The organism is Lactococcus muris (assembly GCF_042849115.1).
Taxonomy (GTDB): Bacteria; Bacillota; Bacilli; order Lactobacillales; family Streptococcaceae; genus Lactococcus; species Lactococcus muris.
Window position 1 is genome coordinate 115,344 of the sequence record NZ_BAAFQO010000001.1, and the last position, 115,343, is coordinate 230,686.

Here is a 115,343-nt window from a genome sequence, read left to right on the forward strand (position 1 = left end):
ATCTGTTTGAATCTTCTTGTCTGGAAAATATGTATGTAATATTTCAGGCAAGGACTGAAATTCTATACTGAATTTTGCAAAATCTACTCCAGTCTTAATTTCAATAAGTCCATCCTGTGTTTCAAGTTTATCAATGATGGCTGAGAGCACCGCCTGAAAATCCGTTTTTTGGCTCACAAAAAGGAGCAGGTTGGCGGTATTATCCGAAACCATGATACTTTCCCGGTCGGAGCTATGAACACGCAGCTGAAACTTTTCACTTGGAGTTTGACATTTTATAAATGTTAAACCTTCTCCTCTTTCCACCTCAACACTGTCATTTTCTACTTTTTCCATCAATATAATGTCATAAAAAACCAGCTTTTCATGCTTGATATTATTGAGATTAATACTATAGTGGGCAGCGTTATGTGGATACTGAAAGGTAAAATGTAGTTCTTCAAAATACTGTGTTGCAGTAATTTGACCAAACTGGTCACGAAAATCGATGTTTACGCGAAATTGATTTTTCGGATTTTCTTGGATAAAGAAGATTACTTCATAAGTTTTACCCGGCTTCAGCAGCGGCAAGAGTGGAGCAGCACGGTCTTCCCCATAGCTCCCCTTGGAATGCCAAGCCTTGATAGTCGTACCCACGGGCATCATGGGTGATGAAAAAGTCACTTGATGAGATTCTAGCGTGATTTCTGAACCATAATTGTAAGCCTGATTGAAACGTTTCCCCCATTTGATAAGTGCAGTATCTGCCATAAGAACTCCTTATAATCTAAAGTCAATATCACGCCCATATTTATTGAGCAAGACGTTACGGTATTGTTTGATAAACCAACTGTTGATGCCGGGAGAGTTGTCATTGTGACGGCCGATAAATCCCTTATAGAGTAAGGTGGCTTTAGAATTCGTGCTTTTGAGTTTTTCAACCAGCATCGAAAAGGCCTTATGGTCATAGTCATCCTGCTTCATATAAGCCAAGGCAAAGGTCGTCGAGTCATAATTGCCTTTTGAAAACTTATCCCAGAATTTTTGGTCCAAGCTCTCCGCATTGGCAGTTGTTGAGCTGCCACCATGATGAAGAACCATGTCCAATGACGTGCCCCACATTTCAGGTCGATTAATACGTTCATTGAGCGCTATCGTGCCAATATTAGCCAAGGGTTTACCCACAATAACCGCCGCCGGCGACAAATCCGCCGCATAATAAAGCGCTCCAAAAGTCCCCATGGAAAGTCCTGATAAAATCAAGTCTTGATTGCTAAAACCCAACCACTCTAGCTTATCTTGAATAAACTGAGAAATCTGCGCTTCAAACTCTGAACTTCCAAGGTAAAAATTTCCTCCCTCAAGTCGAGGATCTCCAAGCAGAATAAACGGACCTCCCATATTGGCCATCATGCCACGTCCTTCCATCCCTTCGGCTGAGCGATAACCCGAGAAATAAACCGACAAAGGAGGCTTCATATCCCCGGGATGAAAATAACAGTTGACTTCTTCATTTCTAACCTGTCTGTCAATTAAAGTTGTGGCGCCTGAAAACATCACGGACTTGTCGTTGAGATATTTTCGGAAATGAATATTACCAACCTGTATTTCTCCCTGTCCCCCCTTAGCATAAAGCCCTATACTGGTATATACTGTATGTTCAGTATCATTATGAACAATGATTTCTTGATTTCTAAACTGCTGAGGACTCCCCTTGATGACCTTGATAATGTTATAGTGATTTTTTTCAAGAACATAGATTCGATATTCCAGCTCCAAGTCACCTTTAACGACGGTGTCTTCTGGATAGAAAGCAAGTTTGTCTCCTGCTCCAAAATCTACGCTGTGCCTGCGCCAGTGCAAAATTTCTGAAAATTCGGGTGTAAATTCCCCCATCAGCTGCATATAACTGTTTCCAAACTTAGTGGACTGCCCCTTAAAACCTTCAGATACAGCCACCATTTCAGGTTTGACCTTGTATCCCATTTGTCCGATGGATAAATCCCATACTTTTTCCCGAAGGCTTTCCAAGCTGTCTTCTTTTGTCCGGTAGGGATGCGCAAACTTCTGTTCCAAAATTTGTTCTTGATGGGGACTAATCTCCGCTTCTGCATCATAGAAAATCTGATAGGCCGGGAACTGAGCCAGCTGCAAGGGAAAGGAGCGCAAAAGCAAGGCATCCGCCCCTAATATAAAGAGGGAGCGGTTGTGCTTGGGGTTAAATTCCCCCTCTACAAAAAATCTCTCCCCTGCTTCATCAGCCATCAAGTCATAGTTTCCCGGTAAATAAATCACATGGAATTTTTCTTTTATAGCTTCTGAAAAAGTCAGGGTCTGTCCCCCAATTTGGATAATCTTACTTTTTTTAGCCATGCTGTTTAAAAACCTCCAACCATTTTGCTTTAATCAAATGCGGCTCGTGCTGTTCAATGATGTCGATACTCGTCACTAAAGACTTGTTCCAATTTCTTAACGTTCCCATGTAGTAGACCAACGCTTCTTTCAAATCATCCGAACTTGATATTGTCCAGCCGTTTTCTCTCTCGCGCAAGAAGTCGCTCTGGTGCCGTGTCAAAATTGGGATACCTGCACTGACTGCCTTTACATGACGTTGTATATCGTACTTTTTAGAAAGGTCAACGTAAACACGAGCAATATCAAAAACATCCTCCGTCTTAAGTAAATCAAGAGGACTCACCTGCTCAATTCTGAGCTGAGCATTGACAGCACCTACATAGTTCAACCATTGCGGTGAGTTTTTGAGCTCTTCGATAGCATCTTCCAGATGTTTAAAAACCCTCTTCTCCTTTTGCGCTATGACGTATTCATGAACTTTCTCATATTCTTCTGAATCAGAGTCAACACCAAAGTGCGTATTGATGAGAAGCTTTTGCAGAAAATACATACGTCTGCGATCTTCCACATCTTCCAGTTCGACAATTAAACCATAGTCCTCATCTGAAATAGCCTCTTCAATCAAGAAAATTAAATTTTTCTCTGCCTCTCCATTCAGGTCTGCAAAACTTGCAAAAACTTTCATGATGGGCATCGTATCAGAGCGGCCCAAGTTGAGTTGAGGAAGAAAAACAGGAATGTAAGGCCCAGTCTGCTTTGTGTCCATCTGAAAAACAGCAGAATCGCGAACCCAGTGTTCTGAGTCAAGAGGCTTCTCCATATCTCCTGAAAGAATATGTATCTGATTCCAGAAGCTTGGGATAGCAGACATACTTTTTTGACTTGAGTCAACCAAGACCGACTTTTCATATCTTCCAAAATTTTCTAGCACGCCTATAGTCAAGGCTTCAAGTGCATCTTCCAAGGAAGTATAAGTTTTTTGGGAGAGATAAGCATGTTCCTCCAACAAAATGGAAAGTCGTCCCTTTTCTTGAAGCAGTGTTTTCTGCCCCTTCTCATTGAAGTACTCCGACTTTACCAGAAGTCGATTTTGGTTAAAAAAATGAATGCAGCTTACAAAGCCACGATCGTCAAATATTTCTCGTTGAAAACCGTCCTCAGTCCGCCAGTCAATAAAATCCATAAATCCATAGGCATTATAAACCACCTGCCCAACAGTCTGGCCTTCTTTCAAGAGCAATACCTTTGAAGGAGTATAAACTTTCTCTACATCCGCAGGAAAAACTAAATCTTCTAAGGCTAGCGGATGACCAGCTTGAACCTCAATGCCTTGCAAATGGTCAAATAATCGGATAATGTTTTTAATCTTGAAAGCCTGAGCGTTGAGATGATAACGCAAAAAAGGAAGATGTTTGGGAAGCAAAACCGTGCATTCCATATCAGCCTTAGTAAAAAACTGCGCAAGATTGTAAATTCGATCTGAACCCAAATCAGTCTGATCCTGCCACTCCGCTAACAAATAAATCATAAAGTTGTCCTTTCCTGCCATCAAAAGATGACATAATGTCGTTTCGCCAAAACAAAGCGAATATCCTCATGCATGGTGTGAACAAAATAAACCATCATAACTAAAGAGGAAAAATAAAAGCTCAAAACAGTAGCTGGTTGATACCAAAGTCCTACCAATAACGGTGTTAAAGAAACCAGTAAGATAAAGCTGTTATTAAGGAAAATAATCCGGTTAAGTTTTTGCCGAATATACTTTTCCGTATCACGACCGGGTCTTACATCAAAAATGTAATCTCCCGATCCTCTAAGCCCCTTAGCAATATCAAAAGACCGTATATTCATATGGGAAAAACCAAAGCCCAGAAGTCCCAAAATCAAACCAAAGGTGAGGATACCTTGCACTGTACTGTAGGAGAAAAAGGTAGTGACTATATAGGCCATCAAATTATTGTTTTGAAAGGCGGGTAAAAACAGCATCACCTGTGGCATTGAAAAAAGGGTAATACCAAACATAAAAGGAAATGCTCCTGAAGTCAAAACCTTAATCGGAATATATGAAGATTTAAAGGCAACTGTCATGGCAGTTTGTTGAACAGGAATCCGGTACTCACTCCGGGCTAAAATAGAAGTTACATAAACCATAACCACTGTTGCTCCACCAATGAAAACGAGTCCCCAAACACTACTGAATAAAGCACTGTCTTGCCCACCTGTCAATAACATTCGCGGCATGTTGGCCAATAATCCAGGAAAAATAAGAATCATCTGCTTGCCCACACCCTTGTCTTTATTGAGATCAGCAATATAGGCAATCACCATACCGCCAGAAGTCAGCAAAAGCAGGAAAAAGAAGTCAACTTGGCTCTGCGAAAAACTAGGAAAATGAGCGTAAAGGATATTCCCCTCGAAGCTCCGCAAGGTCGCCCATGCCTGCAAAATAGCAAAAAGCAAAGTAATTGCGCGGACAATCAAACCAGACTGCTTTTGTGAAAGACTCTTAATCGCATCAACCTCCAACAAACTGAAGAGATTCCAAACAATAAAAGATATCATGTAAGGGCTGAGACCAAGAGAAAAAAGGGTCAATTCTCCTGACTTCCCTGCGGAAATACTGGCAAAAAAATTCATTATGCCATCATTGTTAGCAACCTGTGGCGTGGTACCCGGCAGGTTCAGATGGTTCCCTAGCTGAACGATGGACAGGATTAAAAGTGTTACTGAAAAGCGCTTGATTGCGCCTGAATATTCTTTCATTTTCTACTCTCTTATCTCATTTACGGCAGTTCAATATCCACAGAGCCATCTCGATTGATAAAGAGCTCTGACAAAAGCATGTTACGTGTAATATCAATCCAGAGACGCTCCATACATTCTGTGAAATAGCGATTGGCTTCTTTTTCAAACTCATGCAAAGGGCGCTGTTGTCCAAAAGTCCTACTTTGAACGACTGTTTTTAACTGCACCAAAGCATCTGCCAAATCTATCCAGAGTTGGTCTAAGGATTTAAGAATGATGAAGCGCTGATACATGTAGCCTTGATCTATATGCGGGAAATTTTCTAGAAGCTGCTGATCTTTTTCGGTGATGATGTCGTCCAACAGCTTGCGGAGTGCCTTTACACTCATCTTGTCAAATCCATCTAACCTAGATTGGTCAAAACCATAGTCTAAATTATTAAGAATAAAATCCGAAAATTCAAAGACATTTCGGTTTTTCCTTTCCGCTACAAAATTCTCTGTGGTATGTTTATAGCTCTTTAATATGACTTCCCTAAAATACGTTGGTGTACCTATCAGCACCTTGTTGCGTGTCGCATAGACGCGTTCGCGGAGGACACTAATGACATCGTCAAACTCCAGCGTTGTTTTTCTGCTGTTCACATCTTGATTTTTCTTGTTCTTCTGAGACTTTTCGATGAGGCGCTGAAACTTTTTCTTGTTTAACAATCCTTCTTGCGTTGCAACTTCATCGTCTGGTTTATTTTCCAAGTTTTTACGGAATTTTCGTACCCACTCAGGGGAACTTTCAACGACGACTTTATCTTCGAGAGAAGTATAAAAATACGAATCGCCGGGCTCTCCTTGACGTCCAGCTCGACCTCTTAACTGATTATCGATGCGATCACTAGTCATGCTCTCGGTACCCACAACCATAAGTCCGCCATTTTCCCGGCTAAAATCATCCAACTTAATATCGGTCCCCCGGCCAGCCATAGCTGTAGCTACAGTCACAGCACCACGCTGTCCTGCCTGATGAACAATTCTTTTTTCCTTAGCTGCTGTCGCCGTAGTAGCATTAAGTAAGGAATGGGGAATACGGTTATTCAGAAGTATGAGCGAATAAAGCCGAGATTTAGTGACCGAGCCCGTTGCGATTAGGACAGGACGTTCTGCTGCCACGGCTTTCTTGACCAATTCCAGCGAACTTAGCATCTTAGCTTTGTTACTCAAATAAATGATACTCTTATGATCCTTACGCTTAATCGGTCGGTGCGTCGGGATCGGCACGACGTCAATATCGTATGTGTCACGAATTTCTACTACATCTGTATAGGCAGTCCCCGTCATCCCTGAGAGCACGCGAAACATTTTAAACAAGTTCTGATAGGTGATGGAGCCCATGGATTTGGTTTCCAGAGTAATCGTCACTTCCTCTTTGGCCTCGATAGCTTGGTGCATTCCGCCTTGAAGCTTGGTTCCGACCATCTTGCGGCCATTCATCTCATCGAGGAGAAAGATTTCATCTTCTTCAACCACATAATGACGGCCAACTTCCTGAACATAGTTTGCCTTCAAGGCTAAAACTAAATGCCTGTAATGCACCTGATTTTCTTCTGACAAAATTTCTGGAAGCCCAAAGTAACGGCTGGCATGTGCAATTCCTTCCTCTGTAAACCAAACTTGCTGCTTGTCCTCTGAAATTTCATAGTCTACCTCTTCAGTTAAGCTTTTGACAAACTTATCCGCCAAATGATAAAGGTTGAATTGTAAAGTCGGTGCTCCAGAAATGATTAATGGAATTTGAGCCATATCCAAGAGTATGGCATCCAGCTCATCAATGACTACAAAATTAAAGCCTTGCAAGTACTGTTTTTCCACTTCTGTTGCCAAATTATCTAAAAGATAGTCAAAGCCCAATCCAGAGTGTGTCGTGTAGACGATATCAGACTTGTACACCGCACTACGATCCACTTCCTTATCGTACGCATTGCGCTGTACACCAACGGCTACAGAAAGTCCGAGCCAGCGGTAAACTTTGCCTACTTCTTCAGCATCGCGCCAAGCTAGATATTCATTCGCAGTGACCAAAAAATTTCCTAGACCGGTTAAACCCATAAGATACAGAGCCATTGTAGCAGTCAATGTCTTGCCTTCACCTGTCTTCATCTCAGCTACATTGCCGTGAAAAAGAACAATCGCTCCGAGCACCTGCACATCATAGGGCGCCATTCCCAAGATACGGCGGTCTGCCTCAATAGCAGTTGCATAAGCTTCTGGCAAAATTTGGGCAAGCGTTTCCCCTTTTTGAAGACGCTGCCTGAACTTCTCCGTCTGTGCCCTTAGTTCCTCGTCTGTCATGCTTTGATATTTTGGGGCTAAACCCTTAATCGTCCGAAGAATTTTAATATATTTTCTTTGCTTAAAACCTTTAAACTCAGCCATGGTTATATGTATTCCTTTCTAATTCAGAGGAAAACAAAATCAAGTGTATTTCTGATTTTTCTTCCCAAGAATGAGCATTTCTCTTAGATAACTGTGTGTTCTTGTTCTAAAAGTTTTCTATAAAATCTCATCTCATTAATAATTCTAGGGAAAGATGATTAGATGCTCTCACCCCATTTTCATATTATTCACATCTATTAACTATAACACAATTTCAATTAAATGTAATCCTTTATACATAAAGTGTTAATATACAAAATATTATAAACCAAAAATACATCAATCTGTCATAAGAAAACTTAATGGTCGCGGCAAAGAAAATCCTAGGTTTAGACAAATCTTGCTCCAAGTCAAGATGCAGCAACTTCTAGGACTCTCGCACTGAACCTAGATAATCCTCTTAAAATATCTGTGATGATACGCTTTCCAACACAAAACTACCCTTCACATCTCCGAGCCCTATATTGACAAATCTCTATCAAACTATATACTTATCTTGTCGAATCTCATCTGGGAAAAACAGAACAATTAGAAGGAGAAACCACATGAAAAAAAGATTGCTTTATTTTACAGCAACCTTACTTACACTTCTGTTCCTTAATTTTATAGTCACCCCTCACACTTTGGCGGAGACCTATCATTCTGATTTTTGCAATCATTTGGGAACCTGGAAAAACCTTATCGGTCAAGCGGACAGAAGCATTAGCCATGGACAGTTTGTGATGAGCAACCAAAAAGAAGGAGAACATTATGAAAATGTTTCCCTCATTACAGGAGCAGGTGAGCGAAGTTCTGGTGATTTACAAGTCACCTTTGCTTACAAGGGGCAAAAGAATTTCGGGCTAATTTTTAGAGCTTCAGAAAGCAGTCCTAAAAATTACCAAGCTTTTGTTTATCTCGGTAACGGAAACTGGCAATTAAGCCAGTCTACCCCTAAACAAACGATTGATATTAAAGGACCAAACTTGACTTCTGAGCAGACTTATAAGTTATTACTGCGCTACCAAGGCAGCAGTATCCAAGCCTATCTGAATGAGAAATTAATTTATGATGAGCCTCATGTAAGTTACAGAGAGGGTTCTACTATTGCTGGGGACTGGAAAGGCTACATTGGCTTAGGATTTTTTAATCCCCCCAGTCAGCTGACTGTCTTATCCATTAAGAGTGGAGATATTGGAAGTATCTCTGTCGACGTCGATCCACATGAATTTGTAAAACTGCGGAACAAATGGAAAGAGCAACTGGTCACGGAAAATTATAATCCCAATATACCTTCCCTTGTCAAGTACGTAAAATCTCTCTCTGATAATGCCAAAGTACTTTACCAAAGCATGTCCCTTAATCCTCAGCGCACCTCTCTTTGGTCTTTACAACCTGGAGAAAGTGCTTCTGCACATCTCACGCGGGAGGTTACTAACCTTTATTACTTATCCAAAGCTTATGGTACCCAAGGAACAGACTACTTTCAAGATCCGAAACTTTTAGCCGCAATCCAATCTGGTTTTGATTTTATTGTTAGTCAGAAAGGTTATGATGGCAATAAATATTATGGCAACTGGTGGGATTGGCAGATCGGCATTCCCCAGAAATTTATTGGGAGTTTGATGATTCTTGGGGATAAGATATCAGAGGAGTCTCTACAGCGTTACACCCAAGCCCTCTCTGCCTATGTTCCCAACCCCTATCAGCAGCTCTACACAAAGCCACAAGAGATATTTGTTGATCTGTCTTTTGTCCCCAACTTTTCAACTACAGGCGCAAACCGAACTGACTTAGCCTTATCTGTACTAGGTTTAGGCATCTTACAAAAGGATGAAAACAAGATAGAATGTGCTTCAAATAGCATTAAAGAAGTTTTTCAACTGGTGAGTCAAGGTGATGGCTTTTATTCCGACGGCTCCTTCATTCAGCATAACAAGATTCCTTATACAGGCGCCTATGGCAATGTCCTCATCAATGGCATCGGGCAAATCTTAGCGCTAACCCAAGGCTCCCCCTTTGAGATGGACAACCAGTCTGTTTCCAACTTTGTCAATATTGTCGAGTCCTCATTCCTCCCCTTAATTTATCAAGGAACAATGTTACCAAGTGTCAACGGCCGTTCCATATCCCGTGCTCCCAAGGACGATCAGATGGGCTGTAGCACTATGTATAACTTGCTCACTGTAGCTGCTCTGGCTCCAGTAGATGTCCAAAAGAAGTTGCAAGAAGCTGTCAAATATTGGATACAAGAAAACCCAGATTATTATTTGAACAATCCGAGAAACTATAATAGCCTACAGTTGGTTCTTTCTTTACTGGCAGATAATACCATTTCTGGACAGAAGCCTCCCTTTATTGGCACAAAAAATTTTTCCTCAATGGATCGTTTTGTTCAAAGCACTCCCAATTATCTGCTAAACTTAAGTCTCTACTCCAATCGCATTTATTCCTTTGAAGCAGGAAATGGTGAAAATAAGCACGGTTGGCATACTGGGGATGGTATGCTCTATCTCTACAACAATGACGGTGTACAGTTTGGAAGCAGTTATTGGCCTACAGTTGATCCCTATCGCCTTCCTGGGACTACGGTTGATACTGTAGCCTTGCAGGATGAAGCTTCTTACTTTACCACCATAACCTCACTTGAAACTTGGGTCGGCGGAGTAGCCTCAGAAAATCAGGCAGTCATGGGCATGTCCCTCAACAAAGAGGGCACAAAAAATAACGGTATCCTTCTCCCCATGAATCTCCGCGCAAAAAAATCATGGTTTATTTTGGATAACCAGACTATCGCTCTAGGTGCAGGCATTAGTGGCGATACTACAGCTGATATCGAAACCATTGTTGATAATCGCTTGCTCAACACTACTTATCACTATCAATTGCTGTCCAGTACAGGACTCATAAATACACGTTCTGAAAAAGAAAAAATGGACTGGCTCCTGCTACAGTCCAATCAGCAAAAGGTCTCTATCGGCTACATTTTCCCAACTGCGCAGGAGATAAGGCTGCAGTCTGAAAAGCGCACAGGAACCTACGCTGCCATCAACACCGCTTTCCCCAGTGATACCACTTATACAGGAGACTACTGGAAATTCATAATCAACCACGGAAAAAATCCCATAAATGCCAGCTATGCCTATGTCATTTTCCCTGGCGCAACGCCGGATATTCTGAAAAATTACAATAAAAACAAGGATTTAAAAATCCTCTCCAATACTGCCAGCATCCAAGCAGTACAGATGGACAAAGTAGGATATTTAGGGATTAACTTTTGGGAGAGTTCAGGCGGGACAATAGCTGGCATCACGAGTGACAAGCCCATATCTTTTATGAAACAAACTAAAGCCAAAGAAATCCTCTACACCATCTCCGATCCCACGCAATCCAACGAAACTGTCCATATTCATCTGCCCCAAACTTCCCAGAACATTCTCTCCATGAGTGAGGGCATATCCTTTGATGAGGTTACACACAGCTTTATCGTTGATTTTTCAGGCAGTGCAGGACAGGCAAAACAAATTGTTTTAGGTTCATATTAGGGTAAACCCTCGAGGTATATTTTCTTTGATTTTGGAGACGAAAAAATGGGAGACGCTGTTTTTTATGTGGTGAATTTCTCTAAGCCGAGGACTTTTTATTGGTTTTTAGGGTATAAAGACAAGGCTTCTTTTTGAGATTCCTTGTTCGTATTCATTTTTATTGGTTTGTTTATTGGTGGATAATCAATGCGGGACGGATAGCATCATTACCTAGACGTTCACCATTTGCTATCCAATTCCTTAATTCCCCATCTGGTCCTATTGCTACCATAGAATTACCAACATGCGGCGTTCGAAGGTGATGAACCCCAGGATTAGCTGCTCTTCGTGATGCCATATTCGGAAAAGCCTTTCCTTCCCCTGATAAACGTTGCACATCTGCTAGAGAAAGTCCAAAAGCCCGCTTCGTCCCTCCTGAAACTACTTTAGTTATATCTGCTGCAACATCTGGTCTTAGTTCGCCGTCAAGTATCCACCCGCTAATACCATCTACCCACTCAGCTTGATTAAATAAAACTTGATGATTACCTCTGACAAACTCAGTTGCAACAGGAGCCACAATATCTCGGGTTTCTTGCCTGAGATCCCTGTACCATGTTGCTACTACTCCCTCTATAGATTGACCCGCTGCACTGATATGTGTTATTCTATGATTCCTAATAATCAGATGATTTCCGTCCTCCATATTCTCAAGATAGCGATACTGCTCCCCAGCCATAGTAAAGATACGTCCCGGATACATGGCGCTGAATCTAAACTCATCGGGATGACTGTCCTCATCATAAGCTGGATTTTCAAAGTTATCATCCACTGCATTATTACGAATACCACGAAGCAGACGTTCTACCTCTCCACTTTCTGGCTCATTTTCAAAGTCGCGGTCTGGCGTAATCAATTGACTGTCCACATGGATAGCGTAGTAATAAGAACCACGAATATCATGTGCTATCTCTGTCATCACCGCTGCATCAAGTAGGTAAGAACTGGTTTCTCCCTCCTGCAGTTGACTGGCCCAGTAAGCCCAACCTGTCTCATGGTCGATTACCCAGAAGTCGCCGATTTTATGCTCATTGGGTAAAGCAGACCATTGCTGAAGTGTAAGTGGGGCACGGTCTTGTGCTAAATTTTGCGCTGTTGTACGTTCAACGCCTTCAAGGGCACCGGGCCAGATTGTACTTGTTGGGCCTTGACCATTTGTATAGCTCTCTCCTTCTTGCCAGTAGGCATCCTCACCCGTACCCGGATGAGTGGCTCCATCTGTGCTTCCATCTGTAGCGCCAGTTCCAGCGATATAGTCCCGTGCATGGCCTGCTGCAGCCGTCATCAGGTCGTTCTCCACATGGTTGAAGGTGGGCAAGTACCAAGGTGCATATTCTCCTTCACGAGTCCAACCAAAGGTCAAGTTGGCATATTGGTTAAAATAAGCAGAGTCCCCTACACGGGTAGTGAGCGTGTTTCCTTCTGGAATGTAGGTGGTCCAAGTTTCAATTGCTTCCCGCTCAGTATTGGGCACTACAGGTGTAAACTCTGTTTCTCCTCTGCCTCGAATTTCCATAAACTCAGACAGACGAATCCTAGCCATGATAGGTTCTTCTCCATAGTTTTCGACAAAGACGTCCTTGTTTTCCGTGTCACGGTTATAGTAATCATGAACACGACCACCAACTTCGAATGCATTATCTCTTAGGCGGTCGTTAATGGCGCGTTGGTTGAAGGCGGTAAAGGCGAATGTCCCTGCAATCAGCAGAAGGAGTGTGAACAGAACTAGGGCAATCCCCAGTTTTCTCTTGTTTTTTACGTGCATTTTGTTTTTCCTCTTTTTTTTAGTTTTTTCGGTTGGAAGTGATGTTGAATAGGAGTACTCTCAGGTATATGACCAGCAGCACACGGCAAAAAACGTCCCAGTTATCCGGAACGTTTTGGTGCATGGAGAAAAGAGCGGCAATCTACCGCTTGTTTATGTGCTGTGCTGTGCTGTGCTGTGCTGTGCTGTGCTGTGCTGTGCTGTGCTGTCTGATTATAGAGCATGGCTTTTTCCTCGTCAAGTATATTGTACACATTAAGTAACACAATATACATATTATATAATGTTATTGTAATCTTTTTCTTACCAAATTCAAAATGATTTCCTTTGTGATGAAGCTATTTTTCATATTCTTATAAAATAGTATGCCGTCATTTATATTTTGAGCAAAAAAAAAGAGCACATAAGCTCCATACTTAGTGCTGCTACCGTCAGGTCCTGACACGCTTCGTAAGAAACTTATTGCTCCGAAAGTTATTATAACATATTTCTGCTTCTTTTGACAAGTCGTGCTATTTTTATCTTCGCCTATAAGGCTCTCTTTCACTTCTTCCCTTTATAAGCCTGCACTGCCTCGTTATAATCCTCTTTCATTCTTGGAAATTGTTTTTTAATAGCCTGAGCAGCAACAAAATAAAAAGCAATAACTAAAATCAATAGTGCAAAGTTTATCAAAGAGAGAATCGCTGCAGTTAAGTTTACTTCAGGATGAGCAATGAGACTCATAACGTAAAAAACAGACAAGACGTTATAAACATAGTAAAGAATAGGTGCAACATGACAAATTTTAGGCGCTTGAATTTTTTTGTAATTGACGTGCGTAATAATAGCAAAGACGAAGATAATCATTCCAGCTGCATTAACCGTAAAGCCCAAAAAAACTGCGATAAATAATACAATCAGGGCAACTGGAATACTGATACTGTTGAGCCATGCGCGATAGGGAGCCGTTTTTTCTTTGTAATCTTGTTTTGTTATTTTTTCTATTTCCATAATTTCATCCTTAATTTCTAATATTTTATATTTTCTCAAAAGCTACTTTTTTCTTCTCTTTTGGAAGAAAGTTTGCATGATATCTGCGCATTCTGTTTCTAAAACACCGCCTTGGACGGCCACTCTATGGTTGAGACGTGTATCTTCCAAAATCTGATACAAACTCACTGCGGCCCCAAATTTTGGATTCGTCGCGCCAAAGTAAACTTCTGGTATACGCGCTAAACCGATTGCTCCGGCACACATAACACATGGTTCAATAGTGACAAATAAAGCACAGTCTAACAAGCGCCAGTTTCCCACAACTTCGTTGGCAGCTTCAATCGCACAGATTTCCGCATGGTGGGTTGCTCGTCCATCAAGTTCACGCCGATTAAAAGCTCGGGCGATTATTTCTCCTTCGCGCACAATAACTACACCAATGGGTACTTCTTCATTTGCTGCTGCCTTCTCAGCTTCAAGCAGCGCTTGTCCCATAAAATATTCTTTTTCTTCCTGAGTAAATGTCATTCTACCGTCCATTTCATATGCGGTTGAGCTAAGTCTACCGGAAGATTTCCTGCTGCTTCCTGTGCCTCGTCTCGTAAAACATGTAAATCCCCAACCTGCGGCAAATGTGTGAGAATTAATTTTTTCACATTGGCTTGTGCAGCAATTTCCCCTGCCTCTACACTGGACAAGTGATTAGGCATGTGGGAGTATTTGGTATAGTGCTCTTTGAAAAAATAAACATCAGCAAGCAAAATATTCGCATCTTTTGAAAAATCGACAAGTTCTGAAAAATAGCCTGTGTCGCCTGTGTAAACCAAAACTTGTCCTGTTTCTCTCTCAACGATACGCATGGCATAACAAGTAACAGGATGCACTGTTTTTAAGAACTGAATATCAAAAGGACCGACAGTGCTACCGTTTTTGATGTCATAAGCAATACCTTGGCTGACATTTTCCAAAGATAATTTTGCAAATTCGTGTTCATTCTCTTGATGCCCATAAATAGGCAAAATTTCAGGTTTCACCGTTTGCAGCTGACGGTACTGACGCAAGACGCCTAGGTCTGCAATGTGGTCTTCATGATAGTGGCTCAAGATGATTGCATCCAAATCATTGGGCGAAAGTTCATGTTCAAGTTCCGTCACGGCACGTGAACCTGCATCTAATAAAAGATTAAATCCCTCCTCACTTTGCAACAAATAAGAAGTTGTGCCGGCATCACGTGTGGGATAGCCGCCCCATACACCAAGTGCTGTCAGTTTCATATTTTCTCCTCTCTTTCAAACCTCAACATAAGGTAAACAATGATTAAAAATGTACTTGATACAAGTAACGTCCAGTTTCCAAAGATATCTGCACTATAGGTCCCTAATATCGTACCCAAGAAGAAAGAGGCCACCAGACTTGCAAATACCCGAAAATTTTGTAAATAATGCTGTTCATGTGTCAAACTATACTGTGTTAAGTTAACCATGGTAGCTTTTAAATTCCCAGTCATCATAATACTTCCATAGGGCAGTCCCCTTGTTTTACTAAATGTGTCATGCTGAATAGCCATAAAAAACGACAAAAAACCAACAAAAATAGACACCGGTAACTTTAAAAAGGTCACATAAAGCAATGTGAAAAGGGTTACCCCAGACCACTGCAGCAAAAGAAGATAGAGTGTATCTGGCTTATACTTTTTTCTCAGATAATAAGAATAAATATTTTTAAAAATGACACCACAAGAAAAAAAGAGCACAGGAATCATAAAGTCAAGCACACGTATAAAGTTACCTTTTGCCAAATAAACAGCCGCCTGAATCATGTTCCCCGTCTGCATCCCTATAAAACGCCCGCTAAAGTGGAAAAAGGAAAAAGCATCCATAAATCCCGCATTCATCGCTAAAATGGAAGCAACTCTTAATCTTTCTCTCATTTCGATGTTCATAGTATTCATTATAGCACATTCTGAAAGGCAAGGTTCACTATAGCTTAGTCAAGCAGTTGGAAATTCCTAGTTTAATACAACATAAGCTATGACGTAATCATCTTTTTTAGATAACACTATATTTTAGGGCCTTATGAAAAAATAGAGCTTTTGCCTAAAATCAGTCAAGCTCCTATTTTATCCTAATATTTTTGTCCTTAGCCTCATTTTTAAAGGCGTTCTACCGCCTGCTTCTGCTCTTCAATAACTTCTGCCCCTTATCCTCCACAGTTGCTAAGTAGAAGCCTTCATTCAAGAACAGCTTCCTCTCCTGATGTATAGATTACTTTTACTTTTTCATCTGTACTTCCCATTTTCAAGCCTTTACCACTGTGGAAGCCAAAACTTCCTATTATTACCGAATTCCCTCTGATAACAGTTCCATCGGTTTCTTCTATATCAAAGTCAACATTTTTAATCCCAGGGGATGACTCATAAAGAGCTGTAAACGTAATTTTTTTAATGTCTTTCACCTTATCTTTTATCTCAATTGCTGTCTGTTTCTCTAATTCTATACGGTCATGTTCTTTACTTTTCATATACAGTGTTTCTCCAATAGCTAATGCTAAAATAACAAACAATGCAACGATTATTCCTACTGCCATTCTCTTTTTCTGTTTCGACATCTTTTGTTCCTTTGTAAAAAAAGTAGCCGCTTGGACTACAGGTTATTTCGATGAGACTCCCAAACCGTGAACTCTTATGCCCACCTTCTGCGGCCATGTCCACATATTTTTTCTTCAGTTACTGATTAATACTTTCTAGCACTTCTTCGAACGTTTGAATATTTTGATAGAGTGGCTTCTGCTGTTCTAAGTAAGTTTGGAACTCTTGACTTCTTCACCCTCTGCGAGTGTAGTTGCCATTGAATTTACAAGTTGAAGTACTTATTGTTTAAATTCTTCAAGCATGACACAAAGTGCTGGCCTTTTCATTCTCTGCAAGAAAAAATAAGAATGCTGATTTTTTCTTAATTTTATTTTATCAATCTCCCCCGTCATTGTCAAAGGTATAACAGACATCCTCTAGGTGGAAGATGATTTTTACATTTATTTTGTCTTCTCAACAGATGCAATGTAAGAAAAAGTCCATAAAAAATAAGCTCTGATTCAAACAGAACTTATTCTAATTTTTTTAATCTGCAGCCAAAGCCTCGATTGTATTTAAACGTGCAGCACGCGCAGCAGGAGCAAAGCTTGAAAGTAAAGCAATGATTACCGCAATGATAACTGCAAAGACAATATGCCCTAAAGTGATTTGAACAATATTTCCACCAACTAAACTGTGGAGTGCTTTATTGATAATTCCTTGACCAGCATAGGCAAAAGCAATAGCAATTCCCGCTGATGCCAATCCAAGGATAACACTTTCTGCAGTAAACATCCGTGACACATCCTTACGACGACCACCTAATGCGCGAAGCACACCGATTTCTTTTGTACGTTCAGCAACAGACATGTAAGTCGTCACCACAATCATAAAGATTGACACAATCAAGCTGATACCAGCAATTGCTGCTAAAACGGTCGAAACGATACCTGTGATATTTGTAATTGTATCAAGCATACTGCCGATATTAGCTGAAGCGAACACCAGTTTATCATTATCTTTGATAGCATTGATTTTGTTGCTCACTTCTTTAACATGATCGGTTTCGGTAACAGTGACATAGACTGTATTTGGCATTGCTTCTACGTTGTTTGCTTTGAGCATTGTTTCTAAAGCTTCCACAGAAGTTATCACCCCAGAAACTGGAATTTCTTGCAAAATACCCGAAATTTCCATTTCTTGTGTAATGGTCACTGGGCTATTGTTTTCATCTAAAGTTTGGAAGCTGACTTTCACGTTTTTTCCAATCACTGCATTCCAGTCCTTGGCCTCATAGGCTTTTGGATCAAATTTCTTCATGTCTAATTCAGAAATAACAATCTGATTTCCTTTAGGTTTTGAACCAGCCTGTAAACTTGAAGACTGAATCATCGGCGTCCATGACATGATGGTTTGGCTTCTTGCCGTCTGACCACCGTAATCTAAACTAACAACGCCTACTTTTGTGATTCCTTCATTTACTTCTTTGACATTATCCAAGGCTTTTAATTTGCTGATATTATCTTCTGAGATACTGAGCATTGCTTGCTGCGCCATCGAAAAAGCTTCGTTAGTGTCCTCACCTTGATTGTTTATCGGATCGCGTTTAACGACAGAGATAATATTAGGATTGGCCAGACTTGTCACCTGATCATTCATATACTTTGTTGCCCCGGTACCTAGGCCAAGAAAGAAAATAACGGAAAAGAGGCCTATAGCTGTTCCCAGCGCAATGAGAAGATTTATTTTCCAAGTATTTGTAAAATGTTTGAAAGCAGTCTTAACCACATCTCCATACGAGAGGGCTTTGGTCTGGAAAGGCTTTATCTCATGAGGTACAGGATAAGCTGGTTTAGCACGCTCATCCCCAGTAATCTGACCGTCTGCTAGACGAATAGTACGTGTACCATAATCCGCAACTTCTTGCGAGTGAGTCACGACAATGACTGTTTTACCAGATTGTGCAATTTGACGGAGAAGTGCCAAAACTTCTTTGGTATTCTGCGAGTCAAGAGCTCCTGTAGGTTCATCTGCAAGAATGATTTCCGGATCACTAGCTAAAGCACGAGCAATGGCTACACGCTGCTTTTGCCCACCCGAAAGTTGAGCTGGCTTTTTCTTACGGTGTTCATAAAGTCCAACTTGTTTTGTCAGCTCAAGCGCACGTTCCATACGTTCTTTTTCAGACAAACTTGTCATTTTTAAGCTAATCAAAATATTATCAAGAACGCTCAAATAATTAATCAAGTTAAAAGATTGGAAAATAAAGCCGATAGTATCACGACGGTAGGCATCCATGTCTTTTTCTTTTTTCGTCTTTTGTGCCACACCATCAATGACAACATCACCGTCATATTCTCGGTCAAGTCCACCGATGATATTCATCAGCGTTGACTTCCCACCTCCAGACTCTCCGAGTAGACTCACAAAGTCTCCACGTTCAAACTCAAGATTAATTCCTTTAAGAACTGGAAACTCTTCTTTGCCTAGAAAATACGATTTTCTAATATTTTTTAATTCTAATACTGGCATAATTTCTTCTTTCTAAAATAAAGATATATCCATTATACCTTAAATATATCAACTGAGCTTAGGACCTAAGACTGATTTCCCCTCTTTTAAAAATCATCCCAGTTTTCTGATCTTTTATTTCGTGGCTGATAAGGGAAGTTCCATGGCTTATGCGCTTCTCTCATATGATGGCACATTTCTTTTCTCATTTTTTCTTCCATTTCTCTTCCCATATGGTGTATCATACGAGGATCAAAGTTGTCAGGTCGCATACCTGCAAGGTGAAAATCAATTTCTTCCTCTCCCTTGATGCTTTCTTCCAACTTTTCTAAGATGCGAATGAATGTCACTTGTTCTTCTTTGGTCAAATGACCAAAAATCCCTTCCGACAAGTCATCTTGACTTTCCTTATAGTCAACTTGGGCTTGTTTGCCTTCTTCCGTCAAGAATACACGACTCACGCGCTTGTCATTTTCATCTGTCACACGTTTGACCAGACCACGCTGTTCTAAACTTTTTACTTGAGCTGTGACACTTGAAGGCCGAATATCAAGGAGTTCTGCAATTTCTGCATTGGTTAATCCATCTGTTTTCCAAAGCTCAACAAGTAAACCTTGAGCACCCATACGAGGCTTCCTCTCCCCAAGCTTGCTTGACATTCTTTCCCTATGCAAAGCCATGATAAGTTGTGGGTTATGTAGTAATTTTGAAAATAGGCTGAGTAATTTATTCGTTTCTGCTGACATCATCTTCCCCTTTCTTTATTTAGTTTCTTTTTAAAAGAAGCTAACGAAATATATTTTAAAGTATTTATTTCGCTTTGTCAACAAAAAAACTAAAGACTTTTCAAAAGTCATTAGTTCCTAAATCCATCTGATAAAGTTTTCGGAAGTCTTCATCGTTTTGTAGCAAGTGTTTAGGCTGGTCATCCAGTTTTATTTTCCCATTTTCCAAAAAAATGACCCGATCCATATGTTGCACCCCAAGCAGATGATGAGTGATAAAGATAATGGTCTTGTCTTTCAACCGTTCAAAGAAAAGCCGCAACAGTTGATTTTCAGTAATAGGATCTAGAGAAACTGTTGGCTCATCAAGAATAACCATATCCACATCTGAAAGTAAGATACGTGCTAAGGCCAAACGCTGCCGTTCCCCTCCTGAAAAGCGTTGTCCCGCCTCATCCACAAGTTCATCAAGCTGTTCAGGGAGCGAAGCAACCATTTTTTTCAAGCCAACAAGTTCCAAAGCCTTCCAAATTTCTTCGTCACTCGCATCCAAACGTGCTAAGCTGAGATTTGAACGAATACTGGCATTGAAAATATAAGGGCTTTGGTTAATCACGCCGATTTTTTCTTCCACATTATTTGCATAAGCTGGCTCTACACCTGACAAATCAAGACGCCCTTTTTGAGCAATCAAATCTCCCCGAATAAGGCCAGCAAGTGTTGATTTCCCAACACCTGAACGCCCTAAAATCGCCACATGCTCTCCTTTTTTAATGTGTAAATTTAAGTCTTCAAAAATCTTTTTCTCACCGAAAGAAAAACTTAGATTTGAAATTTGTAAATTTGTATCTAAAATTCTTTCCTGACGAACATCTTCTTTGACATCAGGCAAATCATTGAGACGTTGAACAGAATCACCATAACGCTGTGTCTCTACCACTGCATCTGACAAAGGAGCAAAAGCATCAAATAAAGGAAAGGCTGCCAAAGAAACAGCTGCAATATAATTAGGAGCGTCTCCTGTTCGCAAGCTTGTGCCCGACCAGACAATCAGATAGACAATAAGAAGGGCAAAGATAAGCTGTAAGACAAGATTACGTTTGCGAACATAACTCAATAACTTCTCTTGAATCTGACGCGTTGCTTTTTCTGAGCTTTGATAATCAAACAAGAAGTCTTCTTTTCTTCCTGATAAAACCCAGTCTTGTAAGCCCAAAACATCATCTGTCAAATCTGAAAAGAGTTTGTTTCGATAATTTTTCAAGTCCCGATCATATTTAGCAGAAACTTTAAGTGAAACATAAGGTAAAACAATAACCATGAGACCCAAGAAAAAGGCAACCGTCAAAGCCAATGCTAGCGAAAAAACACCAGAAGAAAGGATGAGGGCGACAGATAGAGAGCCCACAATCATCAGGGGAAAGAGTGTCCGTAAGAATAAATCTTGGATGTTGGCAATGTCTTCATTGAGCAAGCCTAGGAGCTCTCCTAATTTGTAGCGCTCAGACAGACCAATGGCTGACTTTTCCAGTCTTAGATAGAGTTTGCGCCGAAGGTTACTGGTGATGCGTAATATCCAGTTGTGCGATGTTAAACGTTCGATATAACGTACGACAGGACGCGAAATACCAAACACACGCACCATCAGAACGGGTACATAAATGATTAAAATATTTTCTGGTTTAGTTGCTGACTTTGAAATCACGTAACCTGCCGAAAACATGAGCAGACCGGCACAAAGCATCGTTATGGTTCCAAGAACTACTGCTAAAACCATCCCAAAACGATATTTACGCAAAAAGGGGGTAATCCAGTCATTATTGAAAAGAATTTTTTTCATTTTTTCTCCATTGTTTTTACAATTAAATCGTTTTGCCTCTCATTTCACGTAAAAGCTCTTGATAATAAGTGTTGCTAGCTAAGAGCTCCTGATGTGAACCGGCTGCTTCTAACCTGCCTTCGTTCAAGACAAGGACCAAATCCATCTGAGGCAACCAATGTAAGCGGTGCGTAGCCAAAAATACGAGCTTTCCTTCAAAAAGAGGCAAGATACTTTCTTTTACCTCTAGTTCTGTTTCCACATCTAGATGGGCTGTAGGCTCATCTAGGAAAAGGATATTTCTATTCTTGGATAAGAAAGCCCGTGCCAAGGCCACACGCTGCATCTGTCCGCCAGATAATGTCCGTCCTCCGGCACCAATATTTCCCTCTAAACCTACCTCTTCTACCAAATCTTTTAAACCTGCCAACTCTGCTGCGTGAACAATTTCTTCATCTGAGGCCTTAGGCTGGTAAAAGGCTAAGTTCTCTCGCAAGGAGCCTGCGAAAATGTAAGTGTTTTGCGGAATGAATTGCAGGGACTGGCGGAAGTTTTTATCATTAAGTGAATCCAGAACATGTGTATCGAGCTGTATCTCGCCGGAACTTGGTTTCAAAAATCCTGAAAGTAGACTTAAAAGTGTGGATTTTCCTGAACCAGACTCACCCACAATGGCCACTTTTTTGAAGCCTTGGATGGCTATGTTGATGTCCCTTACACCGCGCCCTGTTTCAAAAACTTTGCTCAGGTTGTTCAGAACTAATCGAGAATCTTCACTCCATCGAATAGGTTCTGGCAGAGCTTTTGTTAAATGATCTTCAGCCTTTAAAACTTCATTGACACTGGCATAAGCGTTTTTTCCATTCAAAGTTGCGTGATAATCTGAAGCAAAATCTCGTAGTGGTAAAAAGTATTCCGGTGCTAAAATTAAGGCTGCAAGTGCTGGAAATAAAAGGATGGAACCCTCCATTAAGCGAAGACCTAAAAAAAGAGCCACTGTAGCTACAGATAAAGTAGCAAAGAAATCTAAGGCAAACGTGGACAATATAGCCACACGCAAGGTCGCCATTGTTGCCTTACGGAAACGTTCAGAAGTCTGATAAATTGACTGTGCATATGTCTTAGACAGTCCAAAGTATTTCAAGGTCGAAATCCCACGAAGCGAGTCCAAGAAGTGATTGGATAAAACTTGAAAGCTTTTGTACTGTTTATTCGCTTGACCCTGTGCAGCATACCCTAATAAAATCATAAAGATAATGGCAAAAGGAAAAGCAATAGCCAACACAAGGGCAGTCTGACCGTCTAAAAAGGCAATAGCTACCAATAAGAGAACAGGGACAATCATCATATTCAAAACTTTGGAAAGAACCAACTTGATGTACATTTCCACCTCATCAATCCCTGAAATAACTGTTGAAGTAAGGTTCCCCGTCCCCATTTCTCTTGATAGAGTCGGCCCTAGATTGAAAGCTTTCGCAAGAACCTGATTCCGCATATTTGCAGCTAAACGATAGGAAACTCTGTCCAACATATATTGCCGCAGAAAATTAACAAGCTCTCGCCCAAAAAAGCTAAAGAAAAACCCAACAATATAAGGCAAAACTTGTCTCACTTCTTGCCCCTGCCATAGCCCTGTTATCGCTTGAGACAAGAACAAAGCCTGTCCTAAAATACATAGGGCTTGAAGTAGGGCAAGTCCTCCAAGAGCGGGAAGAATCTTACGTACTCCTGGAAGAGTAAATAGAGTTCTATCAATCATTTAAATTACCTATTTCTTATTCTTTTGATAACTTTTATTATATCAAAATATAGGTCTTATACCTTTGAAACTGCTTATAAATTCTTTATTTTTCAGAAACAAAATGCAACCCAAGTGTCAACAAGATAAAGAGCTGTCAAATAGTTTTATTCTAACATGTATTATACTTGAAAAAGCAAGAAAAAAAGCTCCTTTTAGAAAAGGAACCTTAATATCAGTTACTCGCTGATGCGCTTTTTGAACACGTGATAAGTCCAAGCCATGTAAGCAAGAACGAATGGCAAGATTGCCATTGTAATAATGGACATTGTCGTCAAAGTATAGTGTGTTGAGCTTGCATCCTTAATCAAGATACTATAGGCTGGATTTTCAGCAATCATTACACGTGGGAATAAGCCTTGGAAAAGCAAAGCAACCAGTGCAAGGAAAGTCAAACCAGACGATAAGAATGCTGCCATTTCACGTTTTTTAGCTACGGAAAGATGTGCTAAAACAGTTAAAAGAACAATAACTGCCAGCAAGACAATAGTCAATACCGCATGTTTTTCAACAAAATCTGTATATAGAGCAAGCAAGATTGCAAAGACAACTTCACCTGCATAGAGGAGAAAATAAAGTTTATTCGCCCACTCATTTGCACGCTGGCGCATGCTTCCATCTGTTTTCAAAGCAATGTAGTTCAAACCATGCAAGAAGCTCATCAAAGCTACCGCAACACCTCCAACCAGAGAAAGAGGATTGACATAATTTATGAAGTTGGCATAGACATCACCACGTGCATCCATAGGAACGCCTTGAATCATACTGGTAAACATCAAGCCAAACAAGAATGGAATAGCAAAACTTGTCACCCCTAAAATAATTTCCCAAGCACGTTCTCCTTTTTCAGTCTCACTGCGGTGACGAAACTCGAAAGTCACACCACGCAAAATTAGACAAACAAGTATCAGCAAAAGAATATTGTAGTAACCTGAGAAAAGGGAAGCATACCAGTAAGGAAAGCTGGCAAACATCGCACCACCAGCTGTCAAAAGCCAAACTTCGTTCATATCCCAGAAAGGACCAATTGTAGCGATGGCTTGATTGACTTCACGCTTATTGCGCGCCAAGGTTAAGACACTCATTCCCACACCAAAGTCGAAGCCCTCGAGAAAGAAGAATCCCCCGAAGAGCACTGCAATTAAAATAAACCAAAATAATTGTAATCCGCTCATCTCAAAGCCCCCCTTCTTGTTCAGTTTTTATCTTTTTTCCACCGAGACTTTCTCTACTAAACGGGTCTAAATCTACATAAGCAGTTTCTGCCTTATATGCACTATTGCGCATGATGCGGCGACTGAAAAGAATCATAATCGCACCCAGAACACAGAAAAGTACAAAGTAAACAATATTTGAGAAAAGCAAACTTCCTGCTGAAACATTCGGAGAAACAGATTCTTTAATCGTAAAGAGACCATAAACCGTCCAAGGGTAGCGTCCAAGCTCAGTGACCAACCAGCCACAGGTCATAGCTACAAAAGGAAGGAACATTGACCAACCATAAAGGCGCATCATTCCTGGTTTTTCAAACATCCAAGGTTTCTTGCGACGTGTCCAGAAGAGACCTAGAGCTGAGATAAGCATAAAGTACATGCTCAAGCCAGCCATGATACGGAAGGTGTAGAAGAGAACCGTAACTGGTGGATAGTAATTCTGATGATCCCCATATTTGGCTTCCAACTCCTTGTTGATTTGATTCATCCCTTCAACTGAACCAGAAGGACGGTGGTAGGTCAGAATTGATAGCATGTAAGGAATGCGTATACCAAAGACCGATTTGTGCTCAGCTTCGTTAAAGAACGCGACCATATCCCAGGCTGCTGGATCCTCTGTCGTTTCATAAACACCTTCTGTCGCTGAGAATTTCATCGGCTGAGAGTTTTTAACTTCCAACATTTGTTGATCACCTGCAACAAAATTGCCCAGTGCACCAATCAAAGCTACCCAAAGTCCTAAACGTAAAACTGGTTTAAATAAATCCACTTCTCGCTTTTTCAAGATTTGGAAGGCGGAGATACCTGCAACCGCAAAACCACCTGTTAGAAAAGCTCCTGTGATAATATGTGTAAATTCCAACATTGTTTGAGGGTTAGTCAATAAGGCTGAGAAACTCGTCAAAGTTGCGCGGCCATCAATGACTTCATATCCCACTGGATTTTGCATGAAACTGTTCGCTGCAAGAATCCAAAGTGATGAAATCCATGTTCCAACCATTACCAAGCCAAGTGTAGTTAAATGCAGTTTTTTACCTAAGCGATCCCAGCCAAACATCCAGACACCTAAAAAGGTTGATTCCATGAAGAAAGCCAGCAAGGCTTCAACGGCAAGTGGCGCACCAAAGATATCTCCAACAAAACGAGAATAGTCCGACCAGTTCATACCAAACTGGAATTCTTGGATAATCCCTGTAACAACACCTACAGCAAAAGACAATAGCATGATTGTACCAAAGAACTTGGTACGTGTTTTCCATTTCTCATCACCCGTTTTAACATACACTGCCTCCATAATAAAAGTCATCGCTGTTAACCCAATTGAAAGGGGAACGAAGAAAAAATGGAAGATTGTGGTCATGCCAAACTGAAAACGTGCGAGAGTTTCAATTGTAAACATAAAGCCTCCTATTGCTCGAAAAAAAGTAAAAAGCACAGAATTCCCGAGACTAACAAAAATTAAATTATAACTTATTTTAACATTATGAAAGCGGATAGAAAAGAAATTTGTTTCTAAATTTAAGTTTCGGAAAGATTACAATTCCATGTCATCCTCTAGCACCCTTCAGTTCTCGGCCTTCTTTTTAACTTCAACTCAAAATACTAAACACCTGCATCTTATCCCCTCTATCACAAAAATTACGGAAATAGAAACAAAAATTTCGATAGGATTTTTATAAATGTTATTAATCAAGTTAGTGGATGCATCAAAATAGAGCAGATATTCAAATAAAATCGCCAATGCTCACCTCATAACATTTTTCTCAACCTTCTGGGTTACAGAGTACCATTCACCCTTGCTACTTTCGTTGGTATTCTCAGTTTCTTTACCTCTTTGGTAATGGAGGCCTTCTATTTCATACAAACATTAATTTGGGACGATCCTATTGAGGGATTTCCTACTCTGGTTATTATTGTCCTGCTACTTGGTGGCCTACAACTGCTGTCTCTTGGGATTATCGGAAAATATATCGCCAAAATTTTTCTCGAAACCAAGAAGCGGCCTAACTATATCATCAAGGAAAGCAACATAAAGAGCCCTCATATGAGGGCTCTTTATGTCACTTTCTTTAAATCTTATTTTTTACTTTTACAATCTTAAAATCTTGACCCGATTTTGCAGAAAGGACACACTTATCCAAGTAACTTTTAAGCAAATCCCTAAACTCTACTTTCTGTAAAAAATGAATGGCTTCAAAATCAATCGTCACTTCTACTTCTGTAGGATTTACCATATAAACAAATGCTTCAGATTCCGTATAACGCAAAATTCCCAAGACATCCTCATGATAAAAAGGAACAAATTTCCCACGATAAAGTGATTTTTCTGTACGTCGCTTTGCTATCCATTCTTGATAGAGAGTATGTGTTGGGGCATGGATATTTTTCCACGGAAAATACTTTCGATTTTTAGGATCTTTACGCCCTGTGAGTCCTGCTTCATCTCCATAGTAAACACAGGGCACTCCCGGTAGGGTAAAGAGCATCCCTACAGCCAAATCATTAGCCTCATCACCTACCATGGTTAAGATACGCTCTGTATCATGTGTTCCAAAATTATTCAAATTATTATAAAAAATATCTTGTGGGTAATTTTCATTGAGAACCATCATCTGGTAGGCAATGTCTTGGGCGCTTCGAGTAGAGGTGAGATAAGCAATAATCATTTCTCGAAAAGGATAATTCATAACGCCATGCAAGCTATGACCTAAGATATAGTCTCGACGCTTGCCATAAGAAATTTTGTTCGAAGCATCTTCCCAAACTTCTCCAATGAGAACTGTATCAGGATAGCGCGACAGGTTCTTGCGGATACCTCGGATAAAACTATCCGGTAACTCATCTGCTACATCTAAACGCCAACCATCGACTCCCAGCTGATTCCACTTCGCGAGGACAGAGTCGGTTTCACCATAGATAAAGTTTCGAAATGAAGGATTGTCTTTATCAACTTCCGGTAAGTCCTTGATGCCCCACCAAGACTTATAATCCATAGGATATTCCGTAAACTTGAACCAGTCCATATAAGGGCTATCTATACTTTTAGCAGCTCCAACATCACTGCCATATTGACCTGATAGATTAAAATAGCGCGAATTTTTTCCTACATGTGAGAAAACACCATCTAAAATAATATGCATATCTTCTTTGTGTAACAGGTCAACCAGCTCTTGAAAATCTTCTTCTGTGCCCAACATACTATCTATCTGAAGATAATCATTAGTGTCATAGCGGTGATTACTGCTCGCTGAAAAAATGGGATTAAGATAGAGGGCTGTAATTCCAAGTGCCTTAAGATAAGGTATCTTTTCAATAATACCACGAAGGTTGCCTCCAAAAAAATCCCAACGGATGACATCTCCCTTTTCATCTCTAATATAAAGAGGGGTATCTTCCTTTGTTGCATATATAAAAGAGTTAGGTTTGGGATGATTAATTTTCCCATCGGAGTTACCATTGTGAAAGCGATCCGGGAAAATTTGGTAAAAGACTGCCTGACGATACCACTCCGGTGCTGCATCTTCTGCTGAAAAGACCGTCGCTTGATAAGGGCGAACGTCATTTTCATTCATATAAAGTACACCCTCGCCTCCAAGACCACTGCAGCCATAGTAAAACTTTTTAATCCCCCAATCTGTTGGCTCATTGATTTCAAAATAATAATAATAAAGTCCTTGTCCGACATCAAACTTCACCGAGGAACTAAAAAGTCCCCGGTCCAGCTTTTGCATATCGAACTCCGAGCGGGCACCAAAATCACGCCGAATGATAAACTTAACCGTGACATTTTCTTTATCCGTCTTGAGATTAACCTTCATAATCTGTCCAACCTGGATAGCGCCAAAAGGCCGCTTAAAATCTGAATCCCAAGAATTATAATAATACACTCTTTCCCCTTTCCATTTGCTTCTTGAAAGTCAAGCTGTCTTAAAGTCATTTTATCCCATTAAAACATGAGCAAAAAAGGAAAGACAAGCTTCTTTCCCTTGCTTAACAATCAGACTTCCTCACTTTTTTCTTCAATGAACCAGATATCTTTCGCATACTGACGAATCGTACGATCTGATGAAAAGATACCCGATGTCGCGATATTCATCAAGCTTGCTTGTGCCCAAGCTCTTTGGTCGCGATAGAGATTTTCAAGATCTTTTTGAGCACGCACGTAATCGTTAAAATCACGCAGAAGGAAATATTCGTCATTGAAGGCAGTGAGGGACTCAAATATTTCCGGACCTTCATTCGTGATGTTTGGAATAGTGCCATCGATAAAGGCATTTAAAATGCGATGAACGACTGGATTTTGCTCATAGATATCACGCGCATTATAGTTTCCATTCTTATAGTATTCGTAAACTTCATCTTTTGTAAGCCCAAAAATAAAGATATTTTCATCTCCACAAGCTTCTTTAATCTCAATATTTGCGCCGTCTAATGTTGCCATAGTCAAGGCACCATTGAGCATGAACTTCATATTTGAGGTTCCAGAGGCTTCTTTGGAAGCTAGGGAAATCTGTTCGCCGACATCAGCTGCTGGGATAATTGCCTCTGCCAAACTCACATTATAATTTTCCATAAAGACCAGTTTCAAGCGGTCCTTAACCACTGCATCTTCATTAATCATCACAGCTATTTCATTAATGACTTTTATAATCGCTTTTGCATAATGGTAACCTGGTGCAGCTTTGGCTCCAAAAATAAAAACACGTGGTACCATTTCTAAATCTGGCTGGTCTTTAATATCAAAATAGAGTTTCAAGATATGTAAAACATTTAAAAGTTGACGTTTATAAGCATGGAGACGCTTAATCTGCACATCAAAAATCGCTTCCGGATTGACCTCAATACCGTTTTTTTCCTTTATCAAGGCTGCCAGATCTTTTTTATTTTCCAGCTTGACGGCTGCCAACTGCTTTAGAGTTTCTGTATCTTCTCGAAAATCTTTCAAGGCCTCCAGTTTGACTAAATCATGACGCCAAGACTTACCGATTTTTTCATCCAGAAGTTTTGACAAGCGTGCGTTAGAAATTTGGAGCCAGCGGCGGTCTGCTATACCATTGGTCTTGTTATTGAAACGTTCGGGATACAGCTGATAAAAATCATGCAATTCTACATCTTTAAGAATGTCAGAATGCAATTTAGCCACTCCATTTGTCGAGTGAGAACCGATAATCGCCAAGTTGGCCATATGAATTTGACCATCTTTAACGATACGAGTCTTATGGATAAGTTCGGCACCTACATGCGGAAGAAGCTCATCCGTGCGACGTTTATCAATTTCATTAATGATTTGATAAATTCGTGGCAAGAGCGTGTGTACCATCTCTTCGGGCCACTTTTCTAATGCTTCAGATAAAATTGTATGGTTAGTATAACTCATCACCTTAACTGTAATATCCCAAGCCTGCTCCCAAGAAAGACCATTCTCATCAAGCAGAAGACGCATAAACTCTGGAACACAAAGTGCTGGATGTGTATCGTTGATATGAACAGCTATGTAATCAGCGATTTGGGCAATAGGGGCAATCTTGTTTGACTTATAATGACGAATAATCCGCTGAAGCCCAGCTGATACAAAAAAGTATTCTTGCTTGAGGCGAAGCAAGCGCCCATCATAATTAGAATCATCAGGATACAGTTCTGCTGATAACATTGAAGTTTGGCGCATGTATTCCATATTTTGAAATTTCACATCCAAGTCTTGAGGAACTTCTGAACGCCAGAGGCACATATTATTAACTCTTGTATTTTCAAAACCAACCATTGCTGTGTCGTAAGGTACAGCCAAAACGCGCTCTTGATTACGGTAACGTGGTATCAATCTCCCATCTTCTGTTTCTTCTAGCCAGGTTTCCCCACCAAAAGTGACTTCAATTGCCTTGTCTGCTCGCCGTACTTCCCAAGGATTAACATTGTTAAGCCATGAGTCCGGTAACTCTACCTGATAGCCATCGATTATTTTTTGCTTAAAGAGTCCATAACGATAGCGGATACCATTACCATTCACCGGCAAGCCTGTTGATGCAGCAGAGTCCATAAAACAGCTCGCTAAACGCCCTAATCCTCCGTTACCTATAGCCATGTCCGGCTCTACTTGTGCTACCTTTTCAAGATCGATACCCAACTCTTGCAGTCCTTCACGAACTGTTGAAAGAATCCCCAGATTAAGAAGATTACTCTTTAACATTTTCCCCGGTAAAAACTCAATTGAGAAATAATAGGTTTGCTTTTTCTGACTCCTATCTTTATATTGATTATCTCCTTGCCAAATTTGTGTGTAATATTGCTTTACCACAGATGAAAGTGCTGCAAAAGTTTCTGTTATTCCAGCTTTAGCAACATCTGTTGCAAACTCTGATGTGAGACTTTGTTCAAAGTCTTTTCTAAATTGCGTTTTTGAAAGCTTCAATATATCTTACTCCGATTTTATTTTCTATTCATGAATTTTTTCAAGAAAGGGGTTATATGTTCATTTTTCTAACTGCTTTTGTTAAAACATCTCTCTGTAAAGTTGGATATACTGATCCGCCTTTGTCTTCCAAGAGAAGTCTTCTTCCATCGCTCTAAGTCTGAGTTTCTGAAGAACTTCCTTCTGGGTCTTATACAAATCCAGCGCTTGATTAATCGTATTCATCAAAACCTGTCCGGTAAAGTCAACGAAACCAAATCCTGTGCCCTCCTTTGTTTGAGGATTATAGGGTTTGACCGTATCTCTTAAACCACCAATTTCATGAACGATAGGTAGCGTACCATAGCGCATTGCAATCATTTGTGAAAGGCCGCAAGGCTCAAAAGCAGAGGGCATCAAAAAGAAATCACTTGCTGCATATATTTCCTGTGCAAGCTTCACGTCAAAACTAATAATTGCAGCACATTTGTCCGGATATTTTTCTGAAAAATATTTAAAACCATTTTCAATATCATCATAACCCGTTTCTAAGAGGACGATTTGAACATCTTTGCTCAGGATTTCATCCATACGCTCCAAAACAAGATTAAATCCTTTTTGGGTTGTCAACCGACTCACTATGCCAAGTAAGGGTTTGTCCGCGTCTCTCGGCAGTCCTACCCGTTCTTGTAACAGCCTCTTCATCTTCTTTTTTCCTGATAAGTCAGAAGGAGAAAAGTGGTGTTCAATCATCCTGTCATTTTGGGGATTATAGACATCATAATCAATACCATTCACAATACCGATAAGTTTATCCGAAACAAAGCGTAAAACAGAGTCTAAACCACAGCCAAATTCAGGCGTTTGGATTTCCTGTGCATAGCTGGGGGATACAGTATTGACACGATCAGCATAAAGAATCCCTGTCTTTAAACTGTTCAGCATCTCATTGTGACGTACTACACCTTCGAAATATCGTTCCATCCCCATACCAAAGAGTTCTGTCAATGCCGTTCCCTGCATAATCCCCTGAAATTCAATATTATGTATGGTCAAGACCGTTTTAATACCCTTGTAGGCCTCTATCCACTGAAATTTCTCTTTCAAGAGAAAAGGAATCATTGCAGTATGACAATCATTAACGTGAAGGACATCGGGAATAAATTCAAGGCGTTCCATGAGCTGCACGATAGCTAGACTAAAAAAGGCCCATCGTTCACCATCATCCTCGTAACCATAGATTTCATCACGACCAAAATAACTTTCATTATCTAAGAAATAGTATTTGACACTGTCTTGAACCAAGCTTTTCACGCCAACATATTCATGCCGCCATCCCACATTAACATAATCCCAAAATTCGTCTTTTATCTGTGCCTTATAGCTTTCTGCTATACCATGTTTGTAGTAAGGCAAGATAACAGCAATCTGCATGTCTAGACCTTTCATAGCCAGCGCCTTTGGAAGAGCGCCAGTCACATCGCCCAACCCTCCTGTTTTGAAAAAGGGAGCACACTCACTGGATGCAAATAATACTTTCATATTTTCTCCTTATAGACATAAAATTGTCGTCTATTTATCAACGACAACTTTTGTTACTTCTGAATGATATTCTCTGTGACAACCGTATGTTTTGAAATAACAACGGGACGCTCAAGACTTCCTTCTACCCGTACATTAGGTTCAATAACTACGTGCTTATCTATAATTGCATATTTGACTTTAGCTCCTGCTTTAATCTCACTTTCTGTGAACACTATTGATTTTTCCACCACTGCATCTTTTTCAATTTTTGAACGGCGTGAGATTAAAGAATCTGTAACACTTCCTTCAACAATACAGCCTGAGCTGAGTTGACTATTTGTTACGTTACTTTCTTTAGAAAAGTAAGTGGGAACTTCATTGCTTACCTTTGTACGAACAGGCTGACTTCCGTAGAGTAAAGCAGTGAAATTACTCGAATCCAACATCGACATATTGGCATCATAGTAAGATTTAATACTTCTAATGTTGCTCATATAACCTGTGTATTCATAAGTATTGATATCAAATTCAGATAAATATTTACGGAGAAGTCGTGAACTAGAGGCATATTCCCCTTCGGCTTGCATCCGTTGAAGAAAGCCAATCAGCCACTCTGTATCTACAATAAACATGTTTAAACTCAGTGCTTCTTTATCTTGAACATCTGTAAGTTGTGCGAGAAAACTGCTTGAAGCCTTATTGTTTTCGTCAAAGCGAATAATCGTATCGACATCTTCAGCTATATCCGGTGTAACTTTTTTATAGATAGCCGTGATGTGTTTATTTGAAGTTTTATGGATTTTCAAAACAGCAGTCAAGTCAACATTACATATAAACTTACTGTCTATCAGAACTGTATAAGCAGCCTTAGACTTTCGTAAGAAGCTAATTTGTTGTTCAAAATAAGGAAGTCCCTGCTCTTTAAGACGTTGAAAATCCTGCTGAATATAAACAAAATAACGATTTTTGAAACTGTCTAATCCCCATTCGCTCCCTGAACCCATATGATCAAATATTGACTGTGTTTCACCTTGATTTGCTGTCATAAAAATAGAACTGACGTGGGCATTTGCTAATGAAGAAAGTGGGAAATCAAGCAAACGATACTTACAATCAAAAGGTAATGTCGCAATAGGACGTTGACTAATCAGAGGAGCTAAGCTTTCGTTGCGTGTTACGTTAGATAAAAGAGCACAAATTTTATTTTCAGTCTTCATTTTCTTCACCTTTTACTTCTCTGTGACCAATCACAGCAATATCACCTGGCTTGCCGATAATCTCTACATTATCACCTATATAAGCTTTTTCTCCAAGAATTGCATATTTTATGGTTACATTTTTTCCAATATGTGCCCCCGACATAACGAAGCTTTTTTCTATCTCAGTTCCTTCCTGAACATGGACATTCTGCGATAAAATGGAATCTGTTACCTGACCGTCAACATAGCTGCCATCACCGACCAAAGAAGCTTTGACATTGGCTTTAGACGTAAGAAATTGCGGCGCTGAGATATCGTTACGTGAGTAAATGCGCCATTCTTTATCTGTAATATTAAGTTCGTTTTTTAAATCAAGAAATTCCATGCTTGACTCGTGCAGGCTATCAATCGTTCCCACATCCTTCCAATAGCCCTTAAATCGGTAAGCAAAAACATTCTCTCCTGAATCAATGTAGGCAGGAATCACATTGCCTCCAAAATCCTCCATGTCAACACCTTTTGCATAGCCTGTAACCAAGACTTCACGTAGCCGTTTCCAATTAAAAATATAAATCCCCATCGAAGCCAGATTAGATTTGGGCTCAGAGGGCTTTTCTGCAAATTCAATGATACGGCCGTTATCATCCGTGTTCATAATGCCAAAACGACTGGCTTCTTCTAGAGGCACTTCCATAACAGAAACCGTCAAACTGGCGCCATGCTCTTTATGGCTGTTTAGCATTGCTTCATAATCCATCTTATAGATATGGTCACCGGATAAAATCAAAATATATTCAGGATCTTTTTTATCAATATAAGCGATAAAGAAGTTCAAAGATTTTATTTATCTCTAAAAACTATATAAACAGGGATAAATAGAGGATTATACAGCATTCTTGAAACAAACCATAATCAATCAATTATTAACAACTCATTAAAAACTGGCCCACTTTTTGCCCACCAAAAAACCTCCCCAAAACAGGGGAGGCAAATTGAATTGTGTTCCCATTGTATCACAAAATCCCCACCAAGATAGGGATTCACCTATAAGAACAGACATTCATTATAACATACTCTCACGTTCTTTGATAAGTTTCTTTAACTCCTCTAAGTCTTCTAATGTTGCATGTTTTGAAATAAAATTCTTAGAAGTTGATCGCTTTGCTAAATAATTGGTCCTTTCTTTATTTTTTTGTCGATATTTATCAATAGCTTTTTTCTGCGCATCAGTATATTTTTCTGCCACCTAGTTCTCCTATTTTATAATTAAATTCAAAATATAAGCTAACCCAACAAGTCCCCATACTATAATAATGGCTTTTGCCATTTTAGATAATTTTTTCCAGCTCATAATTTAATTTCCTTTCTATATAATTATATGATAAACTATATAGCAAAGCTAGGGCTTTCACCCTTTCTTTACTTTATAAGTTTCTGAACTAAGTCAATCACTTGATTAATCAATGTTGCTAAGCCGGTCAGCAATGCAACAACCTTGATTGAATTGTCTAGTTTAGAAGCTTTTTTCTTTCGCTTCCTTTTTCTCACTCTGTTCCTCCTTTCCTTAATTATGTATATATTATAATATATACAAGTCGAAATTTCAAGAATAAAGTGCAAAAAAATGCGCTTTATTATAACAAAAAACCACGCTGGCAAGGCGTGGAGTATAAACAAACAAATTTTTATATTTTTTGCCATGACTATTATAACAAACTTGATATTTTATTAATAGCTATATCGAATGCTCGCTTGTAAGCATCTACACAGTAGTTAAAAAAATCTACTATTGTTTCAAAATTGATATCATTTGCTGTAAGGTTACGCTCACTAGAATAATTTAAAAAGAGCCCAATACCGATGATAACCATAGCTAACACCGTAAAAGAAATAATAAATCCAATAATTCTTCTATTCCTAAATTTTATATAAGCATCTCGCCATTTAGGATTATGCTTTCTGTTTTTATAAAATTCATAAGTATGTAAAGCCATAGTTTCTCCTGTATTAGTAAAATCTTTGATAATTTCAATTTATAATACAATAATTGTAACAAACTAAAAATTACTATTTCAAGTCCAAGCCATACTTATTTGTGATTCCTATTAAATTTAATTTTCTTTTTTTTTCTTTTTGGGAAATAAGTTATAAAACGACTCTGCATCTTTGAAACCAATTAATTTAGCAGCCTTATCCTTGTTAGAAGAATTTTCAATTAGTAAATTTACTGCACCATAAATCTTCCCAAAATTGTAATGAGGATTAATTGAGGGCATCATCTCAACAATTATACATAGTATTAATGCAAGTCTTCTTGTAATTTCATTTTTTTGATTTATAAATAAATGTTCTCTCCATTCATTTAAAGATATCGGCGTAGTCGTAAGATGCACATCAATCACTGTTGAGTTATGAGCACAATTGTTTCTGATGAACTTTAAACTCTTTAACCATGATTTTAATTGTTCTGGAGTACAGTCATAGTAATCTGCTAATTTTCTTAAATTCTTATTTGACATGAGGTCTAATAATTCTACTAAGTCTCCAAAAGTTAAAATTTCTACCAATAACCAAATTGTTGGATATTTATTATTTTTTAAATTCTTTTTATCTCTAAGCTCAGCTGATGTTGAGCGTTGCATTCTATTGTATATCTTTTGCTTAAAATACTTTTCTTTATCCTCTAAATAGTATTTACAATACTTATTTCTATTGCACCAATTAGAAAACTTTAAATAATAATATGCTCCACTCTCTCCCAAAATATAAGCAAACTTAGTTTTTATTGAAACTTCTATATCTTCTATACAATGAAGTAGTGAAATTCTTAAATCTTTATCAGCATAAAATCTATTCAATATATCTTGAAACGTAATATTGTTATAAATACGTTCTTTATTTTCATCAACACGTGACAAAGGGAGTGAGAAAGACTTAAGCTTATAGTAACCTATATCTCTAACATGCCGAACTGCTAACTCTTTATCCTCGACTTCAACTCCTCTAGAAATAAATAGATCTACTTGTTCTTCAAAACTAAGTGGTTTTGGGTCTCCCATAATAGCTCCTTTTAACTTGAATACAAAAAAATACTCTCACCTCGGAACGTATCCGCCACTATAAGGGTGTGAGAGTGTTGTCATTTGTTAACATTATTATATCAAATAAGTTGACGTTGTCAACTTAAAACATTACTTTTTTACTATTTTTTCGTACTTTTTGAGGATTTTTTCATCTTTTTTTACACTATTTTCGTATTTATATATAGTTTCTTCAATATTTTTTATCTATTTTTAGGATAATTTTTTGCTCGTCCCAGAATTATTCCATTTAAAAATAATAAAAAGCCCGATCAATCGATCGAGCTGCTAGGAGTTTATTTGTGAAAAAAGTATCGTATGAGTATATTATAATCCCATGTCCTTAAATGTAACAAAAAATACCCCAGCCAAAGCTGGGATAAAATCACTTTCTTATTGCTCCAAAGGACTGGATATCATCTTCTGTAAACACACCTAACTCATAGTAACAGCGAATCAAAATAGGCTGATTACGCTTTGAGGGACCACTCGAGTCATTTGGATTGTATTGAGCCTTGCTGAAATCGAAAAGGGAAGAATCGTTCACGGGGTGAGTAACCTCCGCATTCCCCCAAAAGCGGGCAACGATATTTGCCGTGCTCCAGCTTGAAATAGGAGTACTACCGTTTGCTGTTCGCATCAAGCTTAATATGACACGATACTCTGAAAGCTTGTCAATAGTCAGTGGAGAACTTTCTGAGTAGATATAAGCTCTCTGGTCTACATTGCCAAGAGTCAAGCTCGAACCATTGTCAAAACGAAACTGCCAAGGCGTTACAGAACGATCTAAGAACCAGCCTGTAGGCCCATAACGCTTAGAAGAACCGCCAGAATCTCCCTTCAAGCTCGCTAACCACTCTTGCTCAGTACCACTAAAGCCATGTTCTACAGCAAGCTGGTAAGCAGACTTTCCATCTCGACCGGGTAAGCCACGAGGCCCTGTTTCTCCTCGTGGACCAGGCATCAGTTGGATGTTTTCCAGACGGTCAGAAAGCGCCTTGATTTCCTTTCTAAGTGCCGTGTCGTCATAGGTGACTAATTGTTCAACTTTATCCTTTAACGCGCTAATTTCGCCAAGGATTGAGCTGATTTGAGCTTTTAGTGGCTTATCGTCATACGCTTCGATATTGAGCTTTTTGGCCAGTTCATCAAGGTCAATCTGACCCACTTGGTAATCTTCCAGATACTTCTTGATATATTCTTTAATACTAAGAAGCTTTTCAACTTCTTCACTCACGTAGTCGCCTATGTTCTCTGTAACGGTTAGTACAGGAGAATTCTTCGACGGAAAAACATAGCCTGCATGTTCAACCTCTACAATGTATAAGCCAACAGGCAAGGGCTTATCTAGGCTAAACCCAATGACATTTTCGGTTACCTCCACGTCATATGTCGCCTTGGCATTTTTTTCATTAATCAACTCCAACACTGCTGGACCGCTCAGACTTTTATTATCCTCAGTTTTCAGCTTTAACTTAAAGACTGAAGAGCTATCCCCTTGCTTGATAATTGAGCCGCTAATCCACTTTAATTTAGTCTGTTCCATAGACATTATTTATTGTTTTTGTGAGACGGATACACCGCACATAGGGCGTTATATTCCGCAGTAGAAATTTCAGCTTTGACAGGTTTAATCAGCCCATCTTTTTCCATCATCTTCAATTTTTGATAGATGTCATTGTATTTACCTGTAGCTCCGCCCACAACAAAAGCACCATTGCAGAGATAACCGACTGTACCTCCTGCTGCATTATCTTTTCTTACTGTGAATTTAATCATTTCTTCTTCCTCCTGATATTGACCGTTTTCTAAATTTTCATTATTTCCACCACCACTAGATGATGAATTCCCTTTACAATTCACAATGTCATTCGCAAATTGCTGTTGTGTGATCCCCCACTTTGTTAAATAAGGAATCGGGTCCACATGGTTTGAACCATTGTTTGGTTGATTATGTGTGCAGTAGTTGTGTGTTTTAATACCTGCTAAATCTCCAGTATCCAGTGTAACTGGAATCCCTGCTTGTTTAGCCAAGTCGTAGAGAAGTTCACAATAGATTCTATAATCTTTCATGAATTCTTCTTTTGAACCGTGACTTTCAATCAGTTCAACTGCCGCGTAAGTTTCGTAATTATAATCACCACCCACATCCCAAGCGCCTCGATTAACTGGGGCAACTTGAATGACTTGACCGTTTCCTACTACATGAGTATAAAAACCCGTGTTGAAGTCTTTTATACTCATGTAGTCTGCTTCATTTTGCGCAGTGGACTTAGGGTTAGCTGTACTATGCGCGTGTATTTGCCTATATGGCGCAGCCCCTACTTGGGGTGTATCTGTTCGGATTTGTTGTTTAATTGTATAGGTCATCTATTCCTCCTTTTCTTGACGATTATAGGCTACAGCACTCACACCCGTCACAGCTCCCAAAAAGACTGTAACAGCGTTTAAAGTAAGGACAGCTAAATCTGTCCCCTCCCAGTTATAACCTTGACCTAGAACACCTACAAAAGTGCTTAAGGCTGGCAAGACGGTGAGAACACCCCATTTAATCACGTCATAAGTTTTGTTATTTAACTTCATCTTATTTTCCTCCTAAAAAAATAATTTAATCGCCGCAGCGACAATGAGACCTACAGTACTACCAATACCAAAGATAGCTTTCCACAGATTCTGCTTGTCTAACATTTTCATCTCATAATCTCTAATGTCTGCCTGATGATTACGATTTAAAATAGCCTGCAAGATTTCTGTGTTCTGCTCAGACTGCCTTGTATTTTGTTCACGCAAGAAACGATTCGACTCATCAACACGAGTTAAGCTTTCATCCATGTTCTTACGCATTTGATCCAACTCTTTGTCATGTTGCTTCAACTTGTCATCATGCTGCATCACTAGTTTCTCTAGTTCCACCTCTTCTTTCTCCTTTCTCCCCTCTAGTCCACCGGATAACTCATTGAAAATTGGGCATACACATTATTTTGCGCCGCATCTGAGGTAACTTTTAAATCTCCATTTGTCTCAATCGCAACACTCATTAATCGTTTACCACCTTGAGGATTCATTCCCGCCCCCCAAGTGGCCGGTGGCCTGAATCCCTCTGGAAGTTTCCCCATGGTTCTTGATTTGTTATCTGGAAAATTTCCCCAATTTCCTGATCCAGTGATATAAACCACACCGTTTTTTCGTTGATAGGAAACTCTTGCGCTGACTACCCCGCTCAGTGGTAAATTGAGGGCTTTTGTATCTGAAGAAAACTTTAACTCCTTTGAATTTAACAAAACATACTCATCCCTCCCTTTAGTAATAACCAATTGATTATTGTTAAAGGAAGCGCCACTGTGTCCGCCTTCACCGTCTTGTACATTTAATGTCACACCATTCCCAGGTGACAAAAGCAATCTCGAATTATTAGCTGGATTTTCATCTGTTTCAAAGTGAATAGAAATCGTTGAATTACCAATAGTCAAGGCTCCTTTGTACTTATGTCCATCTCCTGCGTCAATGACAAAGGGATTGGTTATACTTCCAGCTTCGACATCACCTAGAACGGAATTAACGGCTGCTAAGTTTTCGATTGTTGCTGAATCAATTTTTGCAAAATCAATAGCCGCATTTCCAATCATGGCATTGGTAATCCAAGCATTGACAGCTTGAAGATTCGCAGGATTCAAGAACCATATTTGCCACGCACTTCCATTCCAAACATAGGTCATGTTAGGCTGTACAGTAATCCCAGTCACTTTAAGAGGTACATCTCCCGTATATTGCCAAAGCATAGACTTGAAACGCTCTGTAGGTTCAGTGCTTTGTTGGACAACTTTACCAGGTTCTCCAGCATCACCTTTTTCTCCATTATTTCCATCTTTAGAAATATACGTAACAGAATAGCCCCTTTCAGAAGAATCATCCGTATAAGTCCAAACTGTCTTTGTCCACAAATATTTCCCTTTGATTAGGCTGGGCACAGAACTCGTCCAACCATCAGTGGGAGCTGTTGTACCTCTTGTGGAAAGAGAGTAAGTAATATCTGTTGTTTTGATTCCTATGCCATCTCTACCATCATTCACATTAGTAATTGTCACAGATGCTCCCCCAACAACAGCACCATTGATTCGTGCTTCATAAGAATAAACTGCTTTTTCTGGTACGCTTGCTGCAGTTACTCTTATTGTTTGCGTTTCTGCCATTGATACACCATCTTTAAACCATGAGTAGCTGTCTGCTATAGTTTCAACTGTATTTCTTCCCTTGAAAATATGCGCAGATAAATCCGTTGAACCTGTACCATTCTTAAATTGAATCCCATGAGTAGCCCTTATCTCTGAGCGATAAGGGGCGTTTTGTTCAAGGATTGATTGCATACGGTCAAGGAGGTCATCAGAAACTTCGCTTTTCAACTTGACATAATTTGAGAAACTGATTTTATTCTGAGTTGGATTTGTAAAGCTAATTTCCAGTTCAGACACTCGAGCCGACAAGAACAATCCCGTATCCCCGTTTGAATCCATGAAATTCATATCCTGAATGCGAACAGTATCCCCAATATGAAGCGGTGTTCCATCTCCCATATCTGAAACAGTGACACTACTTGTCGCCAGCACCTCATACTCAACTAATGGATAAGCATTTTTTCTAAGTTCACTCAGTGCATAACCCCACATAGCTTCTACTGATGTGTACTCCGTTTCTTTGTTTTTGTTAGTGTAGATGTCGCCTCTTGTGGATTGAATTTGAGAAGGAAACATTTGAGCAGAGAGCGGCGCTTTCGCATAGCTTTCTCCAGCACGTTTGTAAAATTCTTCTACGCCTTCCGCGTTCTTAACAGACCAAGCTTTATTTTTCCAACTCAGACCATTTTTCCCCGTTACAAAAAGCGAATTAAAGATTTGAGATTTATCAACTTTTCTCGAAACTCCTTTGACGTTTTCTTCAAAAATTAAGATAACATCATTCCGGTTTTGGCCAACCCCTTGAACATTCCCTCCGTCATTTTTCTTGTAAATGTTAAGAGTAATATTATCAAGCGTACCATCATGTTTTAATTTTGTTATAAATTCAAATTCTGCATCAAAATTTTGAATCACAGAAATCAAGCGAGAAAGCTTTGTATCTTCTGAGTCGTACTTTATAACTCGCCTATAGTCTGATACTTCATTTTTTCCCAATTTAATTTGAGCGAAATTAATCAGTCCCATCTTGTCAAAATACCATTGGATATCATGACTGGTTGAATTCTCCAGTTTCTTGACTTCTTCATTACGCATTTCAAGATTAAGCGTCAAGCAATTAAAAGTAATCTCATCGTCGTCTTCTTCTACAATAACTGAGTCAAAAAGAAAGTCTTCTCCCTCATATTGAAAACTAAAATAGGCATGCTCATTCAAATACTTTACGTAATCCTGTAATACTCCATTTTTACGTTTGTTAACCGTAAAATCAAAAGTAGAAGCTCCTTGTGCGAGATAACGATGAAACTTGTCATTCTTAAAATCTGGAGTATGCAAATTTTCGTTACTCAAAAAGCCTACACGTCGCAAAGTTTGATCATGAATGCTTATAAGCATTATAAGTACCTCTCTTTCCAGCTCACCTCAATATCAGGCGGGGTTTTTGTCCATGGCGAACAGACTAAGTCCAATTTTTGTTTTTTGCCTGGTGGAATCGCAAAGAAATTTGAACCTGTAATAAAATCAGAGTTCGCTTCAATATCATTAACGAAGATTTTAGATTTAGCCATATCCACAGTTACTTTATCTCCAGGCTGATATTTATTTAAAATATCAACGGGGAACTCATTGTTCAAATTCATGACTTTAAAGGACCTTAGACTTGTATCTTTGACCATTTGATAATTATGGCGCTTTGCCAAAACAACATAAACATAGGCGAGTTTTGTGGAAGCTGGACCATTATTCATAAGATAAGTCTCTGCAGCCCCTTTCCAATAAAAGGAGATTTTATTCCCTTGTTTAATAATCGCTTGCCCGCCCCTACTAGGTCCAAAAAGAGGAGAACCTTTTATATCTGCTTTCCCTGTCGTGGCTGAGAAAGTATGGCTCTTAAAGTGTTTCAGCCTTCTGTCGCCACCAATGAGCCAAAAATTTAAAGTGGCATTTTCTCCAGTCCCCCCTTTATAAACCTCAAAGCAAGCCAGCGGTTGCTTGTTTTCATCCGCAAAATAGACTTGAAGTCTGCCACATTGTACAAGTCTTTCTTGAATGAAGAGAGTATTAAATTGTGCATGCCAGTCTTTGACATAATTCCCCGCTTCATCCTTTGGAACTTCGTATCTAAGGACACCACCGTTCCACAAATTAGTATTGACCATCTTTTTAATCCTGATGCCATCTTTCTCCCAGCCGATGATGCTGTTCAAAGGAATACCTTCAAGATTTGTTGGCCACGAAGTCGGCCAGCTTGTATCTGGTAAAAAGTTCGCTTCAAAATCTGCCTGTGTTCTCATATCACAGACCAATTTTTGATTTTTGGCTGTACCAGTGTCTGCCTCATCTGGATTACCAATTTCAAGTACTCCGTTTTCTCCAACCAATGCCAAAAAACCAGTTTCTGATGTCGGGGTAATATTAATTGTGGGGTGGATAGGTAGAGTTCCATTATTGTTGATTTCAACTGTTACACTGCCATCGGAATTGTGAGTAATTGTTCCAGTATCCCTGCCAGAGTTGATAGTATTCAGCACCTTGGTGTCAATGGATTCTGCATAACCAGAGGGAACAAGGAAGGTAATCGTTCCTGTTGCAAATAACTTTGATTTATTCTCAACTAAATTTACCTCTCCACTTCTAATCGCATTGTAAAATAAATTGGGCTCATCAGAAAATATGAGTTTTTGAGGAACAACACTATTTGTCAGGTCAGCCAATACTCGTCTAGCTGTAGAAATATCATCAAAGGTCCTAAACTCAATCTCAATAGTTGATTGCGTTCTTCGAGAGCGTATGAAGTCTGCTCCACCAGAAATTTTATCCTCCGTAATATTTTCTATTCCTGCTCCTAAGTTTCTCTTGACATCAATAACACGCATGTGCTCCGTTAAAACATTGTCTGCAAAATTTATAGAAAATGTCATATTGTTCCTCCCCAAATTATTTTTTGAATCTTTGTCAAATTATTTTGTGCTTCTTGGTTCGCTTTTGCAGTAGCTCTCGCTAATTCCCTATCATTAATAACTAGAACCGCATCTTGCTCGCTTAAAGCTTTAACAGCAGCTAATGCCTGCCTTGCAATCGCTACTGCATCTGATTCATTTGGCTTAGAATCTAATTGACGTTGAATATTTGAACCGATAGAATCTAATTGCCTTATAGCGAGTTGGTGAGAAATACTCACATTAGAAAGTCCTAGAAGTTCCTCAACTCCAAATCTAAAAGCAGACATCTCCCTTTGCACATAAGCCAAACTATCTGTCACATCAGAAGCATTTTCTTCAATTCCTACCGCAATCCCCTGTGCAATGAAACGTCCTACCTCATCTCTGAACAAACGAGAAGGGGAATGAATTTTAGCTTTAGCTTGAGCAGCACGCTCTGCCTGCACAACAAGCGCGTTAGCAGCGGCTGTCACTTCGCCAAGTGCAGAATACATACCTTGAGCTAAACCTTGACCAATCATAGCTCCTACACTACGCATAACAGCAGCTCCTGACATACCCGTAGAACGGATGGCGTTTACCATTATGGACATTGCAGCCCTTGCTGAACCAATACCGCCACGGATACCATTAGTAATTCCGTTTGATACGCCTTTACCAGCTTGTCGTCCTGCTTGTGTCATTTGGCTTGCGGACTGCCTTAGCACAGAAACCAGCTGTTGCATGCTAGAACGCATGATTGAGACCACTTGCGTCATGGCAGAGCGTACAGCAGATTTAAGCCGGCTCATTGCTGAGGTTGCAGCACTTGATATATTAGCAAAGCCTGAGGCAACTATTGGCGCTGATGTAGCTAATTGCATGATTGAGGCTCTTGCTGTCATTGCTGAGGCGGGAATAGCCGTAAATCGACCAGGTAACGAACCAAGTACGCCACCGAGAGCACCAATCACAGCAGATACCGCTGAAAATCCCGCCGCCATTGCATCAGCTCCAGCTCGTGCCATCGTCGTTGAGGCTGCCAAAGCTGTAACACTACTTTGTAGAATAGAAAGACTGATTGTTGAGCCGGCTAATCCCACAAAAGAAGTAAGAACAGCACTGGCAAAGCTTGTCATAGCAGAGCCAGCCATAGACATCACGCTTGGCAATGTACCAATACTTGAGTTAAGCGTGCTAAAGACACTAGGTAGCGACTGCATTGCTACGCTTGCTAGTTGTGCCGATGAAGCAATAAGCATCAACCCAGTTCCTGCCTGTTGCAACCCTGGACCCGCTGAGGCGATACCTGATCCAGCGATAGCTGCTAAGCCACTTGCAACGGACGCCAATGTACCAACAAGATCTCCCAGATTCAAGTCTACTAGCATTTTGACACCTTGAGCCATAAGTTTGGCACCTTCACCAGCGTTTTTAGCCGCTGAGCCCATGTTTTCAAAAATGCCAGCCACTCCATCTAACACACTGCGGATAGCAGAGCCAAAGCCCTCAACAACACCTTTAGCGCTATCAAGAATATTGCTGATTTGCTCTCCCAGTGTCTTGAATAACTGGGTGATCGAGTCAATAATTGGGCTAATTTGACTAATCAGATGATCAAAAGCACTCACAATTCCTTCAAGAACTGGAGCAACAGCTTGAGCCATTTCAGAAATAGCTGGAATAAAAGGAGCTAAGGCCTGAATGATTTGAACAATGGCATCTGAAACAATTTGAACCACTTGGACAAAAACATTTCCAATAATTGCCACAAGGGGACTAATTGCCGTAGCAATTTGGAATATTCCTGAGCTTATTGCCACTATAACCTGACTTAGCGCATTCCCTAGAGCGGTTATCACAGGCGCAAGACCATTAAATGAACTGATAATCATGCTAATTGCAGCACCTGCCGCCATAATCACAGGAGATAGCATAGCAAAGGCTGAGGCTATAGTTGGTAGTACAGGGGCTACAATAACAAGGGCACTAGCCAAGCCTTGGAGTGCCAAGTTAAGGATTGCGCCTATGGCCGTTCCAACGCTGACAATGACACTACCTACACCTTGGAGGATTGTAGCTATACCTTGCCCTTGCATACCCATTAAGGCAAAGGCTGCACCAAGCGCCAAGATAGGAATCGCTAAAGAGGCAATAGTTGTAGGGTTGACCATAGCCAGACCCTGACCTATACCACGAAAAGCAGCACCCACACCCTGACCAATTCCTCTAGCAGCTACTGCCACGCTCTGACCAAGACTGCGGATAACTGAGACAATGCTTTTGCTGGCTCTTCTAACAACTGACGTAGCACCACTAATCCCACTTGTCGCATTCTTTTTGAACAGGCTGAATGGGTTGAATGATTTCAGGAAATTAAAAGCCTTGAAACCAGCCACAAGAGCAGCTAAACCGCCCACTATTGCCTGAATTGCTCCAGCAGGTAATGAGCTAATAAAGTTAGCCGCTATAGTTGCAGCTTGCGAAAGCCACTTGACCACGTTGCCTAGGACGCTAGCTAGGATGTTTAGCACGCTTGAGGCAGTTAGGCTATTCCAAACATGATCGATGGCCCCAGCGATACTCTGAATAGCTCCGATAAAGGCAGATACTGCCCCTGTGTTGGAAAAGGCAGTCCAAAAGTTCTTAACCTTTGCCACTAGATTTGAAATAGTACCGCTAACTTTTGCTACAATCCCCTCAATATTGATACCATCAAGGAATTTACCTAGACCGTCAGCCATTCCGCCAAAATCTATACTTTCCAAAGCGTCTGATACGGCATTGACGGCTTCAATCCCAAACTTATTAAGACGTTCAAAAGCTGGCATAAGCTTATTGGCAAGACCTTCCTTTGCACCATCTATAGCTTGGTCTACAGTCTTAAACTCTGTGGCCATCTTTTGGAAAGCATCAGAATTCCCTGCTTTGTTCATAGCGTCAAAGAAAGCTTCTGTGTTGACTTTACCGTCTTGGACAGCTGCGACCAATTCTGCGGTTGACATGCCCATCTCTTTTGCTACGGCTGCCATTCCAGCTGGAGCTTGTTCCATCATGATCTTAAAGTCCATCCAAGCAACCTTGGGCTTGGAAGCCATTTGAGTTGCTTGCATAGATAAAGATTTCATAGCCTGAGCAGGATTCTCTGCAGAAGCAGCAAGACCACCGAAAGCTTTTACTAAGCTACCTACATTTTTTGTTCCAACCGCATCAAGTTGAGCGTAAGTGCTAGCCATGTCTGAGGCTGAGTAGATGGTCTTAGTCGCAAAATCCTGCATTTCAGTTTTTGCGGATTTGATTACTTCAGGAGAGCGCCCAAAGGCTTGTAAGTTACCCTCAAAGGTCTTCCATGCCTTTTGAGAGCTATTCAATTCCCCAGCCATTTCACGGATACCGCCAGTTATAGAACCAATCCCAGTGGAGATTGCTCCACTAATAAGATTAGCTCCTAGAACGGACTTAAAAACAGACCCAACTTTTGAGCCTGCATTCTCTAGCCCACCAAGCAAGTTTTTTAATTTGCTTACACCAGATTGAGCATGAGAGCCATCCATATCAACCTTGATTGTTACTGAACCATCTGCCATTTCGACTCTCCCTTCTTTGATTAGTAGTCAAATTCTTTAGGTAGTGCATACTCTTTCTTCAGCCGCTTCATTCTTTCTTTGTACTTCGTACTATCACCTTTCTGTGGCTTGTAAGAGCGTATTTTAAGCACTTCAACAAACTTAGTATCACTAGGTAGCCCATTGAGTAGGGCATTGAACTTTTTCCAATGCAAGGCGTTCTGAGCATCAATCAAATCAATGCCGTAAGCTTGCATGAATGAGGAGTAAATATACTCAGCGTCATACTTCAAGCTAAAGAGTCTCTCTCCGTCCTCTGATTGACTTTTAGAGCGTATTTTGCTCTTAATTGGATTGCCTGCCAGATCTAACACCGGAGCACTGTCTTTAGCTGGAATAATTCTGATGTGTTCCTCAAAAATCAGCTTAAAAATTGCTATTGCCTGTTCAGGGGTTAAAGCCTCTGTAAAATCAACATCAGTAAGTATCTGGATAGCTAGATAAGGCTTGTAGATGTCATCAAATTCATCATCATTGATAAGTTCCATAACTTTCAAGACCTTGTTAAAAGCTATATTCATTGGGTACACCTCATCACCAAGGACTAACTCATCTGTCAATTTCCTTGATAAATCCAGCATACTAATCACCTAAATACTTTTTAAGAGCGTCTCCGTTGTTACGTCGCTCCCACTCGCCTACAACTCCTGAAATAGTTTCAAGCAAGTAAACCATTGTATCTACGGTAGACTCGCCAGAGTAAACATATACCTTGTTGTAGGTATCTTCGTCAAATAGACCCACCCATGACTCTTTAACCATGGCTTGTAAAGCGTCAAAGGCCTTTCCGTCTTCTGTATCTGCCACTTTTTGCCCCTCTTTTTGAAGCTTTTTGCCGACTTCCTGCATGTTAAGGATATTCTTGTCATTGGCTACAAATTCAAGTGTAAATCCATCAAATTCTACAGGAATAACATTGCTACGCTTTTTAATTACTACCATTGTGTCTTCTCCTACTCATAAAAAATAAAAAAGGGGTGCTAGTTCATGCACTCCCTATAACAAATAAAACTAGTCGCTAACTACAGCAGACTGTTTAGGTACAGTATTCCAGCTGATGGTACAGCTAAATCCTTCATATTCGGCAGCCTCACCACCACCAATCTTGATATCAGATACAGTAGCTGGTGCTACATATTGCGTCTTACCATCAGGGTCTATCACTTTGAACCAGACTTTACGTTGATCACCCGTTGAAAAGCGCATGTCTGCAATAATCTTCTGCGCTTCATCTTCCTTAATATAGTCTCCTTCAAAACTATAACCATATTTCACAGAGGTAATTACCGTCTCAGGTGTTCCATCGCCGTTATAGTAAGCAACATCATCAGATTCTTCGTCATTTTCAACCTCAGCAGTTGTAACACCATCTGCCAGCCATTTCCAATCGTTCTCTAATGGACTTGTGCTGTCATCTGTCCAAGGAGCTACATAATGTTTGCGTTTTGCATTTTTTTGTTTAGGCATTTAAATTCCTCCATTTATTTCTAATTTTGCCGTAACATCCAACATATAAACATAAAAACCTTGTTCATCACGATCATTAAGAAAAGGCTGTGATACTTCAAGGCTTCTGAATTGATATGAGTGATTTGAACTAGGTAACTCAAGGTTAAAGTCAGCTAGAGCGTAGTTGATGGCCCACAGGATAGAACTTGTCTTTTTGTGGTCAGCCGTTTTGATGGCCACCTCATAGACTAAGCTAATATCCTGCTTGCCATTCATATACTCTTTTTCAACCTTGCCACCAGGTAAAGGATAAAGGACTAAACCTTCAGTCTCTGACAGGTAATCTAATCTACAAGTCAGAGGGAGGCCTAGTGTATTGATGAAATCTCTAAGAACTTCTGAAAAATCATTATTCATTTTTTTACTCCCAGTGCTTTCATTCCAACTTTCTCCCAATCTTTCGCATGTAAGCTCTTGGCTTTCAGATCCCAACGCTTACCTGTTCCAGGAGTCGTATAGCGTTTGAAAGTAAAACGACGTTTTTTATTATAGCTCGAGCCATAAAATTGTGCCCTTGCATACAGAGCAGTATAGATGACACCGACCTTATTTGCATAGCCACTTCCCCTTAAATCTCCACTCCTAAATGGAACAAAGGGCCTCATGTCCATTAACATCTGATTCGCAATAGCCAATCGCCCCCGAGCGAGAGCGGTAGGAGAAACTTTTTTCTCAATATTTTTAATGTCAACTTTAACAGATACTTTTGTCCCCATTAGACACACTCCACTTCATAGCAAAATATTTTCGACCTATTCGGATAAGCTACTGGAACAAGGGAAACCACTCTATAATCACGCTTACCATCATTCACAATGGCATTGAGATATGTCTCATCAAGTACCACAGGGCAATGCTTAGGATATACAAATAATATACTAGGATTGGACTCTTTGCGGTTGTTCTGGCTGCCTTGTACTTGATACTGCCTATCAAATCGAACAGGACTAAGCGTAACTGGGCTCTCTAGCATTGCTTTACCCCATCCATCTTTTTCTCCCGTAGCTTTCTGAATAGTTACTGTGTCAACCAATAACCGCTTATCAATGTCTATCATAACTTACCCCTCTGTAGCCAAATCCTGCCCCTTTCAGAGCATTTAAAGCGTCAAGTGATAAATTATACCTCGCACTTTCCAAAAAGGGCTGTGAGGTATCCTTGTACCTCACAGAGGTACGTCCAAGCGACACACTGTCTACTGATTGTTTATCATCAGCCGTCATGATGCCGCTAGCATCCAAATATGACACTTGAAACGCCGTAGCCAATTTGATTGCTTGCTTTCTTGGAGGAAGTTCTGCTTCAAAAGTTGAGAAATCATAAAAGTTTCCAAGAAATTGTTGGAGAATAAGCTCTGCTCGCTTGACTAATTTTTCAAAATCATCCACTTCATCAAAACCCAAGTCTTCAAATTCTTCTTCCGTTAAATAAGTCATGATAAGAACCTCCAATATAAAAGGCAATATTCAGTTATTCGCCTTTTTTTCCTCAACTAACACCAAAAAAGGAGCAAGTGTTGGATGAGACTTGGCTCCTCGTTTATTGATTTTGTCTGCCGATGTTTTCGATATTTCTACAACAGTATTTTTGTCATACTGTGTTTTGTCAATAACAAAATTACTCGTCACTTTGTACTTGGCCATTTAACACCTCTAAGAGTTCTGTTTTTAGCAATTTTGATGCATTATCAATCCCCTTTGACTTAGCTAACTCACGCAATTCTGGAACTGTTTTAGAATTTATATCTTCAACAGTATCTTCTTGTGATTCACTACCAGTGAGACTTGCGTAATGCCGGCGCATGAGCATACCCATTACGCACCTCCAAACTTGACAACTTTGCTGTCATCATAGAGGTAAACACCGTAGTATTCGTCACCTGAGTAGACTGTAGTCTTCTTCAAAATATCACGGTCATTTTCAACCATCACATCACGTTTCATATTGATAACGAATGCACCATATTTAGCATTGTCGTCAGTATCAGTCTCAAGAGCTGAAATTTTAACCAGAAAACCTTTTCCTTCCTCTACTTTCTTAGTACGGACGATTTGCACACCTGATACTTCTCCGAAAGTTCCAGAAACTATGACATTGGCTCCAATTTCTGAACCACGTAGCCAATTTTGCCCAGCATCCGCACGTAATTTGATTGCATCCTTAGGGTTAATCATAGCAACATAGCGTGCATCGTCTTCGTCATCAAAAACTTCAAGGGCTTTGTCAATGTTTGCGACAGACACTGGAGCTTCTGTAATATTTTGAGTAGCTGTTTTCGCTACTTCAACAATATCGTTATCTACCTTATTAGCAATAGCCAACGCGATTTGATTAGTTGCTTCATCATGAATATCACCATGACCAACAAGAGCAGCTTTATCTGTGATTTCGATTGCTTTACCTGCTTGCTTGATTTTCATCTTTGTTTCTTTAGTTCCAAGTTGATCAATTGGTATTGCTTGGCCTTCTTGGATTTCAGTAGCATCCCCTGAATAAGTCCATTGTGGAACTGTAAGCTCATCCCCTGGACGTCCAACTAAAGTTTGTTCAACCACCGCTAATGGTGTAAATTTGATAAGTTTAGGCAATTTTGCTGATATCATGTCAGCCATAACTTGTGGGTTAATTACCTGTTGTGTTGTAGTTATACCGTTTGACATATGTTTATCCTCTCAATTGTTGATATAGTTCTGGATTTTCCTCGAATAATTCGTTACGCTCTTGGATACCCATTTTTGCAAAATCCTCCTTAGTAAGTTCATTGGCTCCTGCGGAAGGATTTCCAGCTACGCTGATTTTAGGTTTTGGCACTGTTTCTTCTTGCTGTTTGAATAAATAAGGACTTGATTCTTTGAGTGATTTAATGGTATCGTCAAGCTTTGGCTTACCATCTTCACCTAATTCAATCTTGTCCACATCAATGAGCTTCATCAAGTCATCCGAATTGTAAGCTCCCACATCTTTCAAAGCAAGGGCTACAGCGTTAGTTTTTTGAACTTGAGCAAGCTGTGCCTCACTATCAGTCTTATACTGGTCAAATTGGGCTTGTAAGTCTGCCAGCTGCTGCTTGCTTTCTTCACTCGCTCCCTCTTTTTCCTGCAAATCCTTGATAGCTTGGTTTTGTTGCTCAAGTTGTTGTCGCAAACTGTCGTTTTCTGCTTGTAGTTCTGACTTAGCCTGTGATTTAGCATTTTCTACCCCTGCACCGTACGCTTGCATGATATTATCAATCACTGCTTTGTCTTCAATACCTGCTTCCATTAACATTTCACGTTTAAGACTCATGCCTTACTCCTTTGTTTTACGCCACGAGGGGCAAAATTAATACAGTTTTACGCCATGCTTAGGGCAAGAAAAAAGACCAGAAAACCAGTCTTCATTTTGAGTATAAGAAAAGCACCTAGATTGAACTAAGCGCTTAATTTTTTTACAAAGCTAAACCACGTTTTTTGAGTTCTGCCATGACGGCCTCCTCATCTTCCGGAGAAACCCAAGTAAATCGCAAACGAGCTAGCTCCTCATTAGTCATTTCAGATGGAACTAAAGGAGGAGATTTTTTTAGATTGAGACTATCCAGCCATGTTAGAGCTTTATTGTATCCTTCTTCACCCATGACACACCTACTTTCTCAAGGTCATTTCAATTATCAGACCATTTTCTTTCTCTTTCAACCCGATTATATCATATTTTGCATCCCTAGGGATAATGATTTCACTCTCACCGTCATTGTCCGTAAAGTAAATCTCACTTCCTTTGGGTATATTGATAATGGTCTTGATTGGTCTATCTTTGAAAAAGTTGTATTTCGGAATATAACTTGTAGATGTAAATCCACTATTTTGAAATGATAACTTACCTGAGTTAAAGTCAGAAATAGGATTATCTTGGTCAGTCAGTCTATCTCTGTTGTATTCTAAAATAGATTTAAAATACTCAACATTATCAAACCGATTAACCTTTATATTCTTTAAAGCTCTATTCTTCTCAATAACACCGTCAAGAGTATCAACAATATTCTTGTACTCCGAAGGAATTGAGTTCTTATCTCTTAAATACTTGTTGATAGCAAAACTATGAGGTGTGCCAATATAACCCAATCCATGAGGGTTCTCATCAGCATAGATAACCTTACGCTCAAGTTTAGTGATTTTACCTCCAGCCTTTTTGAAACTCGCAATCTCATTTTCTTTGATGTAATGATGCTCAGCCAGTTTCTTTCGGAGTTTTATCTCTTTTTTAGCTTGATAAAAAGGATCACTATAGTATTTCTCCCTGGCATAATCACGGTGTAGGAATGGATGCTGTTTGAGATAATCTCTCATAGCTCCTTGCTGGACTCGTACCTTATTCTTATACCTGTCTATCAGCTCTTGGTCTCCTAATTTCTTCGCCACATGCAGAAACTCCTTAGACTGTCTGATAGAGCGTTCTAGTGCTCTCTGTTTGGCCTGTACATTGGCATTTGCTATAGCTTGTTCAGGCGTTACGTCTTTGACATCATCACCGAGCTTAGGCTTGTAGTTAGCACCGACTACAAATGGCGTGATTTCATGCATGCAGTTAATCCCCAAACAACCACCAGCTGTACCATAACCATAGTCTGAAAGAGATAGAATCCGCTCTCCTTTTTCAACTCGAGCAAGTCCTGTTGTGACTATTCTATGCTGCAGTGGAGCACACATCTCTCTTGCGGTAGCTTTCTTAGAATAGTAATAGGTGTCTATCCCTAATTCTTCAGCTGGGGCCATTCTGACCTCACGATAAACTCGCCAAGTAGTGGACTTAATGACTTGTCTGGCATAGGTATCGGCTCTCCAGTGTTTACCTTGACTGTCTGTAAAACCATAAAATCCCTTTTTAGCCCATCTCATGACTGTATCTGAGATAGCCTTATCTGATGTAGCAAGACCGGTAACAACTTTTGCTGTAGTTTCCTCAATGATAGATTGATAGGTCTTTCTCACACTCTTTGGGAGAGTCGTGTTAATAAGATTATCAATATCTCCCATTGTCTGATTGACATAAGCTGCTAGACTATTCTGGATAAGTGAGTTGCTAACAATATTATCACTACCCATAGCTTCTAAAAGCTGCTGTTTAGTATCCTTGTAGATTTTGTAACCCTCATTTTGGATAACATGCCTAAGCTGCGTCTTAGCAATTCCTGAACGCTCTGAAATCAAGTTGAGGTTTTCCTCGTTGAGTAGCCCCATGTCATTCATTTTCTCAAGTTGCCAAATATAAGGGTTATCATCAAGACTGACAGAACCACGTTCTTTGATACGGTCTATAACTTGGTCAAACAAGTCAAGAGTAAGCTGATGATAGATGTCTGCAACCTGACTAGCATCAAGCATTAGCTGTTCATCATTTAGCTTGATTTGTTTCTTCTTATCATCAGCCATCTAATCACTCTCCATACACTCCTACATCATCAAGGCCGCGCTCTTCATTTGCCTCGTCAACGTTATTACCGCTGATTTCAGCTTTGATTTCCTTAGCTTTCTCTGGTGTAACGTTGAGAACTTTCTCAATAGCCATAACATCCGTACCAAAGCCAGCATTAACCACTTTTATCCAGTAATCAAGCTCCACATTTCGATCAGTAAAAACTCCATCATCAAGATTGATACTGATTGTCGTCATATCTGGAATATCTCCACCGTACAGGTCATAAGCTTTTGCCAATTCAAGCATAGAAACAATCAATTCTTTTAATGATTGTTCTACTAGGCTAACTATACTGTTACGCATTTGATAGGTGTCTGAGTTCTCTGAAACAATTTCAGTAGCTGTCTTCATACTCTTACCGTCAAAAGTAAACATACCGGCTGAAACCCCAATTTGCATTTCAAAAAGAGAGAGTCCCTTGTTAATTGCTCGGATATAGTCCTCTGAACGAATGGGTGTCGTAAGGTCTGTTATACCTATCCCTTTGTCTATATCCCCCGAGTCAAATTGCTCATAGACATTATGGCCTGCCTCAAACTCACGAGTAACGACAATTTTCTCACCTTCCTCGTTGTATTCGGTCTTTATCATTTGAGTAGGTACAGCCACCCTGCGCTGTCCCATCTTGACCTCCCACATGAACTCATCATAAGTGGTATTCAAAAAATCAATCGTTGTCTTGGCATTGTCAAAAATAGATAAACCTAAAGGACTGTTAATGTCCTTATTATTCATTCCTGGAGTTTTCAAATAGGTAAAGAGAGGGCGACTAAGATTTTTCGGCTCCGCAACTTCTTCAAGTCCTTCATACACTTCTGATAAAGGAACTCTTGAACCCACAATATTCTGATTGTCAGACTTATATAACTCATTTGTAATGGTGTACTTGCCATCTTTTGCCCACTCATGCAATTCAATCAGCGTGTAGTATTTCTGAGCGTTTCCTACTGATTTTATAGTTTTTGTCACAATAGCAGCACTTGAAATATCTTGTGTGTTAGATTGAAGAGGGAAAAATACAGGAGCTTGAATAAAGGCTACTCTGACTTGTTCACCATCAATATAAGGCCGCATAGCTAAACCTCCAAGGGCTAAACAGCTCTCAAGGTAACGTTCAAAATTCTTGATAAAGCGGTCATTTTGAAGTTGTGACTGAATAAACTCATCTGCTTTAGAATCATTGACTTTGATTTCTGCCTGCTCATTAAACACAAGACTCGCAATTTTTTTCGCTGCTGTTCTACCTATAGGCAAATGATTAAAAGCACGTATCTTATAATCTCCGTTACTGTCTTTGTACTTAATCGGATCATATCGTCCTGCAAAATACTTGAGATTTTCGTTGATACGATCATACTCTGTACGAGAGACTGCTATTTTGGGATGATCAGTAATGTTAGTTAAGTTTTGTGTCGTCATCACATACTTGCTCCTTGTAAAGAATTTCTTGATAGTTTGTACAATTCCCATTCTTACTCCTTTAGGCTTTCAAATCGAGTGCTCTAGCGTTATCTAAAACAAAATATTTGAACTCATCTACAGTGTGATCTTCCTCCTTGATGACTTTAGGGTCATCTGTGTGGAGCGTTTTTTCATCATATCTGTACATCCTGTGCTCTTCTATAAAAATTTTGTTTTGAGGTATATCCAGATAATAAAAACGCCCCTCAGCAAGAAGACTAATGACCATATCAATCATGGTCTGGTTTTTCTTCTTAGCTACTGGATGCCATCTCTCACCGTAGTCTCTAAAGTATTGATTTCTCAAAGCCCCTTCAGCACTATCAATAGTCATCTTAAGCTTTGGAACTCTATAGTGTTTCAATACTTGGTCAATGAAATCATGAATCATTACTGAAAGTTCACTTGGAGCTTTTTTTATTGTCTTTCCTGCTGGGCTGTAGTAGAACGTATCAAGTAAAATGACCTTGCCTTTAGCTGTAAGTCCATAAGCTCCACATGCAGTCGCAGACTGTTGGTGTCCTGTATCTAGGGCAAATGATATACCGATAAGCCTATCGTCCTCAGGGAGGCTCTCAAGCGGCTTAAAGTAGTTCATGTTGTAGACATGATTACCAAGCCCTATGACCTCGCCTAGGTACATCCAGCGGTAATAGTCAGGGGCTGTTTCCTTGTATCGTTCTATCTTTTCCTTCATCTGACTAGACAAAAAACCTAACTTGTCATCAAGATAGGTACTATGGTGTATAAGGTAAGTGGGGTCACTTGCTTTTTCTGCAATCCATTCATTTATCCAATCATAAGGATTTCGAGGAGGATTATATGAAAAGTAAACATTGACCTCTTTACCGTCTGGCAGTTCTTGGCGGATAAAGGTATCTTCAACTATATCAATATCCTCACGTCCTGCAAACTCTGCAAGCTCCTCAAACCACACAGACATAACATAGCCTTTGGCTATCTTCTGTGATTTGAGTTTCATAGGATCGTCTACTCCATAAAAATAAAAGGCTGTACCTGTCTTCTTATGAATAATCTGTAGGGGAGATTTTAGAAACTTGAACTGACGAGCCAATCCCATTTCATAAATTGCCCACCTTATCTGTTCATACACAGACATTCTGAGGTACTTTCCTACTTTACGTAAGACGACCACGTTCCCAAGAGAATCACTGATAAAGTCATTCACTAAGTCGATAGATATGACAGAGGACTTTGTGGAAGCACGCCCTCCTTTCAACACAATATGGCTCTTAGGTGTATAAAGCACTTCATCAAATACTGGATTAATCAGCTTTGCGAGATTCAGTATCGCCATTGTACTCACTCCTATCAAAAATATAGCCTGTGATTTGTTCATCATCTTCGGAGTCTTGTTCGATTTTGGCTTTGTTAGCTTCAATATCCGCACGCAGCTTTTCATCGAGAAGTTCAAGATCACGCCAAGCCATATTATTCATACCATCTAAAGCAGAAATGAAAGCATTTGAATTAGCTTGTCTAACACCATCTTTCTCAATGCTCTCTCTTGCCTTATTTTTCAACCATTCAAACTCGTTGAAAGCCTGTTCTCTAGACCAGAGAGACATGTTTGAGAACTGCTTGAGTAACTCGCGATACCTTATACTAACCTTATACTCTTTTAAAAGTTTACTTGCTCGTACATCTACAGTCTCATCGCTCATCTTTTCAGCCTTATAGGCCCTCCTATAGGCTTGTCTTTGAGATAGTCCTGAGATTATCCCTTGGACAAACATTTCTTGTTTCGGGGTCAATTTAACCACTCATGGACTACCTCCTTTCCGAAAATAGCAAAAAAGCCACTCAATGAGTGACCTTTAATATTGTTCATGATACAAGTATATCACTGAAAACAAGGGTGGAAGTTCTTTTTTTATTCCATTTCGTACCAATTTTAGGTCTTTTTTTGTCTGTTTTATCCCTTTCAAATTAAGTGAGAGATATGAGAATAAATATCCTTTCTAAATCGATAATAAGCAGACTTAGCTTTTTTCTGAGTAATTTCTATACCTGTGGCATCTAGTTCTTGCATGACTTGATACCAATATCTTCCACTATAGCCTTCGCATTTTAGTTTAATAACTTCTCTCTCACTATCTACTAGGGGAAGGTACCAGATATCTAGTAATCTTACCAATTCACGTAACCTGATTAATTCCTCATCATTTTCCATTGCCTCTTTATTTAGGACATTACTTTCTGGCTCAGAACCGCCAGAATAAGCTGTGCGTATTCCTAGATTATCTACTTTTTGTCGATAGAGATATCTGCTTTCAATCGACTTTATCTTGGCATCCAGTCGGCCATTTACATAATCTCCGATAACTCTATCCAACTTATCCGCCATTAAAACCACCTCCTTTGTGCTATAATTTAAGGTAGTTCAGCATATGCTTAAGCCCGTCGTCAGCGGGCTTTTTATCGTCTAGAATCCTATAATCCACCCAACAATACGATAGACAACTGCAATAAATATTGCAGCAATTCCGCCTAATAGAATACCTGTGACTATATTCTCAATGATTTTTTTCATTATTTTTCCTCCACAATCACATCCGCATTCTGCACTTGAATGCGTTTGCCATCTAGGTTAATCACCATAGTTCCGTTTGCAGCATCTGAGATACGAACGCTATTGCCTTCGTACTTCTTCAGCACCTCACCTGTCTTGGAGTAAATAGTAACGATTCGAGGTAAACCATTAGTATCACTTTCCCATCCTTTCATGGTATCTTCCCACATCGTACAACCAGACAATGTTAGTAACATAGTTGCTATGATACCTGTGATTGTAATTTTTTTAATATTCATTTTTATTTTCCTTTCAGTTGAGTTTTATATTTTTATTCGCCAAAATCCAGTAGTGTAGCTAATACAACCACTACTGCAACAAGTAACCAACGGAATAAATCTGCACTGTTTATGAACTGGTCTACTATATTACACACGAATATAATGACTATGAAGTTAAAGACTAGCTTTTCCAAAAGTTTCTTTATATCCCCTTTTTTAATTGATTTCATTAAATGACCTCCTCGCGAAAAATTCGTTTTTTTCCAACACGCTTTGCGATTGTAACTTGTACCCCATATCTAGCCGCAAAGAACTTTGCCTTCATTTTAAATTCAGGTAAGATCATCCCTTTTACATCCACGACTTTGATTAGGTTCCCCTCATCATCATAGAACGTAAAATCGGGCTTATAAGAAACTTCTCGATAGGCTTTACCATTCAGGCGGAACTTATCCAAAAGTACAAATTTTTCTTGACGTCGCATATTAGGTACATTCCTGTGTTCTTCATAGTAAATACTTTCTGCCACACTGTCAAAGGTAATACCGTCAACAATAACCTTTTTTGCATTATACTTATGAGCCATTTTTCATTTCCTCCCAAGTATTATCTAGCCAATCCAGCAACATATTTGTTTGAGCCATGACCAGCGGTTGATTATTATATTTTGTCGATAACTCCCCAAGTGACATCACAGCCCAGTTCCAAAATTTATCGTTTCCGAACCCTAATTTTATCGCTTGGGAATTACACTCTAAAATCCAATTTTTTACATCGTTGAAAAATTTTTCATAGTCCAAATTTTCCACCTCAATTCTTAAAAAATTTTTTAATTTTTCTACTTTCCTCCACCCACCCTCGCACGACTCGGTGGGGTGTCATTGACTTGTCAAAATTTGCACCACTCAAGAGCAAATTTGACTTGTCAATACACCTACACCCTCAGGTAATTCTATACGGTAGTATAGAATTCATTGACACCCTTTTTTGACAGTGTCAGACTTGTCAAAATTGACAGGTTTGACAGTGTTTTTTACCTGTCACTTTCAGCTTAATTTGACAGTTTGACAGTGGTATCAATTTAACTAAAAATTGACAGGTTTGACACCCTATATATTTTCTAATTTTCAGAATCGGAACTTTCATTTTTTTCACATTTAGAAACATACCCTTCATCATCAATTTCCAAGGAACCAGAATCTCTTATCCACTGCTTGACAGTATTACGCGACTTGCCAAAGTATGTTTCAAGTTCCCCAATTCTGACCTTTCCTTTTCCCTCCATATCTAAGCTATCCAAAGCAGTGATTACATTTGCCGTATTTTTCTTAATACGTACAGCTTTCTTCTCTTCAGATATCCCAGACTTTCCGCCCTTTCTTGCTCCTCGCTTATAAGGGGGTTCACTTCCAACTGGTTCAAGGTCTTTCAAACTCCCTACTTCATCCACTCTATGCAAAGGGTAGTTGAACCAAAGATTAACAGGCTCAAACTTTGGAAACTCTCGAAGCGTTCCTTCTAGCCGCCAAGCCGTCATGAGCTTTACAACCTTATGAACTCCCTCAAGTTCAAAACTTGATATATTCCATGCCCTATCTTTACCTAGAGCTTTAGTAAGATGTTCACGCATAGCAGAGGGTGATAAAAAATCATCTTGGCCAATCTCACTTAAGTATTCTGGATTTTCATTCCGGATTTTCTCTGCATAAAAGTTTGCGGTCGCACGTCCTTCTTGCATTTTACGAAGATTGTCCGTAACTTCAAGTTCAATCAAATCAAGAATCGCATCTGGATCACGGGCAAAGACTCCAGAGCCCGAACTACGGTCCATTGAAGACTTCCCACCCTGTGCCCCCTTAGAATGGTGATGACAGTAGATAACAGATGTTCCAAGTTCTGCGGCTACCCTGTCAAAGTTATTAGTAAATTTGGCCATTTGTTCCGCATCATTTTCAGAACCAGTTAATACCTTGTAGATAGGGTCAATAATGACCGCATCAAATTTTTCTTTCTGCGCACGCCGAATCAATTTCGGAGTAAGTTTGTCCATGGGAATAGAATGTCCTCGCATATTCCAAACATGAATATTTCTTACATGGTCCGGACGTAATCCCATGGCCTTATAGATGTCCTTAAAACGCTTGTAAGCAGATGGACGATCAAGTTCCATATTGATATAGAGTACTTTCCCCCGCTCACAATTAAAACCAAACCAAGGGAGTCCTTCTGCAATAGCAATACACATTTCCATAAGTGCAAAAGATTTACCAGCTTTAGAGGGTCCAGCAATTAACATCTTATGTCCTCGACGAAGTATATTAGCAATGAGAACCGGCGCAAGTGGTGGATTTTCTTCAAACATTTCGGCGAGGCTTTCAAATTCTGGTAAATCATCATTCAAGTCCTCAATCCATGTTTGCCACTCTTCCCAATCCGCCTTACCAATGTTGGTATCTATAAGAAATTGCTTGTGTTGTCCTCGGATTACCCCAGGCATTCGTGAAAGACGAGAAGGATTCTTATTTTGACTATCAACCTGCAAGCCATTCTTATTACAAATCTTATAAAGATACTCTACACGCTCACGATATTCATTTTTATCTTTGGCATTAATCTTTACAATAGCATGTACTGATTTTCCTCCAGAATAAACAAGTGCTGCAATGGGGAGTTCAAGCTCTCGCATAATTGCATGCTGTTTATCAATGCTCAAATTATCTGATTCAACTAAAGCATATTTAAACTCCGTAACATTTTCATTTTTTACACCTTTCCCATCCAGAGGATTAAAGCGAATCCAAGCACCAGCTTCTGGGTTAGAATCTCCAACTATGAAACCTAGATCACGTTCATTTCTGAATTTTTCTAGCTGGTTGAGCATCTCCTCGGCAGTTCGAGTATAATTTCCTTTACCGCTTACTGAGTATTTTCCATCATCACGTAGCCAAGAATCAACGACATAGCCAATATAATCATCATTCTTGAAAAGAGTCTGAATGTAAGTTTTTAGCTCTTGTATTGGGTTCCAGTGGGTGGGCTCTCTTATTTCCTCTCCCTCTAGCCAAGCTTTGTCGATAAATTTATAATCCTGAGCTGCACTCACTTCATCATCCCAAGAGAGGAATTCGTTCCCGTCATCTCCTGTATAAGCTTGGCGGGGTTTCCAACCACCTTCCTTGGCTTTCATCGTAATAAAAGCCCCTGTTACTGGTGTGCCCTCATTATGGCCAAGAGAATTCCATTTAGCTTCCATTTCGTTCGCATTGTAGCGTGAATCAGATTGAGACCAACTATCCCATACCTCAAAGCTATACCCCTCATATTTTAAGGCCATTCCAACAGATACCCACTCTGTATAGTCAAGTGTGGCTGGTGGAATGAAGTCTAAAAGAGGTATCAAGTCGAATTTTTCATTCATTATTCCATTTTTCCCTTTCTTTATAAAAACTACATTGTAATGCTTTTTGTTGACTACATTGTAATACTATGATATATTAATTATAGGAGGTATCCACTATGACTGTAACTACTATTCGCTTAAACAAAGAAGAAGAAAAGTTCTTCAAAGCTTATGCTGATTTAACCGGTGAAAATATGTCTACACTTTTCAAGAATGCCCTAGCTGAAAAAATCGAGGACTACCTTGACTTACAAGCTGGACTTGAAGCAATGAAAAGCTTATCTGGTGAAACTGTCACCCTTGATGAGATGTTGGAGGAACTTAACATTGGCGAAACTGTATCACGTTGAGTTCGACTTAAAAGCTAAAAAGCAATTTAATAAGCTTGATCATCAGATTCAAAAACAAATTTTATTCTGGCTCAAAAAAAATATCGAGGGAACCGATAATCCAAGAATTCACGGTAAAGCATTGGTAGGAGATAAATCCGGACTATGGCGATACCGTGTTGGAAAATATCGTATTATCTGTAATATTCAAGATGACATTGCTTTGGTTCTTGTAGTTCAATCAGGCAAACGAGAAATCATCTATGATAAGTGAAGCTAGCCTATGGGCTGGCTTTTTTATCTCCCCTCAAACTCTCTTGGATTGATATCTGCTGGAATCCGCCAACCATTAGCCGCAATTCTATCAATTAGCCTACTTGCATTTTCAAATTGCCAAGTTCCCACATGATAAAAGCCTCGACTTTCCAAGAAACGAATTTGTTTTGGTGTTGTTAATCCCGCCGCTCTGCGTTTATTCAATTTATCCAGTAGTATCTTAGCTTTACCCGCATTTTCGATTTCTTCCGGAAAAATTCCAAATTTTTCAAGAGCTGCAATTTGTTTGTCAGAAGCTGGCGCCATTTCCCAAGCAAACGATGGACTATAGTTAATCAAGTCTTCAGATTGAATAGACATTTCAAATTGAAGGGGATCAACCAGTTTTCTTTTTCGTTTTTTCATCGCTGCTAACTTTTCTGCTAGAGAATTTTCACGGTCTTGGATCACTTCATTTTCTGCCATTTTCGCAACTTCTTCTAAATCAAAGGGAATCGGTTCTGCCTTTTCTTCCAGATTTGTCATTTTGTCGGTCATCTTTTTGGCCACTTCTTCATCTTTGGCGATTAAATGAGCCGGATGTACCAATTCATGACGTTCAGTGTGCCAAAGAAAGTCCAATATTAAACAATCTTCTTTCCCTTCCGCAAGTCGGAGACCACGCCCAATACATTGCACATAGAGAGGACGTGATTTCGTTGGTCTTAACATAACCACACAGTCCACTTCTGGTGAATCCCAGCCTTCAGTAAGCAACATTGAATTGCACAAAACGTTGTATTTGCCATCGTCAAAGTCTTTAAGAATTTCTGTACGGTCTTTTGATTCTCCGTTGACTTCTGCAGCTCTAAATCCTTTTTCGTTAAGGATATCTCTAAACTTTTTAGAAGTCGCAACTAATGGAAGGAAGACAACTGTCTTTCTGTCTTTACAGTGTTTCATCATTTCATCCGCTATCTGATAAAGATAAGGGTCTAGAGCGCTGCCCACTTCACTGGCTTTAAAATCACCGGCTGATATGGAGACAGACGACAAATCGATTCTAAGCGGTATAGTCAGAGCCTTCATAGGTGCTAAATATTTATTTTTAGTTGCATCAGGCAAAGTGTACTCATAGGCCAATGTTTCAAAAAATTCTCCAAGATTTTTCTTATCCGTTCGATCAGCTGTTGCTGTGACTCCCAAAACTTTTGCTTCCTCAAAGTAAGAGAATACTTTTTGATAACTGGAAGCCAAGACGTGATGTGCTTCATCGACAATAATTGTGTCATAGTAGTCTTTAGGAAATTGCTCTAAACGTGATTCACGCATAAGAGTTTGAACACTCCCTACGGTCACGCTATAAAATGAATTTTTAGCTGTTTGTTCTGCCTTTTCAACAGCTGCTCTTAGTCCTGTTACCTTATAGAGCTTATCTGCTGCTTGGTCTAACAACTCCCCACGATGTGCCATGATAAGCACACGCTCACCTTTCCTAACTAAGTCTTTAGTTAAATCAGAAAAGGTGACTGTTTTTCCTAACCCAGTAGGAAGAACGAGCAGCGTCTTCTTAACGCCGCTCTCCCATTCTTCTTTAATTTTTTGATTGGCTTCTTTTTGATATGGACGTAGTTCCATCTAATCCTCCAAATCTAGCTGCATTTGTGGGTTAGCCTCATTATCAAGCTTATCTCGCATAGCGAATGCAGCTTCAAACTCTTCATCTTCAGTAAACTTCACAGTAACCGCATTAGAATTCATTTTGTAGGAGAAATCTTTATTGTTGTCCAATAGCCATTGAATAAAATTTTTAGTTGCTTGCTCAAACTGAAAAGTAAATTTACCTGTAATTGTTTTTTCAACGAACATTTCAAGCCTCCTTAAAAGTTATATGTGCCTTGTTGCGGTTCGCCAGTATTATCTGGAAACGGTGTAATATTCGGCTGTGGCTGTTGCATACCTGAAGCAGCTTGTTGCATTGGTGGTTGTTGGTAGCTTTGTTGTGGCATTTGCTGACCTTGTGGCGCTGTGTTTTGATAATTTGGTGTTTCTGGTTCAAGGAAACTGTCGATTCGGTTAGTTTGGGCATCCTTACCCGAACGGTCCTTATAGTTTTCAACAATAATTTTCACCTTGCCCCGAGCACCGAGGACACTCCCCCAATTCATTTTTACTTTACCTTCTGCATTTTTAGGTGCACCAATAGAAGTAAAGAACTGATTAATCTTCCATTGCATCTTTTTATAAAGATAAAATCTTTCTGTCAAAGTTGTTGTCTCACCAGTTGGAGCCGCTATTTCAAACGTTACTGTTGCCATAGGGGCATTAGCTGGCACCTTACTTTCACGGTTTGCTGGCTTTTCATAAATACCTTTTTCTAAATTAGTGATTACAAAAGGATACTCTCCCTCCGGTAACAAAACGAAAGGACTGCCTTCTTCTACTTCATCATCCCAGTCTAGAATTTCCATATCATTATTCATTTTTATATCCTCCTTTTGGTTTAGTAAGTTCTTTTAGATTTAATTTCCGCAAAAATTTTGTCCCATTGTGCAATTAAGCCACCTTGAATTAAATCATCCGGATAGTCTCGAATTAACATTTCATAGGGCTTGAATCCTTTCTCAGCTACAAGACTACGAATTTCTTCCTCAGTGACTCCATTTGTTTGCATAAGCTGTGCAAGTTCTTGGGGGATAGCAGAATCAATTGCCAGCGGCTCACGAGTAAATGGATTATCTTGCGGCACTTGTGAAATCTTATCAACAACTTGGGTTGGCTTTTCTTTTTGGAAAATATGCGCAATTGCTTCATACTCAAGCGGCAACTTCTCTGGTAGGTTATGCCGATTTTTAGCATCCCAAGCTGGGTGATGCGTTGTGAACATTACACGTTTCCCACCGGTAGCTTTTTTGGATTTTGTTTTACTATCTGTGACAATCGTGGTTTCATAGTTAGCAAATAGCACCATGTCCGCCCATTCTTTTAACAATGGCGCACACTGCTTAGAAAGTTTAAGCTGGTAGCGATCAAATGCCCCCATTTCATCTGGCTTTTCAAACTTTTTAATATCTGCATGAGCTGTAACTACCACATTTATGCCTTGTTCTGTCAATTCAGAAAGTAAATTGAGTAATTTACCAAATTCTTCTTTTACCATGGTATATCCTTTACCATAGCTCAAATCTTCAATAGAACTGATATTATTTCGAGCACATACTGCTTGATTAGCCAATGTTTCCGCCCAATCTGCCGTATCAATGACTAAGGTTTCACATACCTTACTATGCTTGATGTACTTTACTTCATCCAGCAACATCTGCCAACTTTGTGGTTTGTCTAAGCGTTTGACATCCATATTTGAGGTTGATCCTTCAGTATCAATAAACACTGGTGAAGGAAACTGTGAAGCAAGAGTTGATTTCCCAATTCCCTCTACTCCATATAAAACTACTTTTTGAGCGATAGCAGTTGGACCGCTTGAAATGTTAAAATTCATTTATTCCTCCTATAATTTCCAGGTAACCATCGGATAAGTTACAAATCCACTTCTTAATTCCATGCCAGTTTTTTCTATAATTCCTTCTTTTACTAATAGCTCCAGTAGTTCTTCACCTTTATACAGGTTAATATCAAAGAACTGGCTATTTTCAAATACCGGAAAATCAAGATTGACAGTTAGAACTGCATAAAGTTCTTTACTCTGAGTTTCTGCAGCTACTGCTAGACTTTGATCGTGAGTGTAAGTCGTTTTAGTCAGAACTAATTGTTTACCGTCAAAGGTTATTGTTTTACTCACTTCTATACTCCTTCTAGTATTTCAAGATACATTTTATTACGCTTAGTTTGGCATCTTACATAATTTCTAAACGGATCGTGATTGTCAGTGTAATTTAAATAGATTGTATTAGATTTGATACGTGCACTTATTTCCTTGACTAATCTTTCCTTTTCTCCTTCATAGAAATAAAGATACCCACCGCTTGTGATTTGATGTCCAGATAACGCATTATGAATTCGAATATAATCTTTAGTCTTATAACTTATTTCTTGAATTTCTATTTCTCTGGTAGCGATATTTACTCGAATTATATTTTTTCGATTCGGATGTTTCCTGCCTATATGAGTTTTTTTATTTAGTTCTGCCTTTGTCATCCCTTTTAGATTTTCCAAACGGCTATTGAAGCCATTACCATCTATGTGTGTGACACATTCTGGTGCATATCCATGAAACGTTTCAAAGACTAGACGACTAACAATTTTTGTAAAAGGCAGATTATCGTAAAAAAGAATTACCATATATCTCCCACGATTGACTCTACGCTTTAAAAATTTATTGGTTATATAAGAGTATATTCTTCCGTCCTTTGTAGCTCCATAATCTGGATAATTTGGTATTTGTCTTATTTCCATGGCTATACCTCAAAATTGATATTTGGGTTCTTCTGGTTCGACTGGACGAGAAGAGGCACTTGTTGCTTGTACCCTCTCCTCACTATAACCGTCAGAGATAATAATGGAACACTCATCACCTGTTGAAACTCGTGTTGCAATAGCTTGGAGTTGTTCTTGTTCTAACCATTTTCCAAACTCCTCTAATGTCTCAAGGTCCATCTGCTCCAGTTTGTCGATTAGAATGAAACCACATTCAGGCTTTAGCTTGCGCACAATAGCCGTAGAAACTTTGAGCTGTTCAGCCCCTGACATATTATCCCAGCGCTGTCCTTTATAAAGCAGCTCTCCATCAGAAACGGATAGTCCAGGCAAAGGAAGCTCCGCATCATCAAGCAATTTTCTTTTATCTTTACGAATATTTTCAATAGCTTCGTTGAGTTCTAGATACTGATTTTTATACTCCTGCGCATCCTCAAACGCCTTATCTTTATCCAGATTGGCTCGAACCTTGCGATTGATTTCATCCACCTGCTCAATATTGCGCTCTAACTCTTCTGTTGACTCATCATGTAAATCTAGTGCTGATTTTTCAGCAATTACAAGCTGTTGGTCAACTTTAGCTTTTTCTTCAATCAGTCGAGCTATTTCCGAATCAAGTTCTGCTTGTCGTTGTTTTAGGCTATCTCTCTGGGCTCTAATTCGCCCATTTTCAGCATTTTTTGCAAGTATAGCTTGTTGTTGCTTAATGAGTTCCGAAGCACTGACAAGCTCATGAGGAGCCTCTGGATAATACGTTTGTTCTTCTGCGAACTTCTTTTTTTGGTCAGCAATTTGTCCAATCATATGCCGCTCATTATAGAGTTCTTTTTCTTTTTGCTCTAAAGCAAGTAATTGCTCGCCTACCCCAATAATCTGTAATAGAGTTTTAGCTTTTTCTGAACTGGACGACTGCATGAACTTAGGCAAATTTATGGCCAACTCTTCAACAAATTCATTAAGCAACTGTTGTCCAGCTTTATTTCCACTTGGATCAATAACTTTTAAATCGCTGTTCTTTCCATCCCTACGAACTTCTAGCCCATTGCTCATCGTAATGTGCAAACGAGGTGGAAGAACACTGCCTTCACGATGAGGTTGACTAGGCTTGAATTTATTTCCTCCCAATGCCCAAGCAATAGAATCAAGGATGGATGTCTTGCCTTGTCCATTACGCCCACCGATGACTGTCAAGCCATTTTTCGTGGGTTCAAGCTTGACTGCTTTAACCCGTTTTACATTTTCAATTTCAAGTTTGTTTATTTTTATCATATTCCCTCCGAATTTGTGATATAATCAGAGTAGAATCCCTCCAAGGTTTCTACTCACTCCTAGTTACCGCTAGGAGTTTTTTGTTTTTTACACTCACTATCCCATCCTCGCTTCTTGGACTATTGATGTAAAACCATGAAATCGAGAACTCAATCGTCCTTCCTCAGCCATTGTTTCTCTTGAAGATAACTCTGTCTTCAAGTTACGGTTTTCATTACGTAATTTACGATTTTCCATCATTAGTGCTTGGATTTCCATTTGTTGCTTTTTAAACCATAAAGATTGGTCATTTTTATAAGACATTTTCTACTCCTTTTACTTATAGAGATAGATTCCAGAAAGTTTCATTTTTGAACGCTTAGCAATTGCTTTAGCTTCGTTGTATGCATTGATTCTCATAGGTTGAAACAAGTCTACGATGAAATCTTTATTTACAGTCACAGCTTTCTTTGTCTTTGGATCAAGTTGTTTGCGTTTGGCAGTAAGTACTGCATAAAATTTTCTTTTGTACATTTATATTCCCCTGTTTCTAGTAATCAACCCAAAACATATTTTTCTCGGCCTCAGCACTTCGCCAAGCGTTATATACTTCTGCGTTGATATACACCTCTCTGTTGTTGACTTTGGCATAACCATTCTTAAACTCAGAATCTCCAGCAGTCATTTTCCTCATTCTAGACTGATAAGTTCCCTCGCTCATAGGTTTACCATTCATACCAAATTTCTTTTTAAACTCTGCTTTTGTTAGCCAATTTTCATCGGCTAAATTTAGTGCCATATAACCTCCTTTACTTCTTGTCAGTAATTTCTACATGCTTAAGAGCAAACTCAAGCAAGCGATTTGTAACTTCAAACAGTGTAATGTTTGTCTGCTTACAAATTTTGTCAATGGCTTGGTAATTATATCCATCTACTTTGACAGTAGTTCGCATATCACTACCAGGTGCTCGAACCTCGAATTCTAGTTTTTTGGCTTCCATTTTGTTTCCTTTCTAACGAAGTTTGAAATCATCAATTATTTTTAAAATAATTTGATGAGCTTTTGGTGTTTGTAAACGTCCTGACAAGATATCAATCATGACGTTTTTAGCAATTCCATATTTTGCAGCTAAGCTCATTTTCTCAATTCCAGATTCTTCAATGAATGAATTGACTAACTTTAGACCATTGTCACTTGTTGGCATTTTTTTGTATCTCCTTTCTTATATATTTTTGTATAGGAAAAAGTTAGTGTTTTTATATATTTATATTTGACACATTTAGACAAATACTCTATAATAAAAGCATAGTTAAAACACCTAATAAAAACTTTATAAACATTCTTGGCGGAGCGTTTAAAGTGCTTTTTATAGGTCTATTTGCTAATCAAAATACTAACTTATCTCTACAAGATATATAATATACTTTTTCTCTAAAATTGTCAACCGAAAAATAGAAAAAAAGTATAAATATTTTTCTTGTACTCTCTGAAAGGTTGATACAAGTGAATTTATACGAAAAAATAAAAGAGCTAGCAGCTCAAAAAAAGATGTCAATAAAACAATTAGAGGAACATTTAGGTTATGGAAATGGAGTTATTGGTCGATGGAAAAATTCTAATCCAGGCATCGATAAAATCCAAGCTGTTGCAAAATTCTTTAATGTTTCTGTTGACTATCTGCTTGGTAATGAAGAAGCTACTGATGTTCCAGAGCTTACGATAGACCAAATTTTGGACAGTGTAGAAAATTATTCTGGTGGGGAACTTAGCGAATCTGACCGCGAGATGCTACGTATTATCATCGAGACCAAGAAAGCTGCTGTGGATAAAGGGATAAAAAAATAGAGGTCGCTCATATATGGACTGGAAAGATATCGTCAAACAAACAGGAATTGAGGTTATCTGGATAGACAAAGAATATAGTGAAAAAGGATCATATATACCAAAGTGTTCACTTTATCCAAATGGTGCAATTATTCTCAATTTAAACACCCACTCGGATCAAGTTGAGTACATTGCTCTTCATGAAATAGGACATCTGGTTTCTGGTAAATCCTTATCACTAGTTAATAAGCGTCTTGTACACCTCGAACACTGTCGAAATGAAGCAAAAGCTAACCGTTTCTTGCTTCGAAAAATAGCTCCTGATTTCGTAGAAGCTAATGAGTATAATCGTATTTGGGCAACCCCAGAAAAACTTTGTACTTGCCTTGGGCTAAGAAATACTTTTGAAAATCTCAAAATCGCTCAAGAAGAAATAGACGATGCACTTTGGAATGCATTGTAAATAATAATAATTTATATAAGTACGTGCGCTAATCACGATAAAAGGGGAAGGAGAACTTTATGGAATTGGAAAAATTAAAAGAAAACCTTAAATCACTGGGAACACGTGTTGAAAACCTAGCTCCTAGTATTACGAATGAAGAACAAACGAAAAATGCCTTTATCATGCCCTTTTTCCAAATACTTGGATATGATGTATTTAATCCTCTAGAATTTGTCCCAGAATTCACAGCAGATGTTGGTATCAAAAAAGGCGAAAAAGTTGATTATGCAATGGTTGTTGATGGTGAACCACAAATACTCATTGAATGTAAATCAATAAATGAAAAACTTACAAATCATGACTCACAACTTTTCCGATATTTTGGGACTACAAGTTCTAAATTTGGAATCCTTACTAATGGACAGGAGTATCGCTTTTATACAGACCTTGATGAAAAAAACAAAATGGATAAAACGCCGTTTTTAACCATTGATGTCACAAAATTCAAAGATAACCAATTTCTTGAGATAGCTAAATTTCATAAGGATAACTTTGACATATCCAAAATAACATCGTCTGCTTCCGAGCTTAAATACCTTAATAATCTTAAAGACTTTCTTTCTGATAATATTGATGAACCAAGTGAATCTTTTATAACTTACCTAATATCCCAAATTTACGATGGTAGGAAAACAAAAAATACCATTGAAGAATTTACTCCTATAATCAAAAAAGGATTCAACCAGTTTATTACCGAACGTGTAAATGAAAAATTATCTGCTGCTTTAAATACTAATGTAGAGTCAAAAACTTCTCAATCTGAAGAAATAGAAGTTACTAATGAACAAGATGATGGTATTATCACCACTCCAGAAGAACTGGAAGCTTTTACAGTTTTTAAAGTCACAGCGAATGACTTAATTGATGTAAATCGTTTATTTTACAGAGATACAAAAAGTTATTTTGGAATTTTAATTGATGATAATAATAGGAAATGGATTTTTAGATTTTATCAAAAAGCCACTAAAAATTTGATAGAAATTCGTGATCAAGGAACCTATGAAATTGATAATCCACTAGATATTGCTAACTATAAAGACAAAATAAAAATTGCTATAAACAACTATAAATAAAACGAAAAAAAGCCGCCCAAGTTTGGCGACTGTGGGGCGGCTTTAAACAAGGTTACAGAAAAAAACACGGCTTACGTGAAGTTTTCATGTACTCTATTTTACATGAAAAAGGAGTGAATTTCAAATGTGGATAGAAAAAAAGATAAATCCAGAAACAAACAAAGTAAAATATTTATTTAGAGAAAAATATAATGATAATTTGACAGGTAAAAAGCGGACAATTTCCGTAACATTTGATAAGAATACTCGTGAAACGAGAACAAAAGCTCAGAAAATCCTATTATCAAGAATTTCACTTCGCCAACAAGACAGCTCTCGTTCACTAAAGACCATCACTTTTGAAAATTTGGCCAACAAATGGTTTGAATATTATAAAAAACAAGTCAAAGATTCTACTGTCTATTCTGTACAAGGCCAAGTGAAAATTGTAATTGAAATGGTTGGCAAAGATACACTCCCTGCGAAAATCACTCCACAATATTTACGGCACAAATTTGAAGAGATTATGTTCAGCGACACAAGTAAACACAAAGTTTCTACCAGCTACGCCCGTTCTCTTAAATCACGTTTAAATGCAATTTTTAATTATGGCATTGATCACCACTATTTGATAGAGAATCCTATAGATAGACTAAAGATTCCAAATAAGAAAAAAGAAGCACATGTAGTAACTGAATTTTTTCTTGAAGAAGATGAGCTAAAAAATGTGATGAACTATCTCAAAAATCATAATATGCGCTATTATCTTTTTTGTCAATGGCTATACCTCAATGGTTTACGTTTCGGTGAAGCAGCAGCAATGCTCAAATCTGATGTAATAATAACCGAAGAACAGAGTTATTGCAAAGTTACAGGGACTCTTGATTATGCCGGAAAGAAAACCAAGAGTCAAACGAAAAGTTCTCAGACAAAAACTAGTTCTGGTATGCGAGAGGTTGAATTGAACTCTCAAGCCATAAAAATATTTCAAGAAGCTTGTAAGCTTTCCAAGAACTCTGAATATATCTTTACGACCTCAAACCAAACTCCACTCTCCATTGCTGCGCTCAATACTTACTTTAGAAAGCATAAGGAAAAAATGAACCTTAGTCAAGATAAGCGCATATCTACCCATATATTTCGACATACACATGTTTCTAAACTTGCTGAACTAGATATTCCCCTTCATATTATTCAGCGTCGTGTAGGACATGCTAATGAGGATATAACACGAGATATCTACTTGCATATTACCTCAAAAGCAAAAGATAAGACCAAAAAACTGCTAGAACTACTCTAGCAGTTTTAAACTCAATTGGCCCACTTTAGGCCCACTAGAAGATATGATTTTATAAAAATACTCCGAAAAAGCTATTATTAAGCCATTTATTTTTAAAACTAGCAATATAAGCGATATTCTGATAAATAGCATGCGCTGTTCCTTCAAAATACTTGCTTCCCTCTGCTGAAGAATAAGGTTGCAAAATTGTTACGTCACTGTTAACGCCATTTAATCCCCAAGGCGCCCCATTTCCGATATGTTCATTAAGTACCAAAGGTTCATATTGTGTAATGACACCGACATTTTTAACGTTTGAATTGACACAGTTGGACAGGGCAAAATCAATGATACGATAACGCCCTCCAAAGGGCACAGCTGGTTTTGCAACATCCTTGGTCAGCTTTCCCAGACGCGTTCCTTGTCCTCCTGCAAGAATAAGTCCAAGCATTTCTATTCCCATAACAGACCTCCATCTTTGTAGCATTAGAAATTTTTTATCAACTTAATACAAGTTTATATAATTAAAATAGCAAAGTCAAATGTTTTTAATATAAAACTCATTTTACTTTTATAAACAAAATGAAATTTTGTGAGAAACACTACCAGAAAAAGCTGTTATTCATCCATTTTATAAGATTTATGGTATAGAAAAGATAATCTTTTAAAACACATTATTCAAACTCATAATTATAAAGAAAATTTAATTTTTCATTTTCAACTTTCCATAAAAATAAGATTGATATTTTGACAAAAGTTTCATTACGTTATATATCCAAAAATTCAGAAAACTTATGATTTTTTTTGAGACTCAGTGAGCCTTAACAGAATTTCCACATATAAGTGACCTAATATGGTTTAATTATAATATTTTACAAGAAAATTTACCAACATTTACGCAAAAAGACACAGAAATGTAATCATTCTGTGTCTTCAATATATTATTCTTTGATTAAATTTGTCAACATTCCATTAATAAATTTACTTGATTTTTCATCACTAAAATCTTTTGCTAATTCAATAGACTCATTAATGGCAACGAGATTCGGTGTTTCTGTGAATAAGATTTCATAAGCACCTAAGCGGAGCAAGACCTGCTCAATCATTGTCAAGCGAGAAAAGCTCCAGCCTTTAGCCAAATATTCCGACAAGGCAGAATCAAGACTGTTTTGCTTTTCTAAGACACCATCAACTAATTCTGTGAAATAAGCGGGTGCTTCTACTGGCTCATCTGTATCATTATCGTAATTCAAGGCAAAAGCTTTTGCTTGAACCAAGATATCCTGAGAAGCTGTAGCAAACTTTGGTTCAGTCATCGCCAAAATTTCTGCAACTTCATCTTGAACGGTCAGAGGTTTAAAAAGCTCAACTGTAATCTTTTCACGAACACTTGAATGTACATCAGAGAACACCTTATTAAAAACTTCTAGTTTTTCTTCTGGAGTTTCAGCTCTGAAGCTTGCACGCAAGAAATCACGAACACGAACCGCAATGTTTTCTTCTTCCAGCTCGATATTAAAAAGGCGTACCAAATTCAAATTCAAGAAGATATCTTTGTATAAATCAACAGCTTCTTGATCCGTCATACGTTTAGTGTAACCGCCAAAATCACGGATAAAGCTCAATGCTTTATAAACTGCTGTTTTTTCACGATTAGGGATATCCAAAATTTCATAAATCTTGTCAATTTCTTTTAAAGGCTTTGTGAAAAAACGCGGAAAGTCACGGACTGGGATGCGCTCATCCTTATAGGCAATATCAAAGCGAATTGGCTTTGCCAATTCACGATTAATTTTTTCTATGTTGTTCTTAAACTCTGTCAGAACAGTTTCTGACATGGCTTTTCGGATATAGTATTCAAAAAGTGTTTGCACTGCACGCTGACGAATATTATGTTGCGTTAGCTTGTTAGGCATCAAAGAAGCCCTCATCAAACAAATCGTCAAAGCTTGGTTTTGGTAATTTTTCAGGAACAATACCTACAACATGGATGTTCACATCATCAATTACAATTTCTGTTGCTTGTTCAACTGCTTCTTTCACTTCTTTTTGAATATTGAGAGCTACTTGTGGCACGTTAATGCCGAAAGCCAAGTAGACATAAATATTAACAATAACCTTATCTTTTTTGCTTTCGATATAAACACCACGGCCTTCTGATTTTTTGCCGAGACTGTCTGAAAAGTGCTTGTTGCGTAATGCATAAACACCGTCAATTTTTGCAGTTGTGATGCCGATAATGACTTCAAGAACTTCTGGTGCAATAACGATTTCACCAAGTTCTGCAGTATGAACAGTTGTATCTGTCATCTTCTCTCCTCTATCTTTTCTTTTGCTTCTCCACGGAGCTGAGCTTTTATAGCACCTCAATATAAGTGAGGTCTAACAATAAACTGCTTATGCACGTTTAAGGTATTCACCCGTTTGTGTGTTAATTTCGAGCTTTGTTCCTACTTCTACAAAATCAGGAACGTTAACGACCAAACCAGTTTCCATCGTTGCTGGTTTACCTGAACCTGTCACTGTTGCACCCTTAATAGAAGGTTGAGTTTCAGTTACTTCAAGAACAACAGTTGTTGGCAATTGGATACCGATGACCTCTGTGCCATAAAATTGGATTTTTACATCTGTATTTTCAAGAACATAGAGCAACTCTTCTTTGACTTGTTCAACTGGAATTTCGTATTGATCATATGTTTCATTGTTCATGAAGAAAGCTGTATCGTCCATTTGATAAAGGTATTGTGCAGCTACTGTATCAATAACTGCTTGTTCAAACTTGTCTTCTGGACGGTATGTGTCGTCAAATGTAGAGCCTGAACGTACATCACGTAATTTCATACGCATGATTGTGTTACCTTTACCTGGTTTGTGATGACTTGCTTCCATAACACGGAGAAGCTTGTCTCCGTTCAAAAATGTCATTCCGGCTTTGAGGTCTTTTGCTGCTACCATAATTATATATATCTCCTAGTGAATATTCTATTTACTGCTCAAAGAGGCAGCCTTTAACAACTCATTTTAGCACAAATTCACCCTTTTTTCAAATTTCTGTTTATTTGCTAAAGGGAGCGTTTAAAGTAAATAGAGCTTTGCTTCAAGATATTAGATCAAAGTATCAGAAGTTCTTTTGGCGATTGTGTCAAGACTTGACAGCCTTCCTCAGTGATAAGTAAATCATCCTCTATCCGGACACCACCAAAGTCAGGAATATAGATTCCTGGTTCATCAGTAACGACCATGTTAGACTTGAGTGTTCCTTTTGCTTTGGCGCCAAAATAAGGAATCTCGTGCACATCTAACCCTAAACCATGACCGATACCATGTGTAAAGTACTCTCCATATGAGGCTGCTTCAATCACATCACGTGGTACCTTGTCAAAGTCAGCCAGAGTCATACCTTCCTTTGCTTCTGTGATTAAGGCTTCATTTGCCTGATGCACAGTATGATAAATTTCTCGCATCTTTGGATCGACCTCACCAACGAAGACGGTTCTTGTCATGTCACTCGCATAATGATTGTAGTAGCACCCGAAATCAATAGTTACAGGATCACCAAACTCAATCATTTTGTGAGTGGCTACACCGTGCGGCAAACTGCTGCGTTTTCCTGAAGCCACAATAGTATCAAAAGAAATACCGCTTGCACCCATTTCTCGCATTTTGAAGTCAAGAAAATTAGCGACTTCTATCTCTGTTCTTCCCGGCTCGATATATTTCAGTACAGCTTCAAATGCCTTATCAGCAATTTGACAAGCTTTCTTGATTGTGGCGATTTCATCTGAATCTTTAATTTGGCGTAACTCTGCTACAAAGTTAGCTGTAGGAACCAGCTTGGCATTCTTTAATTTTTCAGCCAACACACGATAAAATGCAAAATCAACAGTATCTTCAAAACCAACGACTTGAAGTCCTTCAGCAAGCTTTGCAATTTCGGCCAAGGCATCCCGCGTCTGGATAATCTCAAAACCCGTAATTAATTGACGTGCAATCCCAATATAACGATCATCAGTCATAAAGTAGGAATGATCTGCTGTCATGAAAACCGTTCCAGCCGTACCTGAAAAACCAGTCAAATAGTAGATATTTTTCATGTCAGTCAAGATTAAGCCCTCTAAATTTTCTCGTGCTATTTTTTCTTTTAAGTTACTGATTCTCATAGATTTCTCCTTTTCATTTGGGGTAGCTAACTCTATTATAACAAAGTCTGAACTATAATATTATATTTCTTTGCATAAAAAAGAACCTCCTAAAATAGATTGCCCTAGCCTTTACTATGGTGTCTATTTTACTTGGTTCCTCTTATCTTATGATAACTCCGCAACAATGGCTTTGAGCTGCGCTTTTGTTTGAACTCCCACAACCTGTTTAACCATTTGACCGTCTTTAAAGAAAATCAATGTTGGGATACTCATTACGCCGAAGGCTTGTGGTGTTGCTGGGTTTTCATCAACATCCAACTTGCAGATTTTTAGTTCTGACTCATCAAGTTCTTCAGCCAATTGTTCCAAGATAGGCGCTTGCATACGACATGGACCACACCATGTAGCCCAAAAGTCTACAAGAACTAATCCTTCTTTGATTTCTTCTCTAAAAGTAGCATCAGTAATATTATATTCCATTTTCGTACCCTCATTCTTTGTTATGAGTACATTCTAGCGAATTTTTCTCTGCTTTACAAATATTATGATTCTCTTTAAATTTTAAATCATTTTAGGGTAGCAATTGTTGCTCCACTTCCTCCAGCATTTACAGGAGCATACTCATAACTCTTGATATGTCGATGTTTTTGTAGTTTTTTCTGAACCATTTCACGGATGACTCCTGTCCCTATACCGTGTATAATCGTAATTTGTAACAGATTTGCCAAAAGCGCTTGATCAATATAATTATCCAACTCGAGCTCTGCTTCTTCATAGCGCATCCCACGTAAATCCAACTGTGCCTTCACTTTATTACTTACTTTTCGCGTAACTGATTTTGTTTTAGCTGGTTGGTGTTTAGCAGCTTCTTCCTCCGTTAACTCAAACTCATTCTCTTGTAGTTTAGTCATTATTGAACCCATCTGAACCTGCCAACGTCCATCTTTTTCAAGACGAATAAGTTTTCCGCGCTGACCATAAGCCGTAACAAGGACTTCAGCCCCCTGCTTGAGCCCACGCTGGGCTTTAGCTTTTTTCAAAACCTTATTCTTACTATAATCAACCGCAGGAACTAGGTTTTCAAGTTCGCCACGTGCAGCTATAATCTCATGAGGTTTGAGCTGTGCCTTCTCATTAAGTGTTTTGAGAATGGCTTGTGCTTCTTGGCTTGCTTTTTTCACAACTTCTTGTGCTTCACGTTTAGCCTTTTCCAGCTCTTGCTCACGCTCTCGATTAATCTGGTCATAAACTCTGGTCAAGTCCCTATGAAGTGCAATATTTTCATGCTCTAGCTTTTTAATATGGGCGGCAGCTTCCGTCACTTCACGCGTCTTTTCTTCCAAACGAGCAATCATCTGATTCACATCATGTGCTTCATCTGAAAGCAGGTCACTGGCTTGTTGGATAATGTAATCCGACAAGCCTAAACGCCGTGAAATCTCTAAGGCATTTGAACGCCCTGGCACGCCAAGTTGCAAGCGAAAAACCGGACGCATTTGTTCAATATCAAACTCCATGCTTGCATTAATAACTCCAGATGTTTCCACACCATAAGCCTTGAGTTCTGGATAGTGCGTACTCGCCAGCGTCTTTACATGCCTTTCACGTAAAAATTCTAAAATGGCAATGGCTAGCGCTGCTCCTTCCTTGGGATCTGTACCTGCTCCCAGCTCATCAAAAAGAACCAAGGAAGTGTGGTCAGATTTTTCCAAAATCTCTACAATATTTGTCATATGACTTGAAAAAGTCGAAAGACTTTGCTCAATTGATTGTTCATCGCCAATATCTGCAAAGATTTCGTTGAAGACATGCACTCGGCTTCCCTTACCCGTCAAAATAGGAAGGCCAGATTGCGCCATTAAAGTCAGCAAACCCACCGTCTTTAGGGTAATGGTTTTACCGCCAGTATTAGGACCTGTAATGACAATCGTATTTAAACTGCTGTCAAACTTTATATCATTAGATACAACGACTTTCGGATCAATGAGTGGATGCCGTGCATCGTAAAAACAAATGTCATTATCATGCGCCAATTCGGGAATACTTGCCCTGTATTTTAACAAGTAGTTATATTTGGCTTTAATCAAGTCCAGATGACCTTGCACCCAAGCATTTTGTCGAATATCTGCACTGAATGGTTTTAATTGCTCACTGAGTTCACGTAAAATCCGAAGGATTTCGTTTTTCTCCTCAATTTTCTTTTGATTGAGGTTATTGTTAAGGGAAACGACTGCATTCGGCTCAATATAAAGTGTTTGTCCCGAGGCGGACATGTCATGTACAACACCTGAGATTCTATTCTTACTGTCTGCACGGACAGGAAGAACTTGACGTTCATTACGAACGGTAATCAGATTTTCAGTCAAAGAAGCTGTGTTTTTAGACAGGAGTTCCTGCATAACCTTTTTGATTTCTGATTGGTAACGTTTGATGGCTGAACGAATGTGCATCAGCTCGGGTGAAGCATTGTCATAAAGTGTTCCAGAATTATCAAAAATTTCAAGAGCTTTATGAACGGTAGAAAGGTCCGTAAACTTGCTGATGAGTTCTTCTAAAGCCGGAATATTAACATTCTCTGCCTCCTCAAAATAGCGCAAGATATTCAGTCCCTGCTGAACAATTTTTTTAATTTCTACAAATTCACGGCCGCTCAGCTGAGCATCCAGTTCTAAACGTCGTAAGATCTCACTAATGTCACCCGTTTTAGACAACTGAATTTGTCCATTTTCTTGTATTAGTTTTTCAAACTCAGACAGTTCATCAAATAAGGGTTGTATTTTACGTCTATCAGAAAGAGGCTCTAGTTCTTCCAGCTCTTTTTTCCCTTGAGCGGTGGTTAAAAAGGCCAAAAATTGCTCTTTGACCTTATCAAATTCTAAAATTTGGATGATTTTTTTATTCATAAGTTTTAAATATTACCTATAATGTTCTCAATAAAGATATTTTTCAGCATTCCCGAAGAAATCGGAGTATAGCTGACCATTAACCGGGCTAATACTGAGGCATTCAACTGATTTTGAACGTTCATCATCGGTACAAGTGCCAATAGAGTAAGAGCCATCTGAATCCCAAAATAAGTTGCTCCTACAGCAAGTACACCCGCAATAATTTTTCCATTTTTTCCAAGAGGTTGTAAGCGCGTAATATGGACAAAAAGTCCAATAAGACGAATGACAACATAGGAGAGCACAAAAATGACAATAAAAGCTAACCCTGCGTAAAAAGCTTCATCAACTTGGAACAGTATGCTGTTATCAAAAAAGAGTAAGCGAGAGTCTGCTGTTGCACTTGAAAAGGGGACCCACATTGTGAGGTGCGCTGCCAGCGTCTTATAATTTAAAAAGGCAATGATAGCTGATACAATGAGGCCTAAACTATAAATTGCCTGCAAAACCAATCCGCGGGAATAACCAACTAAAAAGGCCCATACCAGCAATGCTAAAATAAGTAAGTTAATAAGCATAATCTTTTCCTAAATTTCTGTAAATCATTCGTATTATACTCATTATACCTTATTTTCTCCTCATTTACCAAAAAGGCTTGAAGAATGTCCTGTTTGCAAGCTGTGGCTAAATTTTAGCTTCTGTGTCATATCATTGATGGCGAGAACTGCTTCGCCAAACCCAACAGACATTAGAGGTGCTTTTCCTTCATAGTCACTTGCATCACCAGCTACATATAGCCCCGTAACATTTGTTTCCTGCTGCCGATTAGACTGGATTCGTCCTCTGCGACTGAGAGCTATTTTTTCATTTAAATCCACATGATTGGTCATCATTCCATAATTTACCAAGATTTTTTCCACTTCTAATTTCTGTATTTCCTCAGATTTCACACGTTGAAGCACAAGACCATTTGTGGATAAGAAGACAGGGAGATATGGCGTATGCACTTCAACTGTTGATTTTTCAAGTTCCGCTACAGTTAAAGCATGCGCTCTAAATGAGGATCGCCGATGAACCAAGTGAACTTTTTTCGCCACCTTCTCCAGCATAAGTGACCAATCTAAGGCACTGTCACCACCGCCTAGAACAGCTACTTCTTTCCCACTGTATTCCTCTAAATTTTTTATAAAATAGTTAATCCTCCCTAATTTATGAAGTTCTTCCTCGCCCTCAAGATTAAGCTTACGCGGACTTAATAATCCAGAACCTGTTGTCAGTAAAACTGCTTTTGAACGATGTGTCCCCTTATCCGTTTGCAGTTTAAACTCCTTGCTCTCATCATCTAAACTGATATTTTCCACCTTCTCATCCAAATAAAGCTCATGTGGAACACGCGCAAGCTGTGTCAAAAGATTTTCTGCCAAAGCTGCACCTGAGATTTCAGGAAGTCCTGCTATGTCATATATCATTTTATCTGGATAAAGTGCTTGGGGTTGACCGCCTGCTTCTTCTAAAGCCTCAATAATTTTGACCGTCATTCCACGCATACCCGCATAAAATCCAGCATAGAGTCCAACAGGACCTGCACCGATAATTGTTAAATCGTATAAATTTTCCATAAAGACATTATAGCAGAAAAGCATATTTGTCAAAAGTTTTTGACATTCCTTGGTTTGAAATTCTAAAAGAACTCTACCGAAGTTCATTCCGATAGAGTTTTATAGTCTTTATCCCACACCGAAAAATCAAATTCTAACTTGATTCTCTTTGCAATTCTTCTGGTTATATCTGGAACAAGACCCTTGTTTTCAGCTTCAAACACGTCCTAACAGTTTCTTTATCCCCTGAATAATCTTGTATTTTATCGGTTGTGGATAGTATGAAAATTCTCCAACCTTTTGTGTAATGTAGCCGCCAAAGTTTTGCTTAAACTTCAAAACACCATCACTGCCGTCAAATTTACCTGAAATACCGTAGAAGTTATATGTTACCAACTGACGTTCAAGTGCATGAAGCATGGCTGTATGTTGCATGAGGAAAGGCCCTCCAAGCTTGCCATAGGCGCCATCTGAACCACCATAAAGGTAGAGAAATTCGCGATTCACTTCAATAAAAACACCCGCTGCAATTGCTGTTCCACCTTGAAAAGTCAGCAGAAATTCAATGTTGTCACCGAAAGCCGTATAGAGTTCTTGATAATAGTCCAAGTCCTTTGTTGCGAAGTGGCGTTTTTCTCCCGTGTTGCCAATCAATCGTTCAACTTCTGCAAGCTCATCATAAGTTGCAGCTCTCACGATAACTTCATTTTTTATCGCTTTTTTTACATTGCGCTTAGCATTGGAGTTATAGCTTTTGAGAAGCGATGCTTCGTCAGTGATTTCGGATAAATCCTTAATATATTGCCATTCTGCAACTGCATCTTGTTCTTCATAACCAACATGACGTCCATTATAAGTCAAGCCTAGCTTTTTCATCTCAGAAATAAAGGACTCATTAGCTTCTTCTAACGCTTGTCCCTTACTGTCAAAAACCATATAGTTTATGTCTGGCCGCACCTTCACTTCTAGGACTTGATGATTTTTAGCATATTTTTTTAATTCTTGAATAAAATAATTAAAAATGACTTGGTCAAAGTTACCAATCGGTCCAAAATTAATTTCAAGCTTTGCACCGCCAGAAACAGAAATAGAAGTTATCAAAGCTGCCATCTTAATCTTATCATTGATTGTTACGGCTAGAAAATTAAGCTTGTACCCCCGCTTTGCCAGCATGTCTGCCATCTGCGGCGTTTGCAAAAAAGATGTTGTTTCTTCAGCTGCAAATGCTGTAAATTGTTCTTGAGAGATTTCTAAGAATTCCATTATTTTCTACCTAAAATAGTTTTAGCCATGCTTAAGATTTTATGCTTAAGTGGTTTTGGATAGTAAGTGAAATAACCCACCTTACGTACGACATAGCCTGAAAAATTTTGTTTAAAGTGTAGGACACCATCTGTGCCGTCAAAAGTACCGGCAATCCCAAAGAAATTATAGCTCTTTACACCCTTATTCAAAGTTTTTTTCATCACATAATGTTGGATAGCGAATGGTGCATATAATTTTTTAAACGCTTCATATGAACCACTGAACAAATAGATTGTCTCGCTGGCGCCGTAAATAAAGAGTGAACCAGCTAATATGATATCTTCACGACCATGCTCCGCAATAAACTCGCGCGCTTCTGCTAAACGAACTTTTTGAGTTTCAAGCTGATTTTCTAATTCCTTACGTTTGCCCTCTTTTTTAGTTTTTTCAATCTGACCTGTAAGTTTATCAATTTGAGTTACAATAGCCTTCTCATAATCAGCAAAGTTGATTTCTGCAACCAGAAACTCTGCTTTATCACCAAAAGTTTTATAAAGACTTTGGTAATAGGCTAAGTCATGATCATCATAACCACGACGTTCCGAAGTTTCAGAGGTAATTTTTTTGAACTTGTCTAGTTCTTCATAGGCCAAAGGGCGTACCCGAATACCGAACTGCTGTGTTTTCTTTACAGAATATTGCCCATCCTTAGTGTAAGATTTAAGCAATTTTTTGTCATCTGCAATTTCTGATAAATCTTTGATATAGTGCCAAGTTGACTCTCCACGTTGATTATAGCCTACTTCTAAACCTGTGTGATTATAGCCAAGCTCTTGCATGTCTGCGATAAATTTTTGATTTTCTGCTGTAAGTGGATGCCCTGAGCTGTCAAATTCTTGATAGTTTGTATTAGGAATAACCAAGAGTTCCATACCACCATGCTCTTTGACAAACTGTCGCAGTTCTTTATAGAAAAACTTTTCCACAGCCTCTTGATATTCTTGATAAATTGGACCATACTGGATTTCGTAATGCTTCCCTCCAGTCATACTTTTTGCCCCTAAAAGAGCGGCCATTTCTATTTTGTCGGATTGGACAGCCAAGAAAGTGACTTCCCAACCATTCGCCTTCATCAAGTCTGCCATTTCAGGAGTCTGTAAAAAACTTCCACGGCTTACGTTTTCATTGAACTGGGCAAAATCTTCAGCCGAAATTTCTCTTAATTTATAATTCAAAACATATCCTTACTTCTTTAATGATTTTACTTATTATAGCAAAAAAGGCCAGATATTTCAGCCTCTCTTTCTAAACAAAAGCGTTTTTTCCTTTTGCGCAAGTTGATCCTTGTCCTGAACTGCCACAAAAATAATAAGCGCCACAAAAACAAAAGTTGCTAGGAATAAAAGATAGTTTAGCAGTGAAAAATCACGTATACCAAAGCTCGCCACATCCACAGTGTGAATAATATTTCTTAATAAATTTAAAGAAGCAGCGCTAAAAAAGAGCAAAACAATCCCAAAGTTTGATAAACCAGCATCACGAAAACGGCGTGCAAATAAGGCAAGTGTTGGTAGAAATAAGCCTAAAGCAATGAGGAAAATAATAAATAAAAGCAGCCAGCTCGCAAGAAAAGCATGTCCGAAAAATATATTCTCAAAGAGCTGAGTGCCCGAAAACAGCAGTCCCAAAACAGTGAAAAGAGCAACAATGCTAAGTTGAACCATCCAAAAGCTGAGACGACTACTCCTTCCTCTAAAAGATACATAGCCCACAAAATAATTCTTTATAGCTTGAAAAAATGATTCATGACCCATTTCTTGAATTTTAGGTGTTCTATAAACAGGTTGTGAAAACTCAGGCATACCAGCTTGTGACTTGGATGAGGGCAAAGCGTTAAGAATAAGCATACTTAAAAAGCCACCAAAAGGTACTATAAGGATAAAAATCAGTTCCCAAGGTAAACCAGTATCACGTAAACGACGTACAGCTATGGCGCAAAAAGGAAGAGCAGCCACTAAGCTATAAAGCCCCCATAGTCCAATGAAAAAATAGGAAAAAACAGACCAGATGTCTGGCAGCACATCATTTGATAACAGGTTAAATAATCCCGCTAAGATAAGTAAACACAGTGTTAAGACACCATGCCCCAACATAGCCAACCAATAGTCTTTTCGATTGGTTCTTTCTTTGAAAGAAATATACCCTAACCAAAATTTTTGATAAGATTGTTTGAAATCTCTGAAACTAAACATATTTTCCTCATTTCATTAGTAATCGTTTTGCTTGCGCTAAGGCTTCTACAGTTACATCATCCCCTGCTAACATTTTTGCAACTTCCTCAATCCGTTCTTCTAAGTGAAGTTTTCGAACTGTTGAAGTTGTGACATCATCTGTTGAAGCTTTTTCTATGTAAAATTGCGTGTCAGCAATAGCGACAACTTGAGGGAGGTGGGAAATCGCCAATACTTGCCCTGCTTGTGCAATCTTATATATTTTTTGCGCAATTGCCTGAGCAACACGTCCTGATACACCTGTATCTACCTCATCAAAGACAATGGAAGTTTTATTTTCACGTCTTGAAAAACTAGATTTAATGGCCAGCATTAGACGGGACAGCTCTCCACCAGATGCTGTTTTTGCCAAAGGCTTGAATCCCTCTCCTGGATTGGTTTGGATATAAAATTCTACTTGCTCATTACCTCTGCTTGAGAATTTTCCACTCTCAAATTTCACAGAAAAGTCGGCTTTTTCCATGTAAAGATCAGCAAGCTCTTTTTTTATGTCTTCTTCAAGTTCTTTGGCTATAGCATGCCGCGCAGTATTGAGTTCTTCACTCGCTACCAAAAGTTCTGCTTGTGCTTCCTTAAGTGCTTCTTCTAGACTCTCACTGTCTTCTGTTCCTCCGGTCAAGTCTGACAGTTCGAGCTGTATCTTTTCCAAGCTTTGCAAAACATCAGAAAGTTCTGGACCGTATTTTTTACGCAGTGTGTTTAAAGTTAAGATTCTTTCTTCAATTTGCAAAAGCTCTGTAGGGTTAAACTCAATCATATCCATAGCTGTTGCTAACCTTGTGGACACTTCTTCAAGTAGATAATAAGCATCCATTGTTTTGTCCGACAAGTCTTGATAATCTTGATCAAACTCAGCAGCATGTTCTAACTCAGACATAGCTGTACGAATGCCACTTAGACTTGAAAAGTCCCCTTCGTCATCGTCCAAAGCCAAATAAGCTGTATTCAGGGCATCTGCTATATTTTTAGCGTTGTTGAGCTTGGCTCTGCGTACTTGCAATTGTTCATCTTCTTTTAGGTCAATTTCCGCTGCTTCAATTTCTTCCACTTGAAATTGTAAAACTTCAATACGCTGCGCAAACTCCTGCTCATTTTTTTGGCGGGTTTCTAAAGCTTGTCGAATTTTTTTATAGTGTTCAAACTTAATCTGATACTCCGACTTGATTTGTTCAAATGTTTCATCTCCAAACTCATCAAGCAAACGGAGGTGATGCTTAGCATTCATTAATTCTTGATTGTCATGTTGACCATGAATATCAACCAAAAGCTCTCCTATTTCTCGTAATGTTGCAAGATTAACCATTTGCCCATTCACACGACAAACTGAACGGCCGTTAGCAAAAATATCCCGACGCAAAATAAGTTCACTGCTGCTTTCAAGACCTAAATCTTCAAGTCTCCGCTCAAGTTCTTTGTTTTCCTCTGCAAAAAATAGCCCCTCAATCTCGGCCTTATCTTTGCCTGTACGGACAAAGTCACTCGAACTACGCCCGCCAAGTAAAAGCCCCATTGCATCAATGATAATAGACTTCCCAGCTCCAGTTTCACCTGTCAAAATCGTCATTCCATTTTCAAAAGAGATATGAATTTCTTCGATAATTGCAAAGTTTTTGATAGAAATTTCTTGTAGCATACCGTTTCCTTTTATAAACTTAATTCGTCATAAATTGTATTCGCTTGCCGTCTTGTTTCACAGATAATCAAAATACTGTCGTCATCCGTCATAATTGAAAATATTTTTTTATTGTATCGGTTGATCAGACTCTTTTTAATGACGCTGGTTGTTCCAGGTTTAGCCGTGATTGAAATCATGTTTTCATGCATTTTCAATTCAAGAATCGCCTCATTGGCCAGTTCTTTATGCAAGAGATCTTTTTGCTCTTCGTCATGCTGGTGTGGCAAAGCATAACGATAGCCTCCTTGACTTCCGGGGATTTTGATGAGAGCTAAGGACTTAATATCCCGTGAAACCGTTGCCTGAGTCACATCGATATCATTTTCCAAAAGCTCCTGTACAAGCTCGTCTTGAGTTTGCACTTCTTTTGCGGTAATGAGTTTTGAAATAAAATCAAGTCGTTCTTCTCTTCTCATGTCAATGTTTCCTTTTCTGTTTTTAGTACAGCTTCAATATCAATATGAGACGCGACTGTAGCTGCCTTTTCTTTTTTCAAATGCACTAAAAATTCAACATTCCCTGCCCCTCCTTTGATGGGAGAAAAGGTTAAGTGTTTTACTGAAAATCCAGTACTCAGCGCTGTATTTATGACTTTTTCAATCGTCCACTTGTGTATTTTCGGATCCTTAATGATTCCATTTTTCCCCACTTGATTACGCCCAGCCTCAAACTGTGGTTTAATCAAAGCAGCAACGTCTCCCTCTTCTGCCAAAATATCAAACAAGGGAGGTAAAATCAAGTCAAGAGAGATGAAGCTAACATCAATTGAGGCGAATTCTGGTTGTCCTTGTGTAAAATCTTCTAAAACAGCCTTGCGAAAGTTAAACTGTTCCATCACCACAACACGACTATCTTTACGAAGTTTCCATGCGAGCTGGTTGGTTCCAACATCCAAGGCATAGACACGCTTAGCACCATTTTGAAGCATAACATCCGTAAAACCTCCTGTTGAGGCACCAATATCCAAGCAAGTTTTTTCTTCCACAGAAAGGTAAAACTCTTGCAGAGCTTTTTCTAACTTCAGACCACCACGACTCACATACTTTAGCTTTTCTCCTTTGAGCCTTAGTTCTGTACTGTCTTCAATCTTTTGTCCTGGCTTATCAAAGCGCTCACCTGATTTAGCATCCACCACTAAGCCAGCCATAACACCACGTTTGGCCTGCTCTCTCGTTTCAAATAAACCTTGATTTGCTGCTAAAACATCTACTCTTTCTTTCATTTTATTTCTAGACTTTCTATAATTTCGATAATTTCAGCACTTGATGCAACCTGTGCCAAGTCATCTTTTACAGTTTTCAGCAATCGCTTTAAAGCTTCCTGTGCACCTTGTAAACCAAGTAGGGCAACATAGGTTGACTTTTCTTCCACTTGATCTTTTCCTGGTGTTTTGCCGATTTCTTCAAATGTTCCTGTCACATCAAGAATGTCATCCCGTATCTGGAAAGCCAATCCCAAATTTTGTCCAATCTCTCGTAACTTTGCCATAACATCTTCTGGTTGTTCAGCAATAATTCCAGCCGCTACAAAAGGGAAAGCCAACATTCTTCCTGTTTTCAAATGATGGATGTTTTTAACTTGCTCCGTGGACAAGGTTTTTCTCTCAGCATCCATATCTAAAATTTGTCCAGCAACCATCCCCAAAGAACCACTTGCATAAGATAGCTCTTTCACTAAGTCTACAACTATTGGTGCAGAAAAAGATGACTTTGCCAGTATATAGTAAGGGTCCAAAAAAAGCGAATCTCCTGCCAAGATTGCTGTTGCTTCATCAAATTTTTTGTGATTCGTCAGCTGTCCCCGACGGTAATCATCATTGTCCATGGCCGGAAGATCGTCATGAATCAAACTGCCCGTATGAATCATTTCTACAGCAGCAGCAACTTGATAGTGCGCTGTTTCAAGTGGAATCCCAAAAGCTTTAAGCATCTGTAAGAACAAAAGGGGACGAATTCTTTTTCCACCTGCTGTAAGTGAATAAACTATTGAAGCTGCCAAGTGTTGAGGAATTTCAGCTTTTTCATAAAATTTTGTGAGCTCTTTCTCAAGCATTTTCATATTGATAACCATTTCTTATATTATCCCATTTCAAAGAAATAATGTCCAATAGAAAATCGCGTGCTCTGCAGCTGAAAAAGTTCCTTTGAGTGAAAAACATTCTCTGTAAGAAAGAGACTAAAAAATTCTATTTTATCCAAATTGTACAAAAATAGAATCTTATGCTTGAGCGATTTTCTCTTTATATTTTTATGACTTATTGCCTTTTCTCAACAGAAATCTGAAACAAAAGTCGAAAGTTAATGGATTTAAAACAAAACGCAAAAAAGCTTAACCAATCTATTCTTGTACTTAGGGTTAAGCCTTCTCTATTTTTAAGGATTTTGCCATAGCCTATGAACTTATTTTTTAGACTTTCGAATCCTTTTTGTTGCTCTTATCTGCATCTGTCTCCCTTTTTTATATTTTGGTGGGGAAACAACGATTTTTTCCTATTTGCTTACTTATTTCTATCACAGTAAAGCCAGGTTTTAATGACGTTCTCTGTTAAAGCCTTGATGTTTTTTAAGGTTACTTCTTTGTCCATTGCTTCTTCCAAAGAAAGTACTGCGCGCTGAATACTGTAACTTGCCAGCAGTACTCGGTTCATTTCTCCTAGCTCATCTGCCAAAGCCCCACAAAAAGCAAGCGTCGGTACATTGTATTTTTCTCCCAGCTTTGCCATTCCGAAAGGAACCTTTCCCTTTGCAGTCTGAAAGTCCATCCGTCCCTCGCCCGTGATAATCAAGTCTGCATTTTTAATACTGTCTTCAATTTTTAGAAGCTGAGCAATTTTAGAAAATCCTGACTCTAGTCTTCCACCTAGTAAGATAATAGCTGCACCTAAGCCTCCGGCTGCACCTGTTCCTGGTATCTCTTGCAGGTCAATATTTCGTTCTTGTTTTATTTTTTGAGCAAAATTCTGTGCAGCCAAGTCTTGGGCTTCAAGAATTTCAGAATTTCCTCCTTTTTGCCTGCCGAAGAATTTTGCATAACCTTTTGGTCCTGCATAAACATTAGTGACATCAGCTAAACCCGTGATTTTTATATCTGAAAAGTCTTCGCCTTCTAGGGCCTGCAAAAGACCCAAGCCACCATCAGAACTTCCTGTACCTCCAAGACTGAGTATAATTTCAGTTGCCCCTCTCTTTTTAGCATCTAAAAACAAGGCGCCAAGTCCAAAAGTTGTTGCCTTTTGAACCGTTTCTTCACTGGGTATAACTTTATCAATTCCTACCACTTCGGCTGCCTCAATAAAAGCCAGCTCCCCATCAATCAATAGATAGGAAGCCTGCAAGGGACGTTGTAATAAATCAACTGTTTCAACATTGATATAATGTCCACCCAAGCCAGTTTTTACTGCCGAAAGACTTCCTTCTCCACCGTCAGCAATTTCAAAAGTTTCAACTTTTATCTCGGGAGAGAACGACAAAATCGCAGTCTTTACTGCCTGATTTAGCTCTGCACTTGTGACAGAGCCTTTAAAAGAATCTATCGCTACTACGACTTTCATATTTTTCTCTCTTTCGCGGCCTTGTATTGTCATCATAGTGAAGGAAAACTATTTTTACTCTCCTTGAGTCGTTTCTAATTATAATACAAAATATTGTTACTTGAACAAGCCTTATTCTCCTAAAAAGTCAGTTTCTGAGCCGTCCTTGCCAACAATCTTCACCAGAGTTTTTTCCGCTTCATTTAGGGTTGCTTTAAGTTTTTCAGAGAGAAGCATTCCCTTTTGAAATTCAGAAATGGCATCTTCTAAAGCCACATCTCCACTCTCTAGTTTTTTGACAATTGTTTCAAGTTCTACTAAATTTTCTTCAAATTTTGCTTCTTTTTTTGTAGCCATACTTATCCTCTATTTTATTTCTGCACGAACTGTACCGTCGCTCAACTCAAGATTGACTTGATCACCAGTTTGAACATCATTGACGCTTTTAATAATTTTACCACTGTGTGTGGTGACAAGTGAAAATCCACGTGCTTTGATTTTGCTGATATCCATCAAGAGGAGAGCTTGCACCAAATTATCCACTTGATTTTTCTTTTGCTCATAAAGTTTTGCAAAAGCAGGAGTGAGTCTACCAGCCAATAATTCATAGCGATGTTTCTCCCGATAAATTTTGTTTTCAGTCAAATTTTGTAAACGGCTGGTCAAATGGTCAATCTTCTGAATATGCCCGTCATAGAGACGCTCAGGCTGCCGAAAAACTACTGAATTGGCCAGTTTTTCCACCCGCTCTCTCTGTGTCTGGATAAGGTGAGTGACACGGTTGCGCATGCGGAGCTCTTGATCATCTGCCCAAGCTAACAAATCCAGCTTTGTATTAGGAGTTGCTAGTTCGGCTGCTGCTGTTGGTGTTGCTGCGCGTCGATCGGCAACGAAATCAGCTAAAGTCGTATCAGTTTCATGTCCCACTGAGGAGATAACTGGGATACGAGATTCAAAAATAGCACGTACAACAATTTCTTCATTAAAAGCCCATAAATCTTCAATGGAGCCACCACCTCGTCCAATGATGAGTATGTCAACGTCCGCACGTTCATTCACAGCTTCAATATTTGCTGCTATTTCTTCCGCAGCTCCTGCGCCTTGAACCTTTGTTGGATAAAGTAAAATCTGACTCATTGGAAAACGACGGTTAACTGTTGTGATGATGTCTCTTATAACAGCACCAGACGGGCTAGTAACCACTGCAATTTTTTTAGAAAAAAGTGGCAGTTCTTGCTTCCACTGCGGGTTGAATAAACCTTCTGCTGTTAATTTTTTTTTCAGCTGTTCGAACTTCACAGCCAAAGCACCAATACCATCTGGAACAATATTTTCAATATTGATAGAATAAGAACCTGAGGGAGCATAGAGGCTGATACGACCAGTCACAAGGACTTTCATCCCATCTTCCAGTTTAAAATCGAGTTTTTTAAACTGTCCCGCCCACATAGTTGCCTGTATTACAGCTTTTTCATCTTTAATTGCAAAATACTGATGACTGGGACGTTGACGAAAATTTGAAATCTCTCCTGTCAAGTAAACACGTTCCAAATAAGGATCACGATCAAACTTTGCTTTCAAATATTTGGTGAGAACTGATACTGTTAAATACTCTGTCATATTTTTATTCTTTCTAGATGTGCTTAATTTATCCTAGACTTCCATTATTTCATCGAAGTTTCTGCTGCACGTATAGTTTGTTCCATCAGCATAGTGATTGTCATCGGTCCAACTCCACCGGGAACTGGGGTCAATAAGCCCGCAACCTCTTTTACCTGCTCAAAATCAACATCACCATGGAGTTTACCGTTTTCATCACGATTCATTCCCACATCAATGACAACTGCACCTGCTTTTACATCTTCCGCCTTGATAAAACGGTCTTGCCCAATAGCCACGACTAAAATATCTGCCGAACGTGTCAGTTCAGAAAGATTTTCCGTACGTGAATGCGCAATCGTTACTGTTGCATTCGCCATCATCAGCAGCTGAGCCATTGGCTTCCCAACAATGTTTGACCGACCAATGACAACTGCTTTTTTGCCTGAGAGTTCCACGCCATAAGCTCGGAACATCTCCATAATGCCTGCTGGTGTTGAAGGAATCATCAAGGGACTGCCGCTCCACAGCTTACCCATATTAATAGGATGAAAGCCATCAACATCTTTTTCAGGTGATATTGCGAGCAAAACCTTTTCTTCCGAGATATGTGGAGGGAGTGGCAGCTGTACAAGAAGCCCGTGCCAAGAAATGTCGTTATTATAGCTTTCAATCAAATCTAGTAACTCCGCTTCAGAAATTGTGTCTGGTAAACGAACAATTTCAGACTTAAGACCAAGTTTGGCAGCTACACGCTCTTTATTTCGAACATAAACTTGGCTTGCTGGATTTTCCCCAAGCAAAATAACAGCAAGACCTGGCTGAATGCCCTTTCCTTTCAGTTTGTCAACTCTATTTTTAAGTTTTTCTTGCATTGTTTCTGCAAGAGCTTTTCCATCAATAATTTTCATACTTTTATTTTAGAAAAAAATAGGACAAAAACCCTGTAAACAAGCTCTATAACAGCTTTTTCAAGATTTCTTTCATCCCCCTAATTTCCTCTTTTTTCCTCCCTTTTCTGATACTTTTGGTTACTTTCAAAAGTCAAGTGCGTTCAGTTTAGCTTTCAAATCATTTTGCATATTTTGGGTCACATGGCTATACATAAGAAGGAGCTGTCGTGCATTTGCCACATAACCATGAAGATTCAAGGTGTGCGCAACTGTTAAAGTCGACGCTTCAAAATGAATGTCTTCCCAGCTTAAAGCCAACAATTCTCCTGTACGTAAGCCCGTTAAGAACATAAACTCTAAAATAGCCGTTTTCCTATAACATTTGGAAAGGCTATAGCCATAATCAAGAATAAGACGCATTTCCCGTCGATCCAAAAAGTCATTTTGCTTTTTCTTTATGTCTTCTAAAGTCCTTCTTACTTTAGGTAGAACCACCTGCGACATGGGATTATGCTCTATATAGCCAACATTTTGAGCATAAGTAAACAGAAGATTATAATAAGTTCGTCTCAACACTCGCGTTGTTGGCGCTAAATTCAAACCTAGTATGAATTGCTGGATCTCATTGCCCTTAATTTCTGAGATTTTTCTCCTTCCAAAATTGTCTAAAAACTTTCGGAAAGCCCATGTTTCTGTATGCACAGAAGAAGCTTTTAATTCTTCATCCCGAATCTTTCGCCACTCCCCAAAAACTTTTTGCACGCTAGGGACTTCTTTAAAACTTCCCTGACGGAGCTTTTCCTCTATTTTTAAAGCCAGTCTATTTTTAGCTTCTGCTTGCGCAACTCGACTCTTTGAATTTAAAGTCACTGTCACTTGACGCCATTTATCTTGTGCCTTATCAAAAAATTTTTCAAAATAGCAATACTTTCCATTGTCTAATTTTTTATAAAACATTGTTCCCCCTCGTTGACCAAGCAAGAGAGAAGTTATAAATCTTATTATAACATTTCTCTCTGCTTTTCTCCCTTACTTATCCAATAATCATAAAATCCTGCATAGCTTACCATGGTATGCCTTCTCGGTCCAACCACATATTTGCCATATTCTGGATCTCTCCTCATTTGGCTAATATAATTCTGTACTGTCTTCGGTTCGTACTCAAAAATATTTGCCAATTTATGTGCTGTACACAAATCTGTAAAACGTTCTTCCATAGTCCCCTCCTTACGATACAAAAAATAAGGACAAGATTTCTCTTGTCCTTGTGATAACGATTTTATTTTTAGTTCTCCATTTACTTTGTTATATTTCTTTCCTTACAAGTTTCCCCTCCTTATCTCTTTCTACACGAAATTTCTCCACAATGTCTTCCCTACGATAAGCTATTGCGGCTCCTGTATAATTGAAATGTTTATCCAGTTCCAATAGAAACAAAATCAAATTCAAGAGTCACAGACCTTTCAGGTACATCTGAACAATATAAACTCACAAATCGATGTCCTGTCAATCTATAAACAATCATATAGTCGTCCAATTTCAATTGATATGATTTTCCATTTATCCAATGCATAGAACCTAACTGCCTAGCTTTCCGTAAAATGATATTTATCGGAAGACCGTGTTTTTCTAGTTCCTTCACATACTCCCTCACATAACGTATACAGTTATCTAAGAAATTTAAAAAGACTTCCAAACGCTGACTGTATCTTTTATCATCAGCTCCTCCAAGATAAAAAGACTTGCCTTATCATGACAAATCTTTATTAATCTATACAACTATTCCCACAAAATTATTGGAAATAATAATGTAAAAAAGTAAAGCAATCATTTTTAAATAACACACCATCTTTTTTATCTTCCTCATTTCATCACTTTTTTAGGTGGTATGGCAATACTTGTAATACTGCTGTCCTATGTGCGGTTCATTTTCTGCACAATTTGTACACCGCCCACATTTTGTTCATAAGTGCTAAAGCTATTGCCTTTTACACTACTGATGACCCCTGCATGTCCATGTGGGTTCTCACTGACTGAACCTGCCATTGATTGGTATTGGGATTGGCCTTCTACGAGGACTTTATGATTTCTTCTTTTAATGCTTTCGAGTAAACTCTATTTTTCTCTTTATATACAATATCTATACCGTACTTCTCTATCAACTTTAACATACAATTAATATTGGATTTTTGGATATCAAAGTCTTGTGCAAGTTTACTCAAGCTACGGCCTTTTTTTCTGAGTGTATAGAGTTGGAGTTTATCCTTATAAGTTAATTTCATAGAAAAACACCCCTAAATGTTAGATTTTCTCTGTCTAACTTTTGGGGGCAGTACACTCCTAAGACTTCTTTTTTTCACTCAAAGATACAAAGTAACACAATATACTGATTTTACAAAAACACACAAAGTAAAAGATTGCTAAACAGATCAAAAAGCCATTAAAAAGTTAAAGAAAAAAGACCTACAAAAGTAAGCCTTCATTAAAATAAATTATCTAAATCTATTTGTTCTTTTCTAATTATGAAATTAAGCTGTTCAATCAATTCATCCATGCCTTGACTTGCAAGAAGAATACCCTTAGCATTCATAGAGCCATAATGGTGATACGCTTTATTTCTAAACTTACTAATCGAGCTAAAATCAATCGGATTTCCTTGATACTTTGTTTGAACTTCTTCACTCAATTTTTTACTATCAAGCTGTTCTCCAATTTGACCCAGAAGCAATGCGATAGACTCTACAACCATATCATCATTAGCTGATATATTATATCTTTGCGCACGAGCCAAACGCTCTTTTACTTCGCCAGCATAATAAACCATTGTTTTTAAATATTGAATATCAACTTCTCGCTCACTTTGATTTCTCAAGCAATTAACCTCTTTTCTTTTTGGAAAGCTTTTTCATACATATATCTTCCAATAGGTGTTTTTGATTCTGAAAGTTGAACAATAGGAACAAGGTCTACTGCTTTACCCATAGCTTCCTCTAATTCTGCTTCAATTTCAAATAATTTGAAATAAGATAAAGTTTCATTACTTGAAAAAGCCAGATCAATGTCACTGTCTTCTTTTGCTTTACCTCGTGCATAGGAGCCAAACAAATAAACTTCTTTTAAATTATATTTTTTTGCAATGGGTACGACTTTTTTTGTAATTTCTTCAATAGTTAAAATCATGTGGACTCCTTTCAAGCAACCTTTCTTTATACTCAGTATATCACAAAATAAGAAAAGAACAATCCAATCCCCCCAATAACGCATATAAAAACCTACAAAGTAAAAAATTGCTAAACAATTAAAGTTCAGCAACCCTTTATTTTATAAATTTTATGTGTACACATACTTCTTTTACTGCTGGTTAGTCTACACTTCTGAAATCTTGTTTCCCCTTATTTACTGTAAGTATTTATTACTCCGCACCATAAAATCATTATACTTCTAAATACGTATTAAAAAAACTTTCCAATTCATCAAACGGAATAATGTTTTTTTGATCATATAAATCTGTATGAGAAGCTTCAGGAATAATCATAAGTTTCTTATTGTCCCCCTTTAAAGTTTTAAATGCATCTTCACCAAAGTAGCGTGAATGAGCATTTTCACCATGTATGATTAAAACAGCATTCCTTATTTCACTACTGTATGCTAAAAGTTTACCATTCATATATGATAGAGAAGAGGTTATGGCCCAACCGTTATTTGAATTGACTGAACGCTTATGATAGCCTCTTTCTGTTTTATAGTAATCATGATAATCTTTTACAAAATCAACTGCATCTTCAGGTATTGGGTCAACAACTCCACCAGCTCGTTCATAAGTATTTGATTGAAAATCAAGATTTCTTTGAGAATTTAAATTCTCTTTTAATTCATAACGCTGATTTTCATCTACTGAATCAAAGTAACCTTTTGCGGCAATTCTCGTCATATCATACATAGTAGATACCACAGTTGCCTTAATTCTTGTATCGATAGCAGCTGCATTTAGTGCAAGTCCTCCCCAACCACAAATACCTATAATTCCAATCTTGTTGGGGTCAACTTTTTCATGATTCCATAAAAAGTCCACTGCTGCTTGAAAATCCTCAGTATTGATATCTGGTGAGGCAACATCCCTGACCCTTCCACCACTTTCACCTGTGAATGAGGGATCAAAGGCTAAAGTAAGAAATCCTCTTTCAGCCATCTCTTGAGCGTATAAACCAGAAGACTGCTCTTTAACTGCCCCAAATGGACCACTTACTGCAAGTGCTGGGAGTTTTTCTTTGATTATTTTTGGTTCATATAAGTCTGCAGCAATGACAACCCCAAAACGATTTTTGAAAGTCACTTTATTATGATTTACTTTATCACTTTGTGGGAATACTTTATCCCAATTTGAAGTTAGTTTTATTTCATTACCCATCTTTTCTCCTCCAATATATCTAAAGAATTTGTAGTTACAACTTTATTGTAACACTTAAAGCTAACTCTAAGTCAAGCGAGAAGAACATAGAGAAGCAAAATAAAAAAAAATTAAGGAAAGTTTATCAGATAGAATATTAATAGATGTAGCATTTTGCACTTCTTTTTTGCAGAGTATCCTAAATCCCGATATTTTTATCTATATCTGTAAAATTTTCAAAACTATCCAATATACTATTAATAACAGGAAAGTCATTATTATCTTTCATACTCAACAAGCCCAAATCATTCTCAAAAATAAACACTTTAGGCTGAATAATTGCTAATATTCTCCGACACTCTCAATACACTTTGGCTCTATTACCATATTGTCGTTTCTAAACTGTGCTGAATAGTTGACAGGGGGGCTCCGATTATCAAATCAATCTTTTCAATCTCTAAGCTTCTAAAAATCAGCAATCCTTTATTTTATAAATTTTATTTCTCTATCACTTGGCTATGAAGACTTTAATTGTTGCGCCAATTCTTGATCTCGAGCTACCACCTCTGATATTTTAGCCCTAATCTCACGCTCAAGACTTTTAAACTTTTCACTCATTTGTTGCACTTGACTGATTTTATGTTGGTAGATTTGTGTAGGAAAGTCCACAATATTTTCATGGGTAAATCCTCCCATTTCAAGCGCTTCATAAACTTCCCAATCCTCAAGAGAATCTCCTAATTCTCGTGCTTTCCGCACTGTTTCATCCCATAATTTCTCTTGTTCTTTAATTCCATCTTGATAAAGTTTCACAAGGTCCATCATAGAGACATCAAAATCAATACTGGCTATAGACACAACGGAGAGAGCTTGGGCAGAATCTAGATATATTTTTTCATTCAAAGATAAGCCTGAACCACTGGCCGCAAACTTTTTCCTCAACTGCTCTAAAGTTCTAAGCTGGCTACCCATCTGATATTCAATATAGGATTGTTTTAGCTTGCGAAATTGTTCTAGAGATTCTTTAGTAACCTTCAATTCACCTTTAGTAAAGCGATAGCCGCCCCACATATGTTGTGCCATTATATCTACCTCACTTGAATCAACGAAGATTAAAGTGCCCACGTGGAAGGGATTGACTTGCCCAACAAGAATTCTATAGCCAATGGGAACAATATCTTTTTCATCTACAAAGTTAAAAATGCGGCTTTTGAGCTGCGCTACTCTTGCTCGTTGACCCAGACTCATCATTGAATAGGTATTAGGGCCTTGGTAAACAAAGGCGCCGTGGATTCTGTCAACTTTTTCTTGAGAGTCTAAAGCACCCAGTGCATACTGAATATTACTTGAAGCTTGAGAGTGACCATAGGCATCAAACATGGCATTAGGATACTTATCCATTGCTCTATTTAGAGTTTGAGCTGTTGACTTCATTTGTCTTGTTGGGGGAAGTACAGCTTGCGGATGTTTAAAAGACTCCATCACATTTCCTAGAATTTGTTTATTATTATCCCACCAGTCTCGTTTTACCTCGTCAGGATTTTGAAGGCTTTTATCAACACCTGTAGAACCTTGGTTAAGAAAAATTACGTTTTTAACATCTTCTGGTTTTTGAGTTTTAGGGTTACCGTCTGTAATGATATAAGTTTGTTCGCCGGTTTTTTGGTTGTTTATGACTTCCGAGACATAGCCAATACTAATACGATTATTATCAACATAAACTTTTTTGTTAAGCTCTAGATTTTTATATTCTTGTTTTGCTATACTTACTCTTTCTTCATCCGAAAAATTAGACATAATTTTCTCCTCATTTCTCCAAAAGTTCGCTTAATTTTTCTGAAATTACTACACCACCATTTTTCAAACCCTCTGACTGTTTATCTATATCAAAATCTAATGTTAACTCTTTATCTTGATTTACAATTACCTTATACATAATCCCTCCCATAGGATTATGCTCGATACTTTCAAAATCAATCTCATATGATTTAATTACCCCTTCTGGTGTTAAAGCCTTGGGATCTAGATTCTTCAGTCCTCGCTCTATCTCCTTTTTAGCTTCATCACTCTTCACCACGTTCACCATTTCATTATGAAACTGTTTCTGATCCATATAAAATTTCCCTCCAATACTTAGAATAATAAGAAGAATTGCAGCAAGAAAAATACCCATTGACACTAAGGCATTCTTTTTCATATCTATACCTCTCCAAAATAGAAGATTACATTGCGACAAAAAGTTTGTTCTTTTTATCACACTCTTATTTTATCATTCTATTTTCTATACTGTCAATAAATTTAAAGATTTCAAAATCAAATAAACAGTCAGCACAAACTAATAAAAAAATCTACAAAGTAAAAAATTGCTAAACAGTTAAAGTTCAGCAATCCTTTATTTTATAAATTTTATTCGTACACATACTTCTTTCACTGCTTGGTTAATTTTTTGGTTAGTCTGTACTTCTGAAATCTTTCTTCCTCTTATTTACTGTGAGTATTTATTATTCCATTCCATACTATCATTATACCCTATATGATGCTTAAAAGACAGCAGAAATTAACCGAACACCACCATAAATTAGTGATAGTAAGTGCTCTAAATCCCTCAAGTTCACCACAAACTTACTGCGAACTTTTTGTACCCTGAGATTTCTTTCAATTCTTTTCAGAACAATGCGCCAACTTTTTCCAACTCCTCAATCACTCGTTGCTGCACGGAAAAATAAAAAAGTGTACAATATTAAACGAAAGGAGAAATGCATGATGTCACTTTATTCTCAAATACTCATCATACTTGTTGCACTGGAATTTTTTTACATCCTCTACCTAGAAACATTGGCAACAGCTTCAAAACAAACCAGTAGGGTATTCAACTTAAGTCAAGAGGAATTAAAAAGAGACAGCGTAAATACCCTGTTAAAAAATCAAGGCGTCTATAATGGTTTGATTGCTGTTGGTCTGCTTTATGGTGCTTTTTTATCCTCAGCTCCTGTATTGATTAGTCGAATGATCTTAATCTACATTCTACTTGTTGCAGCCTATGGAAGTGTAAGCAGCGATAAAAAAATCATCTTTACTCAGGGAGGACTAGCTGCCCTAGCTTTGTTGTCAACTTTCCTATGATTTTATAATATTTAATTTAAACCTTGACCTCCTGAACTAAATATGAAATAATGATACTATAGTAAATAGGACTAAAGTATTGCTCGCCGGAGCAGTACTTATCAGAGTCATGCCAGCTCACCTTAGGCCTTGTGGTGAGTTGACATGACTTTTTTTACTTATAAAAATGTAAAAACACGACTGCTTCAAGCTCCTTAGAAGCAAGTTAATTTTTTGAAAGAGGTATGATATGGCATGGATTTTCTTATTTCTTGCGGGAATATTTGAAGTTATTTGGGCAACAGCAATGAAGTTAAGCCAAGGTTTTTCTATCATAAAGTATGATATTTTAACCGCCCTTGGTATGTTGGTCAGCTTTGGCTTTTTAACCTTGGCGATGAAAAAGTTACCTTTAGGAATTGCTTACCCCATTTGGACGGGGATTGGAGCAGTAGGAAGTATCTTAGTTGGTGTACTTCTTTTCAAAGATAAACTCCCCACATTAACATGGTTTTTTATACTCATGCTCATTGTTGGTCTTATTGGGATTAAAATTACAAGTGGACACTGAGAAGTTTTTTCTTTAACGGATAAACTTCTTAGGCTGTTATGCCTCAAATTAGGAAAGTTGTAGACAAAGAGTTCCGGAATTCGGAACTCTTTGTTGAGAGGTTAAGTCTAGATACCTTTAAACTTTTTGAAGATTAACTTGGGATTTGGTGAATAATTAAGGCTGGTCGGACTCCGCCATTATCATGACCTTCTGGCTGATGATCGAAACCAAACATACCCAGTAAACCGCCAGACATATGTATCATCCAGACAGGATTAGGAAAAGTTCCACCCGCTCCAGGAGTACGTAGCCACCAGTGACTCCCCCCTGCCCCTGCACGACTTACGGGATTAGGAAATCCTCTTCCAGGGCCTGATAAGCGCACCACATCTGCCAAAGAAAGGGAAAAGGCACGACCCGAACCAGAGCTCACAATGGTCGTCACATCATTAACTCCAGCGCCTAATGCTGTCTCATTAAAGTTAGAAGGTAGCCAGCGTAAGCCATAGCCATAGTCGAGATTCCACTCCACTTCTCCATCCGCAACACTAGGGACGTTTTCTGGTGCAGGAACATTGACAGGACGAACTATTGCCTTCACCTCATCATCAAGTCCCGCATACCAAGAAACCAGCTCATCATTCTGCTCCTCCCAAGAAACATTACGAATGGGGTCATTCTTGATAATCATATGATTACCATTGTCCATGTCTTCTAAATACCGATATTCTTCCCCTGACATCGTAAAGATACGGCCCGGATTCATGGCACCAAAGTTGAGTTCATCCGGTTGGTCATCCTCTGTAGATGGTGGGTTACCCCAGTCCTCATCAATGGCATTGTTGCGGATACCTACAAGCAGGTCAGCCAAGTTACCCGAAGCAGCTGCTTCATCTGTAAACTCTTCACCCGGACTGATCAGTTCACTGTCCACATGGATACCGTAGTAGTAAGAACCGTTAAAGACAGTATCTTCAATGGCATCCAGCATTTCTGCCGCATCTAACAAGTAAGAAGTCGCTTGACCTGGTTCTAGTAGAGACGCCCAGTAGGCCCAGCCTGTTTCATGGTCGATAACCCAGAAGTCACCGATTTTTTGGTTATTGGGGATAGTTTGCCACTGTTGCAGTGTCATCGGTGCCCGCTGTTGCTGCAAGTTCTGAGCTGCAGTATGGGTAGCTATGACTCCTGGCCAAGTCGTTCCTTGGCTGCCATTCTCGTATTCATCATTTTCAGACCAGTAAGCATCAGTTCCAGCACCGGGATGAGTGGCACCATCCGTAACGCCATCTGTCGCTCCGCCACCTGCAATATAGTCTCGGGCATGACCTGCAGCAGCTGTCATCAGGTCCAAGTTATCACGGTTGAAGGTGGGCATATACCAAGGAGCGAATTCTCCTTCACGGCTCCAGCCAAAGGTCAAGCGTGAGTAACGGTTGAAGGCATCAGAGTTTCCAACATTTGCACGGACATTTATATTGTCTGAGCTTGGAATCCAGGTGGTCCAACTGTCAAGTTGGTCGCGCTGACTGCCAGAAACTAAGGGCGTGAAGTCCGTCTCACCCGTTTGTCGGGTTTCTAGAAACTCGGACAGGCGTATCCGTGCCATAATCGGCCGTTCGCCATAGTTTTCTACGAAGACGTCCTTGTTTTCTGTCTCCCGGTTGTAGTAGTCATGGACACGGCCACCGACATTGATCTCTACTTCATTCAGCCGGTCATTGATGGCCCGCTGGTTGAAGGCTTGGAAGGCGAAGGTGCCGCCTACTGCAAGTAATAAGAGCGACAGAAGCACGAGGTTGCGCAGCCGCCGCTGTTTTTTCTTTTCTGGTGTCATAAACTCCTCCTTTGACGTAACATATGGTTTTGTATTTTCATTACAACTTCATTTCTAATGTTACATTTACTTTCTGAGTCTATAGTATAAAAAAAAAAAAGGTCAAATGAAATGAGTGTTTGATGAGAAAAGCGAGGAAGTCTTTCGCTTTTCCACGTTCTCAGCTTCTGCAACCAGTGTCTGAAAAACTTACAAAAACAAACCACAGTCTAAGGTTGAGCTTCTTTTCCTCATAGCATTTCCTCTCTCAGGTATGTTTATAACTCTTTCATTTTTATCTCCACTTAAAATACGCTTATTATCTAGAAAAAATGATAGAATATAAGTATATGAATATTCAAAAGGAGGTGGCAACATGCCATTTGTACATGTCGAATTAGTTGAAGGACGCAGTGCTGAAGTCAAGGCAGCTTTAGCCAAAGAGATTACGGAAGTCGTTATGAAGCACACTGGTGCTCCTCGTGAGACAATCTATGTCATTTATGATGATATGGCTAAGGAAAACTTTTATCCGCACGGTGCGCCAAAACAATAAAAGCATTTCAAGAAAAAATCAGCTTGAAACAGAAAAAACGTTCAACGCAACATTATGACATGCTGCATTGAACGTTTTTTTTCTGGGATTTCTGCCTTAATCTCACCTTCAAGTTAATTTTTATTCATCATAATATCCAATATGACTGGGTCTGAAGTTTGCATTCCCTTTGAAACATAGCGTCCTAAATCACGAATACAATCATCTACATTTTCAGAAACTATACCGTTTGTTGCTGGTATAACTATTCCAGCTTGAGCCAGACGTACCGCGCGATACATCGAAGAGACCGAGCTAACTACTTTTATGGCACAAGAAAATCCTGCGCCATCACAAATCATCCCCACTGCATCACCAATCATATTTTTAATTGCCATCTCAGCCTTTATTTCATCCTCTGACTCAAGATAAATCAAGGCTGCTGCAGCTCCCATAGCCGCAGAATCTGTGGCACAATAGGCAGATAAGAGGGGTAAGAAAGCATGAATATAAAGAGCTGTTAAATGAGAAAGAGTCAGAGCTCTAATAAGTTTTTCATCACTTATTTCTCTGTGCTGTGCAAATACGCAGACTAGAACTGTCGCTGTGATTCCTTGGTTACCTGAACCAGAATTTGTCATCGCAGGCCGTTGAGCTCCTCCCATGCGGGCATCTGATGCAGCAGCCGTGCAAACAACTATCTTTTCCTCTAAAGAGAGGATCTGCAGCTGTATTTCCCCGAGCAATGTTTTCCCAATCTTCATACCATAGTCATGCTCTAGCCCTTCCTTCACTAAAGCCATATTTAAGTCCTTAGCCCTTTTTAGTGAGCAAATGCTTTCTAAGTCTTGACATGTTGCAAATTCCCAGATTTCTGTGAAGCGGCAGCTTTTTAGGAAGTTCGTATGCTTTGACTCCTCATCAGATAAGGGCTTTTCCTTTTCAAAAATCACTTCTTCATTTTTTTGAATCCAATAAACATGGGTATGGCCACCAGCAATTTTTACTGTCACAGTGTCCTCTCTGGACATGATAGTCACTTCAACATAGAGCTTATCTTCCACAGGAACTACTTCTGCACTTACATTGTCTGATTTCGCGAGTTCCAAAATTTCTCTTAAAACATTTTCCTTCAGGTTGGAAATGACTTTCAAGCCAGCTTCTGCATCACCACCTATTGCACCTGCAGCTGCTGCTACTTTTACTCCAGCTTCTCCCGTTCCGGGTACAATGACAGCCAAAGCATTTTTCATCACATTAGCGGAAACGCGGATATTTATACTGGCAATCTTTGAGCTTCCTAAATATTTACTGCAAATAGCAGCAGCATAAGCAACGGCAACTGGCTCAGTACAACCTGTCGCAGGCTTTACACCTTCTTCTAAAACCTCTAAAAAACTTGTTTTAATCTCTTCTGTAAGCATTTTTCCCTCTTTTCATTTTCTGACTTTTTCACTTTAAATTATAAGACTTCTACCCTTTTATTGCAAGCGTTTTCTTTACCGTCATACCTCTATGGGTACAAGCTTCTTGCATTGCCAAAAAACTTAGGTTAAAATAAATCCATGAAGATTTTAATTACAGCGGGTGGTACCACTGAGCCCATTGATACCGTTCGTGGTATCACTAATTTCGCTACAGGTAGTTTAGGAAAATTCACTGCTGAAGAATTTTTAGAACATGGACATCATGTTATTTTATTAGCTGGACGTTTTGCACAGCTGCCCTCAGAACAAGAAAATTTAACTGTTATTCCAATTGGCGACACACAAGATTTACTAGATAATGTTGAAAAGTACCTTCCATTAGTAGATGTTGTTGTACACAGTATGGCTGTTTCTGATTATCGTCCTGTTTATATGGCTGGGATAGACGACTTACCACAGCCGCTTACAAAAGAACAACTCCTTCATTTCCGCCCTGCAGCACAGAAAAAAATATCATCAAATTCTGAGTATCAAGTGATGCTCTTAGAAAAAACACCAAAAGTCATTTCATTTATTAAAAAGTGGAAGCCTGAGGTTCTTCTTTTTGGCTTTAAACTCCTTTCTGGTGTTAGTGAAGAACACCTGCTCGAAGTTGCCCAAAGCAAACGCAAAGAAACTTCTGCTGATTTTATCCTTGCAAATGATTTGGCTAATATCCAGGGAGAAAATCATCTGGCATTCTTAGTTAGTGATTCTGCAGATATTACTCGACTTACAACCAAATCACAAATCGCTCAAACAATTGTAAAAAAATCTGAGGAGGCACATCATGGCTAATATAACCCTTGCCGTAACAGGTAGCATTGCAGCATACAAAGCTGCCGATATCGTCTCAATGCTCAACAAAAAGAACCACAACATTACTGTTTTGATGACAAAAGCAGCCACTCAATTCATTACACCCTTAACTTTACAAGTCTTATCTAAAAATAAAGTGCACACTGATATTATGGATGAAGAACATCCAGATGTTGTCAACCATATCGATATCGCAAAACACACTGATATTTTTGTTGTTGCGCCTGCCACTGCTGACACCATAAGTCGCCTTTCTCACGGTGCTGCTTCTGATATTGTGACTTCCGTAGCACTTGCGCTTCATCCAAGCAAAAGCAAATATATCGCTCCTGCCATGAATACCAATATGTATGCCAATCCTTTAACCATGAAAAATATTGATATTTTAAAATCAATAGGATACAATGTTATACAACCTAAACAATCTCTCCTGGCTTGTGGAGACTTTGGCCAAGGTGCCTTAGCTGATATTGATACCATCGTTGATACGCTAGATCAAGCGACTAAAATTAAGGAAATTTAAAACATGAAAAAATCAAAAGCATCAGATATTGCCATTCTTGCGATTTTTATCGCTATCATGGTTGTCGTGCAAGTCTTGAGCCAAATCGTCTATAGCATGTGGCCCCTTCCCATTGTGCCTACACTCTTGCATATTCCTGTCATCATTGGTTCTATTGTCTTAGGTGCACGTAAAGGAGCTTTCTTAGGACTTGTGATGGGGATTATTAGTGTCATTAACTCAACAATCCTTACCACGCCTTTGAGTTACGTATTTAGCCCACTGCAACCTATTCCTGGTACAAATCACGGCTCACTTTGGGCTTTAGTGGTTGCTCTTGTTCCGCGAGTTCTGATTGGCGTTTTTCCTTATTTTATCTATAAAGCTATGAAAACACGCACTGGTGCAGCCATAGCCGCTTTTGTCGGCACAGCCACAAATACCGTCCTTGTGTTAAGCTTTATTACCCTGTTTTTTGGGCAATACACAGGTATGACTTTTACTAATCTCATTCAACTTATCGTTACGGGCAATTCCATTGCTGAGGTAATCATAGCTGTAATTTTAACCGCAGCCATTGTTCCCTCATTAGAAAAATCTCGTTAAAATATCACACAGCCGCTCTCTGGCTGTTTTTTATTTTTTGGAAAATAGAAATGAAAAATGATATAATACATCTGAAACCGAATTCATTTTTAGATGAGGATTTAAAACAAACAATAACTGATTGAAGCCTAAAAAACAGGCTTTGGAGGATAAGGATGTCATACAAAGAAATTTACGAACAATGGTTAAACGCTGACTTAACGCCCGACTTGCATGAAGAACTTCTTGCAATGGACGAAAAAACAAAGGAAGATGCTTTCTATACCTATCTTGAGTTCGGTACAGCCGGCCAACGTGGCCTTTTAGGTGCAGGTACAAATCGTATGAATATTTACACAGTACGTTTGACAACTGAAGGGCTTGCACGTCTGATGGACAGCAAAGGCGATGCGAAAAAACGTGGTGTAGCTATTGCTTATGATAGCCGTCACTTTTCTAAAGAGTTCGCTATGGAAACTGCAACAATTCTGGCAGACCATGGTATCCCAAGCTATGTTTATGACAGTCTCCGTCCTACTCCTGCATTGAGCTTTACAATTCGTGAGCTGAAGACTCTTACAGGTGTTATGATTACGGCAAGCCATAATCCTGCGCCTTACAACGGCTACAAAGTTTATGGCGAAGACGGTGGACAAATGCCGCCTGAAGATGCTGCAGCCTTGACCGAATATATTCGCCAAATTGACGACATTTTCTCTATCACTTTAGGTGATACTGAAAAATATATTGCGGAGGGCATGATTACCATTATTGGTGAAGATATTGATGCAAAATATCTTAAAAACATTGAAACCGTAACCATCAATCATGAATTAATTAAGAAATACGGTCGTGATCTTAATATCGTTTACACACCACTTCACGGAACAGGCGAAATGCTCGGACGTCGTGCTCTTGCCACAGCTGGATTTGAAAAAATTGCCGTCGTTGAAGAACAAGCTATTCCCGATCCAGACTTTTCAACTGTAAAATCACCAAATCCTGAAAGTCAAGCAGCCTTTGCAATGTCGGAAGAACTTGGCCGTAAAGTTGGAGCTGACATGTTAGTTGCCACTGACCCTGATGCCGACCGTATCGGTGTGGAAGTCCGCTTACCTGATGGAAGTTATCAACCTTTGACAGGAAACCAAATCGGAGCTGTCTTGGCCAAATATATCCTTGAAGCACACAAAACAGCTGGCACATTACCTGCTAATGCGGCAATGGCTAAATCTATCGTTTCTACTGAGTTAGTCAGCCACATTGCTGAAAGCTACAATGTCGAAATGTTCAATGTACTCACTGGTTTCAAATTCATTGGCGAGAAAATTCATGCTTGGGAAACTACAGGTGAACACACTTACATGTTTGGTTTTGAGGAAAGCTTTGGCTATCTCATCAAGCCTTTCGTCCGTGATAAAGATGCTATTCAAGCGATGCTCCTCATCTGCGAAGTTGCGGCTTATTACCGTTCTTTAGGCAAAACTCTATATGATGGTATTCAAGATATCTACGCTGAATATGGCTACTTTGTTGAAAAAACACTTTCAGTTACGCTTGAAGGAAGCACTGGGAAAGAACAAATCGCTGAAATCATGGGTAAATTCCGTGACAATGCACCAGAAAAATTTGACGGTCTTGAAATTCTTTTGACTGAAGACTTCAAGGAACTTACTGCAACATCACACAGTGGCAAAGTTGAAAAATTAACAACTCCTCCTTCTGATGTTTTAAAATATCATTTAGAAGATGGCAGTTGGATTGCTGTTCGTCCTTCAGGTACAGAGCCAAAGATAAAATTCTATATGGCAGCTGTGGCAGATACAGAGGAACAAGCGCAAAGCAAGATTGAACATTTTGAAAAAGAAATCACAACATTTATTTCCTAAAATTCAAACAAGAAGCTGTCTTTAACAGATAGCTTTTTGTCTGTTTTTGCCCTTCATAAAAAGCTATCTATTTTTACCTATTTCAAGGAAATAGAAAGTCTTTTTAATGTGATAAAATAGCTGATTTAAGACTATAGACCTATTGAAAAATAAAATAATTTCCTGTAGAATAGTAACAGACTGTTTATTTATAGAAAGTATAGAAAGCGAATTTATTTTGAAAAATTTGAAAAAAAAATTGTCCTTATTAGGAATAACAAGCGCTGGTTTGCTCTTGCTCTCTGGCTGCGTCCAAACCCATATCGTTGATGGTGTGCGTGTTCCTACTGAAGCTGCGACACAAGGTTTAACTTATCAAATTCTTGTTAAGCCAATGTCCTCCTTTGTCGACTTATTTGCAAATAACATGAACCTTGGTTATGGCTGGGGGATTGTCTTGGTAACCTTGATTATCCGTTTCCTCATCCTCCCTCTAGGTCTTAATCAAGCCTACAAATCAACTTATATGCAAGAAAAAACTGCCTATTTAGCTCCTGTTTTTGAGCCTTTAAATGCTCGCCTCAAAGCTGCTACAACTCCAGAAGAGCGTATGGCTGCACAGCAGGCACTCATGAAAGCTCAAAAAGATAATGGTATCAACATGTTAGCTTCAATGGGCTGTTTACCATTACTTATCCAGTGGCCCTTCTTCATTGCCCTTTACAATGCAGCAGCATATACTCCGGGTATTTCTACAGCAACTTTCTTTGGTATCAACTTAGGTAGTCCAAGTATTGTTATCACGCTCATTGCGGGTATCTTCTACTTCCTCCAAACTTGGATTTCCACAAAGAGCATGACACCCGAACAAAAGAAAACTGGCTTGACAATGCTCATTATGAGTCCTGTAATGATTATCATTTTCAGTTTTATGTCTCCTGCAGGTGTAGCCCTTTACTGGGCTGTCGGTGGTATCGTTATGGTTATTCAGCAAATTATCATTACTTATATTATGAAGCCACGTATGCGCCAAAAAATTGAAGAGGAATTCAAACATAACCCACCAAAAATGGCAGACCTTCCAAAAGATGTGACACCTAAATCTGCCACACAGCAAGGCTTGAAAAACTTGGATGCGCCACATAAGAAAAATAATAAAGGACGTAATAGCGGTAAGCAAAAACGTAAATAAAAGTATAAAAAGAGGAGCAGCTTATGTTAGCTCCTTTTGCTATTGAAAATAAAGGACATAGAGTGTTAAAAATTTGGACATCTGAGTTCGAGATATGATGAAATCAGTTACCAAGTTGTGTAAGCCTCCTTTAGTTCCTCAGCGAAAAACACAAATTCTAACTAGAGTTTAGCTTTCATGAGGAACCACCTCAGAAGAAGAGAAATCGAAAAAGTCCAGTAGCGTAATAAACTCTACTGGACTTTTTTGATTGCTTTAAGTCAAATGTACACCCTTGTCTACATAAATAATATCACCAATAACTCCTGTGGCCAATGGACTGACAAGGAAGGCGGCTGTCTGCCCCACCTCCTCAATAGTAACACCTTTGCCATCAGCTGTACGACTATTTGACTCTTTAATCAAGTCTTTATAGCCAGCAACCCCTGAAACTGCAAGTGTCTTGATAGCTCCAGCTGATATAGCATTGACATGTACGCCAACATGTGCCATTTCTGCCGCCAAGTAACGCACTGCTGATTCCAATGCTGCCTTAGCAATTCCCATAACATTGTAGTTAGGAATAGCCCGAACAGAACCCATGTAGCTTAAAGTAACAATACCAGACCCTTCATTGAGTAAAGGTTTTGCTGCTTTTGCTACAGCAAGCAATGAGTAAGCAGAGATATCTTGTGCAAGCGCATAGCCGTCACGTGAAATATCCGATACATTACCATCAAGTTCTTCTTTTTTAGAGTAAGCGATGGCATGCACCAAACCATCTATTTTACCAACACGACTTTCAATCGTTAAAAATGCCTGATGAATGGATTCGTCAGATGCAACATCACACTCGATAAGTAAATCTTCTGGTTCAGCAAGCTTTGTAAGCTGCTTTTCCATACGTTCATTTTGATAAGTGTAGATCAACGTTGCCCCTTGATCTTTCATAGCTTTAGCACAGCCCCAAGCAATAGACTTGTTGTTTGCTACACCCATAACGACAATTTTTTTTCCTTCTAAAAACATATAAATAAGTCCCCTTAAAAATAAAAAAATATATTTCAGAAAATATAAGCAAATAGTTTAATGTATAAAAATACTTACTACATAAAACATTGTAAAGCAAAAATATCCAATTGTCAAGTTTCTTTCTTACTCATTAAAAAATATTTTAATTATCATAAAATTGGTGATACAATAAACTCATAATGAAAGTGAGGATATATGAATAAGCAAGAATTTATAAATAAAGTACATGGTGGTCTCATCGTTTCTTGCCAAGCTTTACCTGGTGAGCCTCTTTATCGTGTAGATGGTGGTATCATGCCCTTGATTGCCCTTGGTGTTCAAAATGCTGGTGCTGTAGGTATTCGTGCAAATTCAGTACAAGATATTGAGGAAATAAGAGAAGTTGTGGATGTTCCTATCATTGGCTTGATAAAACGCGATTATCCACCACAGAAGCCTTATATTACAGCCACAATGCGCGAAGTTGATGAGCTGGCTGAGCTTAATATTGCAGTGATTGCTTTAGACTGCACATTAAGAGAGCGTCATGATGGTTTAAGCATGCAAGAATTCGTTAAACAAGTAAAGAAAAAATACCCTAATCAACTTCTTATGGCTGACATTGATACTCTTGAAGCTGGAAAAGCAGCTTATGAAGCTGGCTGTGACTTTATAGGCACAACGCTGTCTGGCTACACAGAAGCTACTAAAAATCGGCCTAAACCCGACATTGAACTCATTTCATCTTTGCTCCACGAAGGACTTCCTGTTATCGCTGAAGGTGGTATTCATAATCCTGAACAGGCTAAAGAAATTCAGGAAATGGGCGTCTTAGCACAAGTTGTCGGCGGAGCTATCACGCGCCCTCAAGAAATTGCGGAACGTTTTGTATCTGCCATAAAATCAGCAAAAAAATAATTTAATTTCCTCCTGTTTATTCTTTAACACCATCCATTACTTATCTTAGAACAGGATAGATGCGGCGTATCGTAATGTTAGGATAGAGAGAAATATTACTGTAACTGAATATATTGATTAAAACTAGAGCTATTTTAGCTCTTTTTTACATATGATTCATTCTATAAGCTATTTAAAATCACTTGCAACAATAGAAAATACTTGACAATATCACCTCCTAATGTTTTTATATATAAAACAATAAAAATAGTGATATAATAAGAGGGTGCAAATAAAATATGAGGTACTAAATATGACAGATTCAAAGTATGCTATGACAGCGACAGAGGTTATGGAAGTTATTCCCAATCGCTATCCTATTATGTTTATCGATTATGTTGACGAAATTTCAGAAAACAAGATTCTAGCGACAAAAAATGTGACAATTAACGAAGAAGTTTTCAATGGACATTTTCCAGGTAATCCAACTTTCCCTGGTGTTTTGATTTTGGAAAGTTTAGCCCAAGCCGGTTCTATCTTGATTCTTAAAAAAGAGGAATTTCAAGGTAAAATGGCCTATATTGGCGGGATTGACAAAGCCAAATTCCGTCAAAAAGTTGTCCCTGGTGATGTCATGAAACTCGAATTTGAAATTACTAAATTCCGTGGAAAAGTCGGTAAAGCCGACGCTGCTGCTTATGTTGATGGCAAGAAAGTAACAACCTGTGAGTTTACCTTCATCGTGGACGAAGCCGCTGAGCAAGAAAAATAATAAAAAAGAGCAGCTGCTCTTTTTTGTTTTAATCTAAAGCCTTGATTTCCAAAATCATGTCACGTAACTGAGCGGCTGACTCAAAGTCAAGCGCACCAGCAGCTTCGGCCATTTCTTTCTCCAGCTTTTTAAGTAATGCTTTACGCTCTTTTTTCGTCATTGCTTCAGCCGAAACTTCTTCAACTTCTCCACTTTCTGTACGTTTCGTAATTGAGATCAAGTCACGGATTTCTTTCTTAATGGTTTGCGGCACAATACCGTGTTTCTCATTGTATGCCATTTGAATTTCACGACGACGGCTCGTTTCATCCATGGCACGCTGCATGGACTGAGTAATATTATCCCCATACATGATGACACGGCCATTAGCGTTGCGGGCGGCCCGTCCGATGGTTTGAATCAAGCCACGTTCATTACGCAAGAAACCTTCTTTATCCGCATCCAAAATAGCAACCAGAGAAACTTCTGGAACGTCAATTCCTTCACGTAAAAGATTAATACCGACTAAGACATCAAAAACACCCAATCTCAAGTCACGAATAATTTCTGTTCGCTCCAAAGTTTTGATATCACTGTGCATGTACTTGACTTTTACACCCATTTCTTTGAAATAGGAAGTTAAATCTTCGGCCATCTTTTTCGTCAAGGTGGTTACAAAGACACGTTCATCTTTTTCAACACGCGCATTGATTTCCCCTAAGAGATCATCAATTTGCCCCATCATTGGCCGAACTTCCACGATAGGGTCAAGGAGACCTGTAGGACGAATAATTTGCTCGACAATCGTCTCTGTTTGTTCCATTTCATAGTCACCAGGTGTGGCAGAAACATAGACAATCTGGTGTACATGACTTTCAAACTCTTCCCGACGAAGCGGACGGTTATCCAAGGCTGAAGGCAAGCGGAAGCCATAGTTGACCAACATGTCTTTACGTGCCCGGTCACCATTGTACATCCCTTTAATCTGTCCCATCGTCATGTGACTTTCGTCAATCATAATCATAAAATCATCGGGGAAGAAATCAAGTAAAGTGAAAGGTGGCTCTCCTTCTGTACGGCCGTCCATATGACGGGAATAGTTTTCGACACCATTACAATAGCCCATCTCACGCAGCATTTCAATATCATAGTTGGTTCTCTGCTCCAAACGCTGAGCTTCTAGGAGTTTCCCTTCACTGCGGAAGACTTTTAATTGCTGTTGAAGCTCTGCTTCAATCTTGGCAATAGACTCCTCCATACGCTCATCATTGGTCATGAAGTGAGTTGCTGGGAATATTGCGAGATGATCTACTTCTCCTAAAACCTGCCCTGTCAAAGCTTCAATTTCGCGAATACGATCAATTTCGTCTCCAAAAAATTCCACACGAAAGGCATGTTCATCTCGGGAGGCTGGGAAAACTTCCACGACATCACCACGCACACGAAAACGACCACGTTGAAAGTCAATATCATTGCGCTCAAACTGAATACCTACCAAATCATTCAACAGTTTGTCCCGAGAAATTTCAAGCCCGGGACGCAAACTCACAACGCTGTCTCGATATTCCTTAGGTGATCCTAAACCATAAATACAGGATACCGAAGCAACAACAATAACATCATTGCGCTCTAGAAGCGAACTTGTTGCACTGTGACGAAGTTTATCAATCTCATCGTTTACTGAACTGTCTTTTTCGATATAAGTATCTGAAGAAGGCACATAAGCTTCTGGCTGGTAATAATCATAGTAACTGACAAAATATTCAACAGCATTGTTAGGGAAAAATTCTTTAAATTCACTGTAAAGCTGTCCCGCCAAAGTTTTGTTATGGGCTATGACTAATGTTGGCTTATTTGTACGCGCAATAACTTGACTCATGGTGTAGGTCTTTCCTGTACCAGTGGCTCCTCGCAAAATTTGTGCCTTTTCACCATTTTCAATATTTTCTACAAGTGCCTCAATGGCTTCCCCTTGGTCCCCGGCTGGTTCATATTTACTGATCAGGTCAAATTTATTATCTGTTATACGTTCTATCATTTTATTTCCTTAAATTCTTTCTTAAAATAAGTGAGTACCTTTCGATATACATCTGCTTTGAAACTAAATACATTAAAATCAATAGCAGCAAAGCACACCGGCTTATAGCTGATAAATTCGGGGTGTTCTGTCTTTACGTTAATCAAAGCTTCTGGATGAAGTCGAATAAGAAAATACTGCTGTTCTTGTCCATCATAGCTCCAGTCAGGAAAAGTCATCCCCTCCGGAAAATCATAACGTAAATATTCTGGATATTTTCCGACAATGTCAAACGCATGTGTTCCAATTTCTTCCTCAAGCTCTCTCACTATGGCCTGCTCTGCACTTTCCCCCTTCTCGATTCCCCCTTGTGGAAAGCCCCAAACTTGGGGTAAATCGGCACGTTGGAAGAGTAAAATTTCATTTTCTGCATTCAGGATGATTGCTGCTGTATTTTTTCTATAAGTTTTCATTTCTGCTCCCTTATAAACCTTCTCTTTAATCAATTTTAACATTTTTGACTGAAAATTTATGCTATAATTAACTGATAGTAATAATAGATCAAGGAAGTAAAAATATGTCTGTACAAGAAAATTTGATCAAAGCAAGTCATCTGATTAATATGGATGATATCGTTCGTGAAGGAAATGAAACCCTCCGCACTGTTGCTGATGAAGTGAGCTTACCCTTGTCTGATGAAGATATCCTTCTAGGCGAAAAAATGATGGAATTTCTCCGTAATTCGCAAAATCCAGTAATGGCTGAAAAAATGCAGCTCCGCCCTGGTGTTGGACTTGCGGCTAATCAACTTGATATTGCTAAAAAAATCATTGCTGTTCTTATCCCTAATGATCTTGAGATTGATGAAAATGGCAATGAAGTAGCCCCAAAAGAAGCTTATAAAATGTCCGAAATCATGTATAATGCTAAGATAGTCAGTCACTCTGTTCAAGATGCAGCTATTGAGTCTGGCGAAGGCTGTCTTTCTGTGGATCGTGAAGTACCTGGTTTAGTTATCCGCCACGCGCGTGTAACAGTAGAGTACTACGATAAAAACAATGAAAAACATAAAATACGTCTGAAAGGCTTCCCT

119 protein-coding genes, 1 other RNA gene and 3 pseudogenes (2 of these 123 cut by a window edge) are annotated in these 115,343 nt (G+C 38.9%); 19 read left to right on the forward strand and 104 right to left on the reverse strand.

Features of this window, described 5'->3' with window-relative positions; genetic code table 11:
* The 5 genes in view from asp3 to secA are tightly spaced (at most 20 nt apart) and all read right to left on the reverse strand, a layout consistent with a single transcriptional unit that may run on beyond the window.
* Positions 1-750 carry the 5' portion of an accessory Sec system protein Asp3 gene (gene asp3 / locus ACGHCK_RS00485; protein WP_202230659.1) on the reverse strand. It extends 69 nt beyond the left edge of the window, so 750 of the gene's 819 nt are visible here — the first part of the coding sequence; it begins with the start codon at positions 748-750; its stop codon lies beyond the left edge, outside the window.
* Between the two features lie 9 nt (positions 751-759).
* The gene (gene asp2 / locus ACGHCK_RS00490; RefSeq protein WP_251423572.1) at positions 760-2,352 is read right to left on the reverse strand and encodes an accessory Sec system protein Asp2; all 1,593 of its coding nucleotides are present in this window, start codon (positions 2,350-2,352) and stop codon (positions 760-762) included.
* The gene (asp1, locus tag ACGHCK_RS00495; protein ID WP_271328218.1) at positions 2,345-3,862 is read right to left on the reverse strand and encodes an accessory Sec system protein Asp1; all 1,518 of its coding nucleotides are present in this window, start codon (positions 3,860-3,862) and stop codon (positions 2,345-2,347) included. Before asp1 ends, asp2 begins: the two co-directional genes overlap by 8 nt.
* Positions 3,863-3,882: 20 nt before the next feature.
* Positions 3,883-5,097: an accessory Sec system protein translocase subunit SecY2 gene (locus tag ACGHCK_RS00500; RefSeq protein WP_251423578.1), complete on the reverse strand. Its 1,215-nt coding sequence runs from the start codon at positions 5,095-5,097 to the stop codon at positions 3,883-3,885.
* A 20-nt stretch (positions 5,098-5,117) separates the two neighbouring features.
* The gene (gene secA, locus ACGHCK_RS00505; protein WP_271328217.1) at positions 5,118-7,505 is read right to left on the reverse strand and encodes a preprotein translocase subunit SecA; all 2,388 of its coding nucleotides are present in this window, start codon (positions 7,503-7,505) and stop codon (positions 5,118-5,120) included.
* Positions 7,506-8,050: 545 nt separating this feature from the next.
* On the opposite strand from secA, the gene ACGHCK_RS00510 reads away from it, so the two are divergent.
* Entirely contained in the window at positions 8,051-11,029 is a 2,979-nt protein-coding gene (locus tag ACGHCK_RS00510) for a polysaccharide lyase 8 family protein (RefSeq protein ID WP_271328216.1), read from the forward strand.
* 169 nt (positions 11,030-11,198) lie between these two features.
* Here ACGHCK_RS00510 and ACGHCK_RS00515 read toward each other — a convergent pair whose 3' ends face one another.
* From ACGHCK_RS00515 to ACGHCK_RS00580, 14 genes are all read right to left on the reverse strand, one after another.
* Positions 11,199-12,833, reverse strand: a complete 1,635-nt coding sequence (locus tag ACGHCK_RS00515; protein WP_251423586.1) for a hypothetical protein — start codon at positions 12,831-12,833, stop codon at positions 11,199-11,201.
* 101 nt (positions 12,834-12,934) lie between these two features.
* Positions 12,935-13,108, reverse strand: coding sequence for an adenine methyltransferase (locus ACGHCK_RS00520; protein WP_394304423.1), 174 nt, complete (start codon positions 13,106-13,108; stop codon positions 12,935-12,937).
* 113 nt (positions 13,109-13,221) lie between these two features.
* Positions 13,222-13,307, reverse strand: an RNA gene (ffs, locus tag ACGHCK_RS00525) — signal recognition particle sRNA small type.
* Between the two features lie 69 nt (positions 13,308-13,376).
* The gene (locus tag ACGHCK_RS00530; protein ID WP_202229978.1) at positions 13,377-13,826 is read right to left on the reverse strand and encodes a hypothetical protein; all 450 of its coding nucleotides are present in this window, start codon (positions 13,824-13,826) and stop codon (positions 13,377-13,379) included.
* A gap of 42 nt (positions 13,827-13,868) precedes the next feature.
* Positions 13,869-14,336 (reverse strand): tRNA adenosine(34) deaminase TadA, encoded by a 468-nt coding sequence (gene tadA / locus ACGHCK_RS00535; RefSeq protein ID WP_251421226.1) that lies wholly within the window; start codon positions 14,334-14,336, stop codon positions 13,869-13,871.
* Positions 14,333-15,082 carry an MBL fold metallo-hydrolase gene (locus ACGHCK_RS00540; protein ID WP_251421228.1) on the reverse strand — a complete coding sequence of 250 codons (750 nt, stop codon included), beginning with the start codon at positions 15,080-15,082 and terminating at the stop codon, positions 14,333-14,335. Before ACGHCK_RS00540 ends, tadA begins: the two co-directional genes overlap by 4 nt.
* Positions 15,079-15,750 (reverse strand): YoaK family protein, encoded by a 672-nt coding sequence (locus tag ACGHCK_RS00545; protein ID WP_202229975.1) that lies wholly within the window; start codon positions 15,748-15,750, stop codon positions 15,079-15,081. The genes ACGHCK_RS00540 and ACGHCK_RS00545 overlap by 4 nt, the downstream gene beginning before the upstream one ends.
* Before the next feature lie 287 nt (positions 15,751-16,037).
* Positions 16,038-16,394, reverse strand: coding sequence for a hypothetical protein (locus ACGHCK_RS00550; RefSeq protein WP_202229974.1), 357 nt, complete (start codon positions 16,392-16,394; stop codon positions 16,038-16,040).
* Between the two features lie 529 nt (positions 16,395-16,923).
* A complete protein-coding gene (locus ACGHCK_RS00555) occupies positions 16,924-18,909 on the reverse strand; it encodes an ABC transporter ATP-binding protein/permease (protein ID WP_271328015.1) in 1,986 nt (661 codons plus the stop codon).
* Positions 18,910-18,995: 86 nt separating this feature from the next.
* On the reverse strand, positions 18,996-19,637 hold the full coding sequence (locus ACGHCK_RS00560) for a MarR family winged helix-turn-helix transcriptional regulator (RefSeq protein WP_251421236.1): 642 nt from the start codon (positions 19,635-19,637) through the stop codon (positions 18,996-18,998).
* Between the two features lie 97 nt (positions 19,638-19,734).
* Positions 19,735-21,453 carry a thiol reductant ABC exporter subunit CydC gene (gene cydC / locus ACGHCK_RS00565; protein ID WP_271328016.1) on the reverse strand — a complete coding sequence of 573 codons (1,719 nt, stop codon included), beginning with the start codon at positions 21,451-21,453 and terminating at the stop codon, positions 19,735-19,737.
* Positions 21,454-21,475: 22 nt separating this feature from the next.
* Complete coding sequence (gene cydD / locus ACGHCK_RS00570) at positions 21,476-23,191, reverse strand: thiol reductant ABC exporter subunit CydD (RefSeq protein WP_251421241.1); 1,716 nt, start codon at positions 23,189-23,191, stop codon at positions 21,476-21,478.
* 218 nt (positions 23,192-23,409) lie between these two features.
* Positions 23,410-24,405, reverse strand: coding sequence for a cytochrome d ubiquinol oxidase subunit II (gene cydB, locus ACGHCK_RS00575; protein ID WP_202229969.1), 996 nt, complete (start codon positions 24,403-24,405; stop codon positions 23,410-23,412).
* Position 24,406: 1 nt separating this feature from the next.
* A complete protein-coding gene (locus ACGHCK_RS00580; protein WP_202229968.1) occupies positions 24,407-25,843 on the reverse strand; it encodes a cytochrome ubiquinol oxidase subunit I in 1,437 nt (478 codons plus the stop codon).
* A gap of 384 nt (positions 25,844-26,227) precedes the next feature.
* Here ACGHCK_RS00580 and ACGHCK_RS00585 point away from each other — a divergent pair.
* A pseudogene (locus tag ACGHCK_RS00585) lies at positions 26,228-26,545 on the forward strand (hypothetical protein); the annotation flags it as partial.
* Here ACGHCK_RS00585 and ACGHCK_RS00590 read toward each other — a convergent pair.
* The 38 genes and pseudogenes from ACGHCK_RS00590 to ACGHCK_RS00775 all read right to left on the reverse strand — a co-directional run bounded on the left by ACGHCK_RS00590 (position 26,514) and on the right by ACGHCK_RS00775 (position 62,004).
* The gene (locus ACGHCK_RS00590) at positions 26,514-28,331 is read right to left on the reverse strand and encodes a glycoside hydrolase family 13 protein (protein ID WP_251421243.1); all 1,818 of its coding nucleotides are present in this window, start codon (positions 28,329-28,331) and stop codon (positions 26,514-26,516) included. The pseudogene ACGHCK_RS00585 and the gene ACGHCK_RS00590 sit on opposite strands and share 32 nt — an antisense overlap.
* 110 nt (positions 28,332-28,441) lie before the next feature.
* The gene (locus tag ACGHCK_RS00595) at positions 28,442-30,850 is read right to left on the reverse strand and encodes a glycogen/starch/alpha-glucan phosphorylase (protein ID WP_251421244.1); all 2,409 of its coding nucleotides are present in this window, start codon (positions 30,848-30,850) and stop codon (positions 28,442-28,444) included.
* An 81-nt stretch (positions 30,851-30,931) separates the two neighbouring features.
* Positions 30,932-32,371 (reverse strand): glycogen synthase GlgA, encoded by a 1,440-nt coding sequence (glgA, locus tag ACGHCK_RS00600; protein ID WP_271328017.1) that lies wholly within the window; start codon positions 32,369-32,371, stop codon positions 30,932-30,934.
* Between the two features lie 53 nt (positions 32,372-32,424).
* Positions 32,425-33,570: a glucose-1-phosphate adenylyltransferase subunit GlgD gene (gene glgD / locus ACGHCK_RS00605; RefSeq protein WP_202229964.1), complete on the reverse strand. Its 1,146-nt coding sequence runs from the start codon at positions 33,568-33,570 to the stop codon at positions 32,425-32,427.
* A pseudogene (locus ACGHCK_RS00610) lies at positions 33,560-34,375 on the reverse strand (sugar phosphate nucleotidyltransferase); the annotation flags it as partial. The pseudogene ACGHCK_RS00610 and the gene glgD, both read right to left, overlap by 11 nt.
* Before the next feature lie 240 nt (positions 34,376-34,615).
* Positions 34,616-34,798 carry a hypothetical protein gene (locus ACGHCK_RS00615; protein WP_251712864.1) on the reverse strand — a complete coding sequence of 61 codons (183 nt, stop codon included), beginning with the start codon at positions 34,796-34,798 and terminating at the stop codon, positions 34,616-34,618.
* Positions 34,799-34,971: 173 nt separating this feature from the next.
* Entirely contained in the window at positions 34,972-35,100 is a 129-nt protein-coding gene (locus ACGHCK_RS00620; RefSeq protein WP_271328018.1) for a hypothetical protein, read from the reverse strand.
* A gap of 158 nt (positions 35,101-35,258) precedes the next feature.
* Positions 35,259-35,546, reverse strand: a complete 288-nt coding sequence (locus tag ACGHCK_RS00625) for a hypothetical protein (protein WP_271328019.1) — start codon at positions 35,544-35,546, stop codon at positions 35,259-35,261.
* Between the two features lie 117 nt (positions 35,547-35,663).
* Positions 35,664-36,611, reverse strand: a complete 948-nt coding sequence (locus ACGHCK_RS00630; protein ID WP_271328020.1) for an Abi family protein — start codon at positions 36,609-36,611, stop codon at positions 35,664-35,666.
* Positions 36,612-37,017: 406 nt separating this feature from the next.
* Positions 37,018-38,178: a hypothetical protein gene (locus tag ACGHCK_RS00635; protein ID WP_271328021.1), complete on the reverse strand. Its 1,161-nt coding sequence runs from the start codon at positions 38,176-38,178 to the stop codon at positions 37,018-37,020.
* A 5-nt stretch (positions 38,179-38,183) separates the two neighbouring features.
* A complete protein-coding gene (locus tag ACGHCK_RS00640) occupies positions 38,184-39,002 on the reverse strand; it encodes a peptidoglycan recognition protein family protein (RefSeq protein ID WP_271328022.1) in 819 nt (272 codons plus the stop codon).
* Positions 39,003-39,215: a phage holin gene (locus ACGHCK_RS00645; protein WP_271328023.1), complete on the reverse strand. Its 213-nt coding sequence runs from the start codon at positions 39,213-39,215 to the stop codon at positions 39,003-39,005.
* 12 nt (positions 39,216-39,227) lie between these two features.
* The gene (locus ACGHCK_RS00650; protein ID WP_271328024.1) at positions 39,228-39,545 is read right to left on the reverse strand and encodes a hypothetical protein; all 318 of its coding nucleotides are present in this window, start codon (positions 39,543-39,545) and stop codon (positions 39,228-39,230) included.
* A gap of 23 nt (positions 39,546-39,568) precedes the next feature.
* Positions 39,569-42,199 (reverse strand): phage tail protein, encoded by a 2,631-nt coding sequence (locus tag ACGHCK_RS00655; protein WP_271328025.1) that lies wholly within the window; start codon positions 42,197-42,199, stop codon positions 39,569-39,571.
* Entirely contained in the window at positions 42,199-43,725 is a 1,527-nt protein-coding gene (locus ACGHCK_RS00660) for a distal tail protein Dit (protein ID WP_271328026.1), read from the reverse strand. Before ACGHCK_RS00660 ends, ACGHCK_RS00655 begins: the two co-directional genes overlap by 1 nt.
* On the reverse strand, positions 43,722-47,312 hold the full coding sequence (locus ACGHCK_RS00665; protein ID WP_271328027.1) for a tape measure protein: 3,591 nt from the start codon (positions 47,310-47,312) through the stop codon (positions 43,722-43,724). The genes ACGHCK_RS00660 and ACGHCK_RS00665 overlap by 4 nt, the downstream gene beginning before the upstream one ends.
* A 20-nt stretch (positions 47,313-47,332) precedes the next feature.
* The gene (locus tag ACGHCK_RS00670) at positions 47,333-47,932 is read right to left on the reverse strand and encodes a Gp15 family bacteriophage protein (RefSeq protein ID WP_271328028.1); all 600 of its coding nucleotides are present in this window, start codon (positions 47,930-47,932) and stop codon (positions 47,333-47,335) included.
* 1 nt (position 47,933) lies between these two features.
* Positions 47,934-48,293, reverse strand: coding sequence for a hypothetical protein (locus ACGHCK_RS00675; protein ID WP_271328029.1), 360 nt, complete (start codon positions 48,291-48,293; stop codon positions 47,934-47,936).
* Between the two features lie 69 nt (positions 48,294-48,362).
* The gene (locus ACGHCK_RS00680; protein ID WP_271328030.1) at positions 48,363-48,818 is read right to left on the reverse strand and encodes a phage tail tube protein; all 456 of its coding nucleotides are present in this window, start codon (positions 48,816-48,818) and stop codon (positions 48,363-48,365) included.
* Positions 48,819-49,217: a minor capsid protein gene (locus ACGHCK_RS00685; RefSeq protein ID WP_271328031.1), complete on the reverse strand. Its 399-nt coding sequence runs from the start codon at positions 49,215-49,217 to the stop codon at positions 48,819-48,821.
* The gene (locus tag ACGHCK_RS00690; RefSeq protein ID WP_271328032.1) at positions 49,214-49,576 is read right to left on the reverse strand and encodes a minor capsid protein; all 363 of its coding nucleotides are present in this window, start codon (positions 49,574-49,576) and stop codon (positions 49,214-49,216) included. Before ACGHCK_RS00690 ends, ACGHCK_RS00685 begins: the two co-directional genes overlap by 4 nt.
* Positions 49,576-49,917 (reverse strand): putative minor capsid protein, encoded by a 342-nt coding sequence (locus ACGHCK_RS00695; RefSeq protein ID WP_394304430.1) that lies wholly within the window; start codon positions 49,915-49,917, stop codon positions 49,576-49,578. The genes ACGHCK_RS00690 and ACGHCK_RS00695 overlap by 1 nt, the downstream gene beginning before the upstream one ends.
* Positions 49,904-50,296 (reverse strand): hypothetical protein, encoded by a 393-nt coding sequence (locus ACGHCK_RS00700; protein WP_271328034.1) that lies wholly within the window; start codon positions 50,294-50,296, stop codon positions 49,904-49,906. The genes ACGHCK_RS00695 and ACGHCK_RS00700 overlap by 14 nt, the downstream gene beginning before the upstream one ends.
* A 30-nt stretch (positions 50,297-50,326) precedes the next feature.
* A complete protein-coding gene (locus ACGHCK_RS00705) occupies positions 50,327-50,503 on the reverse strand; it encodes a hypothetical protein (RefSeq protein WP_394304431.1) in 177 nt (58 codons plus the stop codon).
* Positions 50,478-50,675, reverse strand: coding sequence for a Rho termination factor N-terminal domain-containing protein (locus ACGHCK_RS00710; protein WP_271328035.1), 198 nt, complete (start codon positions 50,673-50,675; stop codon positions 50,478-50,480). The genes ACGHCK_RS00705 and ACGHCK_RS00710 overlap by 26 nt, the downstream gene beginning before the upstream one ends.
* A complete protein-coding gene (locus ACGHCK_RS00715) occupies positions 50,675-51,520 on the reverse strand; it encodes a N4-gp56 family major capsid protein (protein WP_271328036.1) in 846 nt (281 codons plus the stop codon). Before ACGHCK_RS00715 ends, ACGHCK_RS00710 begins: the two co-directional genes overlap by 1 nt.
* Positions 51,521-51,524: 4 nt before the next feature.
* Positions 51,525-52,145: a phage scaffolding protein gene (locus ACGHCK_RS00720; protein WP_271328037.1), complete on the reverse strand. Its 621-nt coding sequence runs from the start codon at positions 52,143-52,145 to the stop codon at positions 51,525-51,527.
* A 142-nt stretch (positions 52,146-52,287) separates the two neighbouring features.
* Entirely contained in the window at positions 52,288-52,473 is a 186-nt protein-coding gene (locus tag ACGHCK_RS00725; RefSeq protein ID WP_271328038.1) for a hypothetical protein, read from the reverse strand.
* A gap of 7 nt (positions 52,474-52,480) precedes the next feature.
* Positions 52,481-54,265 (reverse strand): phage minor capsid protein, encoded by a 1,785-nt coding sequence (locus ACGHCK_RS00730; RefSeq protein WP_271328039.1) that lies wholly within the window; start codon positions 54,263-54,265, stop codon positions 52,481-52,483.
* Positions 54,266-54,269: 4 nt separating this feature from the next.
* Positions 54,270-55,781, reverse strand: coding sequence for a phage portal protein (locus tag ACGHCK_RS00735; RefSeq protein ID WP_394304432.1), 1,512 nt, complete (start codon positions 55,779-55,781; stop codon positions 54,270-54,272).
* 10 nt (positions 55,782-55,791) lie between these two features.
* A complete protein-coding gene (locus ACGHCK_RS00740; protein ID WP_271328040.1) occupies positions 55,792-57,090 on the reverse strand; it encodes a PBSX family phage terminase large subunit in 1,299 nt (432 codons plus the stop codon).
* Entirely contained in the window at positions 57,059-57,556 is a 498-nt protein-coding gene (locus tag ACGHCK_RS00745) for a terminase small subunit (protein WP_271328041.1), read from the reverse strand. The genes ACGHCK_RS00740 and ACGHCK_RS00745 overlap by 32 nt, the downstream gene beginning before the upstream one ends.
* 161 nt (positions 57,557-57,717) lie before the next feature.
* Positions 57,718-58,140: a RinA family protein gene (locus ACGHCK_RS00750; protein ID WP_271328042.1), complete on the reverse strand. Its 423-nt coding sequence runs from the start codon at positions 58,138-58,140 to the stop codon at positions 57,718-57,720.
* 185 nt (positions 58,141-58,325) lie between these two features.
* Positions 58,326-58,604 carry a DUF5052 family protein gene (locus ACGHCK_RS00755; protein WP_271328043.1) on the reverse strand — a complete coding sequence of 93 codons (279 nt, stop codon included), beginning with the start codon at positions 58,602-58,604 and terminating at the stop codon, positions 58,326-58,328.
* 32 nt (positions 58,605-58,636) lie between these two features.
* Entirely contained in the window at positions 58,637-58,816 is a 180-nt protein-coding gene (locus ACGHCK_RS00760; protein ID WP_271328044.1) for a hypothetical protein, read from the reverse strand.
* Positions 58,816-59,172, reverse strand: coding sequence for a DUF1064 domain-containing protein (locus tag ACGHCK_RS00765; protein ID WP_271328045.1), 357 nt, complete (start codon positions 59,170-59,172; stop codon positions 58,816-58,818). Before ACGHCK_RS00765 ends, ACGHCK_RS00760 begins: the two co-directional genes overlap by 1 nt.
* A complete protein-coding gene (locus tag ACGHCK_RS00770) occupies positions 59,162-59,386 on the reverse strand; it encodes a hypothetical protein (protein WP_202229939.1) in 225 nt (74 codons plus the stop codon). The genes ACGHCK_RS00765 and ACGHCK_RS00770 overlap by 11 nt, the downstream gene beginning before the upstream one ends.
* A 320-nt stretch (positions 59,387-59,706) precedes the next feature.
* Complete coding sequence (locus ACGHCK_RS00775) at positions 59,707-62,004, reverse strand: AAA family ATPase (protein ID WP_271328046.1); 2,298 nt, start codon at positions 62,002-62,004, stop codon at positions 59,707-59,709.
* Between the two features lie 98 nt (positions 62,005-62,102).
* Here ACGHCK_RS00775 and relB point away from each other — a divergent pair, with 98 nt between their 5' ends.
* Complete coding sequence (gene relB, locus ACGHCK_RS00780; protein ID WP_271328047.1) at positions 62,103-62,336, forward strand: type II toxin-antitoxin system RelB family antitoxin; 234 nt, start codon at positions 62,103-62,105, stop codon at positions 62,334-62,336.
* A complete protein-coding gene (locus tag ACGHCK_RS00785; protein WP_394304433.1) occupies positions 62,314-62,589 on the forward strand; it encodes a type II toxin-antitoxin system RelE family toxin in 276 nt (91 codons plus the stop codon). Before relB ends, ACGHCK_RS00785 begins: the two co-directional genes overlap by 23 nt.
* 23 nt (positions 62,590-62,612) lie before the next feature.
* On the opposite strand, the gene ACGHCK_RS00790 is transcribed toward ACGHCK_RS00785, so the two are convergent.
* The 12 genes from ACGHCK_RS00790 to ACGHCK_RS00845 form a co-directional block, all read right to left on the reverse strand.
* Complete coding sequence (locus ACGHCK_RS00790; RefSeq protein ID WP_271328048.1) at positions 62,613-64,208, reverse strand: DEAD/DEAH box helicase; 1,596 nt, start codon at positions 64,206-64,208, stop codon at positions 62,613-62,615.
* Complete coding sequence (locus ACGHCK_RS00795) at positions 64,209-64,439, reverse strand: hypothetical protein (protein ID WP_271328049.1); 231 nt, start codon at positions 64,437-64,439, stop codon at positions 64,209-64,211.
* Positions 64,440-64,450: 11 nt separating this feature from the next.
* The gene (locus ACGHCK_RS00800) at positions 64,451-65,053 is read right to left on the reverse strand and encodes a hypothetical protein (RefSeq protein ID WP_271328050.1); all 603 of its coding nucleotides are present in this window, start codon (positions 65,051-65,053) and stop codon (positions 64,451-64,453) included.
* 20 nt (positions 65,054-65,073) lie between these two features.
* Complete coding sequence (locus ACGHCK_RS00805; protein ID WP_271328051.1) at positions 65,074-66,069, reverse strand: ATP-binding protein; 996 nt, start codon at positions 66,067-66,069, stop codon at positions 65,074-65,076.
* A 9-nt stretch (positions 66,070-66,078) separates the two neighbouring features.
* On the reverse strand, positions 66,079-66,369 hold the full coding sequence (locus ACGHCK_RS00810; protein WP_271328052.1) for a DUF4313 domain-containing protein: 291 nt from the start codon (positions 66,367-66,369) through the stop codon (positions 66,079-66,081).
* Between the two features lie 2 nt (positions 66,370-66,371).
* Positions 66,372-66,983, reverse strand: a complete 612-nt coding sequence (locus ACGHCK_RS00815; RefSeq protein WP_271328053.1) for an HNH endonuclease — start codon at positions 66,981-66,983, stop codon at positions 66,372-66,374.
* Positions 66,984-66,992: 9 nt separating this feature from the next.
* Positions 66,993-68,273, reverse strand: coding sequence for an AAA family ATPase (locus tag ACGHCK_RS00820; protein WP_271328054.1), 1,281 nt, complete (start codon positions 68,271-68,273; stop codon positions 66,993-66,995).
* Positions 68,274-68,369: 96 nt separating this feature from the next.
* On the reverse strand, positions 68,370-68,576 hold the full coding sequence (locus ACGHCK_RS00825; RefSeq protein ID WP_271328055.1) for a hypothetical protein: 207 nt from the start codon (positions 68,574-68,576) through the stop codon (positions 68,370-68,372).
* A gap of 12 nt (positions 68,577-68,588) precedes the next feature.
* Entirely contained in the window at positions 68,589-68,786 is a 198-nt protein-coding gene (locus ACGHCK_RS00830) for a hypothetical protein (protein ID WP_202229928.1), read from the reverse strand.
* Positions 68,787-68,802: 16 nt separating this feature from the next.
* Entirely contained in the window at positions 68,803-69,051 is a 249-nt protein-coding gene (locus ACGHCK_RS00835; RefSeq protein ID WP_271328056.1) for a hypothetical protein, read from the reverse strand.
* Positions 69,052-69,061: 10 nt separating this feature from the next.
* Positions 69,062-69,253: a hypothetical protein gene (locus ACGHCK_RS00840; protein ID WP_271328057.1), complete on the reverse strand. Its 192-nt coding sequence runs from the start codon at positions 69,251-69,253 to the stop codon at positions 69,062-69,064.
* A gap of 12 nt (positions 69,254-69,265) precedes the next feature.
* On the reverse strand, positions 69,266-69,457 hold the full coding sequence (locus tag ACGHCK_RS00845; RefSeq protein WP_271328058.1) for a hypothetical protein: 192 nt from the start codon (positions 69,455-69,457) through the stop codon (positions 69,266-69,268).
* Between the two features lie 299 nt (positions 69,458-69,756).
* Between ACGHCK_RS00845 and ACGHCK_RS00850 the strand changes: the two genes are divergently transcribed.
* The 4 genes from ACGHCK_RS00850 to ACGHCK_RS00865 all read left to right on the forward strand — a co-directional run bounded on the left by ACGHCK_RS00850 (position 69,757) and on the right by ACGHCK_RS00865 (position 72,934).
* The gene (locus tag ACGHCK_RS00850) at positions 69,757-70,098 is read left to right on the forward strand and encodes a helix-turn-helix domain-containing protein (protein WP_271328059.1); all 342 of its coding nucleotides are present in this window, start codon (positions 69,757-69,759) and stop codon (positions 70,096-70,098) included.
* Between the two features lie 13 nt (positions 70,099-70,111).
* Positions 70,112-70,540 carry a hypothetical protein gene (locus ACGHCK_RS00855; protein WP_271328060.1) on the forward strand — a complete coding sequence of 143 codons (429 nt, stop codon included), beginning with the start codon at positions 70,112-70,114 and terminating at the stop codon, positions 70,538-70,540.
* A 59-nt stretch (positions 70,541-70,599) separates the two neighbouring features.
* Positions 70,600-71,655 (forward strand): type I restriction endonuclease, encoded by a 1,056-nt coding sequence (locus tag ACGHCK_RS00860; protein ID WP_271328061.1) that lies wholly within the window; start codon positions 70,600-70,602, stop codon positions 71,653-71,655.
* Positions 71,656-71,779: 124 nt separating this feature from the next.
* Positions 71,780-72,934 (forward strand): tyrosine-type recombinase/integrase, encoded by a 1,155-nt coding sequence (locus tag ACGHCK_RS00865; RefSeq protein ID WP_271328062.1) that lies wholly within the window; start codon positions 71,780-71,782, stop codon positions 72,932-72,934.
* Between the two features lie 103 nt (positions 72,935-73,037).
* Here the strand turns inward: ACGHCK_RS00865 and ACGHCK_RS00870 are convergent.
* From ACGHCK_RS00870 to ACGHCK_RS01015, 30 genes and pseudogenes are all read right to left on the reverse strand, one after another.
* A pseudogene (locus ACGHCK_RS00870) lies at positions 73,038-73,376 on the reverse strand (sugar phosphate nucleotidyltransferase); the annotation flags it as partial.
* Positions 73,377-73,854: 478 nt separating this feature from the next.
* Positions 73,855-74,829, reverse strand: a complete 975-nt coding sequence (gene nusB, locus ACGHCK_RS00875) for a transcription antitermination factor NusB (protein WP_251421246.1) — start codon at positions 74,827-74,829, stop codon at positions 73,855-73,857.
* Complete coding sequence (locus ACGHCK_RS00880) at positions 74,822-75,223, reverse strand: Asp23/Gls24 family envelope stress response protein (protein ID WP_202229917.1); 402 nt, start codon at positions 75,221-75,223, stop codon at positions 74,822-74,824. Before ACGHCK_RS00880 ends, nusB begins: the two co-directional genes overlap by 8 nt.
* Positions 75,224-75,310: 87 nt before the next feature.
* Entirely contained in the window at positions 75,311-75,868 is a 558-nt protein-coding gene (efp, locus tag ACGHCK_RS00885; RefSeq protein ID WP_251421247.1) for an elongation factor P, read from the reverse strand.
* Positions 75,869-76,023: 155 nt separating this feature from the next.
* Positions 76,024-77,073: a M24 family metallopeptidase gene (locus ACGHCK_RS00890; RefSeq protein ID WP_251421249.1), complete on the reverse strand. Its 1,050-nt coding sequence runs from the start codon at positions 77,071-77,073 to the stop codon at positions 76,024-76,026.
* A 147-nt stretch (positions 77,074-77,220) separates the two neighbouring features.
* Entirely contained in the window at positions 77,221-77,535 is a 315-nt protein-coding gene (trxA, locus tag ACGHCK_RS00895; protein WP_202229914.1) for a thioredoxin, read from the reverse strand.
* Positions 77,536-77,621: 86 nt separating this feature from the next.
* Positions 77,622-79,958 carry an endonuclease MutS2 gene (locus ACGHCK_RS00900; protein WP_251421252.1) on the reverse strand — a complete coding sequence of 779 codons (2,337 nt, stop codon included), beginning with the start codon at positions 79,956-79,958 and terminating at the stop codon, positions 77,622-77,624.
* A 5-nt stretch (positions 79,959-79,963) separates the two neighbouring features.
* A complete protein-coding gene (locus ACGHCK_RS00905; RefSeq protein WP_251421254.1) occupies positions 79,964-80,518 on the reverse strand; it encodes a CvpA family protein in 555 nt (184 codons plus the stop codon).
* Between the two features lie 60 nt (positions 80,519-80,578).
* Complete coding sequence (locus ACGHCK_RS00910; protein WP_202229911.1) at positions 80,579-81,559, reverse strand: NAD(P)/FAD-dependent oxidoreductase; 981 nt, start codon at positions 81,557-81,559, stop codon at positions 80,579-80,581.
* A 195-nt stretch (positions 81,560-81,754) separates the two neighbouring features.
* Complete coding sequence (locus ACGHCK_RS00915) at positions 81,755-82,801, reverse strand: peptidoglycan bridge formation glycyltransferase FemA/FemB family protein (RefSeq protein ID WP_251421256.1); 1,047 nt, start codon at positions 82,799-82,801, stop codon at positions 81,755-81,757.
* Positions 82,801-84,018 (reverse strand): aminoacyltransferase, encoded by a 1,218-nt coding sequence (locus ACGHCK_RS00920; protein WP_202229909.1) that lies wholly within the window; start codon positions 84,016-84,018, stop codon positions 82,801-82,803. Before ACGHCK_RS00920 ends, ACGHCK_RS00915 begins: the two co-directional genes overlap by 1 nt.
* A 57-nt stretch (positions 84,019-84,075) precedes the next feature.
* Positions 84,076-85,035, reverse strand: a complete 960-nt coding sequence (locus ACGHCK_RS00925; RefSeq protein WP_251421258.1) for a DUF805 domain-containing protein — start codon at positions 85,033-85,035, stop codon at positions 84,076-84,078.
* 7 nt (positions 85,036-85,042) lie between these two features.
* Complete coding sequence (gene recN, locus ACGHCK_RS00930) at positions 85,043-86,707, reverse strand: DNA repair protein RecN (RefSeq protein WP_251421260.1); 1,665 nt, start codon at positions 86,705-86,707, stop codon at positions 85,043-85,045.
* A gap of 11 nt (positions 86,708-86,718) precedes the next feature.
* Positions 86,719-87,165 (reverse strand): arginine repressor, encoded by a 447-nt coding sequence (locus ACGHCK_RS00935; protein ID WP_251421262.1) that lies wholly within the window; start codon positions 87,163-87,165, stop codon positions 86,719-86,721.
* The gene (locus ACGHCK_RS00940) at positions 87,162-87,971 is read right to left on the reverse strand and encodes a TlyA family RNA methyltransferase (protein WP_202229905.1); all 810 of its coding nucleotides are present in this window, start codon (positions 87,969-87,971) and stop codon (positions 87,162-87,164) included. The genes ACGHCK_RS00935 and ACGHCK_RS00940 overlap by 4 nt, the downstream gene beginning before the upstream one ends.
* Complete coding sequence (locus ACGHCK_RS00945) at positions 87,968-88,819, reverse strand: polyprenyl synthetase family protein (protein ID WP_251421266.1); 852 nt, start codon at positions 88,817-88,819, stop codon at positions 87,968-87,970. Before ACGHCK_RS00945 ends, ACGHCK_RS00940 begins: the two co-directional genes overlap by 4 nt.
* 427 nt (positions 88,820-89,246) lie before the next feature.
* Complete coding sequence (locus ACGHCK_RS00950; RefSeq protein ID WP_251421316.1) at positions 89,247-90,299, reverse strand: glycerate kinase family protein; 1,053 nt, start codon at positions 90,297-90,299, stop codon at positions 89,247-89,249.
* Between the two features lie 111 nt (positions 90,300-90,410).
* Positions 90,411-90,635 carry an exodeoxyribonuclease VII small subunit gene (locus tag ACGHCK_RS00955; protein ID WP_202229902.1) on the reverse strand — a complete coding sequence of 75 codons (225 nt, stop codon included), beginning with the start codon at positions 90,633-90,635 and terminating at the stop codon, positions 90,411-90,413.
* A gap of 9 nt (positions 90,636-90,644) precedes the next feature.
* Positions 90,645-91,898: an exodeoxyribonuclease VII large subunit gene (xseA, locus tag ACGHCK_RS00960; protein ID WP_202229901.1), complete on the reverse strand. Its 1,254-nt coding sequence runs from the start codon at positions 91,896-91,898 to the stop codon at positions 90,645-90,647.
* Positions 91,899-91,942: 44 nt separating this feature from the next.
* Positions 91,943-92,788 (reverse strand): bifunctional methylenetetrahydrofolate dehydrogenase/methenyltetrahydrofolate cyclohydrolase, encoded by an 846-nt coding sequence (locus ACGHCK_RS00965; RefSeq protein WP_271328063.1) that lies wholly within the window; start codon positions 92,786-92,788, stop codon positions 91,943-91,945.
* Positions 92,789-92,914: 126 nt separating this feature from the next.
* Positions 92,915-93,727 carry a tyrosine-type recombinase/integrase gene (locus tag ACGHCK_RS00970; protein ID WP_251421270.1) on the reverse strand — a complete coding sequence of 271 codons (813 nt, stop codon included), beginning with the start codon at positions 93,725-93,727 and terminating at the stop codon, positions 92,915-92,917.
* A 44-nt stretch (positions 93,728-93,771) separates the two neighbouring features.
* Entirely contained in the window at positions 93,772-93,987 is a 216-nt protein-coding gene (locus ACGHCK_RS00975; protein ID WP_251421272.1) for a hypothetical protein, read from the reverse strand.
* Positions 93,988-94,684: 697 nt separating this feature from the next.
* On the reverse strand, positions 94,685-94,816 hold the full coding sequence (locus tag ACGHCK_RS00980) for a hypothetical protein (RefSeq protein WP_277612225.1): 132 nt from the start codon (positions 94,814-94,816) through the stop codon (positions 94,685-94,687).
* A 23-nt stretch (positions 94,817-94,839) separates the two neighbouring features.
* On the reverse strand, positions 94,840-95,052 hold the full coding sequence (locus tag ACGHCK_RS00985) for a lipoate--protein ligase family protein (protein ID WP_251421274.1): 213 nt from the start codon (positions 95,050-95,052) through the stop codon (positions 94,840-94,842).
* 200 nt (positions 95,053-95,252) lie between these two features.
* Complete coding sequence (locus ACGHCK_RS00990) at positions 95,253-95,642, reverse strand: ribonuclease HepT family protein (protein ID WP_251421276.1); 390 nt, start codon at positions 95,640-95,642, stop codon at positions 95,253-95,255.
* Entirely contained in the window at positions 95,639-95,950 is a 312-nt protein-coding gene (mntA, locus tag ACGHCK_RS00995) for a type VII toxin-antitoxin system MntA family adenylyltransferase antitoxin (RefSeq protein WP_251421278.1), read from the reverse strand. The genes ACGHCK_RS00990 and mntA overlap by 4 nt, the downstream gene beginning before the upstream one ends.
* A gap of 253 nt (positions 95,951-96,203) precedes the next feature.
* A complete protein-coding gene (locus ACGHCK_RS01000; RefSeq protein ID WP_251421280.1) occupies positions 96,204-97,178 on the reverse strand; it encodes an alpha/beta hydrolase in 975 nt (324 codons plus the stop codon).
* Between the two features lie 178 nt (positions 97,179-97,356).
* Positions 97,357-97,482 carry a hypothetical protein gene (locus tag ACGHCK_RS01005; RefSeq protein WP_369918590.1) on the reverse strand — a complete coding sequence of 42 codons (126 nt, stop codon included), beginning with the start codon at positions 97,480-97,482 and terminating at the stop codon, positions 97,357-97,359.
* A 191-nt stretch (positions 97,483-97,673) separates the two neighbouring features.
* Entirely contained in the window at positions 97,674-98,954 is a 1,281-nt protein-coding gene (locus tag ACGHCK_RS01010; RefSeq protein WP_251421282.1) for a hypothetical protein, read from the reverse strand.
* A gap of 10 nt (positions 98,955-98,964) precedes the next feature.
* Positions 98,965-99,354, reverse strand: a complete 390-nt coding sequence (locus tag ACGHCK_RS01015; RefSeq protein WP_251421284.1) for a DUF1310 family protein — start codon at positions 99,352-99,354, stop codon at positions 98,965-98,967.
* Positions 99,355-99,920: 566 nt separating this feature from the next.
* Here ACGHCK_RS01015 and ACGHCK_RS01020 point away from each other — a divergent pair.
* Both ACGHCK_RS01020 and ACGHCK_RS01025 read left to right on the forward strand, forming a co-directional pair.
* On the forward strand, positions 99,921-100,280 hold the full coding sequence (locus ACGHCK_RS01020; RefSeq protein ID WP_202231475.1) for a DUF1304 domain-containing protein: 360 nt from the start codon (positions 99,921-99,923) through the stop codon (positions 100,278-100,280).
* 229 nt (positions 100,281-100,509) lie between these two features.
* Positions 100,510-100,830 (forward strand): DMT family transporter, encoded by a 321-nt coding sequence (locus ACGHCK_RS01025; RefSeq protein ID WP_251421286.1) that lies wholly within the window; start codon positions 100,510-100,512, stop codon positions 100,828-100,830.
* 133 nt (positions 100,831-100,963) lie between these two features.
* On the opposite strand, the gene ACGHCK_RS01030 is transcribed toward ACGHCK_RS01025, so the two are convergent.
* Positions 100,964-102,649, reverse strand: coding sequence for a hypothetical protein (locus tag ACGHCK_RS01030; protein WP_394304437.1), 1,686 nt, complete (start codon positions 102,647-102,649; stop codon positions 100,964-100,966).
* A 355-nt stretch (positions 102,650-103,004) separates the two neighbouring features.
* On the opposite strand from ACGHCK_RS01030, the gene ACGHCK_RS01035 reads away from it, so the two are divergent.
* Entirely contained in the window at positions 103,005-103,184 is a 180-nt protein-coding gene (locus ACGHCK_RS01035) for a 2-hydroxymuconate tautomerase (protein WP_251421291.1), read from the forward strand.
* Positions 103,185-103,297: 113 nt separating this feature from the next.
* Here the strand turns inward: ACGHCK_RS01035 and ACGHCK_RS01040 are convergent, their stop codons facing one another.
* Positions 103,298-104,587, reverse strand: a complete 1,290-nt coding sequence (locus ACGHCK_RS01040; RefSeq protein ID WP_271328276.1) for an L-cysteine desulfidase family protein — start codon at positions 104,585-104,587, stop codon at positions 103,298-103,300.
* Between the two features lie 141 nt (positions 104,588-104,728).
* Between ACGHCK_RS01040 and ACGHCK_RS01045 the strand changes: the two genes are divergently transcribed.
* The 5 genes from ACGHCK_RS01045 to yidC all read left to right on the forward strand — a co-directional run bounded on the left by ACGHCK_RS01045 (position 104,729) and on the right by yidC (position 109,595).
* Complete coding sequence (locus ACGHCK_RS01045) at positions 104,729-105,427, forward strand: phosphopantothenate--cysteine ligase (RefSeq protein ID WP_251421295.1); 699 nt, start codon at positions 104,729-104,731, stop codon at positions 105,425-105,427.
* Positions 105,420-105,971 carry a phosphopantothenoylcysteine decarboxylase gene (gene coaC / locus ACGHCK_RS01050; RefSeq protein WP_251421298.1) on the forward strand — a complete coding sequence of 184 codons (552 nt, stop codon included), beginning with the start codon at positions 105,420-105,422 and terminating at the stop codon, positions 105,969-105,971. The genes ACGHCK_RS01045 and coaC overlap by 8 nt, the downstream gene beginning before the upstream one ends.
* A gap of 3 nt (positions 105,972-105,974) precedes the next feature.
* A complete protein-coding gene (locus ACGHCK_RS01055) occupies positions 105,975-106,556 on the forward strand; it encodes an ECF transporter S component (protein ID WP_271328277.1) in 582 nt (193 codons plus the stop codon).
* Positions 106,557-106,711: 155 nt separating this feature from the next.
* The gene (locus tag ACGHCK_RS01060) at positions 106,712-108,424 is read left to right on the forward strand and encodes a phospho-sugar mutase (protein WP_251421302.1); all 1,713 of its coding nucleotides are present in this window, start codon (positions 106,712-106,714) and stop codon (positions 108,422-108,424) included.
* Between the two features lie 217 nt (positions 108,425-108,641).
* Positions 108,642-109,595, forward strand: coding sequence for a membrane protein insertase YidC (yidC, locus tag ACGHCK_RS01065; protein WP_251421304.1), 954 nt, complete (start codon positions 108,642-108,644; stop codon positions 109,593-109,595).
* 255 nt (positions 109,596-109,850) lie between these two features.
* Here yidC and fabI read toward each other — a convergent pair whose 3' ends face one another.
* Positions 109,851-110,603, reverse strand: coding sequence for an enoyl-ACP reductase FabI (gene fabI, locus ACGHCK_RS01070; protein WP_202231474.1), 753 nt, complete (start codon positions 110,601-110,603; stop codon positions 109,851-109,853).
* Positions 110,604-110,801: 198 nt separating this feature from the next.
* Here fabI and ACGHCK_RS01075 point away from each other — a divergent pair, with 198 nt between their 5' ends.
* Both ACGHCK_RS01075 and fabZ read left to right on the forward strand, forming a co-directional pair.
* Positions 110,802-111,503 (forward strand): N-acetylmannosamine-6-phosphate 2-epimerase, encoded by a 702-nt coding sequence (locus tag ACGHCK_RS01075; RefSeq protein ID WP_251421306.1) that lies wholly within the window; start codon positions 110,802-110,804, stop codon positions 111,501-111,503.
* A 292-nt stretch (positions 111,504-111,795) separates the two neighbouring features.
* A complete protein-coding gene (gene fabZ, locus ACGHCK_RS01080; RefSeq protein WP_202231414.1) occupies positions 111,796-112,254 on the forward strand; it encodes a 3-hydroxyacyl-ACP dehydratase FabZ in 459 nt (152 codons plus the stop codon).
* 28 nt (positions 112,255-112,282) lie between these two features.
* Here fabZ and uvrB read toward each other — a convergent pair whose 3' ends face one another.
* Together uvrB and ACGHCK_RS01090 are read right to left on the reverse strand one after the other, a co-directional pair.
* Entirely contained in the window at positions 112,283-114,271 is a 1,989-nt protein-coding gene (gene uvrB, locus ACGHCK_RS01085; protein ID WP_202231415.1) for an excinuclease ABC subunit UvrB, read from the reverse strand.
* Positions 114,268-114,723 carry an RNA pyrophosphohydrolase gene (locus ACGHCK_RS01090; RefSeq protein ID WP_251421308.1) on the reverse strand — a complete coding sequence of 152 codons (456 nt, stop codon included), beginning with the start codon at positions 114,721-114,723 and terminating at the stop codon, positions 114,268-114,270. The genes uvrB and ACGHCK_RS01090 overlap by 4 nt, the downstream gene beginning before the upstream one ends.
* 104 nt (positions 114,724-114,827) lie before the next feature.
* Between ACGHCK_RS01090 and def the strand changes: the two genes are divergently transcribed.
* Positions 114,828-115,343, forward strand: the 5' portion of a protein-coding gene (def, locus tag ACGHCK_RS01095) for a peptide deformylase (RefSeq protein WP_271328278.1). Its footprint extends 111 nt past the window's final position; the window shows 516 of its 627 coding nt (coding positions 1-516); it begins with the start codon at positions 114,828-114,830; its stop codon lies beyond the right edge, outside the window.

What these genes read in the sequence shown, in the direction of transcription:
- ACGHCK_RS00790 (WP_271328048.1), bottom strand. Translation starts at nt 64,208, where the DNA reads ATGGAACTACGTCCATATCAAAAAGAAGCCAATCAAAAAATTAAAGAA.
- ACGHCK_RS00690 (WP_271328032.1), bottom strand. Translation starts at nt 49,576, where the DNA reads ATGGGGACAAAAGTATCTGTTAAAGTTGACATTAAAAATATTGAGAAA.
- ACGHCK_RS00965 (WP_271328063.1), bottom strand. Translation starts at nt 92,788, where the DNA reads ATGAAAATTATTGATGGAAAAGCTCTTGCAGAAACAATGCAAGAAAAA.
- ACGHCK_RS01090 (WP_251421308.1), bottom strand. Translation starts at nt 114,723, where the DNA reads ATGAAAACTTATAGAAAAAATACAGCAGCAATCATCCTGAATGCAGAA.
- ACGHCK_RS00855 (WP_271328060.1), top strand. Translation starts at nt 70,112, where the DNA reads ATGGACTGGAAAGATATCGTCAAACAAACAGGAATTGAGGTTATCTGG.
- ACGHCK_RS00580 (WP_202229968.1), bottom strand. Translation starts at nt 25,843, where the DNA reads ATGTTTACAATTGAAACTCTCGCACGTTTTCAGTTTGGCATGACCACA.
- ACGHCK_RS00695 (WP_394304430.1), bottom strand. Translation starts at nt 49,917, where the DNA reads ATGATAGACATTGATAAGCGGTTATTGGTTGACACAGTAACTATTCAG.
- ACGHCK_RS00500 (WP_251423578.1), bottom strand. Translation starts at nt 5,097, where the DNA reads ATGAAAGAATATTCAGGCGCAATCAAGCGCTTTTCAGTAACACTTTTA.
- ACGHCK_RS00730 (WP_271328039.1), bottom strand. Translation starts at nt 54,265, where the DNA reads ATGGCTGATGATAAGAAGAAACAAATCAAGCTAAATGATGAACAGCTA.
- ACGHCK_RS01010 (WP_251421282.1), bottom strand. Translation starts at nt 98,954, where the DNA reads ATGTCTAATTTTTCGGATGAAGAAAGAGTAAGTATAGCAAAACAAGAA.
- ACGHCK_RS00935 (WP_251421262.1), bottom strand. Translation starts at nt 87,165, where the DNA reads ATGAGAAGAGAAGAACGACTTGATTTTATTTCAAAACTCATTACCGCA.
- ACGHCK_RS01035 (WP_251421291.1), top strand. Translation starts at nt 103,005, where the DNA reads ATGCCATTTGTACATGTCGAATTAGTTGAAGGACGCAGTGCTGAAGTC.
- ACGHCK_RS00940 (WP_202229905.1), bottom strand. Translation starts at nt 87,971, where the DNA reads ATGAAAGAAAGAGTAGATGTTTTAGCAGCAAATCAAGGTTTATTTGAA.
- ACGHCK_RS00980 (WP_277612225.1), bottom strand. Translation starts at nt 94,816, where the DNA reads ATGGCAGGTTCAGTCAGTGAGAACCCACATGGACATGCAGGGGTCATC.
- cydD (WP_251421241.1), bottom strand. Translation starts at nt 23,191, where the DNA reads ATGATTGATAGAACTCTATTTACTCTTCCAGGAGTACGTAAGATTCTT.
- ACGHCK_RS00705 (WP_394304431.1), bottom strand. Translation starts at nt 50,503, where the DNA reads ATGGCCAAGTACAAAGTGACGAGTAATTTTGTTATTGACAAAACACAG.
- ACGHCK_RS00800 (WP_271328050.1), bottom strand. Translation starts at nt 65,053, where the DNA reads ATGAATAATGATATGGAAATTCTAGACTGGGATGATGAAGTAGAAGAA.
- recN (WP_251421260.1), bottom strand. Translation starts at nt 86,707, where the DNA reads ATGCTACAAGAAATTTCTATCAAAAACTTTGCAATTATCGAAGAAATT.
- ACGHCK_RS00725 (WP_271328038.1), bottom strand. Translation starts at nt 52,473, where the DNA reads ATGGGTGAAGAAGGATACAATAAAGCTCTAACATGGCTGGATAGTCTC.
- ACGHCK_RS01000 (WP_251421280.1), bottom strand. Translation starts at nt 97,178, where the DNA reads ATGGGTAATGAAATAAAACTAACTTCAAATTGGGATAAAGTATTCCCA.
- ACGHCK_RS01055 (WP_271328277.1), top strand. Translation starts at nt 105,975, where the DNA reads ATGAAAAAATCAAAAGCATCAGATATTGCCATTCTTGCGATTTTTATC.
- ACGHCK_RS00510 (WP_271328216.1), top strand. Translation starts at nt 8,051, where the DNA reads ATGAAAAAAAGATTGCTTTATTTTACAGCAACCTTACTTACACTTCTG.
- ACGHCK_RS00660 (WP_271328026.1), bottom strand. Translation starts at nt 43,725, where the DNA reads ATGACATTTTCTATAAATTTTGCAGACAATGTTTTAACGGAGCACATG.
- ACGHCK_RS00645 (WP_271328023.1), bottom strand. Translation starts at nt 39,215, where the DNA reads ATGAAGTTAAATAACAAAACTTATGACGTGATTAAATGGGGTGTTCTC.
- ACGHCK_RS00665 (WP_271328027.1), bottom strand. Translation starts at nt 47,312, where the DNA reads ATGGCAGATGGTTCAGTAACAATCAAGGTTGATATGGATGGCTCTCAT.
- ACGHCK_RS00700 (WP_271328034.1), bottom strand. Translation starts at nt 50,296, where the DNA reads ATGACTTATTTAACGGAAGAAGAATTTGAAGACTTGGGTTTTGATGAA.
- ACGHCK_RS00515 (WP_251423586.1), bottom strand. Translation starts at nt 12,833, where the DNA reads ATGCACGTAAAAAACAAGAGAAAACTGGGGATTGCCCTAGTTCTGTTC.
- ACGHCK_RS00685 (WP_271328031.1), bottom strand. Translation starts at nt 49,217, where the DNA reads ATGAATAATGATTTTTCAGAAGTTCTTAGAGATTTCATCAATACACTA.
- ACGHCK_RS01040 (WP_271328276.1), bottom strand. Translation starts at nt 104,587, where the DNA reads ATGCTTACAGAAGAGATTAAAACAAGTTTTTTAGAGGTTTTAGAAGAA.
- ACGHCK_RS00955 (WP_202229902.1), bottom strand. Translation starts at nt 90,635, where the DNA reads ATGGCTACAAAAAAAGAAGCAAAATTTGAAGAAAATTTAGTAGAACTT.
- ACGHCK_RS00760 (WP_271328044.1), bottom strand. Translation starts at nt 58,816, where the DNA reads ATGAAATCAATTAAAAAAGGGGATATAAAGAAACTTTTGGAAAAGCTA.
- glgD (WP_202229964.1), bottom strand. Translation starts at nt 33,570, where the DNA reads ATGAAGACTGAAAATAAAATTTGTGCTCTTTTATCTAACGTAACACGC.
- ACGHCK_RS00820 (WP_271328054.1), bottom strand. Translation starts at nt 68,273, where the DNA reads ATGATAAAAATAAACAAACTTGAAATTGAAAATGTAAAACGGGTTAAA.
- fabZ (WP_202231414.1), top strand. Translation starts at nt 111,796, where the DNA reads ATGACAGATTCAAAGTATGCTATGACAGCGACAGAGGTTATGGAAGTT.
- ACGHCK_RS00555 (WP_271328015.1), bottom strand. Translation starts at nt 18,909, where the DNA reads ATGCCAGTATTAGAATTAAAAAATATTAGAAAATCGTATTTTCTAGGC.
- ACGHCK_RS00530 (WP_202229978.1), bottom strand. Translation starts at nt 13,826, where the DNA reads ATGGAAATAGAAAAAATAACAAAACAAGATTACAAAGAAAAAACGGCT.
- ACGHCK_RS00740 (WP_271328040.1), bottom strand. Translation starts at nt 57,090, where the DNA reads ATGGCGATACTGAATCTCGCAAAGCTGATTAATCCAGTATTTGATGAA.
- ACGHCK_RS00520 (WP_394304423.1), bottom strand. Translation starts at nt 13,108, where the DNA reads ATGTATATTGTGTTACTTAATGTGTACAATATACTTGACGAGGAAAAA.
- mntA (WP_251421278.1), bottom strand. Translation starts at nt 95,950, where the DNA reads ATGATTTTAACTATTGAAGAAATTACAAAAAAAGTCGTACCCATTGCA.
- ACGHCK_RS01015 (WP_251421284.1), bottom strand. Translation starts at nt 99,354, where the DNA reads ATGAAAAAGAATGCCTTAGTGTCAATGGGTATTTTTCTTGCTGCAATT.
- ACGHCK_RS00975 (WP_251421272.1), bottom strand. Translation starts at nt 93,987, where the DNA reads ATGGAAGAACGTTTTACAGATTTGTGTACAGCACATAAATTGGCAAAT.
- ACGHCK_RS00680 (WP_271328030.1), bottom strand. Translation starts at nt 48,818, where the DNA reads ATGCCTAAACAAAAAAATGCAAAACGCAAACATTATGTAGCTCCTTGG.
- xseA (WP_202229901.1), bottom strand. Translation starts at nt 91,898, where the DNA reads ATGACAGAGTATTTAACAGTATCAGTTCTCACCAAATATTTGAAAGCA.
- ACGHCK_RS00755 (WP_271328043.1), bottom strand. Translation starts at nt 58,604, where the DNA reads ATGAATATTAAAAAAATTACAATCACAGGTATCATAGCAACTATGTTA.
- ACGHCK_RS00825 (WP_271328055.1), bottom strand. Translation starts at nt 68,576, where the DNA reads ATGTCTTATAAAAATGACCAATCTTTATGGTTTAAAAAGCAACAAATG.
- trxA (WP_202229914.1), bottom strand. Translation starts at nt 77,535, where the DNA reads ATGGAATATAATATTACTGATGCTACTTTTAGAGAAGAAATCAAAGAA.
- ACGHCK_RS00630 (WP_271328020.1), bottom strand. Translation starts at nt 36,611, where the DNA reads ATGGGAGACCCAAAACCACTTAGTTTTGAAGAACAAGTAGATCTATTT.
- ACGHCK_RS00900 (WP_251421252.1), bottom strand. Translation starts at nt 79,958, where the DNA reads ATGAATAAAAAAATCATCCAAATTTTAGAATTTGATAAGGTCAAAGAG.
- ACGHCK_RS00675 (WP_271328029.1), bottom strand. Translation starts at nt 48,293, where the DNA reads ATGGTAGTAATTAAAAAGCGTAGCAATGTTATTCCTGTAGAATTTGAT.
- nusB (WP_251421246.1), bottom strand. Translation starts at nt 74,829, where the DNA reads ATGCCTAACAAGCTAACGCAACATAATATTCGTCAGCGTGCAGTGCAA.
- ACGHCK_RS00710 (WP_271328035.1), bottom strand. Translation starts at nt 50,675, where the DNA reads ATGGGTATGCTCATGCGCCGGCATTACGCAAGTCTCACTGGTAGTGAA.
- ACGHCK_RS00845 (WP_271328058.1), bottom strand. Translation starts at nt 69,457, where the DNA reads ATGCCAACAAGTGACAATGGTCTAAAGTTAGTCAATTCATTCATTGAA.
- asp2 (WP_251423572.1), bottom strand. Translation starts at nt 2,352, where the DNA reads ATGGCTAAAAAAAGTAAGATTATCCAAATTGGGGGACAGACCCTGACT.
- ACGHCK_RS00655 (WP_271328025.1), bottom strand. Translation starts at nt 42,199, where the DNA reads ATGCTTATAAGCATTCATGATCAAACTTTGCGACGTGTAGGCTTTTTG.
- ACGHCK_RS00830 (WP_202229928.1), bottom strand. Translation starts at nt 68,786, where the DNA reads ATGTACAAAAGAAAATTTTATGCAGTACTTACTGCCAAACGCAAACAA.
- ACGHCK_RS01045 (WP_251421295.1), top strand. Translation starts at nt 104,729, where the DNA reads ATGAAGATTTTAATTACAGCGGGTGGTACCACTGAGCCCATTGATACC.
- ACGHCK_RS00880 (WP_202229917.1), bottom strand. Translation starts at nt 75,223, where the DNA reads ATGACAGATACAACTGTTCATACTGCAGAACTTGGTGAAATCGTTATT.
- ACGHCK_RS00985 (WP_251421274.1), bottom strand. Translation starts at nt 95,052, where the DNA reads ATGAAATTAACTTATAAGGATAAACTCCAACTCTATACACTCAGAAAA.
- ACGHCK_RS00715 (WP_271328036.1), bottom strand. Translation starts at nt 51,520, where the DNA reads ATGTCAAACGGTATAACTACAACACAACAGGTAATTAACCCACAAGTT.
- ACGHCK_RS01075 (WP_251421306.1), top strand. Translation starts at nt 110,802, where the DNA reads ATGAATAAGCAAGAATTTATAAATAAAGTACATGGTGGTCTCATCGTT.
- coaC (WP_251421298.1), top strand. Translation starts at nt 105,420, where the DNA reads ATGGCTAATATAACCCTTGCCGTAACAGGTAGCATTGCAGCATACAAA.
- ACGHCK_RS00805 (WP_271328051.1), bottom strand. Translation starts at nt 66,069, where the DNA reads ATGAATTTTAACATTTCAAGCGGTCCAACTGCTATCGCTCAAAAAGTA.
- ACGHCK_RS00815 (WP_271328053.1), bottom strand. Translation starts at nt 66,983, where the DNA reads ATGGAAATAAGACAAATACCAAATTATCCAGATTATGGAGCTACAAAG.
- relB (WP_271328047.1), top strand. Translation starts at nt 62,103, where the DNA reads ATGACTGTAACTACTATTCGCTTAAACAAAGAAGAAGAAAAGTTCTTC.
- ACGHCK_RS00910 (WP_202229911.1), bottom strand. Translation starts at nt 81,559, where the DNA reads ATGGAAAATTTATACGATTTAACAATTATCGGTGCAGGTCCTGTTGGA.
- ACGHCK_RS00970 (WP_251421270.1), bottom strand. Translation starts at nt 93,727, where the DNA reads ATGTTTTATAAAAAATTAGACAATGGAAAGTATTGCTATTTTGAAAAA.
- ACGHCK_RS00950 (WP_251421316.1), bottom strand. Translation starts at nt 90,299, where the DNA reads ATGAAAGTCGTAGTAGCGATAGATTCTTTTAAAGGCTCTGTCACAAGT.
- ACGHCK_RS00890 (WP_251421249.1), bottom strand. Translation starts at nt 77,073, where the DNA reads ATGAGAATCAGTAACTTAAAAGAAAAAATAGCACGAGAAAATTTAGAG.
- efp (WP_251421247.1), bottom strand. Translation starts at nt 75,868, where the DNA reads ATGGTAGCAGCAAAAGACCTCAAAGCCGGAATGACATTTTTGAACGGA.
- ACGHCK_RS01020 (WP_202231475.1), top strand. Translation starts at nt 99,921, where the DNA reads ATGTCACTTTATTCTCAAATACTCATCATACTTGTTGCACTGGAATTT.
- ACGHCK_RS00765 (WP_271328045.1), bottom strand. Translation starts at nt 59,172, where the DNA reads ATGGCTCATAAGTATAATGCAAAAAAGGTTATTGTTGACGGTATTACC.
- ACGHCK_RS00560 (WP_251421236.1), bottom strand. Translation starts at nt 19,637, where the DNA reads ATGATGTCAGCAGAAACGAATAAATTACTCAGCCTATTTTCAAAATTA.
- asp1 (WP_271328218.1), bottom strand. Translation starts at nt 3,862, where the DNA reads ATGATTTATTTGTTAGCGGAGTGGCAGGATCAGACTGATTTGGGTTCA.
- ACGHCK_RS00640 (WP_271328022.1), bottom strand. Translation starts at nt 39,002, where the DNA reads ATGACCTATACAATTAAACAACAAATCCGAACAGATACACCCCAAGTA.
- cydC (WP_271328016.1), bottom strand. Translation starts at nt 21,453, where the DNA reads ATGAAAAAAATTCTTTTCAATAATGACTGGATTACCCCCTTTTTGCGT.
- ACGHCK_RS00795 (WP_271328049.1), bottom strand. Translation starts at nt 64,439, where the DNA reads ATGTTCGTTGAAAAAACAATTACAGGTAAATTTACTTTTCAGTTTGAG.
- secA (WP_271328217.1), bottom strand. Translation starts at nt 7,505, where the DNA reads ATGGCTGAGTTTAAAGGTTTTAAGCAAAGAAAATATATTAAAATTCTT.
- ACGHCK_RS00775 (WP_271328046.1), bottom strand. Translation starts at nt 62,004, where the DNA reads ATGAATGAAAAATTCGACTTGATACCTCTTTTAGACTTCATTCCACCA.
- ACGHCK_RS00635 (WP_271328021.1), bottom strand. Translation starts at nt 38,178, where the DNA reads ATGGAACAGACTAAATTAAAGTGGATTAGCGGCTCAATTATCAAGCAA.
- ACGHCK_RS00915 (WP_251421256.1), bottom strand. Translation starts at nt 82,801, where the DNA reads ATGGAATTCTTAGAAATCTCTCAAGAACAATTTACAGCATTTGCAGCT.
- ACGHCK_RS00865 (WP_271328062.1), top strand. Translation starts at nt 71,780, where the DNA reads ATGTGGATAGAAAAAAAGATAAATCCAGAAACAAACAAAGTAAAATAT.
- glgA (WP_271328017.1), bottom strand. Translation starts at nt 32,371, where the DNA reads ATGAAAGTATTATTTGCATCCAGTGAGTGTGCTCCCTTTTTCAAAACA.
- ACGHCK_RS00625 (WP_271328019.1), bottom strand. Translation starts at nt 35,546, where the DNA reads ATGGCTTTACATACTTATGAATTTTATAAAAACAGAAAGCATAATCCT.
- ACGHCK_RS00540 (WP_251421228.1), bottom strand. Translation starts at nt 15,082, where the DNA reads ATGAAACTGACAGCACTTGGTGTATGGGGCGGCTATCCCACACGTGAT.
- ACGHCK_RS00835 (WP_271328056.1), bottom strand. Translation starts at nt 69,051, where the DNA reads ATGGCACTAAATTTAGCCGATGAAAATTGGCTAACAAAAGCAGAGTTT.
- ACGHCK_RS00750 (WP_271328042.1), bottom strand. Translation starts at nt 58,140, where the DNA reads ATGGCGGATAAGTTGGATAGAGTTATCGGAGATTATGTAAATGGCCGA.
- fabI (WP_202231474.1), bottom strand. Translation starts at nt 110,603, where the DNA reads ATGTTTTTAGAAGGAAAAAAAATTGTCGTTATGGGTGTAGCAAACAAC.
- tadA (WP_251421226.1), bottom strand. Translation starts at nt 14,336, where the DNA reads ATGACATTTACTCAGGAAGAAAAAGAATATTTTATGGGACAAGCGCTG.
- ACGHCK_RS01030 (WP_394304437.1), bottom strand. Translation starts at nt 102,649, where the DNA reads ATGACACCAGAAAAGAAAAAACAGCGGCGGCTGCGCAACCTCGTGCTT.
- ACGHCK_RS01060 (WP_251421302.1), top strand. Translation starts at nt 106,712, where the DNA reads ATGTCATACAAAGAAATTTACGAACAATGGTTAAACGCTGACTTAACG.
- ACGHCK_RS00550 (WP_202229974.1), bottom strand. Translation starts at nt 16,394, where the DNA reads ATGGCAGTAGGAATAATCGTTGCATTGTTTGTTATTTTAGCATTAGCT.
- ACGHCK_RS00840 (WP_271328057.1), bottom strand. Translation starts at nt 69,253, where the DNA reads ATGGAAGCCAAAAAACTAGAATTCGAGGTTCGAGCACCTGGTAGTGAT.
- ACGHCK_RS00925 (WP_251421258.1), bottom strand. Translation starts at nt 85,035, where the DNA reads ATGTTTAGTTTCAGAGATTTCAAACAATCTTATCAAAAATTTTGGTTA.
- ACGHCK_RS00545 (WP_202229975.1), bottom strand. Translation starts at nt 15,750, where the DNA reads ATGAACATCGAAATGAGAGAAAGATTAAGAGTTGCTTCCATTTTAGCG.
- cydB (WP_202229969.1), bottom strand. Translation starts at nt 24,405, where the DNA reads ATGAGCGGATTACAATTATTTTGGTTTATTTTAATTGCAGTGCTCTTC.
- ACGHCK_RS01025 (WP_251421286.1), top strand. Translation starts at nt 100,510, where the DNA reads ATGGCATGGATTTTCTTATTTCTTGCGGGAATATTTGAAGTTATTTGG.
- ACGHCK_RS00670 (WP_271328028.1), bottom strand. Translation starts at nt 47,932, where the DNA reads ATGCTGGATTTATCAAGGAAATTGACAGATGAGTTAGTCCTTGGTGAT.
- ACGHCK_RS00905 (WP_251421254.1), bottom strand. Translation starts at nt 80,518, where the DNA reads ATGCTTATTAACTTACTTATTTTAGCATTGCTGGTATGGGCCTTTTTA.
- ACGHCK_RS00945 (WP_251421266.1), bottom strand. Translation starts at nt 88,819, where the DNA reads ATGGTTATCAATATGAAAATGCTTGAGAAAGAGCTCACAAAATTTTAT.
- ACGHCK_RS00735 (WP_394304432.1), bottom strand. Translation starts at nt 55,781, where the DNA reads ATGGGAATTGTACAAACTATCAAGAAATTCTTTACAAGGAGCAAGTAT.
- uvrB (WP_202231415.1), bottom strand. Translation starts at nt 114,271, where the DNA reads ATGATAGAACGTATAACAGATAATAAATTTGACCTGATCAGTAAATAT.
- ACGHCK_RS00720 (WP_271328037.1), bottom strand. Translation starts at nt 52,145, where the DNA reads ATGAGTCTTAAACGTGAAATGTTAATGGAAGCAGGTATTGAAGACAAA.
- ACGHCK_RS00860 (WP_271328061.1), top strand. Translation starts at nt 70,600, where the DNA reads ATGGAATTGGAAAAATTAAAAGAAAACCTTAAATCACTGGGAACACGT.